This window comes from Paenibacillus phyllosphaerae, from assembly GCF_014192105.1.
In the GTDB taxonomy this organism is placed as follows: Bacteria; Bacillota; Bacilli; order Paenibacillales; family Paenibacillaceae; genus Paenibacillus_Z; species Paenibacillus_Z phyllosphaerae.
Genome location: NZ_JACHXK010000004.1, coordinates 288357 through 403699, shown reverse-complemented (window position 1 = coordinate 403699; position 115343 = coordinate 288357). Strand labels below are relative to the sequence as shown.

The window sequence follows — 115343 nt, the reverse complement described above, 5'->3', positions numbered from 1 at the left end:
GCTCTTCAATATGTCGTTCGTTATCGGCGGTTCGCCGGATGCGGGCTGGCTGTCTTATGCACCGTTGTCAGAACTCTCCCATAGTCCGGGTGTCGGACAAGACTTCTATATATGGGGTATACAGATATCCGGTATCGGCTCCTTGGCGACAGGGATTAACTTTATTGTTACGATTCTGAAGATGCGTGCTCCTGGCATGAAGCTGATGCAAATGCCAATGTTCAGTTGGTCGGTTCTGTCCAGCTGCGTGACGATTATCTTCGCTTTCCCAATCTTGACCGTAACACTTGCATTGCTGTTCCTCGATCGTTACCTGGGCGCGCATTTCTTCACGCTCGATGGCGGCGGCAATCCGATGATGTATGTCAACCTGATCTGGATGTGGGGTCACCCAGAGGTCTATATCGTTGTCTTACCGGCCTTCGGTATCTTCTCTGAGGTCGTAGCGACCTTCTCGAAGAAGAAATTGTTCGGCTACAAATCGATGGTATTCGCCATGATGATTATCAGCGTTCTGTCCTTCTTCACTTGGCTCCATCACTTCTTCACGATGGGATCGGGTGCAGACGTCAACGCATTCTTCGCCATTACGACGATGTTAATCGCGATACCGACAGGCGTAAAAATTTTCAACTGGCTGTTTACGATGTTCCGCGGCCGGATTACGTTCACAACACCAATGTTATGGACGCTGGCGTTCATCCCATGTTTCGTAATCGGTGGTATGACGGGCGTATTGCTGTCCGTTGCACCTGCAGACTTCCAGTTCCATAACAGCTACTTCCTTATTGCCCACTTCCACCAGGTACTCATCGGTGGTGTAGCGTTCGGTTACTTCGCAGGCCTCAGCTACTGGTGGCCAAAAATGTTCGGCTTCAAGCTGAACGAAAAACTCGGAAAATGGGCGTTCTGGCTGTGGAATATCGGTTTCTATGTATGTTTCATGCCGCAATATTTCCTTGGCCTCGACGGCATGACTCGCCGCGTGAGCGAGTACAGCTGGGATATGGGCTGGGGACCGCTTAACCTTGTATCGACGATCGGCGGTTTCTTGATGGGTATCGGTTTCTTGTTCCAAGTATGGCAGATCGCGCACAGCATCAAGTTCATGGAACGCGATACGACAGGAGACCCATGGAATGGCCGTACGCTCGAATGGTCGATTCCGTCCCCAGCACCGCTCTATAACTTTGCGACATTGCCGCAGGTTAAAGATCAGGACGACTGGTGGGAAGATAAGCAACGGAAGCAGCAAGGCCTGCCTTCCTTGAAGACGCCTCAGCCGATTGAGCCAATTCACATGCCGAAAAACTCTGCGATTCCGTTTATTAAATCGCTTTGCTGGTTTGTAGCTGGTTTCGGTTTTGTATTCGACTGGCTGTTCTTCGCAATACCGGGCATGATCGGCGTACTCATTTGCATGCTTGTACGTTCGTTCTCTTATGACACGGATTACTACATTCCGGTCGATGAAGTGAAGCGAACGGAAGCCGCATTAAGGGGGACGAACTAAGTGCAAGAACGTAAGATGAGACTTTCGCCGCGTGAGGCGGCACATACAGAAGTGGGACACGGCGGACATTCCGCCGGTCACCACGGTCATGATGAACACCATGAGCATGAGCACGAATCGCTGAAGACGTTCGGCTTCTGGCTGTTCCTGATGACGGACTGTATCCTGTTCGCATCGTTATTCGCGTGTTATCTAGTCCTGCACGGCAACACCAACGGCGGCCCGACAGCAGAAGAGCTGTTCGAGATGCCAGGCGTTATTGCAGAGACGTTCATTCTATTGACAAGTAGCTTCACCAGTGGTCTGGCTGTACTTGCCATGCACAAGAAGAACCTTAAAGGTTTGATTACGTGGCTAGCCGTGACCGTACTGCTCGGCGCTTCCTTTATCTACTTGGAAGTGGATGAGTTCCTTAAGATGGTTCACGAAGGCGCAACAATCAGCACGAGCGCGTTCCTGTCCAGCTTCTTTACGCTCGTAGGCACACACGGACTTCACGTATCGCTTGGTCTGTGCTGGATGATCGGACTTATCTTCCAGTTGAAGCGCCATGGCATCACGCCTGTTACGATGCGTAAAGTGAACGTAATCAGCTTGTACTGGCACTTTCTTGATGTTGTTTGGATTTTCGTCTTCACGATCGTATACATGATGGGGGTGATGTAAGATGGCAAGCCAGCAAAATCATGCAGACGCACATGGCGCTCACGACGGCGGACATGGCTCGCTGAAATCTTACGTAATCGGCTTCGTGCTATCGATTGTTCTGACGATTATCCCGCTTGTTCTCGTTCTGAACGATATCGTGGAAGGTACGGCTGCGAAAGTCGTCTTGCTTGTGACCGCATTCCTGCAATTTGTGGTTCAGCTCGTCTTCTTCATGCATTTGAAGGAAGAAAGCAAACCTCGTTACAACCTGATGTCCCTGTTGCTCGGCGTTCTGCTCGTACTGACGATCGTCATCGGTTCGGTCTGGATTATGACGTACAACAAGGTAGGCTAATAAAGGAATGTTCAAGGCCTCCCGGCACATGCCGGGAGGCCTTTTGTTGTAAAAAGGGTAACAAAAAATCCTCTGACAATCAGAGGATTCAAGTTGGAGAACTTTTCAGTTGGGATGCTAGCCGGTAGTGCTTCACGATCAACTTATCCAACTTTTGGCTTAGCTCAAGGATCCGGGGATGGGTTAAGGACGACTCGCTCATATAACCGTTCAACAACAGTCGCAGCCGCTCAATTTCGTGATTAAGGTCCGCCAGGTTGTTCATTGTATGTTCGTTGCCCTCCTTACCCGAGTATGCCTTATTATACCCTGAATATGTGTCTGATTTCCTTAACTTTCTGTGCCAATTTGAGGGGGAATTGTCAGTGCTTGCTTATCGGATAAGCAGCATGCATAATAAGGAATGGGACATGCATGATAGATCTTTGGAGCAACCACAATTGAAGGGGAGCGATAACGATGGCTGTTGATGCTTATCTGAATTTCAAAGGAAACTGTAGGGAAGCGGTGGAATTTTACGCGGAGGCTTTCGGTACCGAACAACCGAAATTTATGACTTTCGGCGAAATCCCGGCAAGTCCGGAGCATCCGGTACCAGATGAAGCGAAAAATTGGATCATGCACACTCGCCTCAAGATTAGCGGCAGCAATGTGATGTTCTCCGACGTATTCCCAGGCATGCCTTTCACGGAAGGTAACAACATCAGCTTAGCGCTTGTCACGGATAGCAAGGAAGAGCTGGTCTCGGCCTATGAGAAGCTTAAAGAAGGCGGTACGGTGATCATGGAGCTGCAAGAAACATTCTGGGCTCCGTACTACGGCAGCGTTCGGGACAAGTTCGGCATCGAATGGCAATTTAACCTTGGCATGAGTGAGATGTAAGTTCAACTTGATAAGTTTCACGTCAAAACCGTAAAGCCTTGTGGCTTCACGGTTTTTGTTTTTGTTTTTGTTTCATGTAGTTTCAACGGTTAGGACTTAACGGACGAAGACATGAATTACGAAGGGACTGTCAAATGAAGGAAGGGTTTCCGAATTTCCTATCGAATTCTAACAGTTAACAACATAAGGAATCGAGGGTAACTTCATGAATGACAAATTCAGTCACACGCAATTCTTAGTACGCAAAAAAGTCCTTTCGCTTGTCGGCGCGAAGTTTCATATCTACGATAATCAAGAACAGCTAGTGATGTTCTCCCAGATGAAAGCTTTTAAGCTCAAGGAGGACATTCGACTTTACAGCGATGAGTCGATGCAGGAGGAGCTCATCACCATCCAAGCACGCAGCGTCATAGATTTCTCCGCAACGTACGATGTCGTGGACGCAGTTACAGGCGAACATATCGGCTCCTTGCGGCGCAAAGGGATGAAATCCATCCTCAAAGACGAGTGGATCATTCAGGACAAGGACGAAACCGAGATCGGGTTGATCAAAGAGGATAGCGCATTAATGGCGTTGCTCCGAAGATTCCTCACCAATCTGATCCCGCAAAAATTCAACGTCACGCTCGGCGGTGTTCAATCAGCTGTGTTCTATCAGAACTTCAACCCGTTCGTCAGTAAGTTGAACGTCGACTTCTTGATTAATCGGGATCGACAGCTCGATCGTCGATTAGGGCTTGCTGCAGCGGTATTGCTGCTTGCGATTGATGGCAAGCAGGGGTAAACAGAAGAGGAAGGACAACAAACAGAAGGCGCTGGGCAATCATGCCTTAGCGCCTTCTGCTCTCCTATATGTTATTTGGTTTGCAGAAGCATCGTCCACAGATCTTCGCTCTCATAACCGAGGCGCCATGCCGCGACGCCAGCCAAGTCATACTTCTTGGCGATGGCGACGCGAGCCTTAACCGTGCTTGCCGTCTCAGCCCAGAAGACGTACGTATAGCCGTCTTTCGTATACGTGTATTTCATTTGGCCGGATTCCGCATCGAGCACGCCCTTTGCATTGTTTTGCGCGATAAGAGAGGGCACTTCTTTCATGTAGATGGCCTTGTTACCTACAAGCTTGCCTGAGCCATCCAGCTGCCATTGACGGACATAGAATGGAATGCCTAGCACAAGCTTGCTGCGAGGAATTCCGTACGACAAGTATTGCTGAACGCCTTCCTCGATCCAAGCAAGACCGCCCACCGATCCCGGCTCCGTGCTGCCGCTCCAATGTTCGTCATAGGCCATGATCATCACTTTATCTACGATTTGGCCTAGCGCGGCTTGGTCGTAAGCGGTCTGAGCGTTCCAAGCGACATCCCCGCGAGGGAGGTCGACCGAGATTTGCAGTCCTTTCTTATGAAGGGCTTCTGTCAGATCACGCACGAACTCCGTGTACAAGGCACGATCGCCTCCGTATAAACCTTCGAAGTCAAGGTTCATACTAGGAACACCGAGCTCGACGAGACGATTGACCAATGTATTGATGAATTTCGTTTGCGCCGCCGGGTTTTTCAAGAATGCGCGTGTGAGATCATTGTCGAACTGGTTGTGCACGAGCGGCTCGACGGCAATGCCCGACGCCTTCATTTGCGTTACAACCGCAGGATCGGAGTTGTCCGAGATGCTGCCGTCCGCATTCGTCAGGACGAACCAGGTCGGCGAGGTCGTATCAAGACCTTGCGTATTGGCGACCTGCGATAAGACGGTATTCGTATTTGAAGTTCCGTTCCAGCCGTAATACGTCATCTTGCTGAGATTGTTCCAGATTGCCCGGCCGTCGCTTGTCATAACGACGGAATCTTGCAGATTGCTCGCAAAATAAACCGCCGCTTGACGTGTATGGAACGTGCCAAGCGTCTGGTCGTCCCGCACGACTTTCAAGTAAGGGGTGTTGGTCCACCACTCCTTGCCATCCTTCACGATCGCGGAACCAGCCAAGCTTCTTGCATAATAGATCGCATTCTCCAGGTTGAAGAACGATTTGACGCTGCGTCCGTTCTGCGTCACGGTGAAAGGTGCGACGTTCTGATGCACCGTTACGCCGGTAGCTACATTAACGACGGAGCTGCCGCTAATTTTGGCTGCCGCGGCAATGGCATCCTGCAAGTAGCTGTAATGCGTATTAGATGCCGCTTCTCCGGCAACAGTAATCGTATATGATTTTGCCCCCGCACGTTGCGATGTTTTCTGAGCGGCAGTCAGGTTATCCCATACCCACTGATTCGTCGTCAGATCGATCACATGCATATTGCCGTAATACTTGGCAACGGCTTTCGCTTGGGCTAGCGAAGCGAAACTCCAATTCGCATTGGTCTTGTCGCCTTGGTATAGCTGGTATTTGGCATATGTCGCATATACCCAGCCGGATTGCTGCAGATCGCGAATTTGAGCGAACTTAAGCGTCTTGGCATAGGCCTGCGCTTGGGCTAGCGTTTGAAAATCTTTGCTAGCCGACGAAATGCCGTTCGAATAGACTTTGTATTTCGGCAGATTGTCCCATGTCCAAACGCGGTTCGTTATTTTCTCTACGTGAGCGTAGGAGAAGTTCTTAGCGTAGGCAATCGCTTGCCCTTCGGTCGTAAACTCTTTAATTGCCTTATCGTTCTGATAGACGCGGTACTGCGATGATTTATCTATAATTGCGCTCCCCGCAGAGGCGGTTGCTGTTACAGTCGTTTGCAAAGCCAGAGCTGCTGCGAGTATGACGCTCCACTTGTTTTTCATCCGATGTATCGTCTCCTCTCATGTTCATGCCTCCTAATAGACGCAAGTTAAGAGAAGAGGTTGCGGAATCTAGCGAATTACCGAATTTTACTAGTATAAGCGTGTATGTTCGCAGCATAGAAAAAAGACCGAAGCGCCACATGGCTTCGGTCTTTCTTGAATCCGCATTAGTCTGCAATATCTGCCCAGAACTCTTCGTCAGCGTCCAACGTAATCTGGGAACGGAAGACGCGGCGGTTATATTGGGTGTACATATATTGTTCGATGGCTTCGAGCAGATTAGCTTCAACCAGGTACTGGCTCCGGCCTTGCACCCATACTTCCGCGGTAAAGCCGTACTGTTCGTCCCAAGCGAGCTGTGCTTCAACCTCGGAAGGGGATACGCCTTTGCGATCGGCAATGTTCTTGCAGACCGCATTGATGATCTCATCGGTATAGATACGAACCATTAGTAACGTCCGCGGTCATTCGGGAATTGTGGCTTGCGGCGATTCTTGAAGTACATATAGATACCGCGGATCGCCATGATCAAGATGACGATTGCGAATACGTTAAGCATTAATCCGATAATGTTGCCCAGGAAACCCATGCCCGCGAACATGCTGCCGAACAGGAGACCTGCGATACCGCCGATCATTAGACCCTTCATTAAGCCGCCGCCGCTGAAAAATCCTCTTTTTGTGGTAGCAGCGGTAGACGTTGTGCCTGCTTTGGTGCCGGTGTTGCTTTGTTGTACGTTATCGGTCGATTTCTTTGGCGTTTGCGTGTAACTTTGCTTCGGTGATTTGATCGCGCCTCTTGGCTTCGCGTCTGCCGTAGTGGCAAATATAGCGAAGATCAGTGTGAACGCCATCATGAGCAACAACCCTTTTTTCATCTGTACTTCTCCTCCAGTAGATCAATCTGATGTTTTCATTGCCTTACCGTACAATTACGTCTAATATAATCAAAGGTTTCATTTTTCATGCGGAACTGTCGGAAGTAGACATGCGAGGGTGGAGGAGTCTCTATGCGAATAGACGGGCGCGAAGCGGGCTATCCCGAGGCTTATAGGTTATATCTCGTTGAATTCCACGCTACGAGAGATTATTTTGAATGCCATGAACTGCTCGAGGAATATTGGAAGAGCCAGCCTGACGACCCTTTCGCTCAACAGTGGGTCGGTTTGATCCAGGTTGCGGTCGGCAGTTATCACCATCGGAGAGGCAATCATTCAGGCGCCGTGAAGATGTTCCGGCAAGCACGTATGCGTCTTACCATAGAACAGTTGGAAACGCTTGGGCTAGACGGAATAGCGACGCAAGCTGCGCTTGACGAAAGGATCCAGGCTGTGGAACAGGAGCTTCCGTTCACGGACCTGAATCTTCCTATTAAGGATGTACAGCTGCTGTGGGCTTGTAAGGCCAAGGCGGCGGAAGAAGGATATCCGTGGGGATTGCCGAGCCGCGCTGACCAAGCACTGACCGAGCGGCATCGACTGCGCGACCGCAGCGACGTTATTGCCGCAAGGCAGGCGGCGGTGGAGGCCAAAGGGCGCAAGTAATCACTGCCGGATCGCAAGTAACGCAACAAAAAGAGCTTTTCTCCAAGATCTGATCTTAGGAGGAAAGCTCTTGTCATATAAGCTAGGATTGTTGCAAATGTTCGTAACCGTTCACGATGAGATCCAACTTGCCGGATTCCGGATGAATGATGAGGCCATGGACAGGCGTGCCGGCTGGCAGCAACGGGTGGTTGCGGACGATGCTCACGCTGTTCTCGACGCTTTCTTTGACATTATCAAAGCCGGTGAGCCAACGGTTCAAGCTAATGCCGGAATGGACCAGCGTGTTGATCGTTTCTTGCTCGACGCCGCGTTCTTTCATTTTGCTGATTACCTTCTGCGAGTTCAACCCCGTCATGCCGCATTCGTAATGGCCGACGATCAAGACCTCTTCCGCGCCAAGTTCATAGACGGCAACGAGGATACTGCGCATAATATTGCCGAATGGCTGCGTCACGATCGCGCCGGCATTCTTAATGATTTTGGCGTCGCCGTTGCGAAGGTTCAGCGCTTTGGGCAGCAGTTCAGTCAAGCGGGCATCCATACAGGTGACGACGGTTAATTTCTTATCCGGGAATTTGGTCGTCATATATTGCTCGTACTGACGATTCTCTACGAATTCCTCATTGAAGGCTAGAATATGCTCCAATCTGCTCATGACTACTCTCTCCCCATTCTTGTTTATCTCTATCGGTCAAGCTGCCCTTGCGCGGGCGTTATTTCAGCAGCCGCAGATTCGTCGTATAGGTCTGGTTGTCGCTCTTAAGGATGAAGGCGTTGCGGGCCGCGTTGAAATCGATCTTCAGGTAATCTTCGAAAAACACTTCGTAATTCGGCTCATACCAGACGGCGTAAGGGTCGCCCGTCCCTTGCTTATCCCCGAAGAAAGAGGTATCAATCAGCTGAAGCGTCGGTACTCCGTTCATCACGCATCCGCATCCTTCCGTATCATAGAGCAGTCTCAGCTCCTTGCCTGTCCCTTCAAGCTCCGGTGTCAGTCGATCGATTGCAGCAGGGGTAAAGGTGAAATGCATAGCGTACAGCTCCTTTCGAATGTCGATTTCGCGAGTAAACGATTAAAGTTGATTATACGTTTTGCAAAATGTACTATCAAGTAGTAGGAGTCATTACCCTCTTATACCATTAACGAAAGGTGGACGGCTTGTGAGCGTAAATAAAGAAGAAGTGTTGCAGTTGTTCCGTGAACGAATCGGACAGATTAAGAGCTATGAAGAAGCTCTCGGCGTTTTGTTTTGGGATATGCGCACAGGAGCGCCCCGCAAAGGGACGGAATCCCGTTCCAAGGCGATCGGCGTGCTATCCTCTCAAGCGTTCGCCTTGCAGACAGGCGAAGACCTTGGCCAGTGGCTAACCGCGCTGGAACAGCCGGAAATATTGAATACGCTTGGCGAGGTAGATCAGCGGCTCGTGACCGAGACGCGCAAGGATTATGACCGCAGCGTCAAAATTCCTCCGAAGCTTCACGAAGAATATGTAATCCTGACCTCGGAGGCGGAATCCTTCTGGGAACAGGCGAAGGAAACCGGCGATTACGCTTCGTTCCAACCGTACTTAGACAAAATCATTACATATACGAACAAGTTTATCGACCTATGGGGAGCGAAGGAAACCCGCTACGATACATTGCTGGATATGTATGAGCCCGGCATAACAACCGCCGAGCTGGACCGCGTATTCGGCGGCTTGCGCGAGAAACTGGTGCCGCTCGCCGCAGCCATCGCTGCTTCTCCGCATCAGCCGGATACCAGCTTCCTGAAGCAAAACTACGACAAAGACGCGCAGAAGAAATTCAGCAAATTCATCTTAGAGCAGATCGGCTTCGATTTCGAAGCTGGACGGCTCGATGAGAGCGTGCATCCGTTTGCGACCGGCCTAAGCACGGGCGACGTACGGATTACGACCCGCTATCTGGCAGACGATGTCACGAGCGCGTTGTTCGGTACGATCCATGAGTGCGGCCATGCGCTGTACGAGCAGAACATCCGTGAGGATCTGCGCGGCACGACGCTATGCACGGGCACTTCGATGGGGATCCACGAATCGCAATCCCGCTTCTGGGAGAATGTCATCGGGCGCAGCCGTCCGTTCTGGAACCGGTATTTCGGCAACTTGCAGGAGCTCTTCCCAGGACAGCTGGACGTGCCGGTTGAAGATTTCTACCGCGCGACGAATGTCGTTGCGCCATCCCTCATTCGGATTGAGGCGGATGAGCTAACCTACAACCTGCACATCATTATCCGCTATGAGATCGAGAAGCTGATCTTCAATGAAGGCGTAACCGCAGCCGAACTGCCGGCGCTGTGGAACCAGAAGTATCAAGAATATCTGGGCATTACGCCAGAGAATGACGCGGTAGGCGTCCTGCAAGATGTTCACTGGTCCGGCGGTGCATTCGGTTACTTCCCATCGTACTCGCTCGGCAATATGTATGCCGCGCAGATGACGGAGACGCTCGAACGAGAACTTCCGAACGTATGGGAGCTTGTGGGCAAAGGCGAGCTTCACCCGATTAAGGATTGGCTCACCGATAAGGTATATCAATACGGCAAGCTGCGCACGCCAGCCGAGCTTATTACGGCCATTACAGGCAAACCGTTGGATCCGCAATATCTGGTCGATTACCTGGAGCGCAAGTATAAGGATATTTACAAACTGTAGTTTCAATAAGCTTGGAAACAGCCACAGGGGCGAAGCCTCTGTGGCTTATTTGCATTCGCGTAAGAAGCTGAGCAGTCTGCACAATACGAACAATAAAGTAAGCGTGTCCACAAAAGTGGACGTCAAGCGAGAGTCTGCTGGGTTGATGTTCAAACGAGATGACACAACAGGTCATCACCTCAAGGCACCAAAGTGGTGAACGAAGTTCGAACGAAGAGCTTTGTTCCAACGGAACAAAAGCGGGCCAACCACGAAAGGACTCATCGAAGACGGCCGCGTATCGAGTCTCGCTGATTATGGGTGTCCAGAGGGTGATAACCCTTGGTTCCCCTCGGCGGAGGGGGAAGGGGCGAGGGAGAACGTGGTGTCCAGAGGGCGGTTGCCCTTTGGTTCTCCTCCATTGGAGGAGGAAGGAGGTGAGAATTATGGATATTTTTCACAAAAAAGAAAAAGCTAAAGGAATAAGACGGTAAAGGAGGTCAGACTTGGAACGGTTATTGGACAAAGAGCTGCTCGACGACGAGCATGCCGTCGACGACACGGAACTGATGAACAGCTTGCGCGAGGTGTGGCAAGTAAACCGTTATTTGGGCGGCAACCCAGCGCTATTCCGGCATCTGAAGCAGATGATAACCGCAATAGAGCGAGATCGGGCGATCCGCTTGCTCGATGTCGCGACTGGCCTTGCCGATATTCCGGTTGCCCTCGCCCACTGGGCCGACAAGAGGTCCATTACCCTCGACATTACGGGGGTGGATATTCATCCGCGTATTACCGAGCTGGCCGCCAACCGGACGGCACAAACGGGGCGAATTCGGATCGAACAAGGCGACGGGCGAAGACTAGCGTTCGATGATGGCGCTTTTGATATCGGCTTCAGCAATCTGGCGCTTCATCACCTCGATGAAGAAGATGCGATTCTTATGATTCGCGAGCTGTCCCGGGTTTGCCGGACCGGCTGGGTCGTCGCTGACCTGGAGCGTCATCCTGCCGCGTATGCAGCCGCCAGATTGTTGGCCAGATTCGTATGGCGCAGCCCGGTGACAAGGCATGACGGCCCGTTATCGGTGCGCCGATCCTACACGGCGCCGGAGCTTCGCGAGCTGTTGCGGCGAGCGGGGGTGCAAGGGAACGTGTACCGTCACTTTCCTTACCGCCTGGCAGTGGTTGGACATGGATAAGCCGGATGTCATTATCGTGGGAGCCGGTCCGGCTGGAAGCACGATGGCCAGGCTTCTGGCTCGTCACGGCATCCAGGTCCTATTGCTCGAGGCCAAACGCCATCCTCGGCGCAAACCTTGCGGCGAGTCGCTTAATCCCGGAGCGGTACAAGCATTGAGGCGAATGGGTCTGAACCTGGAGCAGCCCATAATTGTGGAAGCTCCTGTCATAGAGGGCTGGCGGCTTCATTTTAATCGTACGAAGCTAGCGGTACAATTCCCTGGCAGCGTCCGCGGCATAACCTGCGCAAGAGACAAGTTGGATCATTGGCTCGTCGATGAAGCGGTACAGGCAGGCACGGAGCTGTGGCAAGGGGTCCGAGTCGAGCGGCTGCTGCGTGAGAACGGTCGTGTAACCGGCGTTCTCTGCCGGATGGAGAACGGACAAACCGTGAAGAAACAAGCTCGGCTCATTATCGGAGCGGATGGACTAAGATCCACGGTTGGCCGTGAGGCAGGGCTTACGAAGCTAGGTCAGCTGCGCAAGGCGGCATTCACCTTCCATATGGAAGGTGTTCGGGAACTCGATCCCTTCATTGAATTGCATTTGCAAAAAGGAATGGTCGTTGGCATGGCTCCTGTCGGAGAGGGACTAGCGAACTTAACGGTTGGCATGCCTTCCGAGCTGGCAAAGAACGCGGCGCGCCGCAAGGAAGACTTCGTCCGCGAGGTGTTGGGGCAGATGCCTCATCTGACGAAGCGGATCGAAACGGCCAGGCTGACCGACGCCCTGTTAGGCTGTGGTCCATTCGAATGCAGGGGCAGCGCCGCTGCAGCAGGTGTCATCCTAATTGGCGATGCAGCCGGTTATTATGATCCGCTGACCGGTCAAGGCATCTATCGCGCGTTGCGGTCGGCGGAGATGGCAGCTCCGATGGTCATGGCCGCGCTTCGTTCTGGCTTAGATGGGCCGCTGTATCGATACAACAGGATCATTAGGGAAGAGTTCGCGAACGCGGGAAGGCTGCAGCGCTATATTGAGCTGGCGAGCAGATCACCCCTAGTGTTCAAGAGCGCACTGCGGGGGCTGGCGCTTAATCGGTTTTGGCGCGAGCGTCTCACATCCGTGATCGGGGACATCGTGCCAGACGGGATATAGAACAGATGAGGGGAATACGTAGATGCGTACATGGAATGAGATTGAGATCAATTGTTCACCGGAGCAGGCATTCAATTATGCGCGAAGAGTGGATTTGTGGCCGGAGCGGTTGGCCCATTACCGGAAGGTTCGGGTGCTGGAGGGCGATCTTACAAGCCGTGCGCTTGTCGAGATGGCCGCTTACCGCCAGTTCGAAAAGCTGAATTGGCCGGTATGGTGGATCAGCAAGATGGAAGTGCTGCCAGGCGATCTGCGCATTTGCTATGAGCATATCAGGGGCGTGACCAAAGGGATGGAAGTAGAGTGGCGGCTTGAAGCGAGCGATAATGGAGGGACCAAAGCAACGATCGTCCATGAGTGGAAGCAGCCTCCTGTCGGAAGGCGCATGGCCGGAGGCTTCATCGGCCACGTATTCGTGCATCATATTGCAGATCAGACGCTGCTCGGCCTGAAACAAGCGGCCGAACAGCAATTGGAGGTGGCTGTGAATGCTTAATCGCCGCGCAGTGATTACGGGAATTGGCTGTATCACGCCGATTGGGATCGGCGCACAGCAGTTATGGGAAGGGGTACAGCGGGGAACGAGCGCGGTACGCCGCATCGATAGATTCGAAGCGGGCAGCCTGAGGAGCCGCATTGCAGCCCAGGTGACGAGCTTCGATCCGCTGATCTATATGGATAAGAAGCGGGCGCATCGGATGGACCGCTATTCGCAGTTGGCCGTTGCTGCGGGTTCGTTGGCTCTGCAGCATGCCGGTATCAGCCCGGAACAGACCGACCCAGAACGTGTCGGGATCTTCATGGGTAGCGCGCTTGGCGGCATCGCTTATGCCGAAGAGCAATGCGGGCAGTTCATGAGCGGCGGTTATCGCGCGGTTTCGCCAACGCTTGGTTTTTCAGTATTCGGCGGAGCGGCCTCCTGTAATATGGCGATGGCCTTCGGCTTCAACGGTCCGAATGAGACCAATGCCATGTCTTGCGCTTCAGGCGCAGTGGCGATCGGCAGAGCGCTGCAGTCAATCCGCAGAGGCGAAGCGGACATCGTGCTGGCCGGGGGTTCCGAGGCGCCGCTCGCGCCGCTGTCATTCGGAGCCTTCGATATGCTGCGCGCCATGTCTACCCGGAATGAAGCGCCAACGAGCGCGAGCCGGCCGTTCGACCGCAATCGGGACGGATTCGTCATGGGTGAAGGGGCTGCGGTGCTTATTATCGAGGATGAAGCCCACGCGAGGGCAAGGGGCGCGACGATTATTGCCGAGCTTAGCGGCTTTGGGGTCAGCAATGATGCCCATCATATGAGCGTCCCGCTGCCGAGCGGTTCCCAGGCCGCGCGTGCGCTGAGACAAGCGCTGGCTGATGCGGATATGGGTGAGGACGAGGTGCATTACATCAATGCGCATGGTTCTTCTACGCCGCTGAATGATGTAACGGAATCGAAGGTGATCCGCTCCGTGTTCGGCAGCCGGCCGGTGGCGGTGAGCGGAACGAAGGGGCTGTACGGACATCCGCTCGGCGCATCCGGAGCGATCGAAGCGGCAATTACCTGCATGGCATTGCAGGAAGGCTGGCTGCCGCCAACGGCCAATCTAGAGGAGCCTGACACCGAGGCGGATATCGATCTTATCGCAAGGGTGGGACGTGTGGTGCGGGCTGCAGCAGCCGTATCGAACTCTTACGGATTCGGCGGCATTAACGCAACGCTTGCTTTTCGCAGAGCGTAAATGCAGGACTTTGGGAGCAAAGGGCATGTTCGATTGTCCTTGTGTTTTGGATAGAATCATCGCCTAATTGTCAATGACAGCTCATTTTGTGACCCTTTTCAATAGGAGAAGGGTCTTTTTGTTTTGTCTTTTTACTGGGCGAATGGGTAACAGGTGCTGGGCGAATTGCATACGGTGTAGTACATCTATGTTTCGTAAGAGGAGAGGCGAAGTGGAATGAACAGAAAATTCGGGGCGGTGCTGCTCGCGGTCGTCATGACGGTTGTGCTATTGGCCGGTTGCGGAGGCGGCGGAAATTCGGAAGGTCCGGTAAAGGTGAAAATCGGCGAAGTTACGCGTTCGTTATTCTATGCGCCGGAATACGTCGCGCTCGCGGAAGGTTTTTTCGAGGAAGAAGGACTCGACGTAGAGCTTACAACGACAGCCGGCGGCGACAAAACGATGACTGCGCTCCTATCCGGCAGCATCGACGTGGCGCTGGTGGGCTCGGAAACATCGATCTATGTGGCGCAGCAAGGCGCGGATGATCCAGTCATTAATTTCGCGCAGCTGACCCAGACCGATGGAACGTTCCTCGTGTCGCGCGAAGCGATCGAGAACTTCGACTGGAACTCGCTCAAAGGGACGGAATTCCTTGGACAACGCAAAGGCGGGATGCCACAGATGGCGGGCGAATTCACGCTGAAGAAGAAGGGCATTGATCCGCAGAACGATCTGACGCTGATTCAGAACGTCGATTTTGCCAACATCCCGGCGGCTTTCGCATCGGGTACCGGCGAGTACGTGCAATTGTTCGAACCGCAAGCTTCGATTATGGAACAAGAAGGCAAAGGTCACGTCATCGCTTCCTTCGGCGTCGAGAGCGGCCATCTTCCTTACACCGTCTTTATGACCAAATCAAGCTATATCGATAAAAACAGCGAGACGGTGCAGAAGTTCACGAATGCCGTCTACAAGGCGCAGCAGTGGGTTCAAGAGCATAGCCCAGAGGAAATTGCGGATGCCGTGCTTTCCTTCTTCCCGGATACGGATCGTGATATCGCGGTAAAGGTCATTGACCGTTACAAGAGCCAAGGCTCGTACGCATCGGACCCGATCGTCGATGAAGGGGAATGGAACAACCTGATCGACGTGATGACCACTGCAGGCGAACTGAGCGAGAAGCCTGCACACGATAAACTCGTGAACAATGCGTTCGCGGAAGAAGCAATGAAATAAGCTGATGTTCTAATGTAGAAAGGAGAGTCCGCCTATGGAGACGCTGCTTAAGCTGGAGGAAGTTACTCATGTCTATGTGGGCGATCAGGGAGCAAGCCTAGCGGTCGAGAATCTCAGTTTGTCAATCGGGCGCGGCGAGTTCGTCAGCCTGGTCGGGCCTAGCGGATGCGGCAAGACGACGATCCTCAGCCTGCTCGCCGGACTCCTGACGCCAACGAAAGGAACCGTCTACGCGTTAGGTGAGCCGGTACGCCGTCCTTCCCCGAAGCTGGGTTATATGCTGCAGCAGGATTATTTGTTTCCGTGGCGGACGATTCTGGAGAATGCCCAGATTGGGCTCGAATTGAACGGGATCAAGACTCCTGCGGCAACTGCTCATGTTAGGCAGCTGCTCCATGAGCTTGGACTTGGCGGCACGGAGCAGCGGATGCCTTACGAGCTGTCTGGCGGGATGCGTCAACGGGCGGCGTTAGTCCGGACGCTGGCGACGGAACCCGACGTGCTGCTGCTCGACGAACCGTTCTCGGCGCTCGATATGCATATCAAGCTGCAGCTGGAGGATTTGGTCCATACGACGCTAGAGGCCAGAGGCAAGACGGCTGTTCTGGTCACGCACGATCTGGCAGAAGCAGCCGCCATGAGCGACAGGGTCGTCGTACTCGCCCCTAACCCGGGACGGATACAGGCCATCTATGAGATGCCGAAGGCGCTGCGGGAACTTCCGCCGACCGAAGCGAGAAAACAGCCGGAGTTCCAAGGGGTATTCGAACAATTGTGGGAAGCGCTGGAGTCCGGCGAGGCTGAAGGAGGTGAAGCTTAGATGAGCAGGAATCATGAAGCTGGCCGTCAGAAGGAGCAACATAACGGGGAAGCTTGGCTTAGCGAGCTTCATCACCAACATGTCGCGAAGGAACGGAAAAGGACGTGGGCGGTACGGATCGCGCAAGCGGTGCTGCTGGTAGCCTTCTTCGGCTTGTGGGAAGCGGCCGGCCGCAACAAGTGGATCGATGTGCTCTTGTTCAGTTACCCGAGCAAGTTGTTCGCCCATCTATGGAAGACGCTGCTGGACGGCACTTTGCTGCCCCACACCGGCATTACGGTGCTGGAGACCATCGTTGGTTTTGTGCTCGGCACGTTGCTTGGCACGATCATCGCCGGGTTGTTATGGTGGTTCTCCTTCGCTTCCCGCGTACTGGACCCCTATCTGGTCGTGCTTAACAGTATGCCGAAGGTGGCGCTCGGTCCGCTCTTCATCGTCGGCTTCGGCCCCGGCATGACCGCGATCGTCGCGACGACCTTGTCCGTAACGGTCATCATTACGACGCTCGTCATCTACAATCGTTTCCGCGAGGTGGATTCCGGCTATATTAAAGTCGTCCGCTTGTTCGGAGGCTCCCGATGGCAGATCTTCCGGAATGTCATCCTGCCGGATTCCTTTGCCGTTATCATTTCGCAGCTCAAGGTCAATGTCGGTCTCGCGTGGGTCGGGGTTATCGTCGGCGAGTTCCTCACTTCGAAGGCCGGTCTCGGTTATCTCATTATTTATGGCTTCCAGGTGTTCAACTTTACGATCGTCCTCTCCAGTCTGCTGGTCATTGCGGTTGTCGCGACTGTTATGTACCGCCTGGTGTCTGCGCTGGAGCACCGGTTGACGCGAAAAGGCCAAGAGGAGTAGGATGGAAGGAAAACCGTGCCAATGCACGGGCAGGAAAGTGTCGGGAGCAACATGGGGATTCGCGTGATCAAAACAGCGCTCGCCGCTCTGGCGGCGATCTATACAGCCTTCTATCTAGGCCTTGAGCCTGCATTAGCAGCCGGCCTGTTAGCCATTCTCGGCGTAGAAGTGACTCGGATGAAGGGGCTGAAGAGCGCCTTCGTTCGTTTTGTCGCTTCCGTGCTGGGTCTTTTTTTCGCTTCGATCTTGTTTTTGCTGCTCGGGTTTCATATTTGGACCATCTCGCTCTTCATTTTAATTGCGTTTCCGATCCTCTCGCGGCTCCAGCTCAAAGACGGCATCACGACAAGCGCGGTCATCGTCTTCCACGTGTATGCGCGCGAAGAAGTGACTTGGGGACTGATCGGCAACGAGGTGATGCTCCTGATTGTCGGCCTGGGCTTCGCTACGGTTGTGAACATGCTGTACATGCCGCGCGAAGATGAGAAGCTTCTTGCGCTGCGCCACCGGACGGAGGCGCTCTTCGGGACGTTATTCGAACGAATGGCTCAGACGCTGCGCAATCCCGCGGAAGTATGGAGCGGCTCGGAACTGCTGGAAGCGTCGAACGTGGTCCAAGAGGGATTGAGGCGGGCGGAGATGGGGCTCGAGAATCGGGTATGGGGCCAAAATACGCAACATTTGCGGTATTGGCGGACGTATTTCGAGATGCGACACTTACAGTTGGATTCAATCTCCCAGATGCTGCTGCGGCTGGCGCTTGTCTATGAGAAGCTGCCTCAAGGCGAGTTGGCGGCTGAATTGTTCGATCTGCTGGCCGATGAGGTGAAATCCGATGTGTACGAGGGCGGCGTGGAGCGCCAGCTGGAGCTGCTGGTGTCCCGATTCCGCGCGATGCCGCTGCCGGAGAGCCGGGAAGAATTCGAGATGCGCGCGGCGATTCTGGAGATGATTCATGAATTGAACCGTTATTTGGCCATGGCGAAGAAAATGAAACGTCAGAAAGCCGAGACGAAACGGCTCATGACGGCGCTATAAAGGAGCGCAGGCTCGATCCGGTAAGCGACTCTCCCATCTCATCCTATATGAACAGCAATAGAGCGGTCCCGATTATGGGCCGCTCTATTTTTCACGCTGACCGTGCATATCTAAGCATTCTAGATTCGGAAGACCGAACGTATAGTGATAGTAAGCCGCCAGCCAGTCGGGATTTCGTTATTAGGCAACAGGTGTCTCTTACGCGCGAAGGAAACATTTCTATAATTGTTCCACTTCGCTTATCAACAAACGCCTATGTCCTGCATATGCTTTAATTGAATGATTGTATGGAGGAGGTTAAATCGATGACTAGTGCAGATAAACAGCTTCAGCGTAGAGAGATAATAACGAAAGCTGTCTGCGGCAAGGGTCGTAAGTTTTCCACAGTAACTCACACCGTCACGCCGCCTCATCATCCTACCAGTATTCTGGGCGCCTGGATTATTAACCACCAATACGAGGCGGTTCGCTCCGGTGACGGGATCGAAGTAATTGGTACTTACGATATTAACATCTGGTATTCGTATAACAAGAACTCGCAAACCGATGTTGCGAAAGAAACGCTCTCCTACGTGGAGAACGTGCCGCTCTCCTATCTGGATCCGAAGCACCGGGCTTCCACGGAAGAAGTAGCGGCAGAGTCGACGCAAGAGCCGAATTGCATCGAAGCGAACATCTCATCGAGCGGTTCGAGCGTTGTGGTTCGCGTCGAGCGTGAATTCGCGGTCGAACTGATCGCCGAGACCAAGGTTGTCGTCGCTGTTTTCCCAGGCAGCTATGATGACGACAAAGACATTGACTTCGGCGACGGCGATTTCGAGGATCTGGATCCGGAACTGTTGGACGACGAGCTGTAAGTTAGCGGCTTACAGACCGTATGCTGTATCGTATGCGGCAAGGGAAAGGAATTCGAGGGCGTAAGCCCTCTTTTTTTTCGAAAAAAAGCGATATACGCTGCGTAGCTGGAGGCGATCGGGTGGCAGGCAAGCTGTGGATATGGGGAAGGCAGCAAGCAGGCACGCTGCCTCGCGCATGGAAGGACGGAAATCCGGATGAAGAGGACGTTGTTCTCGTCTGGGGCGATGCGGCGTTACCGGAGGCCGGTGCATCGCTGCCGGTCATGCATATGTGGAACGCAAAGGCGCATAGCTTCTCGCTGCTCCCTTGGCGCGAGGTCCACAGGCGGCTGAGCCGTGTTGGCGTGGAGGCGGTCAACAGGGATCAGCGGGCGACTGTGCGATCTAGCGCTCATACGGGGAATAACGCGTTAGCGTCAGGCGGAAGCAGCCGGCTTGCGGAGCGATGGAAGATCGTCCGGCTGCTTCGGGTCGTCGTCTGGCAGCACCAGGTGCTTCGGGTCGAACGGATGAATCGGCAGGAGGGCGCGCCTGCGGCAAGCTCCCTACATTCGACGGTGCTCAAGCCCGAAGAGGTGCTCCATCGGCGGGCGGGCAAGACGGCTATCAAAGCGCTTTATGCGCTGCAGTTGGATTTGGCCGCGATCGATCTGTTGCTGAAGGAAGACGGAAGCTGCCAGGTTGTAAGCATTCATCTGCCTACCCATCAGAAGCTGCCGGATCAGACATGGGATTGGGAGGCGGTGGTGCAGCGGATCTCGGAGAGATGGCGTTCATCGAAGTCTATCCGATCGGCCGCCGCGAAGCCGATCCTGGTCGGCGCGGATCCGGAATTTCTGCTCATGAGCGCCGAAGGGAAAGTCGTGCCGGCTCATCGTTATTTGGGAGATGGGTATGGCGCAGGAACGGACACCGTATATATCGGTGGCAAAATCGTCCGGATCGTAGCGGAACTTCGTCCGGCTCCGGCTGAAACCGTCGATGTGCTGATGGCGAGGATTCGCAAGTTGCTGCAGCAGGCCGCTTCCCGTATTAACGATCCTACGCTGCGGCTCGCGGCAGGCGCGATGCCGGCGCCGGGACTTGCGCTTGGCGGCCATATTCACCTCAGCGGCGTGGAACTGACGCCAAGGCTGCTTCGCTTGTTGGACAGTTATGTGGCCTTTCCCCTGGCTATGGTTGAATCGGCAGGAGGGCGGAGCAGACGGCCCAGGTACGGGTGCTTGGGCGATACCAAACTGCAGCAGCATGGCGGGTTCGAATACCGGACGCTGCCGAGCTGGCTGCTGTCGCCGATGCTGGCGCAAGCTTCGATCGCGCTCTCTATGTTATGCGCGCATGAACAGCGGAATCTGATCTATTGCCCAGCAGAAGAGGACGTCTATGTGGAAGCTTACTACAGCGGAGATCGCAATCGGCTGTATCAGTGCCTTGAGCCGCTCGAGGCATCGATGCGGCATACAGCCGCCTACGCGGAGCTAGCGCCTTATATCGACCCGTTCATAGCCAGTCTGCGCCGCCGGGAAATATGGGATGAGTCGGCCGATCTCCGCAAGGCGTGGCGTCTGCCTCCGTTCCAGGTTGATAGGGGCTGAGCCGCCGCTATCGCGAACGCACTCATATACTGGCAGGGCGCCCGGGGTGGGAACCGTTCCTCCAATCTGCTATAATGAACTTCTGATGTTTGTTCTTACGGACTTAATCGATTACTAGCAGGAGGGGCGCGCATGGCGGCTTATACCCCGATGATTCAACAGTATTTGGCGATCAAAGAAGGCGCGAAGGACGCGTTTTTATTTTTTCGTTTAGGCGATTTCTATGAAATGTTTTTCGACGATGCTATATTAGCTTCCCGCGAATTGGAAATTACGTTAACCGGCCGGGAGGGCGGCGGCGAGAGCCGAATCCCGATGTGCGGTATTCCTTATCATGCCGCGGAAGGCTATATCGCCCGCCTGATCGAGAAGGGCTATAAAGTTGCGATCTGCGAGCAGGTAGAAGACCCGGCTGCGGCCAAGGGCGTCGTGCGCCGCGAGATTATCCGCGTCGTGACGCCGGGAACGGTCATGGAGACGAAGTCGATTGCCGACAAGGCGAACAACTTTATCGTCTCCGTCTCTGCCTTGGATGACAACTATGGGATCGCGGCCTGTGATTTGACGACAGGCGAACTCTATGCGACAAGCGTTCACCGGTCGCTCGATCTCGTCATCGACGAGCTGAACGTCTACTATCCGGTCGAAGTCGTAGGCGACGCTTCCGTGCTTGAACAGTTAATGGAGAGCGCAGCCAACTTCAATCGGACGATTCTGTTCACCGTGCGTGAACCGATGGAAACCGGGCAGCTTGGCGAGCAATTCGACGCTTCTGAACTGGCCCGCTTAACTCCCGTGCGGGTAAGAGCGGTCAGTCTCCTGACCGGTTATTTGGCAGAGACGCAGAAGCGCTCGCTTGGGCATGTCAGGCAGATTCGAAGCTACGAACCGAACCAATTCATGATTCTCGATCCGTTCACCCGTCGCAATCTCGAGCTGACGGAGACGGTGCGCGACAGGAGCAAGAAGGGCACGCTGCTCTGGCTGCTGGACAAGACCTGCACGTCCATGGGCGCTAGGCTGCTCAGACGGTGGATCGATAAGCCGCTGTTATCCAAGGCTTCGATCGACGAGCGGTTGGAAGCGGTAGACAAGCTGCACCGCGACTTGATTCTGCGCGAAGATCTACGCCGCGATCTGTCCGAGATTTATGATCTGGAGCGCCTCGTCGGGCGTGTGGCATTCGGCAGCGCCAACGGGCGCGACCTGAACGCGCTCCGCACATCGCTCGAGCACGTGCCGTCGCTAACGGCGCTGTGTGCCGCATCCGGCTCGCAGACGCTCCGTACGCTGGTCGAAGGCGTCGACGACTGCGCCGACCTGGCAGCCATGATCGGCACGGTAATCGTGGACGATCCGCCAATCTCGGTTCGCGAGGGCGGACTCATTCGCGCGGGTTACGACGAATATCTCGACCGGTTGCGCGATGCGAGCGTGAGCGGCAAGAAGTGGCTGGCTGAGCTGGAACGCAAGGAGCGGGAAGCGACCGGGATCAAGTCGCTCAAGATCGGCTACAACAAAGTGTTCGGCTACTTCTTAGAGGTGTCGAAGGCGAACCTGTCCATGCTGCCGGAGGGCAGATACGAGCGTAAGCAGACGTTGGCGAATGCCGAACGTTTCGTGACGCCTGAACTGAAGGAGAAGGAACGGCTCATTCTCGAGGCCGAAGAGAAAATGGTCGACCTTGAGTATGCGCGCTTCGTAGAGCTGCGAGACCATCTGTCGAGCCATATGCATCGCTTGCAGCGTCTGGCAGAGATGGTAGCGACGATGGACGTCTACCAGTCTCTGGCGGCCGTCAGCAGCGAGCATCGCTTCATCAAGCCGACGGTTACCGAAGCTGCGAGCTACAATCTCGTCGTCGAGGAAGGCAGACACCCGGTTGTTGAAGCCGTGATGGAAGGCGTGCCGTTCATCTCGAACGGCACGAATCTGACGCGTGACGACTTCTCGATGCTGTTGATTACCGGTCCGAACATGGCGGGTAAGAGCACCTACATGCGCCAGGTGGCGCTGATCTGCATCATGGCGCAGATCGGCTGCTTCGTCCCGGCGAAGAAAGCGGAAGTTCCGCTGATCGACCGGATCTTCACCCGGATCGGCGCCGCCGATGACCTGATCGGCGGGCAGAGCACGTTCATGGTCGAGATGAAGGACATCCAGACGATGACCGAGAAAGCGACCTCGCAGAGCTTGGTTATCATCGACGAGCTCGGCCGCGGCACTTCGACGGCGGAAGGGATGGCAATCGCTCAAGCGGTAATCGAGTTCGTGCACAACGAGGTGCAGTGCAAAGCGCTCGTATCGACCCATTTTCACGAGCTGGCCCATCTTGAGGATTCGCTGCCGAAGCTGGCTAACGCATGCATGGCCGTTCAGGAGAACGCCGACGGCGTGACGTTCCTTCGCAAGCTTGTGCCGGGCGCTGCGGACAGCAGCTACGGCATCTATTGCGCGCAACTTGCCGGTTTGCCGGAAGGGATCATCACGCGGGCGTACCATTTGCTTGAATCGCTCGAACAGCCCGCTGCCGAACGAACGGAGTTGCGTGCCGCGGGTGTGTTGAACGCAGCCCGTGAAGCGGCAAGCGCTGTGGAACTTCCGGACAAGCCGGTACCGGTTGCCGCTATGGCCTCCGTTGCTGCAGAATCTGCAAGCATGTATACGGCGCCAACGGCCCAGGCTGTGCAATTCGTAACGTCGGGAGCGCCGCAAGGAGTCGTCCAACTGTCTATTTTCGAAGAACCTGTCCAGGATGTGAAGCCGCGCAAGCAGGCTAGTCCGAAGGCGGAACTCGTTGCCGACCAGCTTCGCAAACTCGACTTGTTCAATATGACGCCGATGCAAGCGATGCAATGGCTCAATGAGATGAAGCAGAAGCTGCATGATGACAAGTAAGCGGATCAGACCGGGGGGAGGAGCTTCCTATGGGTAAAATTAATGTGTTGGATGAACAGCTGGCGAACCAGATAGCAGCTGGCGAAGTGGTGGAGCGCCCCTCGTCGGTCGTCAAAGAGCTTGTCGAGAATGCAGTCGATGCCGGCAGCACCACGATCGATATCGCGATCGAAGAAGGGGGCTTAAGCCTCGTACGCGTGACCGATAACGGGTCAGGGATCGAACCGGACGATATCGAGAAGGCCTTCTTCCGGCATGCGACGAGCAAGCTTGCCTCGAGCAAGGACTTGTTCCGCATCGCGAGCCTTGGTTTTCGCGGCGAGGCGCTTCCAAGTATCGCGGCCGTGGCGAAGGTCGAGTTGATTTCGTCCCCGGAAGCGACAGGCCTGGGCAAGCGGCTCGTCATCGAAGGCGGGTCTGTCAAGAAGCTGGAGGATGCGAATGCGCCTCAGGGGACGGATATCGCGGTGCGGGACTTATTTTTCAACACGCCGGCCCGCCTTAAATATATGAAGTCTATCCAAACCGAGATCGGTCACATCGCGGACTATGCCAACCGGCTTGCGCTCGCGCATCCGGGCATAGCCTTCACGTTGAAGCATAACGGGAACACGCTTCTGCGTACGACGGGGACCGGGGATATCCTGCAGGCCTTCGCGGCGATCTACGGCACGACGACAGCCAAGTCGATGCTCATCGTCGAAGGCGAGCACCCGGATTACGATCTGCGCGGTTATATCTCCAGACCCGAGCTGACGCGCGCCAACCGCAACGGCATCACCATCGTGGTCAATGGCAGGTATATTAAGAGCTATATTATCAATCAGGCGATTCTGCAGGCCTATCACACGCTGCTGCCGATCAACCGTTTCCCGATGGTCGTGCTCGACTTGAAGATGCATCCAAGCCTGCTCGATGTGAACGTCCATCCATCCAAGATGGAGGTTCGTTTCAGCAAGGAACCGGAGCTTCGCCAGTTCATCGAGGAGACCCTTGGCAAGGCGCTCGGGCGGGAACGGCATATCCCGGGTCCAGAACCTGCAAAGGTGGAGCGGTCCAAGCCGGTCTATGTCCAGGACAAAATCTCCTTCCATCAACCGGAGCCGGAATTCAAGCTTCCTTCGGTTGGCGGGGCCCAAGTAAACAGCCGGTTTGCTGAATCGGCGTTCGGCAAGTCCTCGTCTACGGGAAGCGGCGGAGTCAACCGCGATGCTGCCCTTTTCGGATCACGCAGCGAGTCCGCTCGTCACGTTCCGGATTGGCAGAACAACCGCCCTGCGCTTCCGAAGGATGTTACCGAGCGGTTGTATGCGCCGCCTTCATCCGGCAATACGCAAGGTGCGCAGGCCGTTCGTGAGACGGCTGCGGGGACGGCGTTCGCAGCGCGAGAACGGGAGCCGCTTCCGATCACTTCGGTCGCCGGAACCGAAGCTCCCGTTCAACGACCAGCAGACTCTTCCCCCCCTTCCCCCGCAGCTTATCCGATTCAGAAGGTTGAGCCGGAACGGGTGACGGGACTTGAGGATTGGGCGGATGACTTTACGGATGCGGCAACAACTGCTGATTCACCGTCTGCAGAGACAGGTACAGGCACCGCAATAGAAGCGAGCCGGTCTGAAGCAGCCGAAGCAGAACGCAACACAACAGTCGAAGGATCGCATTCGGAAGTTGATGACGGTCATGCTGCTGGATCGAAGAAACAAGCATTCCCCGAGCTCTACTGGATCGGGCAGCTGCATGGCACCTATATCATTGCCCAGAACGAGGAAGGGCTTTTCTTGATCGATCAGCATGCTGCCCACGAGCGGATTAATTACGAATATTATTTGGAGAAATTCGGCCGTCCTCAGCAGGCAAGCCAACAACTTTTGGTTCCTATGACACTTGAATTCACGCAAGTAGAGGCCGCTGCGCTTACAAGCAAGCTGGATCTCCTGAATCAAGCAGGCGTAGAGTTGGAATCGTTCGGCGCCAACACCTTCCTCGTACGCAGCCATCCGGAATGGCTGCCGCGCGGCGAAGAGCAAGAGATTATCGAAGAGATGACGGATTGGCTGCTCGCGGAACGGGGCAAGGTGGATATCGGCAAGCTTCGCGAGAAATCCGCGATTATGTGTTCATGCAAAGCTTCGATCAAAGCCAACGACCGGCTGACGCGCGAAGAAGGCGAAGGGCTGCTGCGGCGATTGGCGGCTTGCAACCAACCTTATACTTGTCCGCATGGCAGGCCGATTGTCGTGCATATGACGACCTATCAATTGGAAAAAATGTTCAAGCGGGTGATGTCTTGATAATTACGACCCCTCAGAAGCCTTCACCTGAGCTATGGGCTTATGCAGGTCAACTAAGCGAGGAGCTTGGCGGGCGGCTAGTAGACCGCAAGCAGCATTCGCTGACGATGCTGAAGAAAAGATACGCCGACGATCGGCTCCTTGTTGTGGATCCGAGCGGATTACGGTATTATGAGCATTCGGATGAGCCGTTGTATTTTCATCCCAGCATGGCTTATGTTAGAGTTAAAAGGCTGCGCAAAGGCGAGCGCGACCCGTTGATGGATATCAGCGGTTGTCAGCAAGGCGATACGGTGCTGGATTGCACGGCAGGCCTCGGCTCGGATGCCATCGTGTTCGCATACGCGGTCGGCAAGGAAGGACATGTCACCGCGATCGAGAGCGAGCCGATTCTATGCGCGGTCGTGCGCGACGGTCTTAAGACGTATAAGACCATGCACGAAGATGTCAATGAAGCTTTCAGACGGATTGAGATGCAGTGCGTCAATCATCGGAATTATCTTCAGTCTTTGCCGGACAAAAGCGTTGACATCGTCTACTTCGACCCGATGTTCCGCAAGCCGGTGCATGAGTCGTCGGCGCTCGAACCGCTTCGTTCGGTGGCCAACGCTGATGCGCTGGATGAAGAGACGATCCGGCATGCGGTTCGCGTAGCCCGCAAATCGGTGGTGCTCAAGGAACATGCAGCCAGCGGCGAATTCGAACGACTCGGATTTGCCTGCAAACATGTGAACAAAATTGCCTATGGAGTGATCAAGCCAACATGACTAGCGGAGCAACTCAAGTATCGAAGCCGAAGCTGCTCGTGCTAATCGGCCCAACTGCAGTAGGCAAAACAAAGACAAGCATCGAGCTAGCCAAGAGCTTGAACGCGGAGATTATATCCGGTGATTCCATGCAGGTGTATCGGGGCATGGATATCGGAACGGCGAAAATTAAGCCCGAGGAGATGGAAGGCGTTCCTCATCATCTGATCGACATTTGTGAACCGGATCATCCGTTCTCTGTCGCCGAGTTTCAGACGCGCTGCGCCGATTTGATCGCCGATATTACCGCGCGGGGCAAAATTCCTTTCATCGTCGGGGGAACGGGGCTGTATGTCGAGTCCGTCGCGTACGGCTATGACTTCCCGGAGACCGGCTCCGATGAGGAATTCCGGCAGGAGCAGCAGCGCTACGCTGATGAGCAGGGGACGATCGCGCTTCACGACCGGCTGTCGGCCGTGGATCCCGAATCCGCGCAGCGCCTTCATCCGAACGATGTGAGACGCGTCATCCGGGCGTTGGAGGTCTATCATCTTACGGGGACCAAATTCTCGGAACAAATGGAAGGCCAGAAACGTACATCTCCTTACGAACTCTGTATCATCGGATTAACGTTGGATCGTGCGGTTCTCTATGAACGGATTAACGCGCGAGTCGACGCGATGATCGATGCTGGTCTGGTCGATGAAGTGAAGCGTCTCTTGGACCAGGGCGTTTCGCCGACCAGCGTTGCGATGCATGGGCTGGGGTACAAAGAAATCGCCGCCTACATACAGGGATACACCACATTGGATGCTGCAATCGAGCTGCTGAAACGCGACACCCGGCGCTTCGCGAAGCGGCAGCTATCCTGGTTCCGTCATATGAAGGATATTTCCTGGATAGAAGCATCTGGAAATATTCATGAGAATTTGAAGGCGATTCATGCTATAATAGCAGGAAAGTTTAGGGTGGATCTTGAATATAGCTCTAACCAATCTCTTTAACGATGGGGGTAACGCTCATGAACAAATCGATCAACATTCAGGATACTTTTCTTAACCAACTCCGTAAAGACAGCATTCCGGTTACCGTTTATTTGACGAACGGTTTCCAAATCCGCGGCGTTATCCGTGCCTTCGACAATTTTACGATCGTAATCGATACGGATGGCCGTCAACAAATGGTGTACAAGCATGCGATCTCCACCTTTACGCCGCAGCGTAATGTTTCGCTGATGCAGCAGGAACCGGCAAGCGAGGCATAAGCCGCCTGGATTTGAAACTTTTTCAACTATTGGTTCGTTTAATTGGATAGCGGCACGAACGAGCAACCCGCCTACGTGCAGGGTTGTTCTTTTCGTTGTAAGGCGTTCATTGTTTCAACGAGAGCTGTTGCCGTTTACTACTACAGGGTATAAATAGAGACGAGAGCAACACTCGTCGAAGCAGGAGGGGAGTCGGCTTATGGCTGATGGACCACGTACGAAGAGAGCACCAGCGAAGAAGGAGAAGAAAGGCAAGAAGAAGCTGAATGGCAAGAAGTTGGCCATCTGGATGTTTTTCACGGCGGCAATCGCCGTCATCTGCGGCATTATCGGCTATCTGCTGATTGTGCTCAATGGGGAGCGGATTCTAACCGAGAACTGGGATAAGATGGATCTCGAAGAAGCTTCGATCGTCTACGATATGAATGATAACGAGATCACCCGGCTTGCCAGCATCAATCGTGAAATTGCCGAGTTCGATGAAATTCCGCAAATCATGAAGGATGCTTTCATTGCAACCGAGGACCGCCGGTTCGAGGAACATAACGGCGTCGATCTATGGTCGATCGGCCGGGCGTTGGTCAAAGACGTTATTGCCCGCAGCGCAGTAGAGGGCGGCAGTACAATCACGCAGCAGTTAGCAAAAAATCTATTCCTAACGCACGACAAGACCTTCTTCCGCAAAGCGACGGAAGCGTCGATTGCCGTAGCGCTTGAACATAAGAAGACGAAAGACGAGATTCTAACCATGTACCTAAACCGGATTTTCTTCGGTAAAGGCGCATATGGCGTGAAGACGGCCGCCAAGGTGTACTTCAACGAAGATGATCTGAGCAAGCTCGACCTATGGGAAGTGGCCACGTTGGCCGGATTACCGAAGGCGCCGAGCGCCTATAACCCAATCCGCAATCCGGAGAAGTCGAGGGAGCGGATGGCAGTCGTTCTTCAGCTGATGGTCGACCAGAAGTATATTACGGAAGCCGAAGCCGAGAAAGCGAAGCAAGATGCGCTGAATTACGTCCCGCCTGAGACGACGACAACGGCTAACACGAACAAATACGCTTCTTTCGTAGATTTTGTGGTGGATGAAGCAGAGAAACGCATGCCTGACCTGACGGAAGAGCAGCTGTATTTGGGCGGTTACAGCATCCACACTACGCTTAACCCGCAAGCGCAAGAAGCAATCGAGACGGAGTTCTCGGACGACGATAACTTCGAGAAGAGCGTGGACGACGAACAAGTGCAAGGCGCCATGATTATCGTCGATCACACGAACGGGAACATTCAAGGCATGGTAGGCGGACGCGATTATGTGAAGAAGGGTTTGAACCGTGTACTCGTTCCGCGGCAGCCAGGCTCCGGATTCAAGCCGATCACGGTCTACGGTCCGGCGATCGATACAGGCGATTGGTTCCCATGGTCAATCGTAATGGACGAGAAGAAATGTTACGGGGACTATTGCCCGAGTGACTCGAACGCGAAGAAGTACATCGGCGCAATCTCCATTCGCCAATCAATCAAGGAGTCGCGCAATGCTTCTGCCGTGTGGTTGTTGAATGAGATTGGCGTGAAGACCGGTCTGCAGTTCGCGGAGAAGCTGGGCTTCGAGTTGGATGAGAAGAACGACCGCAACCTTGCGATCGGCCTTGGCGGTCTCACGAACGGAGTAACGCCGCTTCAGATGGCAACGGCGTACAGCGCTTTTGCCAACGATGGCAAATCCGTTGATCCGCACACCATAACGAAGATCGTGGACAAGAATGGCGGCGTGGTCTATGAGTACAACGCGCCGGCAACGGAGAAGTTGATGGAGCCGGAGACGGCGTGGTACATGACGGACATCATGCAAGGGGTGCTCGAGAAAGGCGGTACAGGGACGCAAGCGCGCATCGATCGACCTGTTGCCGGCAAAACAGGCACGACGCAGCATGGCATACCGAATTACAGTTCCAGCTATAATCGCGATGCCTGGTTCTCTGGCTATACGCCGGAATGGACGGCTGTTGTCTGGATGGGCTATGATAAGACGGACAAGGAACATTTGCTGAAGAAGAGCAGCTCGCAATCAGCCGCTATGTTCAGTAAAGTGATGAAAGCCGCGATGAAGGGCATGCCGGTGACAAGCTTCGATAAGCCGAAAGATGTCGAGGAGAAGCAGCCGGTCAGCGCCGTCGCCGACTTCAATGCGGCCTATGATCCGGAGAATAAGCTGGTGAAGATGTCTTGGTCCGCGGTTGATGGCGATAATATGACGTATCGGGTCTACCGGAAGGAAGCCTCCGAAACGGAATTCACGAGACTTATGGATGCGCTCGACTCGCATGACGTCAACGATATGAGTATTGCGCCAGGTTTGACCTACGAGTATTATATTACGGCTTATGACGCCAATACGGATGTCGAGAGCGGAGAGTCCGGTCATCTGACCATCGAGATTCCGGAAGAAGAACTTACGCCGGTTGATCCGGTCGTTCCGCCGGATGATACAACGACACCTGGTGAAGGCACGGAACCTCCTGCGGAGGAATTACCTGGCGAAGATGGCCAGACGAACGGAACCGAAGGTGAGCCGACGAATGGCAACGGCCAGACGAATGGCCCTCTGAACGGTGAAGGAACAGGTAACGGGAACGGGAACGGAACTGGAAGTACGAACGGGAATGGTGCCGGAAGCGGGAACGGCGTAAACAACGGCAATGGCACTACGAACCCGGGTAACGGGGGACAGCCCGGCAATGGGACGACGGCACCGGGCAACGGCCAGAATGGCAATGGCGGAACAGGCGAAGGCGTTAACGGAAACGGCGGTACAGACGTTCCGGCAGATGGCGAGCCATTAGACGACCTCTCCGGGACTGAGCTGCCTGACCTTACGAATCCCGCACCATAATGTAACAGGCATGAACTCCATGTTCAAGACGATTCCATGATCTACTATTCGACGGAGGTTAGACGATGCAAAGCAAACGGATCCTTACCATAACCGTGCTGGCTGCCTTGTTGCTAGTAGCAGCTGGCTGCGGCGCCAAAGAACAACTGGAGAACAATGCCGCGAACAATGCGACGACAGGCGGGGGAACAACCCAGACGGAGCCATCCAATACGGCTGGTAATGCAGCCTCCGAGGATGCTGCTGGCGGCGAAACGGCGACTGATGAACCAACTGACGTCAAATCTTGGGACGCAATGCCGGAGATGACCATTGATCAATCGAAGACTTACTTGGCCCATTTCACAACGAACAAAGGCGATTTTACGGTCGAGCTTTTTGCCAAGGATGCTCCTCAGACGGTGAACAGCTTCGTGTTTCTCTCGAACGAGAAATTCTATGACGGCGTCAAGTTCCATCGGATCATCGAGACCTTCATGATTCAGACGGGAGATCCGACGGGTACGGGTTCAGGCGGACCAGGATACAATATTCCAGACGAGCTGGACAATGGCTACAAGTATGATGAAGGCATCGTGGCGATGGCTAATACCGGTGCGCCGGACAGCGGCGGCAGTCAGTTCTTCATCTGCACGGGCGCAGACGCGGCGAACCTGAATTCGATGCCGAACTATACGATATTCGGCAAGGTCGTCGAAGGCATGGACGTGGTTACGGCAATTGCCCAAACTCCGGTTGAGGCGAGCCAAATGACGGGTGAAGTCAGCGTTCCGTCCGAAGAGATTAAGATCGAAACGATTTCCATTGAAACGAAATAAGTGCCATGGACATGACGGGGAGCGTAAATCGCTCCCTTTTTTGTCGTTTTACAAGCTTATACAAGCTGGGGGCTTGGTTTATTTTGGCCGTAAACTGGAGATGGACGTTAACTTATGGTAAGCTTTTTTTAATGAAACGGAATATACTAGTAACATGCAGGCCGAATTTAACGAGTTGATTGCGATCCTAACGGAAAGGTCGTTGCCGTATGAAGAGGAAATTTTCAGACCGAGCCAACTGGCGACGCATCCTGCGGAGAAGCTACACGTGTCTGACGATGGACGGCGACGAGTTCAAAGGACTTGTAACGTTGTATCGTATTCACGAATTACGTGAACCGCTTTGGAAAGAATACAACGGTCGCAAACTATGCCTTGCCGATCGCGGCTATCTATGGATGCAGCACTTCCCCCGAGGCGAGCATTTTGTGGTTACGACGATGTTCGATGACAAGAACCGGGTCGTGCAGTGGTATATCGATATCTGCAAGACGCAAGGGTTGACCGACCAACAGGTGCCTTGGTTCGATGATCTGTACTTGGATGTTGTCGTGCTGCCAAGCGGCGAAGTATTCTTGTTGGATGAAGATGAGCTGGAGGACGCCCTTCGCCAAGGCTCGATATCGAATAAGGATGCTGCGCTTGCCCGCAAAACAGCTGGAAGATTGTTGTCTTCCATTAAGAGCGGGCGATTCCGCTACTTCACGATGAGTCTGAAGCATCGTAAGACATTGGTTGCCCAGAATGGAGAGGTTAGCGAGTCATGAAGACGGCTGCCGCAAAGCCGCGCAGCAAGCCGCATAAACGAAAGCGTCGGCGTTCGTTTATGCGGTTGTTGCTTCGCCTTATCGCTGTAGGACTAGCGTTGTTAGTCTTCTGGTGCGGTTACTCGCTATGGTACATTAACAGCTATGTGGCACCGAAATCGCTTTCGAAAGCCGATGCTGCAATCGTGCTTGGCGCTGCTCTCTGGCAGGACAAGCCGAGCCCGGGTCTGAAGGAGCGGTTAGACCATACGCTTACGCTGTATAAGAATGGGGATGCGGGTCATTTTATCGTATCCGGCGGTTTGGATCAGAATGGCTCGACGATCACGGAAGCGGAAGGCATGCGCGATTATTTGGTTCAGCATGGCGTGCCTATCGATCGTATCGTGCTGGAGCAAGAAGCGACGAGCACCTACGAGAACTTGCTGTATAGCAAGCCGCTTGCGGAGAAGAAGGGCTGGACGAACCTGATTATCGTAACGCATGAGTACCATGCGCCGCGCGCGGCCGATATCGCGGATTATCTCGGCTATTCGAATACGGTTGTTTCGGGGACGAAGTCGGTCGCCTTGTCTGCCGTATGGAATCAAACGCGCGAGGTGCTTGCCTTCACCAAATGGAAACTGGATGAACTGATGCTGAGTCTAGGTCTGAAGTAAACCGGCATCTTGCATTCCCACATGTGAGTATCATGTCCGATTCATATTGCTTGTCCTTCCTAAATTTGTTAATATGCCCGCTTGTGATCGAATACAATGGGTAATGCGGCGCGATCGAGCTAGTCTTCTTCAGACATGCTTGTGGATGCGTCAGACAAGGCAGAGGACGAAGGATGGGTGATAGGGCAATGAACGAACGAGTGGGGACAACGGGGCAGACGGGAAGCGCTAGGCCCTCCCGGCAAATTAATGTGGTTCTTCGCAGTCAAGAGCCTTATGTTGCAACCGGTGCTGCACCTACATTGGAGAGCGAACCGCCCGCGGCGTCAGCCAAAACGATCACTCCCGGAGATCCCTATTCGGAAATTAGCCGAGAGCTCGAAGCGATGGTGGGCCTTGATAATGTTAAGCTGTTGGTCTACGAGATTTATGCGCTGCTGCAAATTAGCCGCATGCGGTCTGAGGCCGGGTTAACCGGCGGGTCGCATGTGTACCATATGATATTCAAAGGCAATCCGGGCACAGGCAAGACGACGATTGCCCGCATCGTCGCCAAATTGTTCAATAAAATGGGCGTGCTGTCCAAAGGGCATCTGATCGAGGTGGAACGCGCGGATCTGGTCGGCGAATACATCGGCCATACGGCGCAGAAGACAAGGGATCTTGTTCGCAAAGCGCTCGGAGGCGTGCTGTTCGTGGACGAAGCGTATAGCTTGGCGCGCGGCGGCGAGAAAGATTTCGGCAAGGAAGCCATCGATACGCTGGTCAAGGCCATGGAGGATCATCGCAATCAGTTCGTGCTCATCCTTGCAGGCTACCCGCTGGAGATTGAACATTTTCTGATGACGAATCCAGGCCTTCCATCGCGCTTTCCCATCCAGATCGAATTCCCCGACTACAGTGTCGATCAGCTCATCCAGATCGCAGAGCTTATGGCGAAAGATCGGGATTATACGCTGATGCCGCAAGCGCTGTTTAAGCTGCGCCAACATTTGATGGCGGAGAAGACGGCTTCGCTCTATTCCTTTAGCAATGCGCGTTATGTCAGGAACATTATTGAGAAAGCGTTTCGTCACCAGGCTGTGCGGTTACTGAATCAGTATTCGAGCGGATCTCCCGGCAAACAGGAATTGATGGCCATTCGGCCTGAGGATCTGCGCTGGGATGCCAAATAACTTCTTCCAAGCCAAAGGAGCGAATGACATAGGAATGCGACCAACAACTTATGCTACAGACACCGATCTGAAGGATCGCGCCATACTCGTCAGTCTTGTCACGAATGAAATCAAACGTTCCTCCGGCGACCCGGAGCATTCGCTTCAGGAGCTGGTCAATTTGGCGGAGACAGCAGGCGTTGAGGTTCTCACGTCCATGACCCAGAATAAAGAGACGCCGGATTCCAAGTGGTTCATAGGCAAGGGCAAGGTGGAGGAAGTGCGTTCAGCCGCGGAAGAACTTGGTGCGACCACTGTTATTTTCGATCAGGAGCTGTCCGGCGCGCAAGTTCGTAACTTGGAAGAGACGCTCGACTTAAAAATCATCGACCGGACGCAGCTGATCCTGGATATTTTTGCCCAGCGCGCCAAAACGCGGGAAGGCATCATTCAAGTTGAGCTTGCTCAGCTCAGCTACCTTCTCCCGCGGTTATCCGGTCATGGCAAGAATTTGTCCCGACTAGGCGGCGGGATTGGTACAAGAGGTCCCGGTGAAACAAAGCTGGAGACGGACCGCAGGCATATTCGGGATCGTATCTCGGATCTGAAGGGGATGCTCGACGAGGTGGTCCGCCATCGGACGCTGCATCGCGAACGCCGTCGCAAATCGGGAGCGCTGCAGGTGGCATTGGTCGGTTATACGAATGCCGGCAAATCGACTTTGCTGCGTGAGCTGACGAATGCCGACGTCTATGTGGAGAACCAGCTCTTCGCTACCTTGGATCCGACGTCTCGCAATCTGGAGCTTCCAAGCGGCAAGGAGATCATATTGACCGATACGGTCGGATTCATCCAGAATCTCCCGCATGATCTTGTCGCAGCCTTCCGGGCGACGCTTGAAGAGGTGAACGAGGCGGATCTGGTTCTCCACGTCGTTGATAGCTCATCGCCTAACCGTGAAGAGCAGATGGCTGTCGTGGAGAAGATTCTCGGCGAGCTTGGGGCTGCAGGGAAGCAGATGATTACGGTCTATAACAAGATCGATCTGTGTCCCGACGACGGCTCCTGCATGAAGCCGGCAAGCGGCGAGCATACGATTGCAATGAGCGCTTACAATCGCGAAGATCTGATGAAGTTGCTCGAGCTCATCCAGGGGAAGCTGGCTGGCGAGACCCGCACGTTCGTCTTCCCGGCAGAGCGAGGCGATCTGATATCGCTAGCCTACCGGACTGGCGATGTGCTGGCTCAAATCGTGGATGGTGATGCGGTGCGCGTCACGGTATTAGTTAACAAACAGGATTATGAAGTTCATGGTTATAAACTTAAAGAGTTCGCTGAGCACGTGTAAAAGTGGTATTTTTCACATTGGCTGTGGTGGCGTTTCGTAAGGAGAGACAACGGTTGTGAGTCGGAATGAACAGCAAGGGAAAGCTCGTAACGAGCAATGGAATACGCTAGTCGATTGGGCGGATGCAGCGGAGGAACAAGTTCTTCCCTTATTCCTCAAGTTGGACAAAATTGCCGAGCGTAATCAATGGAAAGTTATTCAGGCTTTCCAGAAATATAAAGTAAGCGATTTTCATTTTAATGGTTCTACCGGTTATGGCTATAATGATTCCGGCCGGGAAACACTCGATTTGGTGTATGCTGAAGTGTTCGGAGCGGAAGCTGCGCTAGTTCGTCCGCATTTCGTGTCGGGCACCCATACAATCAGCTGTGCATTGTTCGGTTTGCTTCGTCCCGGCGACGAACTGCTGTACATTACTGGACGACCTTATGATACCCTTCATAAGGTCATCGGCAAGCCTGGCGATGGGACAGGCTCCTTGCAGGATTTCGGCATCGGCTACAAGGAAGCGGAGTTGCTTGCGGATGGATCAGTGGATTGGCAAGGTGTGGAAGCTAAACTAACGGAGCGAACGAAGGTCATTGGCATTCAACGCTCCAGAGGCTATGATTGGCGCTCTTCGTTCACCGTGGCCGACATCGCGGAGATGGTCCGGAAGATCAAGGCGATCAGACCTGATGTAATGGTGTTCGTCGATAACTGCTACGGAGAGTTCACCGAAGAACTCGAACCAACGGAAGTAGGCGTCGATCTGATGGCAGGCTCTTTGATTAAAAATCCTGGCGGAGGTCTTGCTCCTACGGGAGGTTATGTCGCTGGCACGAAACATGCCGTCGAGCTGACCGCGTATCGATTGACAGCACCTGGCATAGGCGGCGAAGTAGGCGCTACGTTAGGAACGCTGCGCTCGATGTACCAAGGATTGTTCATGGCGCCGCATATTGTGGGACAAGCACTGCGCGGCAGCGTTTTCGCTGCTGCCATCTTCGAACGGCTTGGCTTCGAGAGCAGTCCGCGTCCTGAAGCGATTCGAACAGACTTGATCCAGGCTGTTCGCTTCGCCGAGCCAGAACAATTGATTGCTTTTGTGCAAGGTATTCAGCACGCGGCGGCGGTCGATGCCCATGTCAATCCAGAACCGTGGGATATGCCGGGATACGAACACCCTGTTATCATGGCAGCCGGTACGTTCATGCAAGGCGGAAGCTTGGAGTTATCGGCGGATGCACCGATTCGAGAGCCATATATTGCTTACATGCAAGGCGGGTTAACCTACGCTCATGTCAAATTTGGCGTTCTGAATGCTCTACATACTCTCGCGGAACGAAAGTTAATTGTAATTAAACCTTACACAACTTGACACGTTTTTGGTAGAGAGGTACAATAGGGGTATATATTCAGAACTGGAAGGTTGATGCGATATGGGTGATGATATCCGCAGGAATATGGCTTTGTTCCCGATCGGGATTGTGATGAAACTAACTGACTTAACGGCACGCCAAATTCGTTATTACGAACAGCACGAATTGATTGTGCCTGCACGGACGGCGGGCAACCAGCGGCTCTTCTCTTTTAATGATGTTGAGCGTCTGCTGGAGATCAAGTCCCTTATTGAGAAGGGCGTTAATATTGCCGGCATTAAGCAAGTGATGAATCCGGTTTCGAAGGAATCGGAGGAAGCGACTGTCGTAACCGATCAGTCGGAAGTGAAACGCCGCGAGCTGTCCGATGCTCAGCTGCATCGTCTGCTGAAGCAGCAGCTGCTGGAGAAGCGGCCAGGCAAGGCTTCGCTCATTCAAGGCCAGTTGTCGCGCTTCTATAACAAGAAGTAAAAGATGGAATGATTGAACAACCAATACATGCGTTGAAGGAGATGATCCTATGAGTTACACCAAAGAGGATATTCTGCGTATTTCCCAAGAAGAGAATGTACGTTTCATCCGTTTGCAGTTTACCGACTTGCTCGGCACGATCAAGAACGTTGAGATTCCTGTGAGCCAATTGCAGAAGGCGCTTGATAATAAAATGATGTTCGACGGATCTTCCATTGAAGGTTATGTTCGTATTGAAGAATCTGACATGTATCTCTACCCGGATCTCGACACTTGGGTAATCTTCCCTTGGGTATCCGAGAACCGTGTTGCGCGTCTAATCTGTGATATCTATATGCCGGACGGCACGCCGTTCGCCGGCGACCCGCGCGGTATTCTGAAGCGCGCGCTGAAAGAAGCCGAAGCGATGGGCTTCACCGCGATGAACGTAGGTCCGGAGCCGGAGTTCTTCCTGTTCAAGACCGACGAGAAAGGTGACCCGACAACGGAATTGAACGACCAAGGCGGTTACTTCGACCTTGCGCCAACGGACCTCGGCGAGAACTGCCGCCGCGAGATCGTATTGACGCTGGAAGAAATGGGCTTCGAGATTGAAGCATCCCACCATGAAGTAGCACCAGGTCAGCACGAGATCGACTTCAAATATGCGGATGCGATTCTGGCAGCCGACCAGATCCAAACGTTCAAGCTTGTCGTTAAGACGGTTGCGCGTCAACATGGTTTGCACGCGACATTCATGCCGAAGCCGCTCTTCGGTGTGAACGGTTCGGGTATGCATGCTCACCAATCGCTATTCCGCGGTGAAGAGAATGCATTCTACGATGAGTCCGATAAACTCGGCCTCAGCCAAACGGCACGTTACTACATGGCAGGTATTCTGCGCCACGCTCGTGCATTCGCGGCGATTACGAATCCGACGATCAACTCGTATAAGCGTCTGGTTCCTGGTTACGAAGCCCCTGTATACGTAGCATGGTCTGCGAGCAACCGCAGCCCGATGATCCGTATTCCGGCTTCCCGCGGACTTTCGACACGTATCGAAGTACGGAATCCGGACCCTGCAGCGAACCCATATCTGGCGCTTGCAGTCATGCTGAAGGCAGGTCTGGACGGCATTCAGAACAAAATGCCGCTGCCGGCACCGGTTGACCGCAACGTCTACGTGATGACCGAAGAAGAGCGTATCGAAGAAGGCATCCCAAGCTTGCCAGCCGATCTGAAGGAAGCGCTGGATGAGATGCTGCGCGACGAAATCGTCTGCGAAGCACTCGGCGACCACGCGCTCGCTCACTTCTATGAGCTGAAGGAGATCGAGTGGGATATGTATCGCAGCCAAGTTCACCAATGGGAACGCGATCAATATCTGACGCTGTACTAAGAGAGGAATCCCTTGACGCCGTAAGGCGTTGGGGGATTTTTTGTGTTTGTCAAAAACAATCGAGGGTGTGGAATAATTTATTTAATTGATATGTGATTAGGAAAAAGATAGAGTTGATATTAGAAATATTACACTAGATAGCAATAAAGGGAGCGCGTCGTATATGCAACAGTCGTTTAACGTCATTTCAGAACACCCTCACATGTCAAAACCGTTTCAGACGCCAAAAGGCTTCTGGCCGCGTGTTGGTTCCAACCTTATTGATGGCCTGGTATTCATTGTGCCCTCTTTTATTTTGGGCACGGTCATCTCGATATCAGGCGGGAGATCGGGATTACGTACAGTCTGCATTTAATAGTTTAAGCACGATTTATCAAGTCGTGCTGCCTATCTACTGGGGCGGTCAGACGATCGGTAAACGTGCGATTAAAGCACGTATTGTTCGCGTGGATGGCGGTCCAGTGGGCTGGTGGACGATGATCAGACGTGTGTACATCTCTGGACTTGTTTACGCGTTTACTTTAGGGATTGCCTTAATTGTTAGCGCGATAATGATTGGTACACGTGAAGGCAAGCGTGGCATTCACGATTTCATTGCGGGTACTCAAGTAGTAGAGGATTAAAGAATAGATGAACCAGAGCCATTCCAGTATGGGGAGTGGCTCTATCTTTTATGAGCGAACTCATAGGAGCCGCTCTCATGAAAAAACGATGGTTTTCATTCTTCCGTGATCGACATTTTAGGCTGCAAATGATGCGTTCTCTGGTTCGTTAGTACGGCCGCAACAATAACGACAGTCACTGCAAACTCCGAATATCGAAGACTCAGATGGTATCGTCAGTTATTTGGTTCATGTGTTAAAATTAGTTAATTATTGACTCAGCTTGGAGGTACATAGATTCTCTGATAAAGGAGATGAGAGGGTTGGATCTGAAGAAGATTAATTCACTAACGAAATACCCGAGCATTCTTACCTATCATGCATTAGGGGAGCGAGGTCGACTAAACGAGGCGTTATCCGAATCAGAAGGTTTTTCGGATGAAGAGCAAGTATATGTGTATGAAAAAATAGACGGAGAGAACGCCCGGATGGTTTTCATCAAAAATAGTCAAAACGACATCGACTATCTTATCGGTTCGAGGGAAGAGTTGCTATTTGCCAAAGGGGATCGGATCGGGAATCCGTATGGAAATATCGCGGACTTTCTTAAGCCTCATGCAGAACGCCTGCTTGATGAGATCTTTGCGCATGGCGATTGGGCGCTAACGGTCATTTATCAAGAATCGTATGGCGGCAAAACAAAAGCAGCCAAAAACTATACGAACAACAAAACGCAAGGATACAGAGCGTTCGATGTGTTCTCATTGAAGGCTGACGAATTGGAGCAATTGCTCGCATTACCGCAAGAGAAAATAGCCGAATGGAGAGAGCATGGAAAACAGCCATTCTATACGGAAACGGATAAGAAGCGTTTCCTTGATCATATGGAGCTTGAATATGCTCCGTTGCTAGATACGATAAGAGGCCGGGAATTCCCAGTAACGCTTGATTCAACTTTCACGCTGTTGAAGAATTACGAACAAACAAAGGTCGGTATCGATGCTTCGGGTAAATCGGAGGGGATTATTGTACGTTCGAACGATCGGAAAATAATTAGAAAAATTCGGTTCGAAGATTATGAACGTACTTTTCGCAAGTAACAGGTTGTCGCAACTGAACCTGTGTTACCTAGAGGCTCAGACTGGCGCAACGCGAGTGGATAGAAGAAGGATCCTTTTGTCGCATTGCGGCTTAAGGGTCCTTTTTGATATGTACAAGAATAATGAAAGGGCTGTCCCAAATTGCCTCGCGGCAAGCTGGCTACAGCCCTGAGAAGAACGGTATTAGTGAATGTCGCGGAAGAGTCCAATAACTTTGCCCAAGATCGTAACATTGCGAAGACGGATCGGTTCCATGGTCGAATTCTCAGGTTGCAAACGGATGTGGTCGCGTTCCTTATAGAACGTCTTCACGGTAGCTTCATCATCTTCGGTCATGGCAACGACGATCTCGCCGTTGTTAGCAGTCTGCTGCTGGCGAACGATGACATAGTCGCCGTCATGAATGCCGGCTTCAATCATACTTTCACCCATGACATTAAGGATAAATACATTATCATCGCCTACGCGGTCGGCAGGAAGCGGGAAGTAGTCTTCAATATTCTCCGTAGCAGTGATCGGCAGACCGGCCGTAACTTTACCAACGACTGGCACTTTGGCGATAGCAAGCGGGAAAGCGAGACCGCCTTCAAGGTCTTGATCTAAAATCTCGATCGCGCGAGGCTTAGTCGGGTCGCGGCGAATGAGGCCCTTCTTCTCCAAACGGTCCAGATGGCCGTGTACCGTCGAGCTGGATGCGAGTCCGACCGCTTCACCGATCTCACGGACGGAAGGCGGGTAGCCTTTCTCCCGAACCTCGGTCTTAATGAATTCGAGTATCGCCTGCTGGCGGTTGGAAAGTTTCGACAACGGAATCACTCCATAAAGTTCATTTGTGTCAAATTATAACACAGAACCGGAGTTCGTACAAACATAAGTTCGAGAAACAAAGGTTCGCATTTTGTTGCGAACAAATGTTCTAAAAGTGATTGACACCAAACGAATGTTCGTGTTATTCTGATTCCAACAAGAACAGAACAAATGTTTGGGGGAGTCATAATCATGATAACGGCCATTTCTTCTTACTCATATAACGGACAAGCTAAGGCGAATAATAAACAAACTAACCGGAGAAAAGAGAAACGGAAAAGCCTAATCAAAGTCACAGTGCGCTTAATCGCAGCAGCTATTTTCTTCATTATTGTTTTCGCTGGCTTTACATTAATGAAGGGGGACGCCAGCATGTCTCATCCGGCACAGCCAACTGCCGATGAGCGTTTGATCGTTGTCGGATCGGGCGATACGCTATGGGAGATTGCCGGCAAGGTGAAGCAAGACGGCGACGATATTCGTGAAGTTGTCTACAACATCAAGAAGCGTAACCAATTAGAGAACAGTGCACTGAATGCAGGTCAATCCTTAATCATTCCGGCGGGCGAATAGCGTCCGCCGTTTTTATGTTTGTTTTCTTGACAACGGGCAAACAAAAGTGTCAAAGTAAACAATGTAATGTTGACTAGCGAATAGAGCTTACGAAGAGGAGAGGCGTTACAGTAGTGGAAGAGCTTATTGCAAGAATCAATGAATTATCGCGCAAACATAAAACAACAGGACTGACCGCTGAGGAAACGCTCGAGCGTGCCTTGCTGCGCAAACAGTATTTGGACAATTTCAAGCGGAATTTCCGCAATCAGCTTGACAATATCAAGTTCACGGATGAAGAAGACAACGATGTGAAGCATTAAGACCGGTTGAAGACGGCCGGACTACACTTGAAGGTGGAAGGGGACTTGTCTGGTGGAATATCGTTTGCTTGGGAGAAGCGGCTTGGCCGTATCGGAGCTTTGTCTAGGTACGATGACATTCGGCAATACGACCAATGAGCAGGATTCAATCGAAATGATTAATCGTTTCATCGAACGGGGCGGTAATTTCCTGGATACGGCAGATGTGTACGTGTCAGGCCGTTCCGAAGAGATCGTCGGACAAGCGATCAAGGATCGCAGAGATGAAGTCGTTCTGGCCACCAAAGTACGTATGCAAACGTCGAACCATCCCAATGGCGTTGGTATCTCGCGCAAGCATATTATGGAAGGCGTCGATGCAAGCCTAAGACGATTGCAGACCGATTACATTGATCTGTATCAGGTCCATGTATGGGATCATGCTACGCCGATCGAAGAAACGCTCCGAGCGCTTGATGATCTCGTATCGTCGGGTAAGGTCCGTTACATCGGCTGCTCGAACTTCTTTGCCTGGCAGCTTATGAAGGCACTAGCTACGAGCGACATGAACCGATATGTGCGGTTTATTTCCATTCAGCCTCAATATAGTCTGGTTAGTCGCGAGATGGATCGGGAGATGATCTCCTTATGCCTGGAGGAGAACGTCGGCATCATTCCTTGGGCTCCGCTAGGCGGCGGTTTCCTGACGGGGCGGTATAACCGAGAAGAGCCGATCGAGGGTCGATTGACTTCTAAGGTAGGCGAGAGCTCTTGGGCGCTTCGAAATTCGGAGAAAAACTTCGCCATTCTGGATGAAGTGAAACGGGTTGCGGAAGAGGTCGGCAAAACGCCGGCTCAGGTCGCGCTTCGTTGGCTGAACCAACGCAAGGGCATTACATCGCCGATTTTCGGAGCCAGCACGCTTGCGCAGTTTGAGGATAATATGGGAGCGCTCGACTGGAAGCTGCCGGAAGAACTGTGGAATCGCCTAAGCGAAGTAAGTCAATTGCCTTCGGAATATCCGAACCGGTTCATCGCCAAATTCGCAAGACCGTTCGAATAAATAAGCAACGCACTAGGCAGCTGCTGCGTATGATTGGGCAGCATGTTTAGCGCGCGTTCAGCAGCACAAGAACCTGCAAAAATTCGTTAGGGAGGCTCCCGATTTGTCATCACGATCTTGGGAACGTAAAGTAAAAAAGAATCAAGCGGAATTAAACAAACAGCGGAAGAAAAGCGGACATGCGCCATTGTCCATCACGAAGAAGGAAGAGCAAGTCGATACGTTTAAGGGGCGCAGCTTTATTTTGCCGGCGTTCTTGATTTTGTTCATTGCTCTATATGTCATCACGACGTTAACTTCTGACGTAGCCGATGATGTAGGCGTCATGTTCTATGTGACGATCGCACTCTATATCTTCATGGCTGTGATCTTTGCCTTACGCAGACCCTACTTGGCGGTGGGCAAAGATTTCGTGAAGACACGTCGCTTCGGCGGCGATCGCACGCTGTATCTTCCGGCGATCAAAGCAATCACCATAGCCAAAGGCTCGGTCGTGATCGAACAGCAAAAAGGAGCAAACTGGGTATTTACCCGGATGATCAACCGTTATCCAACGGATGAGATGGCTGAGCGTTTGCGCGCATTCGCGCTTACCAATAACATTGCGTTAAAAGAGAACAAGTAGACTGGAGTGTTCATCGGGCATGGCGAAGAAAGCAGTATTGTTTGATCTGGATGATACGTTATTATGGGATGACCGCAGTGTTCAGGAGGCCTTCGACGCAACATGCGAGGCTGCTGCCGCTAAGACGGGAATCGACGCCAAGAAGCTGGAGGAAGCCGTTCGCCATGAAGCGCGCGAGCTGTATGCTTCGTATGAGACGTTTCCTTTTACCAAAATGATCGGGATCAATCCGTTCGAAGGACTCTGGGCTAACTTCAAGGAAGGCGAGCAGGAGGAATTCCGCAAACTGGAAGCTCTTGCACCGAATTACCGCCGCGAAGCATGGACTCGCGGGCTGAAGGCACTTGGTGTCGATGATCCGGCACTTGGTCAAGAGCTTGCCGAACAATTCCCGGCTGAGCGTCGCAAACGCCCTTACGTCTATGAAGAGACATTCGAGGTGCTGAAGAAGCTGAAAGGGAACTACAAGCTGCTCCTGCTTACCAACGGATCGCCTGACTTGCAGCAAGAGAAGCTGGATGGCGTACCGGATTTGGCTCCGTATTTCGACCATATTATTATCTCGGGTACATTCGGCCAAGGTAAACCAGCAGCTCCGATCTTCAAGCACGCGCTGGAACGGCTTGGGATTGAGCCGGAAGACGGCATTATGGTCGGCGATAAGTTGACGACCGACATTCTTGGTTCGAACACGATTGGCATGACTTCCGTGTGGATTAACCGCCACGGGGCAACGCGTACAGACGAAATTATTCCATCCCATGAAATCAAACATCTCGAAGAGCTGCTGCCTTTGCTCGTATAACACGAAGAAAACCCCGTTTCTCCATCGAGAACGGGGTTTTCGTTTGCCATACGATTCTTATTTTGCAAAAGCGGCGTCTGCGAACGGATGAGCGATCCAGCCTTCTGTCTCGATGAACAGACGAACGGCGACGATCTGGCGGTTGTCCATAAGCGTGAAGAAGTGCGGCTTATGCTCAGGGACGGAGATGACGTCGCCTGCTTCAAGCTCAACATCGAAGTAACCGACATCGTCAGTGCCTTTGATGATGAAGATGCCTTTGCCTGCCGTAATCGCGCGAACTTCGTCTTCCGTGTGGGTATGGACGGATTCGAACTTCTTGAGCAGTTCGTCGAGGTTAGGCGTCGCGTCGGACAGGGTGATCAGGTCCCACACTTTGTAGCCGCGGCGGTCGGCAAGATCGCGAATATCTTCGTCGAATGTTGCCAGGACTTGCGCTTTCTCTTCATCGGACAGGACGAACTTCTCTTGAAGCTCGGCTGGAAGCTTGCCAGGATTCCAATGCTCATAAAGTACTTCTTGACTGTCTAGGAATGCGCGTACGTTCTCTTCGCCTTGAATGCGCTCGTTAGTATTGCGGATATGAATCTCTGCCATTCTTAAATCCCTCTTTTCCTATATGCATTTGCTTTAAGTGAGTATAATTATATTATAAAAGCGTTGAACTGTCGACAGAAGAAGCTTTTCACCTGTTGTCGATTCTGGTAGACTAAGGGTTAATGATTTTGGGGTTCATAGTTGAAGGCGGGAAGGAAGAAGTTCATCAATGACAAAACCGACCATTCAAGACATGATGAAGCAAAGAATTCTGATCCTCGATGGCGCGATGGGAACGATGATCCAGCAGCGAGACCTGAAGGCCGAGGATTTTGGCGGTGAAGAGCTCGACGGCTGTAACGAGATGTTGGTGCTCACACGCCCGGACGTTATACAAGATATTCATGAGGCTTACCTGGAAGCGGGAGCTGACATTCTCGAGACCAATACATTCGGCGCGGCAAGCGTCGTTCTGGCCGAATACGATATTCCTCAGCGGGCAAGAGAGATCAACTTGGCAGCAGCGCGTATCGCAAGAGACGCAGCGGACAAGTTCTCGACGCCGGAGTGGCCACGTTATGTCGCTGGGGCGTTGGGACCGACTACGAAGACGCTATCCGTTACAGGCGGCGTAACCTTCGACGAGTTGGTCGAAAGCTATCATGAGCAGGCTGTAGCATTGATCGAAGGCGGCGTAGATTCGCTGTTGTTAGAGACTTCGCAGGATACATTGAACGTCAAGGCCGGAAGCATCGGGATCAGACAGGCGTTCGAGACGACTGGGATCACGCTGCCGATCATGATTTCCGGTACGATTGAACCGATGGGTACGACGCTGGCCGGACAGACCATCGAGTCGTTCTACATTTCGCTCGAGCATCTGAATCCAATCTCAATGGGACTTAACTGCGCGACTGGCCCCGAGTTCATGCGCGACCACATTCGCTCGCTCTCAGAGATTGCCAGAACGGCGATCAGCTGCTATCCGAACGCAGGTTTGCCGGATGAGAACGGCCAATATCACGAATCGCCTGCATCGCTTGCGAAGAAAATAGCGGCATTCGCCGAGCAGGGCTGGTTGAACATCGCAGGCGGCTGTTGTGGAACGACTCCGGACCACATTCGTGCAATGGCGGAGACGTTAGCCAATTATAAGCCGCGTACGCAGCTTGGCGATCACCCGCCGGCCGTATCCGGCATTGAGACCGTCTTTATTGAAGAGGACAACAGGCCGATCATGATCGGCGAGCGGACGAACATCTCCGGCTCGCGTAAGTTCAAACGCTTGATTAAGGAAGGCAAGTTCGACGAGGCTTCCGAGATTGCCAGAAGCCAAGTTAAGGGCGGCGCGCATATTATCGATATTAACCTGCAGGATACCGATATCGATGAGGTATATGCGGTCAATGAATTTTTGCCGCAAGTCGTCAAGAAGATCAAAGTGCCGCTCATGCTCGATTCCACGTATGACCATATCATTGAGCTCGGCTTGAAATATTCGCAAGGCAAGGCGCTGATCAACTCGATCAACCTCGAAGACGGCGAATCCAAATTCGAGAAAATCGTTCCGCTCATCCACCGGTATGGCGCGGCTGTCGTCTGCATACTTATCGACGAGCGCGGACAAGCGGTATCGCGCGAAGCGAAGATGGAAGTTGCTACGCGTTCGTATGAGCTTCTGACAGGCAAATACGGGATGCAGCCGGATGATATTATTTTTGACCCGAATATGTTCCCGGTCGGCTCCGGCGATCCGCAGTATATCGGTTCGGCGGTCGAGACGATCGAAGGGATACGGATGATCAAGGAAAAATATCCGCGCGCGAAGACGATACTCGGTCTGAGCAATATCTCGTTCGGTCTGCCGGATGCCGGCCGTGAAGTGCTGAACTCCGTCTACCTCTATCATTGCACGAAAGCAGGTCTGGATTACGCGATCGTGAATACGGAGAAGCTCGAGCGCTATGCTTCCATTCCCGATGAAGAGCGACGTCTGGCGGAAGAGCTGATCTACAACACGAATGACGATACATTGGCGGCATTCGTGGCGGCTTTCCGCGATAAGAAAGTCGAGAAGAAGGAGAAGACCTCCAACTTAACGCTTGAGGAGCGACTCGGATCTTATGTCGTTGAGGGGACGAAGGAAGGGCTTGTTCCGGATCTGGATGAAGCGCTGAAGAAATACACCGCGCTTGAAGTGATCAACGGACCGCTCATGAGGGGCATGGAAGAGGTCGGCCGGTTATTCAATAACAACGAACTGATCGTAGCCGAGGTTCTGCAGAGCGCAGAGGTTATGAAAGCTTCCGTTGCTCACCTGGAGCAGTTCATGGAGAAGGACGAAACCTCCGTGAAGGGCAAAATCATTCTCGCGACCGTAAAAGGCGATGTGCATGATATCGGGAAAAACCTGGTTGAGATCATTTTGTCCAACAATGGTTATCAAATCATCAACTTAGGGATCAAAGTACCGCCTGAGCAGCTGATTGAAGCTTACCGGAAAGAGAAAGCGGATGCGATCGGTCTGTCCGGCTTGCTCGTCAAATCGGCGCAACAAATGGTCGTGACGGCACAGGATATGAGAAGCGCTGGTATCGATGCGCCAATTCTCGTCGGCGGCGCTGCGCTTACGCGGAAGTTTACGAAAACCCGGATTAGCCCGGAATACGACGGGCTGGTGCTGTACGCGAAGGACGCGATGGACGGGCTGGATATCGCCAACAAGCTGATGGATCCGAACCATCGTCTCAAATATGAGGAAGAACTGGCCGCGCTGAAGGCATCCGGCTACGCGATGGAAGAAGAGAAAAAGCCGCTGCCGGAGTTGTCTCGCGCCGTACGTTCTAATATTTCGCAGGACGCGCCGGTGTACATTCCGCCGGATCTCGATCGTCACGTGCTGCGTAATGTGCCGATTCGGCAGATTCATCCTTATGTGAATATGCAAATGCTGCTCGGCCATCACCTCGGGCTAAAGGGGAACGTCGAGCAGTTGATTAAAGAACGTAACGACAAAGCCGTAAACCTGAAAGATACGGTTGAAAGCATATTGGCAGAAGGATCGGCTACGGGTTATCTGCAAGCACATGCCATGTATCGCTTCTTCCCGGCGCAATCTTCCGGCAATGACATCATCATCTATGATCCGCAGGATCCTACCCGCGAGATCAAACGATTCAGTTTCCCGCGTCAGCAAGTCGAACCTTATCTGTGTTTGGCGGACTTCCTGAAATCCGTCGAGAGCGGAACGATGGACTATGTCGGATTTCTCGTCGTTACGGCTGGACAAGGTATTCGCGAACTGGCGAACGATTGGAAGGACAAAGGCGACTACCTGCGTTCGCATGCGCTTCAATCCGTTGCGCTTGAGGTTGCGGAAGGGCTTGCGGAGCAAGTTCACCATATGATGCGCGATACGTGGGGCTTCCCGGATCCGCATGACATGACGATGAAACAGCGTCACGGCGCACGTTACCAAGGGATCCGCGTCTCCTTCGGTTATCCGGCATGTCCAAATCTGGAGGATCAAGAACCGCTCTTTGATCTGATGAAACCGGAGGATATCGGGGTGCAATTGACCGAAGGGTTCATGATGGAGCCGGAAGCTTCCGTCTCCGCCATGGTATTCGCGCATCCGGAAGCGAAATATTTCAATATCGACAAAACGTAAGGCGGACAACTTCTGTCTCTTAACTTAAGGAGACTGAATATGCCGTACTTCGAACGCATACCCTCCATGAGCGCGGTATATTCCGTGCAATGGAGGGTATTGCTATACACGGCGCAATAGATTAGGCGGAAAGGAACGATTCGGATGCAACTGATGTTTCTAGGAACAAGTGCAGGCAGGCCGACGAAGACGAGGAATGTGACCGCCGCGGCACTTGTGCTACCGGATCCGCTCCATGTATTTTGGTTGTTCGATGCAGGAGAGGGCACGCAGCATCGGATGCTGGGCAGCAAGCTAAAGCTGAACCGGCTGGAGAAAATTTTCATCACCCATTTGCATGGCGATCATATCTACGGATTGCCAGGGCTTCTCAGCAGCAGATCGTATTTCGAGGGGGCAGTGCCGCTTGAATTGATCGGCCCGCCTGGTATTAAAGCCTTCATTGAAGGGGTATTCGCCTTAAGCGGAACCCATCTGGAATATGAGTTCACGATCCGTGAAGTTGAACCTGGACTCATTCTGGAGAATGACCGGTTCAAGGTGACGGCCGACACGCTCGTTCATCGCCTGCCCTGTTACGGTTACCGGATCGAAGAGAAGGAGTCGCCCGGACCGCTCAAGCTGGAGCGTCTCGCCGAGTTCGGTCTTAAGCCGGGTCCGGAATACGGGCAACTGAAGCGGGGCGAGGACGTGCAGCTTGCAGACGGCACTTGGATTCGAAGCAGTGAAGTGGCGGGGAAGCCGCTGAAAGGGCGCATCGTCACGATTCTCGGTGATACATCGCCATGTGATGCCGCCATTGCGCTCGCCAAGGATGCGGATTTGCTCGTCCATGAGGCGACTTTTGCACCTGGAATGGAGGAGAAGGCAGCTGCCTACGGACATTCGACTTCGATGCAGGCGGCCCAGATAGCTTTGGAAGCCAATGTGAAGACGCTCGTGCTCACGCATTTCAGCTCCAGACTATGCGCGGAAGATGTGGAACAGCTTGTGCAAGCGGCTCAAACGCTCATTCCCGATACAAGAGCGGCCGAGGATTATTCGGAGATCGCGATTACCAGACCGGAACGAGGATAAGTCTACATAAAAGGAATACCCCTGCGCGGGCTGATCATTCAGCTTATGCAGGGGTATTGTCGTTACAACTGCAGATAACGCCGATTAAGTCTCATCTTTAATTTCGGACTTGAATTTCGAGATGCTGTTCTTCCGATTCTCGTTCTTCTCTTGGATGTCTTGCAGCTCGGTAGCAGAGATTTCGTCTGCATGCTCATCCAAGTATTGTTCGGCTTCATGAAGGTTATGAAGCGTATTTTGCACGTGCTGCTGCAAGTGCTCGGCATTGTCTGCGCGATTGTCTGGTTTAGCCATGGGGTCATTCCTCCTATAGATGCTTGATAACTTGATGAGGTTGCTGTTCAACCCGCAATAGCATGTGACAGGCTAGTGCCGAATATGCACATGGATGATATTGCAAACCAGGCTTGTCCGGTTACAAAATCATTAACTGGCGCAAATGATCCGCTGACGATCGAACGTTATGATGCGAGTAAAAGTTGTAACGTTGGTAGGGAGGATGAGGCCTGTGGATACTGGAAGCCACCTGTTGTTCGGCGTCACGCTGGCGGGACTGTCGATGGTCGATCCGCACGTTGCGGCGAATCCTGAACTGATCTTTGCGGTACTGGGCGCGACAATGATCGGGAGCCATGCGCCGGATTTTGACTCTGTCATGCGCCTCAAGGGTCAGCCGTCGTATATTCGCAATCACCGGGGGATTACGCATTCGCTGCCTGCGCCGCTCTGTTGGTCGTTGTTGTTCGGTCTGGCCGCAACGGCGCTCTCGAACCAATGGGCGCATTTCGGAACGATTTGGCTATGGACGTTCATCGCGGTTTGCTTTCATATTACGTTGGATCTGTTTAATGCATACGGCGTGCAATGCTTACGGCCCTTCTCGCGCAAGTGGTGGCATCTGGACGTCTTATGCTTGTTCGATCCTTATCTGTTCGGTCTTCACGCTGCCGCTGCAGTGCTATGGGCTGCGGATGTTATGCCTCCGGCGCCGTTATTCGTTACGGTCTATGTTCTGACCTTGCTGTATATCGGATGGCGAACCTTAGTCAGCAGGCAAACGGTGAGCAAATTGCGAAACCAATTCGAAGCAGGGAGCGGCGAAATTACGCTGTTGCCCAGCTTGTCAGGCCGTTCCTGGCAATTCGTCGTAGAGACGCGCGATCGATATGTAATCGGCCGCGTACGAGGCAATCAGATCACGGTTGAAGCGGAGATCCAGCGGACGCGAACGGAACTGCTGTCTCCCGTAGCCAAGGCGACGATGACAACGGACGGCGTTAAGGTATTCCTTGGTTTTGCTGACCGGATTCATGTGAAGGTGCAAGAGCAGATTGAAGGGTACGAGGTGATTTGGAGCGATATTCGGTTCTGGCATAATCATAAGATGCCTTTCGGCGTCGCGGTAACCTTGGACCGGGATCTGAACGTGCTGCGTGAGCAGATCGGCTGGAACAAAAAAACGTGGGAGCCTCCTCATGTCTAAATAGGGCAAATCTCGATAGATGAACGAATTAAGCCGTTCTTTCCTGAAGATGGGAGGAGCGGCTCTTTGATTCCCATTGCGGCACGAACATGCATTCTGTACAATAGAGAGATAGCTTGAACACGGAAGGGTAAAGGGGAGAAAGACATGAACCGGTGGACGGGGAAAACGTCCGGTTTGGACGAGTGGCTGCATCTGCTGAAGCAGCAGCCGGAAATCATGGAGAATGTAACGCATTGGCATACGTTACCGCCGCGCGAAGCCATTACGGCAAGCCTGCCAGGGGACATTCATCCGAAGCTTGTGGGCGCATTGGGTACCAAGGGCATCCGCGAGCTGTATATCCATCAGGCTGACGCGTATCGCGCCGTCCGCCGTGGCGAGCACGTCGTCACTGTAACGCCGACGGCATCCGGCAAGACGCTCTGCTATAACTTGCCCGTACTTCAGTCGCTGCTCGAGAATGACAGCGGTCGGGCGCTCTACCTGTTCCCGACCAAGGCGCTTGCCCAGGATCAGGTCGCAGAGCTGCAGGAACTAGCCGCCGCTATGGACGTCGACATCAAATCCAGCACGTACGATGGCGATACGCCGCCAACCGTTCGTCAGGTCATTCGCAATGCGGGTCATATTGTCGTGACGAACCCGGATATGCTGCATTCGGCCATACTGCCGCATCATACCAAGTGGGTCAAACTGTTCGAGAATATCAAATATATCGTTATCGACGAGGTGCACTCGTATAGAGGCGTATTCGGAAGCCATGTCGCCAACGTCATCCGCAGACTGAAGCGGATTTGCAAATTTTACGGTTCGAGCCCGCAGTTTATTTGCGCTTCGGCCACCGTGGACAACCCGAAGGAGCATGCGGAGCGCTTGATCGGCGAGCAGGTGACGCTTGTGGCGAACAATGGCGCGCCTGTAGGCGAGAAGCATTTTGTCTGCTACAATCCGCCGGTCGTGAACAAACAGCTGGGCATTCGCAGAAGCAGCGTGCTCGAGACGCAGCGTCTGGCCGGACAGCTGCTGAAACAAGGCGTGCAGACCATTGTATTTGCACGGAGCCGAGTGCGTGTGGAATTACTGCTCACGTATCTGCAGGAGATCGTGAAGAATGAGCTCGGCACGAAGACGATCCGCGGTTACCGGGGCGGTTATTTGCCGAAGCTGCGCCGGGAGATCGAGCGAGGATTGCGCAGCGGCGAGATTCGCGGCGTCGTCAGCACCAATGCGCTCGAGCTTGGCATCGATATCGGACAATTGCAGGCTTGCGTCATGAACGGGTATCCGGGCACGATCGCCAGTACATGGCAGCAGTCCGGACGGGCTGGACGCCGTGCCGGAACGTCGGTCACGTTCTTGGTCGCAAGCAGCAACCCGCTGGACCAATATATGATTTCGAACCCGGACTTCTTCTTTAATCAACCGCCGGAACGGGCGCTCATCCACCCGGATAACTTGCTGATTCTCATCGACCATGTGAAATGCGCGGCCTATGAGCTGCCTTTCGAAGCCGGTGAGCTGTTCGGCAGCGAGCCGCTTGAGCATATGCTGGAATTCCTCGTGGAAGAGAAGGTTCTGCATCAAGTGAAGAACCGCTGGTATTGGATGGAGCAATCGTTCCCGGCGCACGGGATATCACTTCGTTCGGCCGCGCAGGAGAATTTTATTATCATCGATATGACGGAAGGCAGCAGAGTGCTCGGTGAGGTGGACCGCTTCAGCGCTCCGACGCTTATACACGACGAAGCGATCTATATCCACGAAGGCGTCCAGTACCAGGTGGAGAAGCTCGATTATCCGGAGAAAAAAGCATATGTGCGCGAAGTGGACGTGGACTATTACACGGACGCTAATATGGCCGTCGAGCTGAAGGTGTTACATGTCGATAAGGAGCAGCTGAGCGGCGAGCTGATGCGTCAGTACGGCGAGGTGACGATCAACGCGAAGGCGACGATTTTCAAAAAAATCCGCCTCCGAACGCATGAGAATATCGGTTCCGGTCCGATTCATCTGCCGGAAGAAGAGCTGCATACAAGCGGCTACTGGTTCTCCTTCAGCGAAGAGGCTGCCGCCACGAAGAGCACGAATGATATGCAGCAGGCGCTGCTCGGGCTCGCGAACGTGCTCGTTCACATCGCGCCGCTCTACCTGATGTGCGACCCGCTGGATATTCGCGTCGTCCCTCAAGTGAAGGCCGTGCACACGAAGCTGCCGACCATCTATTTCTACGACCGATACCCGGGCGGAATTGGCCTTAGCGAGCGGTTGTTCCATGTGCACGATGAACTTCTGGGCAGAGCCAAGTCCTTGATCGCTTCCTGCACATGCCTTAGCGGCTGTCCGGCCTGCGTCGGGCCGATCGAAGAGGTCGGGCTGCTCGGCAAATCGCTTGCCCTTGATCTGATCGACATGGCGAAGGTGCCGTCATGAGCAGTTTGCGCGAACGGATGATGAGGCTGAGGGGAGCCTCAAGCCAGAACGAACAACCGGATGCGAAGCAGCCGGCATCGGGGGGAGACAGTCAGACGCTAGTTCGCAGCGAGACGGATGAGCATCATCAGGATGGGCGAACGGATCACTCCGAGTTCCATGCAGAAAAGCATCCCGAAGTAGCACATGTACCCGGTCCAGACGAAGAGAAGCTTTCTCCGGAATGGGCTGATATGCGCGTTCGGCTGGCTAAGACGGAAGAAGGCGAGTTTCTGCTACGGGAAACCCGTTATCCGATGACCTATCTTCATGGGGTTCATCGATTGGACGAACTCTACGAATCGGTAATGGGGCTCGCTTCCTTCGAACTATGGAGCGAGGCGAAGTCAGCTGGCGCGCGCCGCGTCACGCCGGGAACCCCGATCAGCCCCGTTCACCCGGAACGCATGCTCTTCTTCGACTTGGAGACGACGGGACTTGGCGTCGGGGCAGGCAATGTGCCGTTCATGGTCGGACTCGGCTTCGTGCAAGGCGATCAGTTTGTCGTGGAGCAAATGCTGATCCGGCACCCGGCAGAGGAGCGGGCGATGCTCTGCTACCTAACGAATAAGCTGCATGCCTATACGCACCTCGTCACGTACAATGGGCGTACATTCGATTGGCCGGTTCTGTCCAATCGGCTCATCCTTAACGGATTTCGGACATTCCGCTGGGAGCCGATTCATATCGATTTGCTGCATCCGTCCCGCAGCGTTTGGCGCAATACGCTCGCTTCTTGCAAGCTCAGCCATATCGAAGAGGAGCGTCTTGGCATCACGCGGGTCGATGATGTGCCGGGATCGATGGCGCCGGGCATCTATTTTCAATATTTGGCCGAGCAAGATCCTAAGCCGTTATTGGGCGTCTTCACCCATAATGAGATCGATATGGTTTCGCTTGCCGTGCTGGCGATTCGATTCGGTCATCTGTTAGGCGGCGAGCTTGGCAGGCGGGTCCCGTATCCCGAAGGAGCAGAAGAGACGCTGCGGACAGGTTTGTGGCTGGAGCGAATGGGGATGACGGATGCCGCAGAGGCTTTGTATGCCAGGCTCGAACACCATCCGGCGGCCGCCTCGCAGATTCTATGTTCACTGGCAGAGCGGGACAAGAAATGTGGAAATTGGCCCCGTGCTGTGTTATTGTGGCAGAAGGTTGTACTCGAAGAAGAGGGTGCACTGCACCCCAACTGGGACGCGCATATTGAACTGGCGATGTACCATGAACATAAAACGAAGCAGATCCGTTTTGCGCTCAGCTATGCAGAAACCGCGCTAACGCTTGCACACACCAGGTGGGCAGGGCTGCGGCTTGACGCCAAGAAGCGAGCGGAGCTGGATGCCATCCGCAAACGGATTGACAGGCTGCGTGCACGTCTGGAGCGGCTGCACGGATGAAGCAAGGAGAGAATGAGATGGCTGAAGAAGCAGGACAGACACGGACCGGATTCATGATTGACCTGGATGGGACTTTATATCACGGCAATCAGATGATTGATGGAGCAGATCATTTCATCCGTTCGCTGCGTGAGCGGGATATTCCCTATTTGTTCGTAACGAACAATTCGACCGCAGCGCCTGAGGTGGTCGCCGACCGCTTGGCGAGGATGGGCATTCCGGCTCAGGCAGCCGACGTGTGCACCTCGGCGCAAGCAGCCGGCGCGTACGCGGCTTCGCAATACCCAGGCGGTCGCGCCTTTATCATCGGAGAGACCGGTTTGCATGAGGCGGTTGCGGCTGCCGGACTTGCGATTGTGGCTGATAAGCCTGACGTGGTCATCCAAGGGCTGGATCGATCACTCACCTATGAACGGTTGGCTGATGCAATTCGATATATTCGCGAGGGAGCGGCATATATATTGACCAATCCCGACGTATTGCTGCCATCCGAAGGCGGATTCCTGCCAGGTGCGGGTTCCATTGCCGCCATGTTGGAGCGGGCGACCGGCGTGAAGCCTGTCGTGATCGGCAAGCCATCCGAGATTCTTATGAAGTTTGCGCTCGACCGGCTCGACATGACTGCTGCAGATGCATGGGTTATCGGCGATAATCCGTTCACGGATATTGCGGCCGGGCAGGCCGCGGGCTGCCGATCGGTGCTAGTGCTCACGGGATTGGCAACGAAATCGAATTATGAGGAACTTCTCGCGCAGGCGGGCTGTTCCGCGAATGAGATCATTCCGGATTTGCATGCTTTACTTGAATGGATTCATCGCGTCGAGCTACATCAGAACGCGACTACATAACGGATGAACATGTTGTCCCTACATATGAAACTGCAGCATGGCAGGAAGGAAGATTACAATGCCTGAATGGCCGGAAATGGAGCATTATCGGAAGCAATTGTCAGGCCTTATCGTCGGGAATACGATCCAAGGCACAGAAGTTACCAGAGCCAAATCCATCAATGTGGACCCGGCTCAGTTCGAAGCAGAGCTTGTAGGGCGTGCGGTCTGGTTCATTGAACGACGCGGCAAGATGCTTATTTTTCACCTCGATAACGGAAAGCGGCTGCTGCTTCATTTGATGCTCGGCGGATTGATTCATTTCGGTCCGGAAGACGAGCCGGTGGAACGCTCGGTTCAAGTCTCGATTCGGTTCCAGAAAGGAACGCTGCGCTTTATCGGACTGCGTCTTGGTTATTTGCATCTGCTCAGCCAGAAGGAGACCGAGAACCAGCTGCGCGATCTTGGACCTGATCCGTTAGACAAGCGATTGACGCTGGAGCGTTTCAAGGAACGGTTCAAAGGCAAGCGCGGCGCGATTAAGACGGCGCTGGTGGATCAGCATGTGCTGGCCGGGATCGGCAACTGCTATGCGGATGAGATTGCCTTCGCTGCAGAAGTGCGTCCGGATGTGAAAATTCCGGAATTGGAGCCTAACACGTGGGAGCGCCTCTATGCCTCAATGCATGAAATGCTGCAAGACGCGCTAGCGCATGGCGGTTATATGGAAATGCCGATTACGGCTGAGGATACGGTAACGGGCGGATATAACCACCATTGCCGCGTCTATGACCGGGGCGGGGAGCCTTGCGTGCGTTGCGGCGGGACAATCGTGCAAGCCGAGATCAGCTCACGCAAAATGTTCTTCTGTCCGTCTTGTCAGAAAGACAGGTAATCGGAAGATGAGAGCCGGCAGTCACGTCTCGACCCAAGGCGGCTATAAGATGGCGGCCAAGCGCGCGATGCAGATCGGCGCAAGCGCATTTCAGTATTTTCCTAAGAACCCGCGTAGCCTCACGATTAAAACATTCGATCCGACGGATGCGGCAAAGTGCGCTGAGCTGTGCAAGGCGAACGGAATCGCTTCGATTACCCATTCGCCCTATCCGACGAATATCGCATCGGAAGATGCGGCACACCGGGAGCGGACCGCGCTGTCTTTGCTGAATGATCTTGCGATCGCGGAAGCATGCGGTTCGCTTGGCGTCGTGGTCCATTTTGGCGTATATAAAGGCGAGGATGCGCTGGAGGGCTATAAGAATGCCATCTTAACGCTAAGCGCGGTTGCATCGCAATGGAACGGCAAGGCCAAGCTGCTCATCGAGAATCAAGCCGGCGATCATACGGACATGGGGATGACGATTGAAGAGCTGGCCCAGATTCGCAAACTCGCACAGGACCCGCACAAGATCGGCTTCTGTATCGACACCTGCCACCTGTTTGCAAGCGGCGTATGGCGCGGCGAGCGGGACGCCGAATGGCTGGATAAGGCACGGGAGCTTCACATCTTGGAGCATATCGCGGCGTTTCACTTGAATGATTCGATGTATCCCACCGGCGAACGGCGCGACCGCCATGCCGTCATCGGCGAAGGGCATATTCCAAGGGAAGGCTTCGAATGGCTGCTTCAGCATCCCGATCTTGCCGATACCCCCTTCATAATGGAGACGCCTGCCGGGAAGGATGGCACGCACCGGGAGCAACTGGCGCTTGTTCACCGCATAGGAGGAGCATCATGATGAATGTTTATTTGGATGATTTTCGGCCATGTCCAGAGGGATTTGTACTCGCCAAGAATGCGGAAGAGTGCATCCTGCTGCTGGGGTCTGAGGATGTCGACATCTTGTCGCTCGACTTCGATCTGGGCTGGGGACAGCCGACTGGACTTGCGGTCGTTCAATATTTGGTCGAGAGCGGCCGTTATCCGAAGCAGGTGTATCTGCATACGTCCAGCCCTTCGGGCAAGATGCAGATGTATCACATGCTGTATCGGAACGCGCCGCAGACGGTCCGTATTCACAATGGCCCGATGCCTTGAACGGCGGTTGCGGAAGCAGGGGGGATGTAGAGCATGATTCAAATGGAGAAACTTTATCTTACTCGTGGAGAGCGTCATATCCTTCGCGGCGTCGATCTGTCGATTAAGCAAGGCGAACAATGGGTTATTCTCGGCCGTAACGGATCCGGCAAGACGACGCTGCTCGAGATGATGACCGGTTACATGTTCCCGTCATCCGGTACAATCGATATACTCGGACATCGATTCGGTGAATGCGACGTCCGCGAGGTTCGCAAAGACATCGGATATATTAGCCAGTCGCTGGTTGAGAAACTGACGCTGCGCGATCCGGTGTGGGAGGTCGTCGCGACCGGTGAATACGCCTTCTTGCGCTTCTATCAGGAGATTGACGAGACGGTGCGATTGAAGGCGCTTCAACTGCTCGATGAGGTTGGTCTTGGCCACATGGCAGAGCAGCCGCTCGGCACGCTTTCACAAGGGGAGCGCAAGAAAATGCTGCTGGCAAGGGCGCTTATGTCTGACCCTAAGCTGCTTATCATGGACGAGCCATGTGCCGGCCTGGATCTGTATGAGCGCGAGAAGCTGCTCACGGATCTTGGCAAGCTGAAGGAACGCTCGATTACGATTGTATATGTTACCCATCATTTGGAAGAAATCATCCCGCTGTTCACTCATGTTGCGATCGTGCAGGATGGCGTTATCGCAGCGGCAGGTCCCAAGCAGCAAGTATTGACTAACGAAATATTAAGCCGCGCCTACAACTATCCCGTAGAAGTCGAGTGGGCGCACGGCAGACCGTGGATTCGCGTTGCCGCAGCAGGAGGAGAACAAGGTTGACACAATGGATTTGTACGGCTAACCGAGGGTTTGCGACGTACGCAATGGAAGAATTAAGACGCCAGTTCGAAGGGATTAAGATATCGCAGCTTACCCACGGCGAAGTATTTATTATGGAATCACCCCTAACGCGCGAAGCGGTTCTGGATCAGATCCGAACGAATGAGCCGATCTTCTTGCGGCATATTCATCCTGTCGACAAGAAGCTGCCAATCCAGGGCTCCGCCGACGATCTGCAAGCGTTGTCCGAGCTTGCGCGCCATGCTCGTTTGCGGATTGAAGACAAGCAGGTCGCGGTGCATCTCCGCCGCGCGGAACGCAGCCCTTACCCGTATTCGACGGCGGATACGAAGGCGGTATTGGATGCGGTCCTTGAAGAGGTTGGCGCAGAGCCGGTGCTGCAGTCGCCGGACGTGATTTTGTCCATATTCGCAGGCTTGGAAGAGTTGTACGTCGGGATTGCGACACCGGAAGAGCAGCTGTCTGATTGGCCGGGCGGAGCAGTCCGGTTCCAGCGGGAAGAAGGGCAAATTTCCCGGGCTAAATTCAAGTTGCTCGAGGCAGAGCGAGCTTTCCATATCAGGTTGGAGGAGTTCCGCGAAGGATTGGATATCGGGGCAGCCCCCGGCGGGTGGACGCATCTGCTGCTGGAACGCGGCTTGAAGGTAACGGCAGTCGATCCGGCCGAATTGCATCCTTCGTTATTCCAATATCCGCGGCTGACGAATTTGCGCAAGAATGCATCGGACTTGAAGTTTCAGCCCGGCACGTTCGATCTGCTCGTCTGCGATATGAGTTGGAGTCCGATGCAAATGGTTAGGTTGGTGCTTGATCTTGAAGAAGCGCTGCAACCAGGGGCAACGGCGATCATTACGGTGAAACTGATGCACAAGAAACCGCTGCAGACGATTAAGGATGTTATCTCCCGTTTCGGCACGGTCTTCGTGCTGCGGAAGGCCAAACAGCTCTTCCACAACCGGGAAGAGATTACGTTATACCTCGTGAAAAAATAAATACCAACGGGAAAGCATCCCGGGCTGATATCGGCAGATTGCCGCGGCTCGGGGTGCTTTTTTATGTCGCAAAGGGGGATTACCATGGGCATTGTTCTTCAGCAAGGCACCACGATAGCAGGCCGTTACCGCATCCTTGGGGCGATCGGTCAAGGCGGAATGGGGGATGTGTATGCGGCAGAGGACTTGCGGTTGGACGGCAGGCTCCGTGCAGTGAAAGTGAATCGGCCGCCATCGTCGGATGGTCACTACAAAGTCGAGGAAGCTGCGCTGCTCATGCGGCTGGATCATCCCCGTCTGCCCGCAATCGTCGATTACTGTCCGCCTGACAACGAAGGCGTGGAAATTGTGGTCATGGAGTACATTGATGGCTATAATCTACGTACCTTTATGGATCAATCGGGTGAAGGATTGTCGCTGTTGACCGTCATAGCAATCGGGGTTCAGCTGGCTGATGTGCTGAACTACTTGCATGGACAGTGCCCGCCCATTATCCATCGGGATCTGAAACCGACGAATGTCATGATCGATCGGACAGGGGAAGTCCGGCTGATCGATTTTGGTATTGCACGAAGTTACAAGGAAGGTGCTCACCGCGATACTTCACTGCTCGGCACGCCGGGTTTCGCCGCTCCGGAGCAGAATGGGCAATCACAGAGTGATGCACGAACAGATATTTATGGGCTTGGCGCGCTTCTGTTCTATGTGCTGGGTGGCGGCCGGGCACGAACCGCGAATGCTGCTCTTCCCGATCATGTTCCCGTTGACCTGCGCGGCATCGTGTATCGGATGCTAGAGCCTCGCGCCACTGACCGTTACAAGGACATGGAAGAGGTCGGCAGAGCTTTAGCCGGTGTGCACGCACGTCTGTCCGGCCCAATTGGACCGAGTTGGGAAGGTTCGCCAGCCATGCCCCGGCATCGGCAAGATGAAAGGGAAATAGCCAATATTAATTTTGGCCGCGTGCACCCATCTGCCAACTTGGCTCGTCAGATTGTTGTGGCTTCATTATCGCCAGGGGCCGGTGCTTCGTTCGTTGCGATCACGCTTGCGATCTTATTGGCCGAACGTGGGTTGCATTGCGCGGCTATGGAGCACGCTGCCGTATCTCCGGAATGGTATGCGCTACTCGATTCTTCGTCTCTTGTGCCTTATCAAGCCAACAAGCTGCTGGATCCTCGTTATGAGCGTTACATCAAAGAAGGCGTCCAATGGCATATGCTTCGCCCGAATCGCCATGCGGAGGATTTGAGAGATGACGGACGAAAGCTTAACCTCATGATTGAGCAGCTGGCTTGCGATGTGCTGGTGATCGACCTGTCTGGCAGTTGGATGCTTCCGGAGGCGGAGCAGCTGCTGCAGAACGCTGATCACCTTGTAATGGTAGCGGACCCGTTCCCGTCCAAATGGACAATGAAGCGACTGGCGGCAGCTGAAAAGGTGCAACTGGAACGGGAGGCCGCAGGTCGCGCGACTCATTGGGTATTGAACAAAGATGTTCCATTCTCCAGACGCAAAGAGTGGATGGACATGCTGCCGCGGAGGCCGGTTGCCGCGATCCCTCAGCTGCCGCCCGATAAGTTGGTGAATTTGCTTTGGGAAGGGAGATGGATAACTGAAGACCGGCGTTTGCGCAAGCAGGTCAAGACAGCTTTTGAAGCGCTTAACCGTAAGTTTTTTGAAATATAAGCACATTTAATATACACGCTTATTAATCATCTTCTGCTTCTCCGGGATTGAAACGAGCCTACGCCAACATAGACAGCGTCAAGCGATGCACCTTGCCTAAAGTGGTCAGGCTTGACAGGGCTGTGGTACAATGAATCGCGGAGCGTTCGCTGGCATTGACCAAGACGCAGAACTTACTGGCTTGAAAACCTGTCTGAGCTTCATTATGATGAAGGGGGATAAAGATGGGGGAAGTCTAGTATAAGTAGGTGGACAACTATGAATGAACGTGTACTCGTAATAGAAGATGAAGATGGCATTGCGCGGATCCTTCAGCTTGAATTGGAGCATGAGGGCTACACCGTAGGAAGAGCTGCCGACGGTCGGACAGGTCTGGAGCTGGCTGGTTCCGGCGAATGGGATCTTGTGCTGCTCGACGTGATGCTGCCTGAGCTTAACGGAATTGAAGTGCTGCGCCGATTGCGGCAAGGCGGCAACCTGATTCCGATAATACTGCTGACTGCCCGCGATACGATTCCGGACAAAGTAAGCGGTTTTGAGCATGGCGCCAATGATTACATAACGAAGCCGTTCGCAATGGAAGAGCTGCTCGCGCGGGTGCGGAATTTACTGCGCATCTTCGGCCAGCAGCCGCGCGAGAACGAAAGTCCGGACGTCTTGAAGGCTGCCGACCTGTCGATCGAGCTGCGGACGCGCAAAGTATTCCGCAAGGAAACGCCGATCGAGCTTACGCCGCGCGAGTTCGAGCTGCTCGTGTTTCTTGCCGAACATAAGAATGAAGAGAAGTCGCGTGAAGATATTTTGTCCGAGGTATGGGGCTATGACTTCATCGGCGAGACCAATCTCGTCGATGTGTACATCCGTTATTTGCGTCAGAAAATCGACAAAGGCTATCGTCATAAACTGATTCATACGGTTCGCGGGGTCGGTTACATGCTGAAGGAGCCTGATGCATGACCCTTCGCCGCAGATTTACCTTTTTCACGATCTTCTGGCTTATCTTCATTCTGATTCTGTTTAATATTTTCGTTTATTTGTTCGTAATCAAAATTACGATCCGCAGTGAAGAGCAACTGCTCACGAATAAAGTGAACATCCTGCTCGAGGATCCCCGGATTGATCATGTGACGGGTTTAACAGCAACCGATCTGCTTCGGGACTATTATAATGTGAATGAGCTGATCCGAATTATTTCGCCGGAAGGCCGTGTAATTAACGCCCAAGGGTCAGATGAGGAACTGCTCGCGCTCAAGCCGCTGTTCCTGACGCATTACGATACCGGCATGATGTTCATCGAAGGCAAACGCGTGATTTATATGCGCGTGCCGCTGTACGAGGGACAGAAGGTCATCGGCGTCCTGGAGCTCTATCGGAAGCTGACGATGCTCGACAGTTATTTGAAGGTGCTCGTCATCGCTTTGACCATCACGAGCGCCGGCGCGATTCTGTTCGCGGTCATCGGAACCTATTGGTTCACGTCCAGGTTGACTTCGCCGATTCAGCATATGGTCCAGACGATGCGCGAAATCGACCGCAGCGGCAAGCTGCGCAAGATTGAGCTGGGCAGCAAGGAGCAGTCCGCGGAGCTCGAACAGTTGGCCAGAGCGTTCAATCAGATGATCGACAAGCTTGACCGCACCTTCGCCCGTCAGCGGCAATTCGTAGCAGATGCCTCTCACGAACTGAAGACGCCGCTTACGGTCATCTCCAGCTACGCCAATATGCTCAGCCGTTGGGGCAGGGATGATCAGAATGTCCGCGATGAAGCGGTGGAAGCGATCAGCAAAGAAGCGCAGCGGCTGCAGAATTTGACGAAATCGATGCTGATGCTTGCAGAGGCCGAACAGGAGGACTGGCTGAGATTAGAGACCTTCGATCTGGTTCATCTGGCCGACGAAACGGCGGATATGCTGCATGCGACGTTCCAACGCGTGATCCGGGTACATACGCCTAAGACCGATGTCAGGATGATGGCCGACAAGGAGAAAATCAGACAGCTGCTGGTGATCTTGCTCGACAATGCCATCAAGTACAGCAAGGAACCCATCGACATCATTATCAGTCTAACAAAAGGCTCCGTTCGGATTGCGGTCGCCGACAAAGGAATCGGCATTCCGGAGAACGATATGCCGCATCTGTTCGAGCGCTTCTTCCGGGTTGATGGCGCTAGGAGCCGCTCGACCGGCGGAGTTGGCTTGGGGTTATCGATCGCTAAGCGAATCATCGACTTGCATGAAGGACAGATTGATGTGTTCAGCAAGCCCGAGAAGGGTACGACGATTACGGTCGTTCTGCCGCATAAGAAGTAACATATTTCGATGTATCGATATCATTAGGGGGCATAATCATGAAGTTTCGGGTTGCCGCTGTTCAATATAAGCTGGAGGATATCAGCAGCTTTCAGCAATTCGCCGACCAGGTCAAACATTACATTCGCAACGCATCGGAATATGGAGCAGATTTCGTTCTGTTCCCGGAGTTCATGACGACGCAGTTGCTGTCCATAGGCGACGAGACGGGAGAGGCATTGACCATTGATCGTCTCCCAACGTTTACGGAGGAATACATCGCGTTGTTCCAAGGGCTTGCCTCGGAATACCGCATGCATATCATTGGCGGTACGCATGTCATCGAGGTGGGCGAGGAGAAGCGGCAGAATGCCGCGCATCTATTCTATCCGGATGGCCGTGTAGAAGTGCAGCCTAAGCTGCATTTGACGCCAACCGAGGTAGAAGGCTGGGATATGGCGCAAGGGGAATCGCTTAGAGTATTCCAAACCGAATTCGGGACGATCGCGATGCTCACGTGCTACGATATTGAGTTCCCTGAGATCGTGCGGATGGCTAGAGCCAAAGGCGCGGATGTTATCTTCTGCCCTTCCTGCACGGATGACCGCCATGGCTTCTACCGTGTCCGGTATTGCTGCCATGCCAGAGCGGTGGAGAATCAAGTCTATGTCGTAACGACGGGGACGGTCGGTTCCTTGCGTAAGGTTGATCTGATGCGCGCGAACTTCGGGCAGGCTGCGATCATATCGCCGAACGATATTCCATTCCCGCCTGCCGGCATCTTGGCCGAAGGCATTATGAATGATGACATGCTCGTGGTCGCGGACCTGAATTTGCAGCTGTTGGACGAAGTGCGCGCAGCAGGATCGGTCACAACATGGAGGGACCGCCGCACGGACTTGTATCCGGATTGGAAGTGATCCTAACCTTGCATAAAGAACTGATCGTGTATGCTTCAGGCATTCCCAAGCGGATTCGGATTCGTAACTATACGATGGAAGATTATGAGGGGATGATTGCGATCCAGCGCGAGAGTTTCCCGCCGCCTTATCCGTCGGAATTATGGTGGAATGAGGAGCAGCTTCACGAGCACATCACCCGGTTCCCGGAAGGCGCGCTATGCGTCGAAGCGGATGGGAAGCTGGTCGGCTCGATGACGGGGCTTATAGTCGACGAGAGCCAGCTGGAAGGCTCTCACAGTTGGTCGACGATCTCGGATAATGGTTTCATCCGGAATCACAATCCGAATGGCGATACGTTATATGTCGTAGATGTATGCGTCATTCCGGAATATCGCAAGTACGGAATTGGCAAGTGGCTGATGCAGACCATGTACGAGGTCGTTGTCCATCTGCGCTTGCGCAGACTGTTGGGCGGCGGACGAATGCCAGGGTACCATCATGTCGCAGACACCATGTCTGCGGAAGCCTACTTGGAAGGGGTTATCACGGGCCAGTGGAAGGACCCTGTAATCACCTTCCTCTTGCGCTGCGGCCGGTTGCCCATCGGGGTGGAAGCGAACTACCTTGACGATGAGGAATCGTTGAATTATGCCGCGCTGATGGAATGGCGCAATCCCTTTTACACCGGAGAAGAAAGGTTGGGAAGCTAATGGAATATATACGTATTCAATCGATTGAACATCCGCTTTTTGCCAAAATGCATCTGTTGATGCAGCAAGTTTTCCCGCCGGAGGAGGTACTTGCCTTCGATAAATGGGCCGGTCCTATTCAAGACGAGACCATTCATGTATATGTTGCCGTCCATGAAGGCGAAGTTGTCGGAGCGACGGAGTATCGCTACTACCCGGATATGCACGTAGCGATGACCGATTTTACGATCATCGGCCGCGCCGGACTCGGCATCGGACGATTCTTGCTGAAGAGCCGCGAGCGCGACTTGGCGCAATTAGCGGCTGGCAGCGGAACGAAGCCGCTAGGCATGTTCGCCGAGATCTACAACCCTAGCGAGTCGGAGCACAAATTCAGCGGGAACACGCCGATGAATCCGTATGTCCGCCGTGAAGTATTGTCGCATATCGGTTATCGCCGTCTCGACTTCCCTTATGTGCATCCTTCTTGGGAAGAGAACGGAGAGGCGGTCACGGGCCTGGATCTGTCCTTCCTCCCTGCGGACGAAGAGATGACGAGCGTTCCGGCTTCGTTAGTGACCCAGTTCTTGCACACTTACTACTCGGCATTGCCTGACAAGCCGCAGCAGTGGCATGATATGGTGGCCCAGCTGAATGGCCGAACGTCGATCGAATTGAAAGAGCTGTAAGCTTTAGGCTTAGGTTTGTAGGAGGTTGGGCAATCGTGCCAACGACAATAAGCTTTTGGGGGACGGGGGATTCCATGGGGGTCCCTCGTATCTATTGTTCTTGCGATGTCTGTGAAGAAGCGCGGACAAGCGGCGTGAACCGTAGAAGGCGGTCGCTCGTACACCTGCAGGACGAGTCCTTCGGAACGGTGTTGATTGATTGCGGCCCGGATTGGCGGGAGCAAATGGAGCAGGCGGGATTGCGGTTCATTGATCGCATTCTCATCACCCACGCGCATTTTGATCACATTGCAGGATTGGCGGAGTGGGCGGATGCTTGCCGCTGGCTTGGTCGGAAGGGGACCGCTTTTGCGATGCCGGATGTGATCGGCGAGATTACGAACCGTTTTCCTTGGTTATGCCGCCAGATCGATTTCATTCCGATTCAAGGCCCTTTTCAGTTGGGGGATTGGACGGTAGATTGCTGGCGCGTCAACCACGGCAAGAACGGATACGCTTATGCCTTTAAATTCACGAACATCGTGGATCAGCATGCATGGGCGTATTGCTCGGACTCGATCGCATTGACGGAAGAACAGCGCGAACCTTTGTACGGGCTGGATTTGCTCGTACTCGGTACGAGTTTCTATGAAGAACCGTTTCCGTTCGAGACGCGGTCGGTCTACGACGTGAAGGAAGCGCTGGAGTTGCTCCAAGAGCTGCAGCCTGGTCGTACCTTGTTCACCCATATCTCGCATGATATTGATAGGAGACGCGATTATGCTCTGCCCCAGCAAGTCGGGTTCGCATATGGCGGTCTTCAGGTGCAGGTCTAAGGCGCGAAGTCGCGTTCATCCGTCGTGAAGGAAAGCCGGACTTGACGTCAAGCCTTCATTCGGCATAAGATAGGATTATCTTACAATGCAAGGGGAAATTTTAATGTTTGCTGGTGTTCTTAACTCGTAATTTGATATTCAGTTTGAATGTACGTAACGAATCGAATTGAACTTGCTGACGAATTTGGCAGGTCTGTTTCGTGTTACTCATTCGGCTGGTCTCATGAGTTAAGAACATGATGATTTCCGCCTTTCATTTCGGCGAATCAGCGTGCTCTTGGAGCACGCTTTTTTTCTGTCTTTTTGCATACATTCCGACGAGTAGCGAATGGCCGCCACGGCGCTTTTTCGAATAACCGAAATAGCGTAGTGTGCTGTTCAAAGTATCGTGGTGTGGATGGGTGCAGGAAGGCTGGCCGAAGAGAACTAGGGAACGGGAAGCGCATGCGCTTCTTGTTCCCTTTTTTGTTTTCCAGCAACCCTTAGGAGGATGAGAACAATGATGAACCAGGCTAGCATGAAGCGATTGGAATACGACAAAATCAAGGAACAACTCACGGACTATACGGTATCTACGGCAGGCAGAAGACTGGCGGAGCTGCATGAGCCTAGCTCGAATGAGCGGACTGTGCGTGCTTGGATGAACGAAACGGACGAAGCAGCCAGACTGCTCGATACCGGGGCAAGCATTCCGTTGTCCGCAATGGAAGGGATCGAGCCGTTCATCCAACTGCTCGGCAAGGGAAGGATCTATAACGAACAAGAGCTGACCTTTCTTGCCTCTTGGCTTGCGTCCGTCGCGCAGATGCGTCGGTATATGCAGTCGAAGCATCATGCGGCCCCGACGATCAGCAGCTATGCCGACTCCATGCATGATTGCGCCAATCTGCGGGATGAACTTGAGCGCTGCTTACGTTATGGCCAGCTGACCGATCAGGCAAGCGTTTATTTGGGAGATATACGGCGTCAGCTAGCTGCGCTAGAGGATCGAATTGAGCGTCGACTTCAGCAGACGATGGGCAAATACAAAGCGGCTTTGCAAGAGCAGATTATAAGCAAACGCGGCGGCCACTATGTCATTCCGGTGAAGCGCGAACTTCGCAAGCAGGTGCCAGGGACTGTATGGGATGAGTCTGCCAGCGGTCAGACCTTGTTCGTCGAACCGGCTGATATCGCGGAGTTGCAATCCGAATGGCAGCTGTGGCAAGCGGAAGAGGAGCGGGAGAAAACCGTGATCCTATCGACGCTATCCGAGCTTGCGGAGACGTATGGCGATCAATTGCGCTGGAATATTGAAGCGATGGCGTCGTTTGACTTTATTTTTGCGCGGGCCAAACTGTCTCGAACCTGGGATGGCATTGCAGTTCCTATTGCCCCGACGCCGATGATCAAGCTCGTGAATGCCAAGCATCCGCTGCTCGGCAAGAACTGCCTTCCGCTGAATGTTGAACTCGGACGAAGCTGGAGACAGCTGATGATTACCGGACCGAACACGGGAGGCAAGACGGTGACGCTGAAGACGATGGGGCTGATGGCGTTCATGCTGCAATCGGGTTTGCTGCTTCCGGCGGAACCGGGCACGGAACTGGGACTGTTCGATCACATTATGGCCGATGTAGGCGATGGCCAGAGCATCGAGCATTCGCTTAGCACCTTCTCGGCGCATATGTCGAACATGAAGGAAATGCTCAATTCCGCAGGCACAAGGTCGCTGTTATTGCTTGATGAACTCGCAGCAGGAACCGATCCCGGCGAAGGTATCGCACTGTCGATCGCGATCTTGGAAGAACTGCTGAGCCGGCAATCGCTAGTGGCCGCAACCACGCATTTTAACGAGATTAAGCGATTCGCCGCACGAACGGATGGCTGCGCCAACGCGAGAATGGCCTTTGATCCGGAGACGCTACGGCCGCTGTATCGGCTCGAGATTGGCGAAGCAGGGGACAGTTTTGCTTTTGCTATCGCAAAGCGGTACGGGTTGCCCGAGCATGTCATCGCACGAGCTGAGGCAAGAGCGGCTTTGTTTAAGAATACATCAGTTCAGCAGGCAAGTTCCGGAACTGATGCTGCAGAAGAACTCCAGCCTTATGTCCCCATGCATGCCGGTCATAGCAAATCGAATGCCAAACAGGAAGCGACTTTGAAGACAGGCGAACAGAATGAAGTAGAGGCAGGGGCTGGAGAGGGAACAAGCAAGCGAGCTTTTCAGGCAGGAGATTGCGTATGGATTTATCCGTTGAAACGAACGGGGATCGTCTATAAAGCCGCGGATGAACGGGGTGAGGTGGTCGTACAAGTGCAGAAGCAGAAGCTCACCTTTAACCGGAAGCGATTGTCGCTATATATCGCCGCCGATCAGCTGTATCCTGGTGAGGATTATGATATGGACATCGTATTCGAGACGAAGGCGGATCGCAAGATAAGAAAAATGATGAAGCGCAAGTATGTATCTGGCCTCACCATCGAGAAATCGGCGGATGATCCTACCTTATAAAGGTCGAAGCTAATTAAAAGTCGAAGCTAATCTTTGCTTTCAATCACAAGGAGCAGGCCGGAACGAATCCGGATGCTCCCTTCTTTTGCCTCGATCACGTTGCTGATCCCGAGCGACTGGCCGATCTTCAAGGTTGCGTCTTGCAGCGGATAGCGGAATCCTTCGAGATCGATGCCGGTGACTTCCGTTGTCAAAGGCAGAAGGGAGACGTGAGCGTATTCGTCTGCTTTTTGCAAAAGCAAGCGATCCGTGATGACCCTCACGCGGTTATGCTCGTCCACAATAGAGACGGGCACGTTATGATCAACGGCGGTTTTCAGCAAATGAATGTTCGCCAGGGAATGATCGAAGCGGGTTCCCAGAGCGCCTATAAGTATAATCTCGCGCGGGTGCTGCGCCATTGCATAACGAAAAGCCAACTCGGTATCCGTGAAATCCTTGTCGATCGGATCACAGGCTTCGACATGTTCGCATTCCTGTCTAAGAAACTCCATCTCGGCCTGCGTGACCGAATCGAAATCGCCGATCGCCAGATTCGGGCGGATCTGGTGCGAGACCAGATAGTACGCGCCGCGGTCAGCGCCGATTACGTAGTCGTCTTCCTGTATTAGGGGCAGTGCCCACTCTCCTAGCCGTCCACCAGTAAAGATGAGAATGCGGCGAGCTTGCATAGTCGTTCTTCCTTTCGCTAGCCAAAAGTATGTATTGCCCCAGTATACTAGGGAGCAATGAGATTGACCAGCATCGATGCGTAATGGCGATGATTAGAATTGTTCGGAAAGAAATACGCTTCGCCATGTGCCTTCCCGCGCATAATAAACGAAACATGAACCGCTTTTCAAAAAATATCTTGGAACATGTTCGCAAAAGTTCTCTTGCGCAAACTTTAGTACCGCGGCTAAAATGGGAAAGGGAAAAATACGGACACCGTTCGACACACGTAGGGATGAGCTTGGGAAGTGTCACGCGGACGACGGAGGCATCATTCGTTGAATTGGCATGTGGATATGGACGTCTTTACCGTGTTTAGCATTATCGGTACAATCGCTTTTGCCGTGAGCGGCGCGATTGTAGCCATGGAAGAGGAATACGATATTCTAGGCGTATACGTACTGGGGTTAGTAACGGCATTCGGCGGAGGGGTCGTGCGGAATTTGCTGATTGGTATTCCAGTGACGACATTGTGGTCGCAGGGCTTGTTGTTGAAGACGGCGGTAGTTGCCATGACGATCGCATTCATCCTGCCTGTCGGTTGGATTCAGCAATGGCGTAAGAGCGAGGCGTTCTTCGATGCGATTGGACTAGCCGCATTCGCGATTCAAGGGGCGTTGTATGCTACGGGCAAACATCCGCTGTCAGCGGTCATCGTCGCGGCAATGTTGACCGGGATCGGCGGCGGGATGATCCGTGACGTCCTGGCGGGTAGGAAACCACTTGTACTCCGCGATGAGATTTATGCGGTATGGGCCATGATAGCGGGCGCGGTGGTCGGATTGGGTTGGTTCAAGACACCGCTTGAGCTGCTTACGCTGTTCTGCGTCGTGGTCGCTTTCCGGATGATGTCGGTTCATTTCAAATGGCGCCTGCCGCGCAGATCGCTTAAATATGCGCTGGCGCAATCCGTACATCAAGACGACCATTCAATCGCGGCCGACAACAACATGCAGAGGGGGGAACGCCAATGATCAAAGTACTGTTCGTTTGTCTGGGCAACATCTGCCGTTCGCCAATGGCTGAGGCGGTATTCAAGCAACAACTTAGAGAACAAGGATTAACGGAGACGATCGAGGTCGATTCGGCAGGAACCGGGGACTGGCATCTCGGTAAAATCCCTCATGAAGGCACACGCAGATTGCTCGATGAGCATGGCGTCTCTTATGAAGGAATGCGGGCGAGGCAAGTGCGGCTCAGCGATTATCATGACTTTGATTACATTGTCTGCATGGACAGCAACAATGAACGGGATGTAAGGCAGCTGTTCGGCAGCAAATGCGATGGCCATCCGAAAGTGTTCAAGTTTATGGATCTGCTTCCGGAACGCAAGACGCCCGATGTGCCGGACCCTTATTATACCGGTAATTTCGAGGAGACTTACGAACTGGTGAGCGAAGGCTGCGCGAAGTTGATCGACCGCATCCGATTAGAGAAGCTTCAATAGAAGAGGCGTACATAAAAAGACCGTTTTCCCGAGAGAATCTCGTGAGAACGGTCTTTTTGCTCATTTACGAAAGTTTCGCTTGAGACGCAATGTCACGGTTGAAGGCTAGCTTTCTTGCCGCAAGAAAGTTTTGAGCGAGGCGGGGATATGCTTTTGCCAAAAGCCCCATACATGCTTGCCGTCATGCTCGCCGTAATGCGTTACGGCGCCTTTGGCCTCGAGCAGCTGCTTCATCTCCCGGTTGATCGCGACAAAATTGAACACGCCGCGGTCGGTTTCATAGGCATCCTCTTGAAGGCCGACGATCATGAACAGCTCCAGATCGCTCAGATCGCCAGCTTGGGCAGCAATTGCCTGCGAGGACGGATAGAACGCGCCGGATAAGGCGATAATGCGGTTGAACAGATTTGGATAACGAAGCGCGATATGAAGCGACACGGTGCCGCCAAGCGAATCGCCCGCGAGAATCCGCTCTTCCTTTACGCGGCGAGCAGCATATTTGGCTTCTATATAAGGAACGAGCTCATCGGCGAAGAATCGGACATAACCATCGTGAAGGGGGCCGTCCGGAGCGTATTCGTCTGTCCGTTTCTTCTTGTCGACGTCTACGCCTACAATAATGAAAGGTTCGATGCCTTCATCCAGGATCAATTGCGTGGCGATGGTGGCAACCCGGCCGAAGTTGAAGAAATCTTCGCCATCCTGACAATAGACGACAGGATAACTTAATACCTCGTTGTAGCCAGGGGGAAGGAAGACCCGAAGCTCCCGCTGTCCTTCCGGCAAGTATTGGCTGGGGACGGTGTCTTTGACAATGGTGCGTTTCAAGTAACGTGAATCTGTCATATTGCTGTTCTCCTCTCGAGCTTGCATGAGTTCATCCAATTTCGGGCAAACAAAAAGAAGGGGTATTATGCCCAGGTTTACTCGTAATCTGTCTTGTGTACTATTCTGTACTATAGAAAAAAGGAGCCTGTTACATATACAATCCGCGTTGAAAAAACGCACAATGTGTGAAAAATCAACGGGTTAAGCGATTTTATGCTTTGACCATTCGGGTTGAACAGGGTTATAATCATTCTATAACAGTGACCTGTGTTTTTTCAAATATTAAGCTGAGGTGAACCTTAATGAGCAAGCTGTTAAGCAAGCTGCCTTACGAAGTTCAAACGGAACCGGTTTATCCGCTGTCCGTTCTATCGCCAGAAGGCGAAGTTGTTAATCCTGATCTTCTCCCGAACCTTTCGGATGACCAATTAAAAGAAATTATGTACCGTATGGTATTTACCCGCACTTGGGATGAGCGCGCAGTAAACCTGGGCCGTCAAGGACGCCTTGGCTTCTATGCGCCGGTATCCGGCCAAGAAGCTTCCATGATCGGCAGCGAATACGCGCTGAACAAAGAAGACTTCGTATGCCCGGGCTACCGTGATATGCCGCAGATCGTATGGCACGGTCTTCCGCTTTACCAAGCTTTCCTGTACTCCCGTGGCCATCAGCACGGCGGTCAAATCCCAGAGGGTGTTAACGTACTGATGCCACAAATCATCATCGGCGCCCAAATCCTCCATGCAACAGGCGTTGCCATGGCATTCAAGAAAAAGAACGAGAAGCGCGTAGCAATCACGTATACAGGTGACGGCGGCTCCTCCGAAGGCGATTTCTACGAAGGTCTGAACTTTGCTGGAGCATACAAACTTCCAGTCATTTACTGTGTTCAGAACAACGGTTATGCAATCACGACTCCTTACGCGAAGCAAACGGCTGCTCCTTCGATCGCACACAAAGCAATCGCAGCAGGCATCAAAGGCGTGCAGGTTGACGGCATGGACGTTCTTGCCGTGTACAAAGCAGTATCCGAAGCAGCTGAGCGCGGCCGTAACGGCGAAGGCGCTACGCTGATCGAGCTCATCACGTACCGCTTCCGTCCACACTCCCTTGCGGACGATGCGACGAAGTACCGTACGAAGGACGAAGAGAGCGAATGGATGGAGAAGGATCCGCTGATCCGCTTCGGCAAGTTCCTCGAGAAGAAAGGCCTTTGGACTGAGGAAGACACGAACCGTGTCAAAGAAGAAGCGAAGGCTGCTGTGAACGACAACATCAAGAAAGCCGAGGCAACAGAGAAAATGACTGTTTCAGGCCTTATCGATTCGATGTTCGAGCACACGCCAGCTCACCTGGAAGAGCAAAAAGCCGACTTCCAATAAGAAGCCGACAGAGCGGAATCGAATATAGGACAGGGCTGCTGCCTGGCGGCGGTCCTGTACCACGATTTACTTTCCATTATATAGATAAGCATTCATCAGTGAATCCCGAAGCGAATTCGCTGTGCAGGAATAGAACACTCTTAGGAGGAACCAACGAACATGGCACAAATGAATATGTTGGAAGCGATCCGCGACGCGATGCGCGTGGAAATGAAACGCGATACTAACGTAGTCGCCTTCGGCGAAGACGTGGGTAAAGTCGGCGGCGTATTCCGCGTTACCGAAGGTCTGCAAGAAGAATTCGGCGAGGACCGCGTATTCGATACGCCGCTTGCTGAATCCGCAATTGCCGGTATGGCAGTAGGTATGGGCATTCAGGGCTTCCGTCCGGTTGCCGAAATTCAATTTGTAGGCTTCATCTACGAAGCGCTTGACCAAATGTTCGTTCAAGCGGCTCGTATGCGTTACCGTTCCGGCGGCCGTTACAACTCGCCGATCGTATTCCGTACGCCATTCGGCGGCGGCGTTAAAGCTGCTGAGCTTCACACGGACTCCCTTGAAGGTCTTGCAATCCAGACGCCGGGTATTAAAGTTATCGTCCCTTCGAATCCTTACGATGCAAAAGGTCTCATGATCTCCGCGATTCGTGATAACGACCCTGTATTCTTCATGGAGCACCTGAACTTGTACCGTGCATTCCGTGCAGAGGTTCCAGAGGGCGAATACACGATCGAAATCGGCAAAGCGAACGTTGTTCGCGAAGGTAAAGACGTAACGATCATCGCATACGGCTTGATGGTTCATACGGCGGTTAAAGCTGCTGAAGAACTTGAGAAGCAAGGCGTAAGCGCTGAAGTTATCGACCTTCGTACGCTGCTTCCGCTCGACATCGATACGATCGTTGCTTCGATTAAGAAAACGAACCGCGCGATCGTCGTTCAAGAAGCACAAAAAACTTCCGGTGCGGCTGCCGAGATCATCACGCAAATCAACGAGAAAGCCATTCTTCACCTGGAAGCGCCTGTTCTTCGCGTAGCCGGTCCGGATACTGTTTATCCGTTCGCGCAAATCGAAGACGCGTGGCTCCCGACTCAAGCTCGCATCATCGCAGCAGTGAACAAAGTACGGGAATTCTAATTTATTCCTGAACTAATCCATACACGCATTACAAGATTGGGGCGGATGCTATTCGCTTAGAATGGGCATTCGCTTCACCAACCTTTGAGGAGGTACCGCAAGTGGCAAAATTTGAATACCGGTTCCCAGAGCTGGGCGAAGGCCTGCATGAGGGCGAAATCGTCAAAATGCATATCAAGCCAGGCGACAGCGTAACTGACGACGATATTATTATGGAAGTACAGAACGATAAGGCGATTGTAGAAGTGCCTTGTCCGGTTAATGGTAAAGTATTGGAAGTATTCACGAAAGACGGCCAAGTGTGCCACGTCGGCGAAGTAGTCGCGATCATCGATGCAGAAGGCGATCTGCCTGAGCAAGCTGAAGCGCCAGCTGCTGCCGAAGAGAAAGCACCTGCTCCGGCGGCTGAAGAGAAAGCGGCTCCTGCAGGACAGGCTGCACCTGCTCCAACTCCAACATCCGCTGGTCCGGTTCTGGCAACACCGAGCGTTCGCAAATTCGCGCGTGAAAAAGGCGTGGATATCGCAACAATCAGCGGAACTGGCAAGAACGGCCGTATTACGCGTGAAGATGTCACTGCATTCGCAGCTGGCGGCGGCACGGCAGCTCCGGCGGCACAAGCAGCTGAAGCCCCTGCAACCGAAGCGAAGGCAGCTCCTGCAGCTGTAACGGTTGTAGCAGGCGAGCGTCCGGAAGAACGCGTAGCGTTCAAAGGCATCCGTAAGGCAATCGCGAACGCAATGTCGAAGTCCGTATACACAGCTCCACATGTTACGATCATGGACGAAGTTGACGTAACCGAGCTTGTAGCGCTTCGTACGAAAGCGAAACCTTTGGCAGAGAAGAAAGGCGTTAAGCTCACTTACCTGCCGTTCATCGTTAAGGCGCTCGTGGCTGCATGCCGTCAGTTCCCGATCATGAACGCAATGCTGGACGAAGAGAAGCAAGAGATCGTCTACAAGAAGTACTACAACATCGGTATCGCAACAGATACAGACAACGGCCTAATCGTTCCTGTTATCCATGATGCGGACCGCAAGAATGTGTGGATGGTTGCTGATTCAATCCGCGATCTTGCAACACGCGGCCGTGACGGCAAACTGACACCAGCAGAGATGAAAGGCAGCACAATCTCGATCACGAACATCGGTTCCGCAGGCGGCATGTTCTTCACGCCGGTAATCAACTTCCCTGAAGTTGCAATCCTTGGCACAGGCCGCATCTCCGAGAAACCGGTTGTTAAGAACGGCCAGATCGTTGTTGCTCCAGTTATGGCGCTTTCCTTAAGCTTCGACCACCGTCTCATCGATGGTGCTACGGCACAAAACTTTATGAACTACATCAAGCAGCTGCTTGCTGATCCGCAACTGCTCGTAATGGAGGTATAACCCATGGTAGTAGGAGACGCTTCACTCGATATCGATACACTAGTCATTGGTGCAGGTCCTGGTGGTTATGTTGCAGCAATCCGTGCAGCTCAACTGGGTCAAAAAGTTCTGATCGCTGATAAAGGTAAATGGGGCGGCGTGTGTCTGAACGTCGGCTGTATTCCTTCCAAAGCGCTGATCAACTCGGCTCATCACTATGAGGCGATGCAACACGCCGATCAATTCGGTCTGTCCGCCGAGAACATCTCCGTAGACTTCACGAAAGTGCAAGACTACAAAAACTCCGTTGTCAACAAAATGACAAGCGGCGTTGAGATGCTGCTCAAAGCTAACAAGATCCAAATGTTCTCCGGCGAAGTGATGTTCATCAACGAGAACGAGGCACGTCTGTTCAACGACCAAGAAGCTCCTCGTTACCGTTTCAAAAACTGCATTATCGCAACAGGTTCCCGTCCAATCGAGCTGAAGCCTTTCCCTTACGGCGGCCGCATTCTGTCTTCGACAGAAGCATTGTCGCTGCAAGAAGTGCCGAAAAGCCTCGTTGTTATCGGCGGCGGTTATGTAGGTATCGAGCTTGGCCAAATGTACTCGAAATTCGGAACGGAAGTTACGATTCTTGAGGGTGCGGACACCATCATGCCTGGCTTCGACAAAGACATGAGCTCGCTTGTCGTGAAACATCTGAAACAAAACAAAGTTGAAATCGTCAACGGCGCCCTCGCTAAGAGCGCGGAGCAAACCGACAAAGACGTTACAGTAACGTACGAAGTAAACGGCGAGACGAAGTCCGTAACGGCAGATTATCTGCTCGTAACGGTTGGTCGTCGTCCGAATACGGATGGCGAGCTGGGTCTTGACCTGATCAACATCAAAATGACTGACCGTGGCCTGATCGAAGTTGACGATCAATGCCGCACAAGCATTCCGCACATCTTCGCTATCGGCGATATCGTGCCAGGCGCTGCGCTTGCGCACAAAGCTTCTTATGAAGCGAAAGTCGCTGCAGAAGCAATTTCCGGATTGCCTTCGAAAGTGGACTACAAGTGTATCCCTGCAGTTGCTTTCTCCGATCCGGAATGCGCAGCCGTTGGTTACACCGAGAAAGAAGCCAAAGAAAAAGGCTACACAGTAAAATCCAGCAAGTTCCCATTCGGCGGCAACGGCCGTGCGGTAACGCTGGGTGGAGCAGACGGCTTCATGAAGATTGTTCATGAAGTTGAGACAGGTCTTGTTCTTGGCGCTCAAATCGCTGGCGTTGAAGCTTCCAACATGATCGCTGAGCTTGGTCTTGCGATCGAGATGGGCGCGACAATCGAGGATATCGCATTGACGATCCATGCGCATCCAACGCTTGCAGAGATCACGATGGATACGGCTGAGCTTGCAATGGGCCATCCAATCCACACGATTGCACCTAAGAAGTAATGGATAGAGCTTGATGATGAAGGCAGCCGCTTTTGTCCTCCCAGAGGATAAGGCGGTTGCCTTTTTTAACATATAGGAAAGGTTAAGTTTCACCTTTATACTCGGGCCTCTATGTCACCGGAATGAAACGGGCCTACGCTATTAAAGACGGCGTTAGCCGTTTCACCTTGATACATAAGCAAAGAACCGCAAAATCTGGCAGCATGTCTTTTAAGCGTGAATGTTAAGAATTTGTCGAAAAAGTGTTCGTATGATGGTATGATAATATAACTAAAGTCGGAATATGTACGAGGAGGTCTACTGTTGAAAGCTTATCTTGATTTGCTGCAGGACGTGCTGGATCATGGCGTCGTGAAAGAAGACCGAACAGGTACGGGGACGATATCGGTGTTCGGCCGACAACTGCGGTTTGATTTGAATGAAGGGTTCCCCCTGGTGACGACGAAGCGCGTGCATATGAAGTCGATTATTCATGAGCTGCTGTGGTTTCTGAAAGGCGATACGAACGTTCGTTATCTGCAGGATAATAATGTTCGGATATGGAATGAGTGGGCGGACGAGAACGGCGATCTAGGACCCGTCTATGGCTCCCAATGGCGCGCCTGGGAGACGCCAGATGGCCGTAAGATCGATCAGATTGCGCAAGTCGTCGAATCGATCAAGAATAACCCTGATTCGCGCAGACACATGGTCAGCGCGTGGAACGTGGCGGAGATTGAGAATATGAAGCTGCCGCCATGTCATTTCGTTTTCCAATTCTACGTAGCTAACGGCAAGCTGTCCTGCATGATGACCATGCGTTCATCGGACACTTTCCTTGGACTGCCGTTCAATATTGCGCAATACGCGCTGCTTACGCATATGATCGCGCAGCAATGCGATCTTGGCGTTGGCGAGTTCATCTACAACGGCGGAGATGTTCACATTTATAGCAATCATATTGAGCAGGTGAAGCTGCAGCTGACCCGGGAGCCTTATTCGTTGCCGAAGCTGAAAATTAAGCGGAAGCCGGACTCAATTTTCAATTATGAATATGATGATTTTGAGATTACGGATTATGAGTATCACCCGACGATCAAAGCGGAAGTGTCCGTCTAGCGAAAGGAGAGGGAGAGCAGCATGACGATTACGTTAATTGCCGCGATGGAGAGCAGACGCGGGATTGGCCTTGAGAATAAGCTGTTATGGCATCTCCCCGCGGAGATGGCGCATTTCAAGCGTTCGACGACAGGCAAGACGGTGCTCATGGGCCGCAAGACGTTCGAATCGCTAGGCCGACCGCTGCCTAACCGCAAGAATGTAGTGCTTTCCCGGGACGAATCGTATCAGCCGGAAGGCTGCGAAGTCATTCACTCGATTGAAGAAGCGTTAGTGAAGTATGGTGAAGGCGTGTTCGGCGAGGAGCTGATGGTCATCGGAGGAGCGAATATTTATGCACAATTCCTGCCTTTTTCGCATAAAGTCCTCCTGACTGAAGTGGCGGCGGAGCTTGCGGCGGACGCCTATTTCCCTCTGATCCCGGAGGGGGAATTCACGCTTACCGAGCGCGAATGCCATCAGCAAGATGAGAAACATTCTTACGATTTCTGCATCCAGACGTTCGAGAGAATTGCCTCTGACAGCTAGATTTCGAGTGTTCTGAATATGACACCGATATGTGATTTAGTGCAAATGATTGTACGGATAATCCATTTAACAGAAGCGGGCTAAGTTGCTACTATATTCTAAATGGATTGGCCTTCGGTACAAAAAGTTTGTTCTTGAATAATGGATAGAATCCCGATATAGTTTGATAGAGAAAGTTGTACCTGGGTACGGGAAAAAGGATGGAGGATAAGCGATCATGTCTACACCAACAGGATTTATGGACTACAAACGCGAGCTGCCCGCTGACCGCAGTCCGCTTGAACGGATTAACGATTGGAACGAGTTCCACAAGCACTTAAGCACCGAGCAGCTGCGCACGCAGGGTGCACGTTGTATGGATTGCGGAACGCCTTATTGCCACACAGGGATGGAGATGACAGGCGGAACGTCTGGCTGCCCGGTAAACAACCTCATTCCGGAATGGAACAATCTTATCTATCGCGGTCTGTGGCGCGAAGCGCTTGACCGTTTGCATAAAACGAACAATTTCCCAGAGTTTACTGGACGCGTTTGTCCAGCGCCATGCGAAGGTTCCTGTACGGTCGGCCTTATCGGTGATCCGGTTACGATTAAGACAATCGAGCAATCGATCATCGACAAGGGCTTCGAAGAGGGTTGGGTTGTACCACAACCGCCGCTCGTTCGTACAGGCAAGCGCGTAGCGGTAGTAGGCTCCGGCCCAGCTGGCATGGCTTGCGCGGCGCAGTTGAATAAAGCCGGCCACACGGTAACGGTGTTCGAACGCGCTGACCGTATCGGCGGCTTGCTGACTTATGGCATTCCAACGGTGAAGCTGGAGAAGGATGTCGTTCAGCGCCGGGTGGACTTGCTCGAAGCGGAAGGCATCGAATTCAAGACGAATACAGAAATCGGCAAAGATATTGCAGCTGATCAACTCGTTAGCGACTTTGACGCGGTTGTCCTGTGCGGCGGTTCGACTAGAGCTCGCGAAGTTGAGATCGAAGGCCGTGACCTGAAAGGCATCCACCTTGCGATGGATTATCTGAATGGCACGATTAAGAGCTACCTCGATTCGAATCTTGAGGATGGCAATTATATCTCTGCAAAAGATAAGAACGTCATCGTAATCGGCGGCGGAGATACGGGAACGGACTGTGTAGGTACTGCGCTTCGTCATGGCTGTAAGACGGTTACGCAATTCGGTACGCATGCGAAAGCTCCGCTTGAGCGCGACCACATCAACAATCCATGGCCGCAATTCCCGAACGTATACACGCTCGACTACGCGCAAGAAGAAGCGCGTGCGCTGTTCGGCGAAGATCCGCGTCAATTCTCCGTCTTGACGAAGAAGTTCGTAGGCGACGAGAACGGCAATGTGAAAGAGCTTCACACTGTACAAATCGAGCGTACGGTAGATCCAGAGACCGGACGCCGTATTTATACCGAAATCCCAGGCACAGAGCAAGTTTGGCCAGCTGATATCGTTATGATCGCAGTCGGCTTCGAAGGTCCGGAGCGCACGCTGATTGATCAGCTCGGTCTGGAGCAAGATCGCCGCTCGAATGTCAAAGCGAAGTACGGCGACTACCGCACAAGCATCGACAAAGTATTCGCAGCGGGCGATATGCGCCGCGGCCAAAGCCTTGTCGTATGGGCGATCAATGAAGGACGCGAAGCAGCGCGCGAGGTTGACCGCTATCTGATGGGCTCGACAATGCTGCCATAAGCTTGAACCACAAGTAGACAAAAAGCGCCCTCGGGCGCTTTTTGTTGCTTCCTGAAGGAGAGGACTAGCTATGATTCAATACGATAATGAAGATATTCGAGAATTAACCTTCACCGCGTTCCATCCTCGTATTGAGCGTCGCGATGAACAGTGGATTGACATCGATATCAAATTCGAAGTTGCGGACCCGTCGCAATTCCATACGGATCTTGTCGAACCGACGGCGCTCGTCATCTGCAATCTGGCAGGAACAATCGCGCAGATGGTCCCGCAAGATGAAGGCTGCGATTGCGAATTTCAATTTACGTTCAGCGAGAAGGAGCAGCTTCGAGCCTTTATTGAATCGGATATCGTTCAATCGCAAATCGCAAAATTAGCTTCCCTGTAAGCAGGAAAGTTGTGGTAGAATGGGCATACCATAACTTGTCCGGGGGTGCTTAGGTGCAGACGGATCGCGCGGCTATACTGACGCCTGATGATGTTCGGAACATCCACAGCTATGTCCAACGTAAATATGCGGGGCTGCCAACAGAAAGGCATTCCGAGATTGTAACTGACGCCATGCAGCGGATTGTGCTGCGGCAATTGCCGGATTTTCCAGAGGAGATTCGACTACAGCTGACGGACAAGCTGCTCTCGGAAGTCGTCATAGAACAGAAACGTCCAGTTGGCGCGGAGCATGTATTCGCCGCTTCATTAACGGTCGACCTTACTGAACCGCGATTAGTGGAATCGTTGCATTTGTGGGCTGAACACCGGCTTCAGCTTATTGTGGAGCAGGAATCCTTCATTCATCTTGTGACGACAGCGGCCGATAAACTGCATGCTGGTAACGGGAAGCAAGATCTGCAGCAGCAAGTATGGCAGTCTTTCAGCAATGAAGCGGCCCAACATGCAAGCACCGTGACGCAAGCGCGGAAAATAGCACCGATACGGGCACAAACCGTTGTTCGATTGCAGCCAGCGGAGCAGATCACGCCCTTCGTGCGACGCAGACCTGTTCTATACGGGGTACTCTGCATGTTGGTCGCATTAGGTATGCTATGGTACGGCTACAAGATGATCGTCCCTTTTCTGCCGATCAAACCGCAGGCGATGCATATCCCGGTAGAACCGGTTGAAGTGCCGGCAGCGCGACTGAACGAACTTCCCGCAGACTTGCGGTATACGGAAATTGACCGCGAACGTCTGACGGCCTATTTGAATAAGAAGAATTCCCTCCTAGCCGAGCCTGAGTATCGGGATGATATCATCAAGGTTGCAAAGGAGAAGGATATCCATCCTTTGTTACTCTTTGCTATAACCGGGCAGGAGCAAGCTTTTGTCCCTAGATCGCATAAATTGGCCGAACTGATGGTGAACAATCCGTTTAACGTGTATCATAGTTATTTGGAGTACAACACAACGTTGGAACAAGCAGCCGCTATCGCGGGCAATACGATTAACCGGCTGAGCAAAGACCGTCCTGCCAATATAGATCCGATCCAGTGGATTAACCGTCAATATGCGGAGGATAAGAATTGGTGGAAAGGTGTTTCCAGCATCTTGAAGTCAATGAAGCGACATATGGAGACAAGCGCGGAATGAATAGAGAGGCGATTCATTGAAAACGTTAATCATCGCAGAGAAACCGGATATGGGCCGAACGATCGCAGCCGTTCTCGAGCCGAAGGCACAGAACAAACGAACGTATTTGGAAGGCGAGCGTCACATCATTACGTGGGCGATCGGTCACCTGGTCAGTCTGGCCGAACCGGATCGATACGATAGCCGATATAAACGATGGAATGAGGCGGATCTTCCGATCATTCCGGAACGATTCAAGCTGTGGCCGAACCCGAGAACGAACGATCAGTTGAAGACGATCGGAGAGCTTGCGAAGCGATGCAACAAGCTCGTTAATGCATGCGACGCCGGGCGGGAAGGACAGCTTATTTTTCATCTGATCAAACAGTATCTGAAACTGTCCCAGCCGGTGGATCGATTGTGGATCTCGGACTTAACGCCGGAGACGATCCGGAAGGGATTCGACTCGCTGCGGAGTGACGCCGATTATGAGAACCTCACAAAAGCAGCGCGATCGCGAAGCGAAGCGGATTGGCTTGTCGGCATGAACGCATCGCGCGCCTTTACGATTCGGCACAAAACCCTCCTATCCGTAGGCAGGGTTCAGACGCCTGTTCTGGCGCTGCTCTACGATCGTCACAAGGAGATTACCGCGTTCAATAGCGAAACTTATTTTGTCGTGCAGGCCACCTTCGCGCAGTCTGATATGGTGTATAAAGGCATATGGCAAGGTGACCGGATCACCCAGCAAGAGAAGGCCGAGACGCTGGCGGCGAAGGTTAAAGGCAAACCAGCGCGCATCATTAGTTACGAGACGAACGAAACGAAGGAATATCCGTTCCGGCTATACGACCTGACGCTTCTGCAGCGGGAAGCGAACGGCCGATACGGCTATCCGGCGAAGAAGACGCTCGATATCGCGCAATCGTTGTATGAGAAACATAAGGTGATCACGTATCCGCGTACGAGCTCGAACTATGTGACGGAAGAGAATATCCCCGTCATGGGCAATGTGTTGAACATGCTGCAACATACGCAGGCTTACGGTCAATTAGCCAATGGCGCCGACCGCAGCCGCGTGCACAAAGGGAACAAAGCCGTCTGCAATCCCGCCAAGGTTGAGGACCACCATGCGATTCTGCCTACTCCTAAGAAGCCAGGCACGCTTAGCACCGAAGAGCAGAATATCTACGATATGATCGTGCGGCGGTTCTTGTCCCATTATTATCCGCCTGCTCGCTACAACAACCATGAGGTGATCACGGAGGTTGAAGGCGAACAGTTCAAGACAAGAGCCAAGGAGCAGCTCGATCCAGGTTGGCGCGTCGTCCTGGCCGGTCATGACCAACAGGAGTCCGGCAAGGGCAAAGGGAAGAAGAAAAAGGATGAGCAGGCGGAAGATCAGGACGATGACCTGATGGAAACCGATCGTCCTTTTAGCGTGAACCCGCAAGATCCTGTCAAGTGTAAGGACGCTAAGGCGTTGGAGAAGGCGACGCAGCCTCCTAAGCCATATACCGAGGGAACGTTGCTCAAAGCGATGGAGAGCGCGGGGAAATCGATCGAGGACGATGAACTAAGGGAAGCGATGAAGCAGACCGGACTTGGCACGCCGGCAACGCGTGCGGCCACGATCGAGCGTCTCAAACAGGTTGGTTATATTAAACCATCCGGCAAGCGGCTCGACATTACGACCAAAGGCTGCGCGGCGATCGAACTTATCCGGGGAGCGGGCGTTGAACTGCTGGCTTCGCCGGAAATGACGGGCCGTTGGGAGCAACGCCTTCACCAGATCTCCAAAGGTGAAGCATCTGACGAGCAGTTCATGCAGAAGGTGAAGCAATTCGCGGAGATGATCGTGGGCAAAGTACGGCTTCAGCCCAAAGCGGAGGCGAGCTTGTTCGGCGAGACGGACGACGGGCGGTCTGCGAAGGGGCGCGGCAAGGCGAGCGGCAGCAAGAGCCGCGGAGCTGGCGCTGGAGCGGGAACGGCCGTTGCAACGGGGAGTGGTCGGTCACGCAGCACTACCGCTGCCGCCGAGCCGAAGGTGAAGAAGGAACGGGTGGCGACGAAGAGTCGCGCCAAAGCAGCGCCTACCGGTCAGCAGACAGCGGCTTCCCCCAATACCCCGGAAGTCATCGCCATATGTCCGCGGCCAGGCTGCGGCGGCCGAATCGTGGAAGGCAAGCGGGGATTCGGCTGCATGCGTTTCAAGGAAGGGTGTTCGTTCGTCATCTGGAAGGAGCAGTACGGCAAGACGGTTACCGCAGCGATGGCAAAGTCGCTTATCACCAGGGGCGAAACCCGGAAACTCTCGTTCAAGAGAGAGGATGGACAAGCTACTTCAGGCAAACTCGTCCTTGCGGATCCTTCATCCGGTAAAGTCGTTCTACAGGAAATGGGCTAGCACGGCGCTCGTTCTATCATGCATACAAAAGAGGCTTGTCCGAAACGTCATGACGTTCGGCAAGCCTTTTCTTGTATATCCCGCATCCAGTGGGATCACGTCGTTAAGCCAATCAACAGCACTCCGCTGCTAGGACGGTTGACGATCCAGATAACCGTGAATCGTAACGGGTACTTCCTTCAGCTGATTGAGCGTAAAAAAAGCGCCTTTCGGCTCGACATCGATACCGACAATATTGTAGGCCCATTCCGAATCCGTCTGCATATGAATCGCGTGGATACCGGCTGTTAAGGCAGGGACGATATCCGTTCGGATCGAATTGCCAATCATCCACGTATGGGAACGGTCGAAACCGCCAGTAGCGATAATATCTTCCATCGCGTCGATGTTTTTGCGGGAACGAACATAGATCCGTTGCTGGAAATAACGTTCCAATTGCACTTGCTTTATTTTACGTTCCTGAATCAACACTTCTCCACCGGTGTACAAATGAAGCTCATGTCCGCTGCTAGCCAGGCGGTCCAGCGTCTCTTCCATGAACGGATAAGGCTCTACCTGATGGTCATACACGCTGCGCCCCAGCTGCCAGAGGAAATCCTCTTCCACGGCCGAACGGGCTCGTCCATATAACGTGGAGAAATGGCGGTATGTCTTAATGAACGACTCCGGGAAGTGGTCGCTCTTGAAGCCTTCCGCGTGAACGCCCGCGATATCGATCTCGGTCTGCTTCTCGCGAATGACCGCTGGCGTGAGGCCGGTTCCGTTGAACCAAGTGGTCATGGCGTCAACGAACTGATCGATCACGTGATAGAAATACTTGTTGCAGTAAATGAGCGTATCGTCCAAATCAAACAGAATCTTCTGCTTCATCATAGGCATGGCTCCTTCTCCAAATGATTCCGCCGTATACTCAATCTACAGTATTCGCCTACCTGACGTCAAACGGAATAAACAAGCCTCAACATACAGATACTGTAAGTGGAGGTGATGTTCCCCATGCCAATTAATAAGAGCGAGAAGAAGGACAATCAATACAATGAGTCGAGATTCAAGGACCGTTCGCGTACGCCAGATCTCGAGAAATTCGCAAACCGCCCTGCGAGCTTGAACGGGATTAATAAAAACTTACCGTAACGCGAACATGGTGCAACACAAAACGCGCTTCCCCATTGGATGTTGACCATCCAGGGAGGCGCGCCTTTGTTTAAATAAAAGCATTTATAAGTTTCACGGTTATACATCATCTTCTATGTCTCCGGAATGAAACGCGCCCGCGCCATCAAAGACGGCGGCAAACGTTTCAACTTGTATGGCATTAAGCATACTTCTGCAGTTTAGCTGTCAGATCTTTGCGAATGAAAGCCATCCGTCTGCGAGCGTAGAAATCGTAGCTCTCCCGATTCAATTCAGCAGGCTTGATTGCTACCTCCGTATTGTTATCCACAATCGTTAACGAGCCATCCGCATAAAACTTAAAGGTCAAATCCCGAAATGGACGATACCGTTCAATAAATCGATAGTTCTCGCAGCGCAGCATGATGATCAAGCCTCCTTCAAATTGGTAAGGGTAGAACATTTGTTCTTGTTTTGATTATACCAAACATTTGTTCGGATGGAAACTATTTTTCTAAACATTTAAACTAGGATGATAGATTGCAAGTCTGATGAAAAAAGGAGTTCACCGGGTATGATCAAAGTATCGCAATTATCGAAGCAAATTCCCGGCGGTCCCTCCGCATTATCGGGGATCAGCTTTGAAATCGGGCAAGGCGAATTCGTCGCCATTAAAGGGGCGAGCGGGAGCGGGAAGTCTCTGCTGCTGCGCTGCCTGGCATTACGTGAACGATGGAGCTACGGCGATTACGTCGTGGATGGCGTAGACATTTTTAAGAAAGGGCTTTCAGGCAGATTGAAGGTTCGGCGCGAGATGGCTTATCTGGAAGAGAAACCGACGCTGATCCCGAACAAGACGGCGCTCAAAAACGTGTTGGTTGGCGCTGCTCACCAAACGCCGATCTGGCGAAGAGTGACGGGCATGATTCGCAATGATGACTATATGGGCGCCATGGACATGATCGAGAAAATGGGCCTGCTCGATAAAGCGCATCAGAAGGGCGATAAGCTTAGCGGCGGGGAGAAGCAGCGGTTCGCGATTGCCAGAGCGTTGGTGCACGGCGCGAAAACGCTGTTGGTCGATGAGCCGGTCTCCGGCCTTGATCCGCACCAGGCGGAAGTCGTGCTAAGCGACCTGAAGCGGATGTGCAAGTCGCAGGGCATTACCGTCATTGCAGTCATGTCGCAGGGAGATTGGGCCGAGCGTTTCGCAGACCGCATCCTAGGGCTAAATAACGGTAAGCTCGTCGTCGATATTAAAGGAAGAAGAATGACCGAGCGGGAGAAAATGCTCATCTAACGAATCTGCCGCAGCTTTAGAATCATATGAAACGCAAGACAAGCCTGCCTGCATACAATGAGGTTATAATGATGAATAGGCAGGTGTCTTGCGTTATGGCATTCCAATTCCCGGTTATCGTCACGCCTTCCCGCATTACCTTTCCGAAAGCTGAGCTTTGGATCCCGGTTGTCAGCGGGCTTCACAGCGCGTCCGCCCGCAATACGATTAACGATACGATCCGGCACAATGTGCGCGAGCTCATTGCGGATCAAGGATCGCTCGACGATCCGCGGGCAGAGATGCAGGGTTATTTTGAACTGAAGACGAACGAGAAGAACGTGCTCAGCTTGTCCTTGTACAATTATGCGTATACTGGCGGCGCACACGGGCTTACGCTGCAGCAGTCGCTTACCTTCGATAATGCGACAGGCAAGTCCTATACGCTTGCCGAACTGTTCAAGCCGGGCAGCAACTATGTGAGCAGGCTTAGTGAACTTATTAAGGCTCAAATCGCGCAGCGGCAGATTGCTACGCTGGGACCATTCGAGTCGATTCGGCCGGATCAGTCGTACTACATTGCCGACCGGGCGCTGGTCATTTATTTTGCCCTGTATGAAATTACGCCATATGCCTTCGGTTTCCCTTATTTCCCACTATCTGTTTTTGAATTAGCTGATATTATTAATCCGAACGGTCCTTTAGCAGTGATGACCGTGAACGATTAATTAACGGCTTGATATTGAACCTGCTGTACTTGATCGCTGGAATGTGAGAGAGCGGCTGGGCCACAACGCCAAGGAGTCCTACTCAGATGATAGTAATAATAATTGTGATCCTCATCCTTGCAGCGATTGCACTCGTAAGCGTGTGGAAGAACAGCGCGAAACGGCAGGAGACCGATTCGCAGCCAGCATTGTTAACGGAATTAAATACTAGCCCGATTAATAAGCCTCTTGAAGCGGCTAAGTCCAATCCAGCAGTGGAAGCCCAGATCCCGGAGATTCGCGCAATAGGCGATGCGAAAGTTGTCTTGATCGTCGATGATCAGCCTGCAATACGGATGCTTCTACGAGAAGTGTTCGAGCTCGAAGGAATCGAAGTCTATGAGGCTCCGCATGGCCGAACCGCGATTGAGCTCATTAAGCGCACGAGAATCGATTTTGTTCTGCTGGATTTAAAAATGCCGGATATGGACGGCATCACGGTGCTTCGTGAAATCCGGGAGGTAAACAAATTCGTCAAAGTAGCGATGATCACCGCCTACAGCGATCCGCTGCAACGGGATGAAGCGGTCCGGCTTGGGGTTCTGACCCAGTTCACCAAGCCCTTCGATATCGGGAATGTCAAAAATTTCGTCCTCTCCAAGCTATAGGCGAGAGGGGAGAGGAGGGGCTATGAAAGTCAGAATTGGCCTTGGGATTGTGGCTCACTTCATATTGGGCCTGATGCTGCCCTATGTTGTCGTTGGTTCCGTTGTGCTGCTGTACGGCTTCATGGCGCCGCCGACGGATGCGGAGCGCACGAAAGGACTAATTATTGGGATAATCTATCTGGCATTCTTTATTGGCGTAAACTTCTTGACGCTAAGAGGATTGCCTGGCCGACAGCGGTTGCAGCTGTTCCTCGTTCAGTTCGCGGTCTTCATGGTAGCAGCAGTCAGCATGTTCGCCTCGCTTCGATGGTCTTAGTGCCATCGAAGCTTTTTTTATGCGTATGACGATCCGCCCCTTGTCATAGAGTCAAGTAGGGGGGGATGTCTATGTTAGCCGTCTTACTAGGATTCGGCTTGTTCGTGCTAGTCTGTTTCCTTGCCTTATACCTCGGAATGACGGCGCAGCAGCAGGTTCGCCTTTCCCTGCATCAGTCTCTCCACGATCATTCGAAATACGTCCGATTCATGCAGGATAAGCATGACTTGAATCGTCTGGGCTATGCCCAGCAGCTGACGAGGAGGCTGAACGGATTCTCCGTATTCGCGGTTCCGTTCTCCGGCATGTCGGTGATGACGGGAGCCGCATTGCTGCTGCTTCCCGCGTTAGCGCAAGGTGGTCCGTGGCTGCTGAGTTTCGGCTGGCCGATCTTAGGGTTGTTCACGTTGCTGGTTGCTTGCTCGCATGCCGCGCAAAGTTCGGCTTATCCGACGGCGGGCGGCATCTACCATTCAACGGTAGCGGCAGGCGGGCGGAGAACCGGTATTACTGCCGGATGGCTGCAATTCCTAGGAACGCTGTTCCTGCTTGCGGGAAGCAATCTTTTGCTCGCGTACTGGCTTACCTCGACGATCGCCGTCATGGGTTCATTCGAGCTTGAGCGTTGGCATTTCCTCGGTCTGCTAGCCGGGTTATATGCGAGTCAATATCTGTATAGCGTTCGTGCCGCAAGCTCGCTGGGCCGTTATCTTACGGGCACGGCTTGGATGCAGGTGGCAGCAATCGTGCTTACGCTCGTCCTATTGTCCATTTCAAGATGGGGCGGTTATTTGCCGCTGACGGAGATGTTCCGATGGCATCATCCCTTCGACGTGTCAGGCGGATCGAGCAGTCTGGCATCCGCTCTGACAGGACTTCTTCTGCTCGCGCGGCCGTTAATGGGGGCTGAGCATACCGCTACGTTGGCGGAAGAGACCGTGGATCCTCGTATTCAAATTCCGTGGGCCATTTTTCTGTCGACGGTTTATGTCTTTATATTCGGCTATATCCTGTTCGCCATCTTGTTTATCCATTATCCGCTGGTACCCGATCAGCACGTGACGTGGCAGCTTCTCCTTGACGACATCGCTTCCCGTTGGGAGCTATGGGGCGACTGGCTTTCCCCGTTATGCATGGTGATCGTGCTCTGGTCGGGATGGAGCAGCGGCCTCGTGGCGATGACGGCAGCGTCGCGGCTGTGGCTCGCGATGAGCCGGGATGAGACCGTTCCGCTTGCGCGCTTAGGGACGAAGGTATCGCGTCGATGGCGCGTACCTCACGTTGCACTCTTCGGCGCCGCAGGCTTGTCAATGCTGGCAGCGTTCCTTCTGCTTGCTATCCATGACAACGGGGAAACTGAGCTCGCCATATGCGTACAACTGCTGGCGCTAGGCATGCTCGGTTTACACGGTGCGGCATGGATTTCGGTTGGCGCCAGACGAATTGCGTCGATCCGTCACAAAACGCTTGCTGCAGGCCCTTGGCAATTAGGCGTCTGGGGGCCAATCGTCGAATATGCGGCTCTTGGTTTCCTGCTGCTCATGATCGGTGGGGCGGCTTGGTTATTGACGGCGTCATCCTGGTTGGTCGTTGGCGTTGCTCTCATTACGATTTGGCTTGCGACTGTTAGGAGAATTCGTCATTCGCGGAGAAAAGAATTCGTGAAGGCTACCGGCGCAAACCGGTTCAGCCGGCGGCAGCTCGAGGAATTGATTCAAATCGAGCGAAACTACACCGAACTTTAATTTCCCGCGTTGGACCACGCTATTTCCCGGGGAAGCGCAGAAAACAACAGGAAGGGTGTCGTTTCGACAGGTAAGGGATGTGACGGAATGACGCAATCCGACACCGTAAACGAAGATTGCCAACCCTTTCCTGCACCGCTTATAATAACGGGTATTAGAAACGAGAAAAAGGTGGGAAATACATGCAACAGATCGGAACGCTGATCGCGTTGAACGTATCCAAACCGGTCAAAATCATGCACGGCAGCAAAGAGATCGAGACCGGAATATTCAAGGAGCCGAAACAAGGCCGCGTATACCTGTCGAAGCTGGGGCTTGATGGCGATGGTCAAGCGGACATGGTCCACCATGGCGGCGAAGATAAGGCCGTATGCGTTTACTCCGAGCAGCATTTTGCCTATTGGGCGGAGCAATGGGGCAAGCCGGTTCAGCCAGGCGCATTCGGCGAGAATTTTACGGTCAGCCGCATGACGGAAGATACGCTCCACATTGGCGATGTATTGAAGGTTGGCGGCGCCTTGCTGCAAGTAAGCCAGCCTCGCCAGCCGTGCTTCAAACTCGGCTTAAAGCATGAATTGCCCGCCTTGCCTGCCGCGATTCAGGATAACGGATATACGGGCTTCTACTTGCGCGTGCTGGAAGAAGGCGAGGTTGAAGCAGGCGATCCGGTCTTTCTCATCGATCAGGATCAGTCCGCAGTCTCGCTGCAGGAGGCCAACCGGGTGATGCATCTGGATAAGAAGGATGTGGAGGGGATCCGCTCGTTGCTGCGACTGACAGCATTGTCTGCCAGCTGGCAGGACACTTTGGCCAGCCGCTTGGCCAAGCTTAGCTAACGCTGATTTGTCGTTTATGACGTTAATTATTGGAGGCCACTATGATGACGATGACGGACGGCGAATTGGCCGTCTTTTTGAATGCTTACGAATGGCGTGGGCCATGGCGTGCCGAGAAGGAAGAGAGCGGCATGAATAATACGACCATGATGATTTATGCCGCCAATGAACGCTATGTGCTGCGGATCTACGATAATCATCAAGATGAAGGTGTCGTGCAGGTCGAGCATCAGGTGCTGCAAGCGCTCGCTCGGTCGGACATGCCGATCCAAGTGCCGAAGCCGGTTGCCAATAAACAGGGGCTGACCGTGTCGACAGCACCGGACGGCAAGTTGGCCGCGCTTTATCACTATATTGAGGGACATCGACCGACGGTGGATAATCTGCATCATGTCGCCGGACTGGGACAAGCGGCTGGCAGCGTCGCTAAAGTCCTGCAGCATGTGACGATCCAGGCTGATCCTCTCTATGATCCTTATTATCGCTGCGAAACGACGCATGCTGCCATGGCGGCTGATGTTCTCAAGGCGTTATGCCGTACACATGCGTTGACGGAAGGGCAGCTGGCAGGGGTTGAGACGATGCTGACGCATCGGGCACGGTTGGCAAAGCTTACGCCGCAGATCGAGAAGCTGCCGCATCAATGGATTCATGGCGATATCGTGTTCACGAACAGCGTCGCGCAAGGCGACCGGGTCGTAGGGCTGCTCGATTTTGAATTCACGACCGTGGATGTGCGCGTTATGGAAGTGGCGGTCGTCCTTGCCGAGTTTCCGTCCGAGGATTCACAGCTAGCCCTTCAGCGCATCGATACCTTCTGCAGCGGTTACGGTTCGCAGATGCGGCTTACCCGGGAAGAGCTGGAGCTGCTGCCCGCGTTGATCAAGCTGCGGATGATGGATGTTTTCCTTCATTTTGCGGGGCGCCTGTCGGAAGGGCTGGACGACGCGCATGTCTGGGCGCATCAGATCGAGCGTAATTCCTATGTGTGCGAATGGGTAGACCGTTACGCGGACGAGCTAAGCGGAATATTCGCTCGGCGGCTTGGAGCATGAAACGAAGCGTCCCGGCCATATACTGGTCATAAGCCGTTCGTTAAGCAGGTTAATGATCGTTTGTCGAAAGGCTGTTTGGCCAGATCCGCGAAGCGTTAGGAGGGACCGTTATGCAATCAACCGCGCAACGTCTTGGATTCGGGCCGCAGGATCGTTTGCTAATCGTGAATGCGGATGATTTCGGACTCTGTCATGCCACCAATGAAGGAATCAAACAGCTGCTGAGCGAAGGAATCGTCTCTTCCGCCACGATCATGATGCCTTGCGGATGGTCACGCGATGCGGCGTTATGGAGCGCGCGCCACCGTCATCTCGATATCGGCGTTCACTTGACGTTCACCAGCGAATGGAACGCGGTCAAGTGGGGACCTGTGTTCCGAGGCGGCAGTACGCTGTCGCTGGTGACGGACGAGGGATATTTCCATAAAGAGGTCAAATCGTTCGAGCGTGCCGCAGATGCGGAGGAGGTCCGGCAGGAGCTCGTCGCGCAGATCGATATGGCGCTTGAACTGGGCATTGACGTCACCCATGCGGATAATCATATGGGAAGCCTGTACGGCCTACAGTCCGGCCGGCATTTCCTGGAAGCGGTATTCGACGTATGCGCCGAATATGGGTTGCCTTTCCGGCTTCCCCGGAATCTGCTGCTCGAGAACGGCCAGGTGGCGCCTCCGGAATTGGCGGATCAAGCCAAACGCATGGCAGCGCTCGCGGATCACAAAGGCGTCGTCGTGCTCGACTACTTGCTCGGCCTGCCTTTCCGAAGCGCGCAAGGCGATACGTACGACACCTTCAAATCGCAGATGATCTCGCTGCTGCGCGGCCTCCATCCCGGGGTATCCGAGATTATTATTCATCCCTCGCTCGTTAACGAAGAACTGATGGCCTTCCACGATGCTCCTCTGCGCAGAGGCATGGAGATGGAGTTATTCCGTGACCCCGATGTGCGGCAGACGATTACCGAAGAAGGAATATTGCCCGTCCGTTGGCGGGATCTTCGCGCGCTGCAGCGATCCGGTCAATAAGTTATTCGGTGCCTGTATCTCCCTTGCCCATTCGTTGGATGGGCAAGGGTTTTGTTGTATACTGGGCGTAATAGCTAGAACATATGGAGGCCCTTATGATACTTAATAGCATGAATGAAACGCCGGCAGGCGAAATATCCGCGATCGTGAAGCGTCAGAAGGAATGGTTCGCTTCGGAAGGTCCGCTTGCGCTCGAAGCCCGCGTCGAGTTGCTACGAAAGCTAAAGTCGGCCATCAAGACGAACGAACAGGTGCTCCTGGAAGCCTTGCGGCTGGATCTGAACAAACATGTGGATGAGGCTTTCACGACCGAGATCGGCATTCTCTATCAAGAAATCAATCATACCTTGAAACATCTGAAGAAGTGGGCGAAGCCGAAGCGAGTGAAGACGCCATTTATTTTCATCGGGGCCAAAAGCCGCATCATTCCCGAACCTTATGGCACTGCACTCATCATCGCGCCTTGGAATTATCCGGTACAGTTAGCGCTTGCGCCGGCGATCGGAGCGATTGCCGCGGGCAATACCGTCGTGATCAAGCCTTCCGAACTGACGCCGCATGTTGCGGTCACTGTGGCAAAGCTGATTAGAGAAACATTCGATCCACGCGCGGTTGCCGTGGTGGAAGGCGGGATCGAGAGCAGCCAGACGCTGCTGTCGGAACCTTTCGATTATATCTTCTTCACGGGCAGCGTAGCGGTCGGAAGAACGATCATGGCCGCGGCTGCCAAGCAGCTGATACCCGTGACGCTCGAGCTCGGGGGCAAAAGCCCGTGTATCGTGCACGAAGACGCGAATTTGAAGCTGGCAGCCAGAAGGATCATCTACGGCAAGCTGACCAATGCCGGCCAGACGTGCGTTGCGCCGGATTATATTCTCGTCCACGAACGTGTCAAGGATGCGCTTATCCCTGAGCTGATCGCTGCCATCGAACAGTACTACGGCCAAGATCCGGCCAATTCGGACCGGTTCGGCAAAATCGTCAATGAGCGCCACTTCAAACGGTTAACGGCTTATCTGACGAACGGCCGTATTCGCTATGGCTGCAAGTTGAACGAAGCCGCACTGAAGATCGGACCTACGCTGTTGGAGGATGTCGCTTGGGATGAGCCTGTAATGGAAGATGAGATTTTCGGTCCGATTTTGCCTATTATGACCTATTCATCCATAGAGGAAGCGGTGAAGCTTGTGAACGGGAGGCCGAAGCCGCTAGCGCTTTATCTGTTCACGGAAAGTCGCGAAGCAGAAGAGAAGGTTCTTGGACGGATTTCGTTCGGCGGAGGCTGCGTGAACGATACGCTGCTTCATTTGGGGACGCCTTATTTGCCTTTCGGCGGAGTAGGGGAGAGCGGGATCGGCAGCTATCACGGGGAGAGCAGCTTTCAGACGTTCTCGCATTACAAGAGCGTGCTGAAGCAAACGACGCGCTTCGATCTGCCCCTCCGTTATCCGGCGGAGAAGAGCAGAATCGAAATGCTGCGTAAAGCGATGAAATAAATTTAATTCCCTTGCTTGGCGTAACTGGTTTCAGTGGACAATTGCTCGCGCAGATGAGCGGCAATCTTGCGACCATGGAAGCGGCCGCTCTCGATGAAGATCTCGTTCGCTTCCCGGCGGGATGCGACAACTCCAGCCAGATAAATGCCGGGGATATTCGTTTCCATCGTCTCGTCGTTGAAGGTAGGGTAGCCTTCTTCCTCGATCGTGACGCCTATTGCCGTCAGGAAGGCGCGGTCGGGATGGAAGCCGGTGAGGGCCAGGACAAAATCGTTCGGTAGCTGCTCTTCGCCCGACGGGCCGGTCACGGTGACGGATCCTTGCTCGATAGCGGTGACTCTGGAGTCGAAGCGCATCGCGATCCGGCCTTTATTCACGAGACTCTCGAAATTAGGCTTCACCCAAGGCTTGATGCTGCTGGAATATTGGCTGCCGCGATAGACGACGGTGACGCGCGCCGCTACCCGCTCAAGCTCCAAAGCCGCGTCGATGGCAGAGTTGCTGCCGCCAATAATAGCGACATCCATCCCCGTGTAGGGATGGGCTTCCCGGAAGAAATGGCTTACCTTCTCCAGGTCTTCGCCGGGGATGCCGAGCTTGTTCGGATGGTCAAAATAACCGGTGGCGATGATGACCGTAGGCGTCCGGTAGATTTTGGCTTCGCCTCTGCGGTCATAGCTCGTCAGCTCGTAGCTGCCGTCTGCTAGCTTGGAGACGCCGGTAACGGTCTCGTAGGCGTTAACGCGCACCTCGTGCCGGAGCGCAACGGTGCGATAATAGTTCAGCGCCTCCAAGCGCGAAGGCTTGTCGTTGGCCGTCGTGAACGGGACCCCGCCGATCTCTAACAGCTGAGGCGAGCTGAAAAAATGCATATAAACGGGATATTGCGAGATCGAGTGGACAATGTTCCGTTTCTCGATAATCAGCGCATTAATGCCTGCAGCTTGCAGCTCGATGGCCGCGGCAAGACCGCAAGGTCCCGCACCGATAATAATGGCTTGTTCTTGATTCATCTGGTATGACCTCCATGCATGACAGTGCGAATTGCCACTGGTTTTGGAATTTATCTATGTTCCATTGTAGCACAATTCGCGTCAGCGGCTGCGAGGACGGGCCAATCTTCCCGCATTTGTCTCTGTGTACGGGCTGTTGATTGTTGTATAATGAGGGAGCAAGTTGATACTTATGCATATTTGATAGGGGGAGATAGAATGCGACGCCGCTTTGTTATTGAAGCTGTAATGGTAGCTACATATGGACAATTGCTCGTGCCAAGCCGGCCGGTCGATTTTGTCTTGCCATATTCGACGGTTCTCGAGTTGTACGATATGAAGGACGGCGTGGAACCGATCATGGATGATCCGGATGACGACGCGCACGTAAAGCGTAAAATAGCCGAACTGATTGATTTTTTCGAGGATCCGCTCAACCGCAAGAAAATCGAGCGCGCTTTGCAAGTGCCATGGCGCGAGAGCTCTCCGCTGCTTCTCAATGAGCGCGTGCAGTTTACGATCGTGCACTCGGTCGATAATGCGCAATACGGCGAATATTTTGACCCGGTGGAGACGGAGATTCTGCTGACGGCCATGAAATTCGATATTCCGCTACTGTCGGACCAGTTCGATTTCCAAGATCGGCTCATTGAAGCCGAGATTCCGGTGCAAATCTTCGATATCGAGGATTACGACTTCGCTGTCGAAGAGGATATGAACGCTTCCGATTGGGAGACGTCCCGGGATTTGTAGCGGGTAAACAGAAGAACCATGAACCTATGTATGGTCAGGGCTGCATGCCAAGTCTTAGAACTTGAAACGCGAGGCCAATGACCTGAGGTCCATGGTTTTTTGCCGTTGATGGAAGGATTCACCGCTGACGAACACGAGCCGACTTCTTCACTTTCGGGATAACGCCTGGCGGTTGTTTGCGGATGTAGCGCAAAAAGGAGGCAATCGTCTCATCGTGCTGCAGAGCAGGAATGGTCGTGAGGGCGAGCGTCACCAAATCTTCGTTCGTATAAAGGGAGTGGATTTGTTTATGGCAAGGCTTGCACAGCATCGCGGTAGGAAGGAAGGTCCCGCCGAGCTCCTTGGGCGTCAAATGATGCTCCGTCAGTTCGCAGCCTTCCCGTTCGCAAAGCCCGCACTTGCCTAGAGTGGCGGCTTTCATAAGCAATCGACCTCCGAGTCACATGAATCGATTATAGGTTGGTATCATGATTCATGAAATATACGGGCAGGGGACAGCCGCTGTGATGAATGGATTAATGAGGGCTTGCGCGGTAACCGATCAGCTGTTATAATGACAAACAACAAATTCAGAACGGACCATGCCAATGAAGAGCATCCAACTCGGAGGCGTTGCGACCGGGAGCCCTTATGCAAGTCTTCAAGGATAGCTTCCCTAAGTACTCCGGCCCCGCACCGTTATTCGCGGATCAAGTGAGTCGGCTATTGCCAAGAGCCGGCTAAGTTGGGTGGCACCGCGAGAGAAGCGCTCCTCGTCCCATGATGGGACAGGAGCGCTTTTTTTTATTCTCAAAAAGAGGAGCGGGTGCAACATGTTGGATATTCGTACGATTCGGGAACAGGCCGATGCGGTGCAAGATGCTGCGGATCGGAAGGGGCTGGAGCTTGACGTCGGAGCACTGATCCGGGCAGATGAAGAACGTCGCAATCGGATGGGAGTTGTGGAGCAGCTGCGAGCCGAGCGCAATGCGTGTGCCCGGCAGGTAGCGCAATTGGCCAAGGAGGGACGGCATGAAGAAGCGGAAGTCGTCAAACAGGAGGCAAGCAGACGCAATGTTACGTTAGCGCGCGAAGAGGAGTTGCTGAAGCAGGTTGAAGCGGAATATGAAGAACTGATGCTGTACGTGCCGAACTTCTACTCGCCGGATACGCCGATCGGAGCGAGCGACGCGGACAACGTGGAAGTAAGACGGGTCGGCGAGCAGCCGCAATTCGAATATGCGGCCAAGGATCATGTCGCGCTAGGCGAGGAGCTTGGCTTGATCGATCTCGAGCGCGGCGTGAAGATTGCCGGCAGTCGGCATTACGTGCTGCAAGGTGCAGGCCAGTTGCTCCATCGGGCGGTGCAGCAGCTCGCGCTTGATCTACTGGCGGATGAAGGGTACACGTTGTTCGAGGTGCCCATGATGGCAAGAGAAGAGACGTTCTATAAGACCGGATTCTTCCCTGCCGGCAAAGACCAGGCGTATGCGCTTGAAGGGGAAAAGGCACTGCTGGCCGGGACTGCCGAGGTACCGCTCGTCGCCCTCTATGGCGATGAGGTGCTCGATCTGCATGAACCGCTCCGCCTTGGCGCGGCATCGTCTTGCTTCCGCAGCGAGGTTGGCAAGGCCGGGAAGGATGTGCATGGTCTGTACCGCGTCCATCAGTTCGCGAAGGTCGAGCAGGTGGTCATCTGCCAAGCCAATGAGGCGCTCGCGGAACAGATGCTTCAGCAGATATTGGGTAATGCAGAGCGGCTGCTGCAGTTGCTAGAGCTGCCATATCGCGTCGTGGCGGTCTGTACCGGCGATCTATCGCAGAAGAATTATAAGCAGTACGATGTGGAAACGTGGATGCCAAGCCGAGGCCAATATGGCGAAACCCATTCGGCTTCGAGCTTGCTCGACTTTCAGGCGAGACGCTCGCGAATCCGTTACCGGGATGAGGAGGGCAAGTTGCGTTTTGCCTACACGCTGAACAATACCATGGTCGCGACGCCGCGAATTCTGATTCCGCTGTTGGAGAATCATCAGCGCGAAGACGGTTCGATCCATATTCCGGAAGCGCTGCGGCCATATATGAGAGGGCTTCAGGAGCTTCGTTAATTAGGGAGCCGCTTAAGGGGCTACAATAGAAGTTCGAGACCTTGTGATGGCCAGTGAGCCGCACAAGGTCTTTTTCGTAATCCACGCTTGATTAAAGAGAACATATGTTCTATACTGATTATACTTATCCAACACATGCGGAGTCGTTGGAACGGATCAAGGAGGAGTAGCCGTGCTGCATCATGTCGAGTTATACGTATCCAATCTGGCGCGTTCCGAACAATTCTGGGGGTGGATGCTGGAGCAGCTCGGTTATGAGCGCTATCAGAGCTGGGAGCTCGGATTCAGCTACCGGCATGGAAAGTCGTATCTTGTCTTCGTGCAAGCTGAGCTGCGCTATATGGATCAGCCTTATCACCGTAAGCGCGTCGGGCTGAATCATCTGGCCTTCCACGCGATGTCGAGGGAGCAGGTCGACGAACTCACCATCGCGCTTCAAGAACGGGATGTGACCATTCTGTATGCGCAAGACCACCCGTTTGCTGGCGGGGTCGAGCATTATGCGGTCTATTTTGAGGACCCGGACCGAATCAAGGTGGAGCTTGTTGCGCCAGGAGAATAATCGGGCTAAGGCTGCGTTGGGACAATCAAGTGTGGCGGGTTTGGACGCGAACAGGTATACTGATGGAAAACTTCCCCTAACGGATGGAAGTTTGCTGTTTGTATAGACGAGGAGGTTTAAGCCCCATGCATGCAGAGACGATTCAACGTCTTGCCGACCGGATCCGGCTCAATGTCGGTCAAGTTATCGTCGGGAAAGAAGCTATCGTAGACAAACTTATCATTGCAATTATCGCCTCCGGCCATGTCTTGCTGGAAGATGTGCCGGGCACAGGGAAGACGCTGCTGGCCAAAGCGGTCGCCCGTTCGATCGACGGAATATTTAAGCGCATACAATTCACGCCTGACCTGCTGCCGTCGGACTTGTCCGGCATTCATTATTACAATCAGAAGCTGTCTGAGTTCGAGTTCCGCCCCGGACCGATCTTCGCCAACATCGTGTTGGCCGATGAGATCAACCGCGCAACCCCCCGTACACAATCAAGTCTGCTGGAATGCATGGAAGAGCGCCAGATCAGCATCGACGGGACGACGCATCAGCTTGCCAAACCTTTTCTCGTTATCGCCACGCAGAATCCGGTCGAGCAGCAGGGCACGTTCCCGCTGCCGGAAGCGCAGCTGGACCGTTTCCTGTTCAAGATTCAGATGGGCTATCCGTCTACCGATGAAGGGCTGCATATCCTGCAACGATTCATGGCTGCGAATCCATTGGAGCAGCTAGGGCCGGTTGTCAGCGGAGCGGAGCTTGAAGCCGCTCAGCGCGAGTATACGGCTGTTCAAGTAAGGGAGGAACTGCTGCGCTATGTGCTCGCGATCGTGGAGGCGACGCGCTCGCATGAAGATGCGGCGCTGGGCGTTAGTCCTCGCGGCAGTCAGGCTTTGCTGCGGGCAAGTCAAGTGCATGCGGCGCTGCAGGGACGTGACTATGTCCTTCCGGACGATATTAAGGCGTTGGCCGTTCCCGTTCTCGCCCATCGGATTGTCGTGCGCAGCAGTCAGCGGCTGAAGAAAGACGCTTCAATCTCGATCGTGGAATCCGTGCTCCGACAAGTTCCGGTACCGGCGGATTCTCCTCTCGTCTCGAAATAGCTTTCCGAATCCGGGAGCGACTATCGAAACTAGGAGAGGAGGCAGCGAAGTGGCCATACATTGGCTTTTGTTATGTGCACTCATTGTCGTGTTCGTCCAGCGGCTGCTGTTTCGTTATATGGGACTCAAGCGGCTGACGTATATGCGAAGTTTCAATAAGAGGAGCTGTTACGCCGACGACCATGTAGAGATGGTCGAGCAGCTGGTTAACCGCAAGCGCCTTCCCGTACCATGGCTGAGAGTGGAATCGCTTCTGCCGAGCGGGCTGAAGTTCGAGGGACAGTTTAATTTCGAGGTAAGCAGCGGCCAATATTATCAGAACCATAGCAGCTTGTTCAGTCTGAAGGGGTACAAGCAGCTCACCAGACGCCACAACGTTCAATGTACGAAACGGGGCTGCTACCGGTTGGAGTCCGCTTCGCTAACATGCGGCGATCTGTTCGGTTTCTACCGGGTATGGCATCAGGTGAAGCTCTCGGAACAGCTGCTCGTGTATCCGCTTCCCCTGGACCGGGAAGAGCTGGAGCTGCCATCCAGCAGCTGGATGGGCGAGGTTGCCGTGAAGCGGTGGATCGTGCATGATCCGTTCGTCATCAGCGGCGCGAGACCCTATCAATCCGGCGACCCGCTAAAGGATATTAACTGGCAGGCCACGGCCAGAGCCGGAAGCTTGCAAGTTCACAAGCATGATTTTACGGCTGATTACAGGCTGATGATTATGCTGAATATCGAGGATCATGAAGGCATGTGGGAGACCGTGAACGACAGTGAGCGGATCGAGTACGGCATTCGCTATGCCGCCGGTGCGGCGCAGTTCGCGGCCGAGCAAGGGCTGGAATTCGGTTTTGCCTCGAACGGCCATGATATCGATTCTCCCGGTATGCCGATTATAGAGCCGCTGTCTGCCGGCGGCGAGCAGCTGGAAGGGACGTTAACGGCGATGGCGAGGTTGTCCATCGCCAGGAGCATTCCGTTCGACGTATTGGTCGAGCAGATGGCCAATCGATTGCCCGACCGCTGCGATGTCGTGATCGTCTCCGCCTTCTGGAGCGAGAAGCTGGAATCGGCAGCCGAACGACTGCGTTCGGAAGGCCATGGCGTATATTGGGTCAATATCGGCATTGAGAAAGAAGGTGCCGCGGCATGACGCGAATTCGCGAAACGCTCCTCGTATGGCTTCGAGGCCTGGTTGAGGCGATCATGTATTTGCCGCTTCTGCTTGTGTTCGACGGGTATATGCCGGATCACGCTTCTATTTGGAGCGGTCTGGTCGGTCTTCTGCTTGGTTACCCGATTGGTTATTGGCTGAACCGTTTGGCCGGTTACAGGCATCCGTTTCCGATCCTCATTGGCGCCATTGTAATTGGATGCTTTTATGGCGTAATCCTTGGCGGCGTCTCATTGCCGGGCGTGTTCGCATCCACGGCCATGGCTTGCGGTATATATCGTGGTGCGCGAATGGTCGGAAGCTTCTGGCAGGAGCGATTTACGATCGGCCATTTCGGCGGTGGGTTGCTGCTATACTTTATCTATTCCGCCATTCTTCTGCGCCTTGACCGGTTCACGGAACACCGTACATTATTTATCGTTTGCGGTTTGGCCGCTCTAGTTCTGATGCTGGCGTATACGAATAAGCGAATCGTAGAAGGCGAATCGAATCAACGCGGCGGGACCGCCCAGGTTGAACGCGCTGTACGAATGCTTAATTCCGGATTAGTAGGAATCGTTATAGCGGTTGCGATCTTTCTTGTATTTACCAAGCAGCTGCAGCTTTGGTTCAGCTCCGCATGGGACCGGGTTGCGGATTGGATCGTAGCTTTGCTCACGCGCGAACCCGAGGAAGCCGCTCCGTTGGACGAACCGGCAGCGCCAGAACCGCAACAGCCGATGCTGCCCGAAGCAGCTGAGCAAGATCCATCTCCGTGGTTGGATTGGGTCATGTACGGTTTGGTGGCCGTGGTGGGATTGTTCGTCCTGTGGCTTCTTCTGCGAAGGGCCAAGCATCTTCCGGGCTGGATTCGAAAGATTGCCTCCGAATTCAGAAAGTTATTCCGGCGGCAGCGGGCGACGACGGCTCAAGGCTATGTGGATGAAGTCGTTGCGATCGATAGACCGAACCGCTGGCGGCAATGGCTGAAGCGAAACTTGTCCAAGGAACCGCGCGCGCAGTGGTCGGATTTAACGGATAACCGGGAGAAGCTTCGCTACTTATATCGTTACTGGCTAGCTTTGCTTGTAAAGGATGGTCAACCGTTCGAACCTTCGAATACCCCGCTGGAGATTGGTCGGCAAGCTGTTGATCAGCAGCGCGTTCCTACCGCTTCCATAACCGGAATTGCAGACTTATACTCGGCTACGAAGTACGGGGATAAGGAAGTTGGCCCTGACAGATTGGAGCAACTGGCACAGCAACTGCAGGTCAAACGCAAATAGGCAGGGATTTTGCGTAAAAAAGATGCGCTTGCATACATATCGTGCCAGTTCATGCAGCATACTAGAGCTATTCCGTATGCTGACAGGAGGGTTCGAAATGAATATACAGGAGCAACCGATCAACAGCCAGCAGATGTCTTACGAGCAATTCCAGCAGCAAGTGCAACAGCAGCAGGAGCAGGAGCGGATTCAAGCCCAACAGGCACTTCGCCAAGTAGGTCTTGATCCTCGTTCGCAGCAAGTGAATTCGATCGTTATGGAGCTGCAGAGCATCCAACAGGAGCTCGCGTTGGCCGAGAATCAAATCCAAATGCAAATGGATGCTCAGAAGCGCCAAATCCAAGCGATTCAGCAACGACTGACGCAAGCTACGCAGCAGTTCAAAACCTCCGCAGTTTCTGCTTCGGCAACAACGCAGCCGATACAAACACGCGGGTTTACTCAATAAGGAACGAGAGCCGGCAGGACACATGTCTTGCCGGCTTTTAATGCTCAGTAAGGCAGCTTCAATCTCTGCGTGACGACTCATACGACGCAGTTAGTAAACTTGGTAAAGCATAAATAGCTGACTTATATGTATTCCAACTTGAATCCTGAAATCCCACGGTTTGACAGCAGGATCTATCCTTAGGCACAATAATGATATTCGATAATGTTGTGCTGACGAAGGATGTGATTATACTGCCGACTTTGAAACTTGGCGTGCTTGACCTAGTACCCGTTTACGGGAAGCTTGACGATGAGACCGCGCTGAAGCAGGCGGTACAGCTTGCTCAGGCTGCCGAGGAACTTGGCTATATCCGGTACTGGACGGCAGAACATCACGGCATGCCTATGCTGGCTTGCGCCTCGCCGGAAGTGCTGCTTGCCCATATTGGAGCGCGGACGAATAAGATTCGGCTCGGCACCGGCGCATTGCTCCTGCCCCACTATAAGCCGCTGAAGGTGATGGAGAACTTCCATTTGCTCGCTTGCCTTTACCCTGACCGGATCGATCTAGGCTTAGGCCGAGCGCCGGGCGGTTCCGGACCGGTCAGCTTGTCGCTGAGCGATAATTTCATTGCGAACATCGCAAAAGTGCCTGAAGCGTTGCGGACGTTACTGCAGCTTCGGGACGGGACGTACAAGGTGGAAGGAGAGTCGGTAATAGCACGGCCGTCGCCTCGAATACCGCCGGAAGTGTGGCTGCTTGGGACAAACAAAAAGAGCGCGGCACTTGCGGCGGAGAACGGTACCGGGTATGTGTTCGGTCAGTTCATGTCGGACGTCAATGGCGTGGAGGTCGTGCAAAGTTATCGAACCGCATTCCAACCAGCGGCAGCTTCTCCCGAACCGCGGATCATCGTTGCGATCGGAGTCATCTGTGCGCCGACGGATGCAGAGGCACAACGATTAGCCGCTGAAGCGGATGCGCTGTATCCCGTATCCGCAAGCGGGGAAGCCATCCCGCAAGATGCGGTTCCCAAGCGGCTTGTCGGCACGCCGCCAGCCATCTTGGACGAGCTCGAGAAGCTGGCGAACTTGTACGGTACCGACGAGTTTCTCATACAGACGGCTATCCCTGATTACGCCAAGCGTATGTTGTCCTACGAGGCGCTCGCTCAAGAGAATTCCAAGCGCACCTGATTCAAGCTTGTCCGCCGACGTTAAAGATACGTGTAGCAAACAAGCGAATAGGAGGCGTTAACGATGAGCGAACGCAATCACGCAGTGACGAAGGATGGAGACGTAAAGGCTAGTCGTATCGAGGACGCGCTGGAGCGCATGAGTGCTGAGGATAAGGAAAATATATTGAGCGATTTCAACGCGTTCAAATCTTACCTGGCGAAGCGGGTAAAATTGGCGAAAGCAATCGGCTTGAATGAGGAGCAGATGGCAGTTGCCGCGCAGAAGATCGCCCAATATCTGTCCGAGCGGGAAGAGCCGCGCAATAGCGAGGAAGCGCTGCTGCAAGAGTTGTGGAAGGTCGGCGAGGAGCAGGAGCGTCACGCGCTTGCCCATATGCTAGTACGCCTTGCCCAGCAGAACGATACGTCCAGCCAATCGGGCAGCATTAATTAATATAAGCTTGGTCCAAAGGTGTGCAAGCTGCTCAAGTAGCGGCTTGCACACCTTTTTGCCGTCAAGAAAAGCCGAGCGTCATGCTTTGCTTTCTCCGGATAAGCACGTTACACTAATGAATATTCTATCCGTATTCGCAATAAGGAGCAGTCTATGAAAAACCTGCTAGTTACAGGCTATAGGGCCCATGAGCTCGGCATATTCGACCAGAAGCACAAAGGGATTCCTTTCATTAAGAAGGCCATTGAGAATAAACTCATCCCCTTGATTGAAGAAGGCCTGGAATGGGTCATCACCCCGGGACAATTCGGCGTTGACCTGTGGGCATGCGAAGTCGTCATTGAGCTTCGCAAGCAGTATCCGCAGGTGCGGCTATCGATCATCGCAGCTTACCAGAACCCGGAGGAGAAGTGGAGCGAGACCAAGCAAGAGTATTATCGCGGCATTCTGCGAGATGTGGATTATTACGCAAGCGTCAGCAATCAGCCGTATGACGGCGTCTGGCAGCTGAGGGCCAGAGACGATCTTCTCTTCCGGAAGACCGACGGGATTCTGCTGTTCTATGATGAAGATAACGGCGAGGCCAGTCCCAAATTCGTCAAGCAGCGTGCGACAAAGAAACATGAAGAGGAAGGCTACGGCTTTATCACGATAACAGCCGATGATGTCCAGAGCGTGGCCGACGAGCAAAGTTGGGACTATACCCAATAAAAATTAGCAATCCCCACTAGCAACGCTGGACTAATAAACGTTAGATCCTCCACAAGTTGCCGAATCGGCAAACGAGGAACAAGATGACATTGGCGAACGCGGCTGCAATGAACACCCACTCCGACTGAGCAAGCTGCGACATCCAGCCTGCGGCGAAGATAGCTGCGGGCATAGCTAGTTTGAAGGCCGAGCCGGTTATGCCGTTAATTCGTCCGATGAGCCGGTGAGGCGTAGTCTCTTGACGATAGGTCCAGACGCAGACCGTAGAGATTGCGCCAAGCAAACCTTCCAGGAATAAGCCGGCCGCAAGCGTCACGGGATGTCGGCCTGCGATCATGAGCAAATAGGCGATTCCGGTCAGCAGCGTCGTAACCGTCAGGATCACGCCAAGCCGATATCGGCGTCGGAGCGGGCTGATCATGAAGCTGCCGAGAAGTCCGCCGGAACCTGCAGCCGATAAGGCGAGCCCGAGTTCTCCGTTCCCGAGCCGAAGCGAATCTTTGGCATAGTAAATGACCGTCGTATCGACCATCCCGGTGGTTGCATTCAAGAAAACGACGAATAGCGTCATCTGCCACAGCGGGCGGCAGCTCCGGAGCCATCGCCAGCCCTCTGCAAGCTCGGACCAGAATCCTGCTCGGCTATGCACGTTGACAGCCTCTTCGGATTGAAGGACAGCAGCAACAGGAATGCCGCCACGAAACTTCCTGCCGTCAGGAGTAAGCCGTCATGCAGATCGGTGAGCAACAAGATCAATCCGGTAAGCACAGGACCCATAATGCCTACAAGCGTCGTAACGAATGTGAACGAAGCATTGGCCTTGGTTAGCGAAGCGGTGGGCAAAGCCTGCTTCACGAGGGCTACGCGGGCATTCGCATACGCATATCCGAAGAGCATCAGCAAGAATCCTCCGCAATAGTAGAGCGCCTCGGAATGATGACCCCTTGCAGCTCCCATATATAGGCCGACGAGAATGACGATCTGCAGCGCGACCGCCCACAAGCTCCAGGCTTTCTTCCGCACGCGGTCCACAAGAACGCCGATGAATGCGGCAAACAGCAGATTGGGCAAAAATTCGATCCCGCGCATCGTGGACATCGCGACAGAGGAATGAGTTTGCTCATAAAGGATGAGCGGCAAAGCCAACTCGTATATTTTGTTCCCCACTGCAAGTATCTCGCCAGCAAGGAGAAGAAGGATGAAGTTTGCGTTCGTCCAGAGCGTCGGCGCCGGTTGCGTAGCGGCTAGGCCCGGAATGTTCTTAGGTACCATGGCTATTGGCTCCTCTTTACGTCAGATTTGATCCTCAGTATACTGGCATAAAAGAAGAAGAAAAAGCGAAGGGTGCAAGTTGAGGTTTTCGCCTTTTAATGCAAGATCCGGCATATGTGTCGAGGCGCACGGAGGCGCATTGGGTCGAACAAATATTCAATACGCTTGTTACGTATTCCGCCGTGCACCGGGAAGTGAGACCCTCGCTCGCCCATTACTGGGAGTGGGATGCGACAAGGACGAGATGGGAATTCCATCTGCGCAAAGGGGTCCGATTCCAACATGGCCGTAATATGACGTAGCCTTTACGATAAATCGGATTAAGCGGCTTGGAACCTCGGAATGGCTGACGGGAAGGATCGTCGATGTCCGGGTAACAGGAACCTACAGTATAGCGTTGGAATTCGCGAGCCTGTTGCCTGCGTGCTGGAAGCGCTCTGTACGGAACGGTTCTCGATTGTACCCGAAGATATCGTGGAAGCGGACAGGGGCGGCGAATTCGCAAGGCTGCCGATCGGGACAGGACCGTTCCGAATGGTGGAGAACATCAGCTCGATGCTCGTCTTGGAAGCGAATGAAAGCTATTTTGAAGGCTGCCCGCATCTGGACCGCATTGAGATGTGGGTGTGGCCGAACTATGAGGGCTACATAGGGACAATGTGGCCGCTGACCGCCAGAATGCCCAACTTCGCTACTTCGAAGCCCATCAGGCGGGAAGCAGTCCGACCATAAGCCAGCTCGAACAAGGCAGCACTTATCTGACCTTTAACTTAAGCAAACCATCGGTGCTTCAGGATATCCGGCTGCGCCAAGCGATTCATTACGCCATCGACCGCACTTCGTTAATTACAGACTTGGGCGGGATCCGACAGCAGCCGGCGTCGGGATTTTTTGTCCGGCCATATGAAGCTGCTTACGGCTCGAATCGGGATGAAGCCAAGGCGAGAATGTTGGTGGCGCAATCTATTTATCAAGGCGAGATCATCCGATTATATACCTATACGATGCCGAGCAATGAGCAGAATGCGCAGTGGCTGCTCCAAGCTTGCGCGAAGATCGGCGTTCTCGTCGAGATCGTAGTCGTACCGATCGAACAATTGTACGAGCCTGATACGATCCAGCAGGCGGATTTGATCGTGGTAGGCGAAGTGCTGGGCGAACAACCGGATATCACGTTAATCGAGATGTATACCTCTAGGACGGGATTCATTCGCAATCATTTGAGTATCCAAGATCGGGCAATGGTCGATGGGAAAATCTCGGACTGCTTGAAGGAAACAGATGCTCGAGCGCGCTTGAATGTGCTGCATCGCATTCAGGAGGAGCTGAAGAACGCGTACAGCCTGCTGTTTCTCTATCATTCGCTGCAGGTAGCCGATTATGACCAATCCCTGCACGGCATCTCGCTCAATGCGTGGGGCAAGGTGAATTACAAAGATGTCTGGGTAAGAAGAACATAGCGATACGAGGAACGGGCCGGATCGATAAGGGGACGAATAGCGAATGAGATATATGAGTGTAGAAAGCGTAGAGCCAGGTCAGTATTTGGGCAAGACGGTCTATTCCGCGAACGGGACGGTCATGCTGGCTGCCGGCGTGCAGCTGACGGTCTTCATGATTAATACGTTGAACCGTATCGGGGTTACGATGCTTTATATACAAGACCCGAACTTTAGCGACGTCGAGACGGAGGAGATCCTGAGCGACAAGACGAAGCAGGCGGTCATGCGGGAGATGAACGATACGTTCGAGGCAGTACGCTCAGGCAAAGAGTGGAGTACGAAAAAACTAAGCATGAGCGTCAATCAGATTATGGACGACGTGCTCAGCAACCGCGCGGTACTCGTGCAATTGACCGATATCCGGACGAAGGATAATTCCAGGTATGTCCATGCGCTGAACGTCTGCCTCATCTCCACGTTAATCGGCATGAATATGGGGTTGAATACGACGCAGATGAAAGATCTTGCGATCGGCGCCCTCATGCATGACGTTGGCAAAGGAAACATGACGACGAAGGAAGATCCGGCGCTGGATCTGAAACAACATCATACGTGGCGCGGATACGAGCTGCTCAAGAGCAAGCATGAGTTCAACCTGCTGATCGCCCATGTTGCGCTGCAGCATCATGAACGCCTCGATGGCAAAGGGCTGCCGAGAGGTCTGAAGTCGCCGGATATTCACCTGTTCGCGAAAATCGTCGCTGTGGCTAATCAATACGATAATCTGATCAATCCCTTTGACGGATCCGGGCTTCTGCCTCACGAAGCGTGCGAACAGCTCATGGCGCTGTCGGATATCGGCCTTGACCGGGATGTCCTGATTCAATTCACGCGTATTATCTCCGTCTATCCGAACGGGATGGCGGTCCGCTTGTCGACCAAGGAGACGGGAGTCATCGTACGCCAGCATCGAGGCTTGCCGGGCAGGCCGGTCGTGCGCATTGCCCGCGGCGACGGCGATGAACTGCAAGTCAGCGAGATTGATCTAGCCGAACATACGACGGTTTTCATTGAAGCTGTACTTGCTTGATCGGAGTTGAGGAGGCATGCTTTATTACTTTGCCGGATTAGTGTTGGCTGCGGTGATCTTGCTCGCAACCAACCATCGGAGCGCGACGAATCGCGCGGCTGCGTTCTTCCTGTCATGCGCCGCTATCGGTGGACTGGAGAGTCTTCTGCTAGAGCTGCCATGGAAGGGATGGGCGCGGTTAGCCCAGCTGTTGAACGTCACATTGACGCCTTACGGCGTTCTGTTGTTCGGGCTGGTATACTATGGCGACAATAGGTTCGTGAGTACTCGGCCAAGGATGAACGCTTTTTACGGCTGCTTGCTTCTTCCGCCGCTCATGACCATTGCCTTTGCTTGTCTGTTCGATGACCTTCAGGTGAACTACCGGTTCGTGCTGATGTGGGCGGCCCCTTACTACTTGGCTTCGTGCTGGCTGCTCATCCGCTCTCTCTGGAAAGAGCAGAATCGCATGATGAGGCGTAACCGCCTTATTACGACGGTCATTATGGTCCCGACCTTGCTGGCCGTACTCGCTTTCGTCTATGCAGGCCGAGCGATTGCGCCGGATTTCCCGTTCTTCCGTTACATCGCCTTCTTCTTCGGTTACTCCTTCGCGGCAGCGCTGCTGTGCGTTTTTCTGTACGGCGTTCTCGGCGTCAAGCTGCGCATCGAGCATGACCCGCTCGAGACGGCGATGAAGTCGGCGGCCTCCGGCACCGCGCTGCTCAATCATACGATCAAGAACGAAGCGGGCAAAATCGCGCTAAGCACCCTTAATCTGCGCCATTCCATCGAAGCCGGCAGCCCGCAATCCGCGGACCATCTGGCGATCATCGAGCAAGCCTCCGCCCAGATGCTGCAGATGGCCGGCAGAATCCATGGTCAGATGAAGGAAATCGTCCTGGAAGAGCAGCCGTGCCGGATCACGGAGCTGATGGAAGCTTGCAGAGCTAACCATCAGCCGCTGCTGGCCGAGCGCGGCATCTTGCTCGAGGCGGACTATCTGGCCGATCCCGTCATGAGGATCGATGCGTTTCATATGAAAGCGGTCCTCGACAACTTGATTCATAATGCCGCGGAAGCAGTGGGCAAGGGAGGCATCATTACGCTTGCAGTCACCGAGACGAAACAGCATATGATCCTCTCCGTCAAGGACAATGGCAGAGGCATCCCGCCAGACGAGGTAGCCCGGGTATTCGAGCCCTTCTATACGACCAAGAGTACGGCGGCCAACTTCGGCTTAGGTTTATCGTATGCGTACAAAGTGATGCAGCGGAGCGGCGGCACGGCAGAGATGACCAGCCGCGTAGGCAGCGGCACCGTCGTTTCGCTTTATTTGCCCCGCCGCAAGCTGTCAGGTTGATCGGAGGAGAGCATGCTGAAGCATATTCGAGTGTTTATGGTGGAAGACGACCCTGACTGGATCAAGGCGATGACGGCTTTCCTGAACCGTGAGGAAGATCTGCTCGTGGTTGGGGCCGCGACGAATGCAGAGGAAGCGATCGGGCTTGCACGGACATTGGATTTCGACATCGTACTTATGGATATTCAATTGTCGGATCAAGGACACGACGGAATTTACACCGCCATGGAAGTCCACGATATTCATCCGGCCAAAATCATCATGTTAACGTCCATGCAGGACGAACAGACGATGACCAAAGCTTTTACCGCCGGCGCGATCAACTACTTGGACAAAACGCGTTATCTGGAGTTGCCGCATGCGATTCGTGCCGCCTATCATCATCCAACGGCGATGGAAGCGCTCCTCAAAGAATTCGCCAGGCTGAAGCGGGAGGAGCAGTTGAAGGAGCTAACGGTTGCCGAACGCGAAGTATTCGAGCTGATCGAAGAGGGGTATACCCAGACGCAGATCGAGAAGAAGCTGTTCAAGGCCGAGAGCACGCTCAAGAACCAGGTGAATAAGATTCTGAAAAAGTTCGGCGTCAGAAGCAGCAAGGAAGCGATCGAGAAGGTCCGCAAGCGGGGGCTTCACAACCCGAAAGAGGAACGGTAGAGTCGGATACACGGGCGCAAGCATGCTGTACGAGCAGGGGGGGGACTACAAATCGTAGTACCCCCTTGCTGCGTTGTTCTATGAAAGTGAGGACTTAATCGCAAGGCTGCATCGCGGCTACAATGAAGTCAGACAGGAGGGGAAGCGGACATGAAAACATCGAGTGCTGGCGACAGCCGCGAAGCGATTCTATTGGTGGACGGCGAATGTGCGCTCTGTCACTGGATTACCGCTTTCGTGATGACAAGAGACGCTGCTCGGAGGTTCCAATTCGGGTCGCTACAATCGCCTGCAGGCTTGCAGCTTCTGCGCGAATATCAACTTCCATTGGATATGAATACATTCGTCATGATTCAAGAAGACAGGGCTTATACGAAGTCTGATGCGGCCTTGCGCGTACTCAGACAGCTAGGCGGTTTATGGCCGCTGGCATCCATTAGCATCATCATCCCTCGAGCGCTGCGAGATTTCGTCTACGACCGTGTGGCGAATAATCGATATCGCTGGTTCGGCCGCAGGGAACTGTGCAATCTTCCGGCAGCCAAGGAACGAGGCCGATTAATAGATGGGGACGGAGGCGGGGCAGCATGAAACGGGCAAAGCCGATTTTCGTGGAACTGCAGATGCAGACGGAGCTTGAGACATTATGGGAGCGCACGCAAACGCCGGCATTGCATGAGCAATGGGATTTGCGATTCTCCTCGATTACCTATTTGCCCCAAGAGAAGGGCAAACCGCAGCAGTTTCGTTATACAACCCATATCGGCTTCGGTATGGCTGTCGAAGGAACCGGGGAGACGCGGGCAAGGAAGGATCTCCGATCCGGCGAGCGTCTATCGACATTGGTATTTGCTTCGGATCAGCCGATCTCCCTTATACGAGAAGGCAGGGGCTACTGGAAATATGAACCGAACGGAGACGGCGTGCTGTTCACGACAAGATATGACTATGAGACGCGTTTCGGCCTTGCCGGACGATTGCTGGACCGCTGGCTGTTCCGCCCCTTATTCGGTTATGCGACCGCATGGAGCTTCGATCTGCTGCGTATTTGGCTGGAGAAAAGCATTGCGCCTGCCGTGACGATCGAACGCGCCCTCCTGCATTATGTAAGTGTTGCGGTGCTTGCGATTCTCTGGGGGTATGAAGGCCTCGTGCCGAAGTTGCTCTTCCCGGAGAGCGGTGAGCTTGAGCTGCTTGAGCGAACAGGATGGGCTGCAGGAGGCGGACATTCCTTGCTGATGGCGCTTGGAATAGTGGAAATTGCAGCGGCTGTAGCCGTCATCAAGTTCCACCGGCACAAATGGTTGTACCGTGGCCAGCAGCTTGCGCTTATTCTGCTGGCGGGCATTGCGATCGGCGCGCAGCCCGGTTTGCTGGCCGCTCCTTTTAATCCGCTAACGCTCACAATTCCGATGCTCGCTGCAGCCTTCGTAGCCGAGCGAACGATGACGGATTTGCCGCAAGCAAACCGCTGCCGTCGTGCAGCCCCGATAAGCGGCGTGGAACGAGGTGTTGGCGTATGACCTCCATCTATCAATTGGCGATGGGCAAGGCATTCGATCAGCTGCATCCGTGCATTCAAGCACGATTCGGATTCAGCAGCCAGGATCGCCTCGCCTCGATTGGTCAAGGCGTGATGGATCGGATCTGGTATGCCAAGTGGGCGGCTGCGCCACTTATGCTGGGGACGACCCGCCATATCATGTTTCCGCAGGGAGGCCGCGGAATTCCGTTTCATATCGCGAATTTTGCCTACCGGGACAGCTATGGACGCGAGACGGTAACTTGGCTGCGGACCTTCAAGTTCCCGCGCAAGATTCGCAAATTCGACGCTACGATGATATATAGCGGGGCACGTGACCGTATCGTGGATTATCTCGGCAATAAACAGCATCTCGCCGTCGATCTTGACCTGTCTGTCGCGGACAACGGCGGACTGCGCATCCGGTCGACCGACCAACGATTTTATGAGGGCAGGCTAGGATTTGCGTTCCCGAAGCTATTCACCGGCGAAGCGGATGTGTGCGAATGGTATGACGATGAAGACGCTTGTTACCGGATATCGGTACGCGTACGCAACCCTTTGCTTGGCCTGGTGTTCGCCTACGATGGCCGCTTTCAAACGCATTTCGTGGAGATGGATCAAGGGCGCATTCCGCTGGAGGCAAAGCCGCTGCGTGAAGAATGGAGGGAGTAATGTTCTTGTTATTTTCCTCCGGGTTTCGGACATACTAACCTGCACAGGAACGAATTGGCGGAAGGAGGCGAGCACAACGATGAGCGAGCAAAAGCAGCAATCTCAGCAGCAGTCCAATCTGCAGGGCAATGATCTGACGGAAGAGCAGCTTAATGATGTCTATATGGCTGGCACCAGCGACGGCATTCAACAGCTGGCGAATGGGATCGTCAAGATCGAGAACGAGGGCTATGACGAAGAACAGAAGTAGCTGAACGGAAGAAGCTTCGCTTGGGCGAGGCTTCTTTTTTTGCGAGCACCTCTTCATAATAATGGGACTTCTTCCGATGAATTAGGAACAGAAGTCTTTGATTGTGAAGGGGAAGAAGATTGTGATGCGTAAGCGTACAAGCAAGAAAGCACTGGTATTAGGAATGTTGGCAGCAGCAGTTTTAACCTATGCCATCCCTGCGAACGTGTATAAAACTAATGGGATTGCGTCAGCGGCTACGTCAGCAACAGGCACAGTAGAATTGGGCGTTGCCGCAAGCATGTTGTCGTACTCGCAAACTTCGATTACGCTGCCGCTTGGCGCGCGTCTGCCGCTGGCACTCAAGCTTCAAGCTGGCGAAGGGTTGCGCATTGCATATACGACAGGCAATCCTGCGATAGCCAAGGTGAATGAACAAGGGGTGCTCATGCCGGTCAAGGCCGGGCAGACTACGGTAACGATCAAAGGGTTCGGCACCTCCGGCGTCACAATGCTGCGAATACCGCTTACGGTTACAGCTTATTCCGCTACCGGGTTGAAAGCCGTCTATGCCAAGCGCAGCGTGAAGGCTGCCGGCGCGACATTCCAGGTGCAGACCGTCACGATCCCCAAAGGGATGCCGGTTACGACGGGGCTGGCCTCGCGAAAGGTCGGCGCAGTTCAATCGTTAAGCGCGATTGCAGCGGCCTATCAAGCGGAGGTTGCGATAAACGGAACATTCTTCGAAGCTTACAATGGCGCCCCGGATCCGTACGGGAACGTGATTGTCAACGGAATGCCGGAGCATTTTTGCAGTTATGGTACGACCATCGGATTCAAGTGGGACGGCAGTGCGGTCATGGATACGCTGCGGATGAAAATTTTCGGCAAAGTAGAGAGCAGTTCGGGGACAGTGAGCAGTTGGTATACGTATTTCATGAATCGCGGGCCGG

The 115343-nt window shown here is 53.4% G+C and carries 117 protein-coding genes (2 of these 117 cut by a window edge); 100 read left to right on the top strand and 17 right to left on the bottom strand.

Annotated elements, in window-relative coordinates:
• The 3 genes in view from FHS18_RS12090 to cyoD are tightly spaced (at most 15 nt apart) and all read left to right on the top strand, a layout consistent with a single transcriptional unit that may run on beyond the window.
• Positions 1-1513, top strand: the 3' portion of a protein-coding gene (locus FHS18_RS12090) for a cbb3-type cytochrome c oxidase subunit I (protein ID WP_183600295.1). It extends 461 nt beyond the left edge of the window; only the last 1513 of its 1974 coding nucleotides appear in the window; its start codon lies off the left edge, out of view; its stop codon occupies positions 1511-1513.
• A 15-nt stretch (positions 1514-1528) separates the two neighbouring features.
• On the top strand, positions 1529-2179 hold the full coding sequence (gene cyoC / locus FHS18_RS12085) for a cytochrome o ubiquinol oxidase subunit III (RefSeq protein WP_183600399.1): 651 nt from the start codon (positions 1529-1531) through the stop codon (positions 2177-2179).
• Position 2180: 1 nt separating this feature from the next.
• Positions 2181-2516 carry a cytochrome o ubiquinol oxidase subunit IV gene (cyoD, locus tag FHS18_RS12080; protein ID WP_183600294.1) on the top strand — a complete coding sequence of 112 codons (336 nt, stop codon included), beginning with the start codon at positions 2181-2183 and terminating at the stop codon, positions 2514-2516.
• Positions 2517-2604: 88 nt separating this feature from the next.
• Here cyoD and FHS18_RS35375 read toward each other — a convergent pair whose 3' ends face one another.
• The gene (locus FHS18_RS35375) at positions 2605-2781 is read right to left on the bottom strand and encodes a Spo0E family sporulation regulatory protein-aspartic acid phosphatase (RefSeq protein ID WP_183600293.1); all 177 of its coding nucleotides are present in this window, start codon (positions 2779-2781) and stop codon (positions 2605-2607) included.
• Positions 2782-2975: 194 nt separating this feature from the next.
• Here FHS18_RS35375 and FHS18_RS12070 point away from each other — a divergent pair, with 194 nt between their 5' ends.
• Positions 2976-3398 carry a VOC family protein gene (locus FHS18_RS12070; RefSeq protein ID WP_183600292.1) on the top strand — a complete coding sequence of 141 codons (423 nt, stop codon included), beginning with the start codon at positions 2976-2978 and terminating at the stop codon, positions 3396-3398.
• A gap of 205 nt (positions 3399-3603) precedes the next feature.
• A complete protein-coding gene (locus FHS18_RS12065; RefSeq protein WP_183600291.1) occupies positions 3604-4182 on the top strand; it encodes an LURP-one-related family protein in 579 nt (192 codons plus the stop codon).
• Between the two features lie 71 nt (positions 4183-4253).
• Here the strand turns inward: FHS18_RS12065 and FHS18_RS12060 are convergent, their stop codons facing one another.
• From FHS18_RS12060 to FHS18_RS12050, 3 genes are all read right to left on the bottom strand, one after another.
• Positions 4254-6170: a glycosyl hydrolase family 18 protein gene (locus FHS18_RS12060; protein WP_183600290.1), complete on the bottom strand. Its 1917-nt coding sequence runs from the start codon at positions 6168-6170 to the stop codon at positions 4254-4256.
• A gap of 167 nt (positions 6171-6337) precedes the next feature.
• Entirely contained in the window at positions 6338-6619 is a 282-nt protein-coding gene (locus FHS18_RS12055; RefSeq protein WP_183600289.1) for a YxcD family protein, read from the bottom strand.
• The gene (locus tag FHS18_RS12050) at positions 6619-7047 is read right to left on the bottom strand and encodes a hypothetical protein (RefSeq protein ID WP_183600288.1); all 429 of its coding nucleotides are present in this window, start codon (positions 7045-7047) and stop codon (positions 6619-6621) included. Before FHS18_RS12050 ends, FHS18_RS12055 begins: the two co-directional genes overlap by 1 nt.
• 132 nt (positions 7048-7179) lie before the next feature.
• Between FHS18_RS12050 and FHS18_RS12045 the strand changes: the two genes are divergently transcribed.
• The gene (locus FHS18_RS12045; protein WP_183600287.1) at positions 7180-7713 is read left to right on the top strand and encodes a DUF309 domain-containing protein; all 534 of its coding nucleotides are present in this window, start codon (positions 7180-7182) and stop codon (positions 7711-7713) included.
• Between the two features lie 82 nt (positions 7714-7795).
• On the opposite strand, the gene FHS18_RS12040 is transcribed toward FHS18_RS12045, so the two are convergent.
• Both FHS18_RS12040 and FHS18_RS12035 read right to left on the bottom strand, forming a co-directional pair.
• Positions 7796-8371 (bottom strand): beta-class carbonic anhydrase, encoded by a 576-nt coding sequence (locus tag FHS18_RS12040; protein ID WP_183600286.1) that lies wholly within the window; start codon positions 8369-8371, stop codon positions 7796-7798.
• A 58-nt stretch (positions 8372-8429) separates the two neighbouring features.
• On the bottom strand, positions 8430-8747 hold the full coding sequence (locus tag FHS18_RS12035) for an iron-sulfur cluster biosynthesis family protein (protein WP_183600285.1): 318 nt from the start codon (positions 8745-8747) through the stop codon (positions 8430-8432).
• A 130-nt stretch (positions 8748-8877) separates the two neighbouring features.
• Here FHS18_RS12035 and FHS18_RS12030 point away from each other — a divergent pair, with 130 nt between their 5' ends.
• The 27 genes from FHS18_RS12030 (at position 8878) to FHS18_RS11900 (ending at position 40562) form a co-directional block, all read left to right on the top strand.
• Positions 8878-10392 (top strand): carboxypeptidase M32, encoded by a 1515-nt coding sequence (locus tag FHS18_RS12030; RefSeq protein WP_183600284.1) that lies wholly within the window; start codon positions 8878-8880, stop codon positions 10390-10392.
• A gap of 485 nt (positions 10393-10877) precedes the next feature.
• Positions 10878-11573 carry a methyltransferase domain-containing protein gene (locus FHS18_RS12025; protein ID WP_183600283.1) on the top strand — a complete coding sequence of 232 codons (696 nt, stop codon included), beginning with the start codon at positions 10878-10880 and terminating at the stop codon, positions 11571-11573.
• Complete coding sequence (locus FHS18_RS12020) at positions 11566-12711, top strand: NAD(P)/FAD-dependent oxidoreductase (RefSeq protein ID WP_183600282.1); 1146 nt, start codon at positions 11566-11568, stop codon at positions 12709-12711. Before FHS18_RS12025 ends, FHS18_RS12020 begins: the two co-directional genes overlap by 8 nt.
• Before the next feature lie 22 nt (positions 12712-12733).
• Positions 12734-13207 carry a type II toxin-antitoxin system RatA family toxin gene (locus FHS18_RS12015; protein ID WP_183600281.1) on the top strand — a complete coding sequence of 158 codons (474 nt, stop codon included), beginning with the start codon at positions 12734-12736 and terminating at the stop codon, positions 13205-13207.
• Positions 13200-14432 carry a beta-ketoacyl-[acyl-carrier-protein] synthase family protein gene (locus FHS18_RS12010; RefSeq protein ID WP_183600280.1) on the top strand — a complete coding sequence of 411 codons (1233 nt, stop codon included), beginning with the start codon at positions 13200-13202 and terminating at the stop codon, positions 14430-14432. Before FHS18_RS12015 ends, FHS18_RS12010 begins: the two co-directional genes overlap by 8 nt.
• 216 nt (positions 14433-14648) lie before the next feature.
• Positions 14649-15650 (top strand): ABC transporter substrate-binding protein, encoded by a 1002-nt coding sequence (locus FHS18_RS12005; protein ID WP_183600279.1) that lies wholly within the window; start codon positions 14649-14651, stop codon positions 15648-15650.
• 34 nt (positions 15651-15684) lie between these two features.
• On the top strand, positions 15685-16470 hold the full coding sequence (locus tag FHS18_RS12000) for an ABC transporter ATP-binding protein (protein ID WP_183600278.1): 786 nt from the start codon (positions 15685-15687) through the stop codon (positions 16468-16470).
• On the top strand, positions 16471-17325 hold the full coding sequence (locus FHS18_RS11995; RefSeq protein WP_183600277.1) for an ABC transporter permease: 855 nt from the start codon (positions 16471-16473) through the stop codon (positions 17323-17325).
• A gap of 21 nt (positions 17326-17346) precedes the next feature.
• Positions 17347-18363, top strand: coding sequence for an aromatic acid exporter family protein (locus tag FHS18_RS11990; RefSeq protein ID WP_246427596.1), 1017 nt, complete (start codon positions 17347-17349; stop codon positions 18361-18363).
• A gap of 305 nt (positions 18364-18668) precedes the next feature.
• The gene (locus FHS18_RS11985; protein WP_183600276.1) at positions 18669-19220 is read left to right on the top strand and encodes an outer spore coat protein CotE; all 552 of its coding nucleotides are present in this window, start codon (positions 18669-18671) and stop codon (positions 19218-19220) included.
• Between the two features lie 119 nt (positions 19221-19339).
• Entirely contained in the window at positions 19340-20815 is a 1476-nt protein-coding gene (locus tag FHS18_RS34335; RefSeq protein WP_183600275.1) for a putative amidoligase domain-containing protein, read from the top strand.
• 132 nt (positions 20816-20947) lie between these two features.
• Positions 20948-23713, top strand: a complete 2766-nt coding sequence (gene mutS, locus FHS18_RS11975) for a DNA mismatch repair protein MutS (RefSeq protein ID WP_183600274.1) — start codon at positions 20948-20950, stop codon at positions 23711-23713.
• A 29-nt stretch (positions 23714-23742) separates the two neighbouring features.
• Positions 23743-26004 carry a DNA mismatch repair endonuclease MutL gene (mutL, locus tag FHS18_RS11970; protein WP_183600273.1) on the top strand — a complete coding sequence of 754 codons (2262 nt, stop codon included), beginning with the start codon at positions 23743-23745 and terminating at the stop codon, positions 26002-26004.
• Positions 26001-26771, top strand: coding sequence for a class I SAM-dependent methyltransferase (locus FHS18_RS11965; protein ID WP_183600272.1), 771 nt, complete (start codon positions 26001-26003; stop codon positions 26769-26771). Before mutL ends, FHS18_RS11965 begins: the two co-directional genes overlap by 4 nt.
• Positions 26768-27754 (top strand): tRNA (adenosine(37)-N6)-dimethylallyltransferase MiaA, encoded by a 987-nt coding sequence (miaA, locus tag FHS18_RS11960; protein ID WP_183600271.1) that lies wholly within the window; start codon positions 26768-26770, stop codon positions 27752-27754. The genes FHS18_RS11965 and miaA overlap by 4 nt, the downstream gene beginning before the upstream one ends.
• A 17-nt stretch (positions 27755-27771) precedes the next feature.
• A complete protein-coding gene (gene hfq / locus FHS18_RS11955; RefSeq protein ID WP_183600270.1) occupies positions 27772-28014 on the top strand; it encodes an RNA chaperone Hfq in 243 nt (80 codons plus the stop codon).
• Positions 28015-28213: 199 nt separating this feature from the next.
• Complete coding sequence (locus FHS18_RS11950) at positions 28214-30904, top strand: transglycosylase domain-containing protein (protein ID WP_183600269.1); 2691 nt, start codon at positions 28214-28216, stop codon at positions 30902-30904.
• 65 nt (positions 30905-30969) lie between these two features.
• The gene (locus FHS18_RS11945) at positions 30970-31722 is read left to right on the top strand and encodes a peptidylprolyl isomerase (protein WP_183600268.1); all 753 of its coding nucleotides are present in this window, start codon (positions 30970-30972) and stop codon (positions 31720-31722) included.
• Positions 31723-31931: 209 nt separating this feature from the next.
• Positions 31932-32489 (top strand): ribonuclease FAU-1 family protein, encoded by a 558-nt coding sequence (locus FHS18_RS11940; protein WP_183600267.1) that lies wholly within the window; start codon positions 31932-31934, stop codon positions 32487-32489.
• Positions 32486-33148, top strand: coding sequence for a YdcF family protein (locus tag FHS18_RS11935; RefSeq protein ID WP_183600266.1), 663 nt, complete (start codon positions 32486-32488; stop codon positions 33146-33148). The genes FHS18_RS11940 and FHS18_RS11935 overlap by 4 nt, the downstream gene beginning before the upstream one ends.
• Positions 33149-33336: 188 nt before the next feature.
• Positions 33337-34323, top strand: a complete 987-nt coding sequence (locus FHS18_RS11930) for an AAA family ATPase (protein ID WP_183600265.1) — start codon at positions 33337-33339, stop codon at positions 34321-34323.
• Between the two features lie 34 nt (positions 34324-34357).
• Positions 34358-35650 (top strand): GTPase HflX, encoded by a 1293-nt coding sequence (gene hflX, locus FHS18_RS11925; RefSeq protein ID WP_183600264.1) that lies wholly within the window; start codon positions 34358-34360, stop codon positions 35648-35650.
• A gap of 55 nt (positions 35651-35705) precedes the next feature.
• Positions 35706-37010, top strand: coding sequence for a methionine gamma-lyase family protein (locus tag FHS18_RS11920; RefSeq protein WP_183600263.1), 1305 nt, complete (start codon positions 35706-35708; stop codon positions 37008-37010).
• A 61-nt stretch (positions 37011-37071) separates the two neighbouring features.
• Complete coding sequence (locus tag FHS18_RS11915; RefSeq protein WP_183600262.1) at positions 37072-37482, top strand: MerR family transcriptional regulator; 411 nt, start codon at positions 37072-37074, stop codon at positions 37480-37482.
• 49 nt (positions 37483-37531) lie between these two features.
• A complete protein-coding gene (glnA, locus tag FHS18_RS11910; RefSeq protein ID WP_183600261.1) occupies positions 37532-38860 on the top strand; it encodes a type I glutamate--ammonia ligase in 1329 nt (442 codons plus the stop codon).
• A 242-nt stretch (positions 38861-39102) separates the two neighbouring features.
• The gene (locus tag FHS18_RS11905) at positions 39103-39483 is read left to right on the top strand and encodes an RDD family protein (RefSeq protein WP_343060506.1); all 381 of its coding nucleotides are present in this window, start codon (positions 39103-39105) and stop codon (positions 39481-39483) included.
• A gap of 302 nt (positions 39484-39785) precedes the next feature.
• The gene (locus FHS18_RS11900) at positions 39786-40562 is read left to right on the top strand and encodes an RNA ligase family protein (protein WP_183600260.1); all 777 of its coding nucleotides are present in this window, start codon (positions 39786-39788) and stop codon (positions 40560-40562) included.
• Positions 40563-40745: 183 nt separating this feature from the next.
• Here the strand turns inward: FHS18_RS11900 and lexA are convergent, their stop codons facing one another.
• Entirely contained in the window at positions 40746-41369 is a 624-nt protein-coding gene (gene lexA / locus FHS18_RS11895; RefSeq protein WP_183600259.1) for a transcriptional repressor LexA, read from the bottom strand.
• Between the two features lie 192 nt (positions 41370-41561).
• On the opposite strand from lexA, the gene FHS18_RS11890 reads away from it, so the two are divergent.
• From FHS18_RS11890 to FHS18_RS11870, 5 genes are all read left to right on the top strand, one after another.
• The gene (locus FHS18_RS11890; protein WP_183600258.1) at positions 41562-41942 is read left to right on the top strand and encodes a LysM peptidoglycan-binding domain-containing protein; all 381 of its coding nucleotides are present in this window, start codon (positions 41562-41564) and stop codon (positions 41940-41942) included.
• Between the two features lie 113 nt (positions 41943-42055).
• Complete coding sequence (locus FHS18_RS11885; RefSeq protein WP_183600257.1) at positions 42056-42244, top strand: DUF896 domain-containing protein; 189 nt, start codon at positions 42056-42058, stop codon at positions 42242-42244.
• Positions 42245-42296: 52 nt separating this feature from the next.
• Entirely contained in the window at positions 42297-43286 is a 990-nt protein-coding gene (locus tag FHS18_RS11880) for an aldo/keto reductase (protein WP_183600256.1), read from the top strand.
• A gap of 103 nt (positions 43287-43389) precedes the next feature.
• Positions 43390-43911 carry a hypothetical protein gene (locus FHS18_RS11875; protein ID WP_183600255.1) on the top strand — a complete coding sequence of 174 codons (522 nt, stop codon included), beginning with the start codon at positions 43390-43392 and terminating at the stop codon, positions 43909-43911.
• A gap of 19 nt (positions 43912-43930) precedes the next feature.
• On the top strand, positions 43931-44716 hold the full coding sequence (locus tag FHS18_RS11870) for an HAD family hydrolase (protein ID WP_183600254.1): 786 nt from the start codon (positions 43931-43933) through the stop codon (positions 44714-44716).
• A gap of 57 nt (positions 44717-44773) precedes the next feature.
• Here the strand turns inward: FHS18_RS11870 and FHS18_RS11865 are convergent, their stop codons facing one another.
• Entirely contained in the window at positions 44774-45313 is a 540-nt protein-coding gene (locus tag FHS18_RS11865; protein ID WP_183600253.1) for an acireductone dioxygenase, read from the bottom strand.
• 169 nt (positions 45314-45482) lie between these two features.
• On the opposite strand from FHS18_RS11865, the gene metH reads away from it, so the two are divergent.
• Positions 45483-48923 carry a methionine synthase gene (metH, locus tag FHS18_RS11860; protein WP_183600252.1) on the top strand — a complete coding sequence of 1147 codons (3441 nt, stop codon included), beginning with the start codon at positions 45483-45485 and terminating at the stop codon, positions 48921-48923.
• A gap of 144 nt (positions 48924-49067) precedes the next feature.
• Positions 49068-50000: a ribonuclease Z gene (gene rnz, locus FHS18_RS11855; protein ID WP_183600251.1), complete on the top strand. Its 933-nt coding sequence runs from the start codon at positions 49068-49070 to the stop codon at positions 49998-50000.
• An 84-nt stretch (positions 50001-50084) separates the two neighbouring features.
• On the opposite strand, the gene tlp is transcribed toward rnz, so the two are convergent.
• Positions 50085-50294 (bottom strand): small acid-soluble spore protein Tlp, encoded by a 210-nt coding sequence (tlp, locus tag FHS18_RS11850; RefSeq protein ID WP_183600250.1) that lies wholly within the window; start codon positions 50292-50294, stop codon positions 50085-50087.
• A gap of 214 nt (positions 50295-50508) precedes the next feature.
• Between tlp and FHS18_RS11845 the strand changes: the two genes are divergently transcribed.
• The 17 genes from FHS18_RS11845 (at position 50509) to FHS18_RS11765 (ending at position 69612) form a co-directional block, all read left to right on the top strand.
• Entirely contained in the window at positions 50509-51483 is a 975-nt protein-coding gene (locus FHS18_RS11845; protein ID WP_183600249.1) for a metal-dependent hydrolase, read from the top strand.
• Positions 51484-51630: 147 nt separating this feature from the next.
• On the top strand, positions 51631-53916 hold the full coding sequence (locus FHS18_RS11840) for a DEAD/DEAH box helicase (RefSeq protein ID WP_183600248.1): 2286 nt from the start codon (positions 51631-51633) through the stop codon (positions 53914-53916).
• Positions 53913-55349, top strand: a complete 1437-nt coding sequence (locus FHS18_RS11835) for a ribonuclease H-like domain-containing protein (RefSeq protein WP_183600247.1) — start codon at positions 53913-53915, stop codon at positions 55347-55349. The genes FHS18_RS11840 and FHS18_RS11835 overlap by 4 nt, the downstream gene beginning before the upstream one ends.
• 17 nt (positions 55350-55366) lie before the next feature.
• Positions 55367-56197 (top strand): TIGR01457 family HAD-type hydrolase, encoded by an 831-nt coding sequence (locus FHS18_RS11830; protein WP_183600246.1) that lies wholly within the window; start codon positions 55367-55369, stop codon positions 56195-56197.
• A gap of 58 nt (positions 56198-56255) precedes the next feature.
• Positions 56256-57071, top strand: a complete 816-nt coding sequence (locus tag FHS18_RS11825; protein ID WP_183600245.1) for an Fpg/Nei family DNA glycosylase — start codon at positions 56256-56258, stop codon at positions 57069-57071.
• A gap of 7 nt (positions 57072-57078) precedes the next feature.
• Positions 57079-57915 (top strand): deoxyribonuclease IV, encoded by an 837-nt coding sequence (locus FHS18_RS11820; protein ID WP_183600244.1) that lies wholly within the window; start codon positions 57079-57081, stop codon positions 57913-57915.
• Positions 57912-58214 (top strand): cyclic-phosphate processing receiver domain-containing protein, encoded by a 303-nt coding sequence (locus FHS18_RS11815; protein ID WP_183600243.1) that lies wholly within the window; start codon positions 57912-57914, stop codon positions 58212-58214. The genes FHS18_RS11820 and FHS18_RS11815 overlap by 4 nt, the downstream gene beginning before the upstream one ends.
• Before the next feature lie 33 nt (positions 58215-58247).
• Positions 58248-59033 (top strand): ABC transporter ATP-binding protein, encoded by a 786-nt coding sequence (locus tag FHS18_RS11810; RefSeq protein ID WP_183600242.1) that lies wholly within the window; start codon positions 58248-58250, stop codon positions 59031-59033.
• Complete coding sequence (locus FHS18_RS11805) at positions 59030-60046, top strand: 23S rRNA (cytidine(2498)-2'-O)-methyltransferase RlmM (RefSeq protein WP_246427595.1); 1017 nt, start codon at positions 59030-59032, stop codon at positions 60044-60046. The genes FHS18_RS11810 and FHS18_RS11805 overlap by 4 nt, the downstream gene beginning before the upstream one ends.
• A gap of 84 nt (positions 60047-60130) precedes the next feature.
• On the top strand, positions 60131-61735 hold the full coding sequence (locus FHS18_RS11800; protein WP_183600241.1) for a serine/threonine-protein kinase: 1605 nt from the start codon (positions 60131-60133) through the stop codon (positions 61733-61735).
• A 258-nt stretch (positions 61736-61993) separates the two neighbouring features.
• Positions 61994-62692, top strand: coding sequence for a response regulator transcription factor (locus FHS18_RS11795; protein ID WP_183600240.1), 699 nt, complete (start codon positions 61994-61996; stop codon positions 62690-62692).
• The gene (locus tag FHS18_RS11790; protein ID WP_183600239.1) at positions 62689-64044 is read left to right on the top strand and encodes a HAMP domain-containing sensor histidine kinase; all 1356 of its coding nucleotides are present in this window, start codon (positions 62689-62691) and stop codon (positions 64042-64044) included. The genes FHS18_RS11795 and FHS18_RS11790 overlap by 4 nt, the downstream gene beginning before the upstream one ends.
• Before the next feature lie 38 nt (positions 64045-64082).
• Positions 64083-64943, top strand: a complete 861-nt coding sequence (locus tag FHS18_RS11785; RefSeq protein WP_183600238.1) for a carbon-nitrogen hydrolase family protein — start codon at positions 64083-64085, stop codon at positions 64941-64943.
• Positions 64901-65635: a GNAT family N-acetyltransferase gene (locus FHS18_RS11780; RefSeq protein WP_183600237.1), complete on the top strand. Its 735-nt coding sequence runs from the start codon at positions 64901-64903 to the stop codon at positions 65633-65635. Before FHS18_RS11785 ends, FHS18_RS11780 begins: the two co-directional genes overlap by 43 nt.
• On the top strand, positions 65635-66303 hold the full coding sequence (locus FHS18_RS11775) for a GNAT family N-acetyltransferase (protein WP_183600236.1): 669 nt from the start codon (positions 65635-65637) through the stop codon (positions 66301-66303). The genes FHS18_RS11780 and FHS18_RS11775 overlap by 1 nt, the downstream gene beginning before the upstream one ends.
• 35 nt (positions 66304-66338) lie before the next feature.
• Positions 66339-67118 carry an MBL fold metallo-hydrolase gene (locus tag FHS18_RS11770; RefSeq protein ID WP_343060504.1) on the top strand — a complete coding sequence of 260 codons (780 nt, stop codon included), beginning with the start codon at positions 66339-66341 and terminating at the stop codon, positions 67116-67118.
• Positions 67119-67617: 499 nt separating this feature from the next.
• On the top strand, positions 67618-69612 hold the full coding sequence (locus tag FHS18_RS11765; RefSeq protein ID WP_246427594.1) for an endonuclease MutS2: 1995 nt from the start codon (positions 67618-67620) through the stop codon (positions 69610-69612).
• Between the two features lie 26 nt (positions 69613-69638).
• Here the strand turns inward: FHS18_RS11765 and FHS18_RS11760 are convergent, their stop codons facing one another.
• Complete coding sequence (locus FHS18_RS11760) at positions 69639-70283, bottom strand: thiamine diphosphokinase (RefSeq protein WP_183600235.1); 645 nt, start codon at positions 70281-70283, stop codon at positions 69639-69641.
• 336 nt (positions 70284-70619) lie between these two features.
• Here FHS18_RS11760 and FHS18_RS11755 point away from each other — a divergent pair, with 336 nt between their 5' ends.
• Positions 70620-71297 carry a trimeric intracellular cation channel family protein gene (locus FHS18_RS11755; protein WP_183600394.1) on the top strand — a complete coding sequence of 226 codons (678 nt, stop codon included), beginning with the start codon at positions 70620-70622 and terminating at the stop codon, positions 71295-71297.
• The gene (locus FHS18_RS11750; RefSeq protein WP_183600234.1) at positions 71294-71770 is read left to right on the top strand and encodes a low molecular weight protein-tyrosine-phosphatase; all 477 of its coding nucleotides are present in this window, start codon (positions 71294-71296) and stop codon (positions 71768-71770) included. The genes FHS18_RS11755 and FHS18_RS11750 overlap by 4 nt, the downstream gene beginning before the upstream one ends.
• A gap of 105 nt (positions 71771-71875) precedes the next feature.
• Here the strand turns inward: FHS18_RS11750 and FHS18_RS11745 are convergent, their stop codons facing one another.
• The gene (locus tag FHS18_RS11745; protein ID WP_183600233.1) at positions 71876-72616 is read right to left on the bottom strand and encodes an alpha/beta hydrolase; all 741 of its coding nucleotides are present in this window, start codon (positions 72614-72616) and stop codon (positions 71876-71878) included.
• A 284-nt stretch (positions 72617-72900) separates the two neighbouring features.
• On the opposite strand from FHS18_RS11745, the gene pdhA reads away from it, so the two are divergent.
• The 10 genes from pdhA to FHS18_RS11695 all read left to right on the top strand — a co-directional run bounded on the left by pdhA (position 72901) and on the right by FHS18_RS11695 (position 85237).
• Positions 72901-73980 carry a pyruvate dehydrogenase (acetyl-transferring) E1 component subunit alpha gene (gene pdhA, locus FHS18_RS11740; protein ID WP_183600232.1) on the top strand — a complete coding sequence of 360 codons (1080 nt, stop codon included), beginning with the start codon at positions 72901-72903 and terminating at the stop codon, positions 73978-73980.
• Positions 73981-74139: 159 nt separating this feature from the next.
• Positions 74140-75117 carry an alpha-ketoacid dehydrogenase subunit beta gene (locus tag FHS18_RS11735; protein WP_183600231.1) on the top strand — a complete coding sequence of 326 codons (978 nt, stop codon included), beginning with the start codon at positions 74140-74142 and terminating at the stop codon, positions 75115-75117.
• Positions 75118-75218: 101 nt separating this feature from the next.
• Positions 75219-76505 (top strand): 2-oxo acid dehydrogenase subunit E2, encoded by a 1287-nt coding sequence (locus tag FHS18_RS11730; RefSeq protein ID WP_183600230.1) that lies wholly within the window; start codon positions 75219-75221, stop codon positions 76503-76505.
• Positions 76506-76508: 3 nt separating this feature from the next.
• Positions 76509-77930, top strand: coding sequence for a dihydrolipoyl dehydrogenase (lpdA, locus tag FHS18_RS11725; protein WP_183600229.1), 1422 nt, complete (start codon positions 76509-76511; stop codon positions 77928-77930).
• Between the two features lie 303 nt (positions 77931-78233).
• Positions 78234-79028, top strand: coding sequence for a thymidylate synthase (gene thyA, locus FHS18_RS11720; RefSeq protein WP_183600228.1), 795 nt, complete (start codon positions 78234-78236; stop codon positions 79026-79028).
• A 21-nt stretch (positions 79029-79049) separates the two neighbouring features.
• Positions 79050-79556: a dihydrofolate reductase gene (locus FHS18_RS11715; protein ID WP_183600227.1), complete on the top strand. Its 507-nt coding sequence runs from the start codon at positions 79050-79052 to the stop codon at positions 79554-79556.
• Between the two features lie 217 nt (positions 79557-79773).
• Positions 79774-81264, top strand: a complete 1491-nt coding sequence (locus tag FHS18_RS11710; RefSeq protein ID WP_183600226.1) for a glutamate synthase subunit beta — start codon at positions 79774-79776, stop codon at positions 81262-81264.
• Positions 81265-81334: 70 nt separating this feature from the next.
• Positions 81335-81652, top strand: a complete 318-nt coding sequence (locus tag FHS18_RS11705) for a hypothetical protein (RefSeq protein ID WP_183600225.1) — start codon at positions 81335-81337, stop codon at positions 81650-81652.
• 53 nt (positions 81653-81705) lie between these two features.
• Complete coding sequence (locus FHS18_RS11700) at positions 81706-82851, top strand: hypothetical protein (RefSeq protein ID WP_183600224.1); 1146 nt, start codon at positions 81706-81708, stop codon at positions 82849-82851.
• A gap of 16 nt (positions 82852-82867) precedes the next feature.
• Entirely contained in the window at positions 82868-85237 is a 2370-nt protein-coding gene (locus FHS18_RS11695; protein ID WP_183600223.1) for a type IA DNA topoisomerase, read from the top strand.
• Between the two features lie 129 nt (positions 85238-85366).
• Here FHS18_RS11695 and FHS18_RS11690 read toward each other — a convergent pair whose 3' ends face one another.
• Positions 85367-86107, bottom strand: coding sequence for an HAD family hydrolase (locus FHS18_RS11690; protein WP_183600393.1), 741 nt, complete (start codon positions 86105-86107; stop codon positions 85367-85369).
• Positions 86108-86233: 126 nt separating this feature from the next.
• On the opposite strand from FHS18_RS11690, the gene FHS18_RS11685 reads away from it, so the two are divergent.
• Positions 86234-86371, top strand: coding sequence for a hypothetical protein (locus tag FHS18_RS11685; protein WP_183600221.1), 138 nt, complete (start codon positions 86234-86236; stop codon positions 86369-86371).
• A gap of 181 nt (positions 86372-86552) precedes the next feature.
• Here the strand turns inward: FHS18_RS11685 and FHS18_RS11680 are convergent, their stop codons facing one another.
• Positions 86553-86774 carry a hypothetical protein gene (locus tag FHS18_RS11680; protein WP_183600219.1) on the bottom strand — a complete coding sequence of 74 codons (222 nt, stop codon included), beginning with the start codon at positions 86772-86774 and terminating at the stop codon, positions 86553-86555.
• 150 nt (positions 86775-86924) lie between these two features.
• Between FHS18_RS11680 and FHS18_RS11675 the strand changes: the two genes are divergently transcribed.
• The 9 genes from FHS18_RS11675 (at position 86925) to FHS18_RS11635 (ending at position 95477) form a co-directional block, all read left to right on the top strand.
• A complete protein-coding gene (locus FHS18_RS11675; protein ID WP_183600217.1) occupies positions 86925-87650 on the top strand; it encodes a phosphonate ABC transporter ATP-binding protein in 726 nt (241 codons plus the stop codon).
• Positions 87651-87745: 95 nt separating this feature from the next.
• The gene (locus FHS18_RS11670) at positions 87746-88357 is read left to right on the top strand and encodes a DUF3298 and DUF4163 domain-containing protein (protein WP_183600215.1); all 612 of its coding nucleotides are present in this window, start codon (positions 87746-87748) and stop codon (positions 88355-88357) included.
• Between the two features lie 86 nt (positions 88358-88443).
• Positions 88444-89004, top strand: a complete 561-nt coding sequence (locus FHS18_RS11665; RefSeq protein ID WP_183600213.1) for a response regulator — start codon at positions 88444-88446, stop codon at positions 89002-89004.
• Positions 89005-89026: 22 nt separating this feature from the next.
• The gene (locus FHS18_RS11660) at positions 89027-89320 is read left to right on the top strand and encodes a hypothetical protein (RefSeq protein ID WP_183600211.1); all 294 of its coding nucleotides are present in this window, start codon (positions 89027-89029) and stop codon (positions 89318-89320) included.
• 71 nt (positions 89321-89391) lie between these two features.
• Positions 89392-91065, top strand: a complete 1674-nt coding sequence (locus FHS18_RS11655; protein WP_183600209.1) for an APC family permease — start codon at positions 89392-89394, stop codon at positions 91063-91065.
• Between the two features lie 182 nt (positions 91066-91247).
• A complete protein-coding gene (locus tag FHS18_RS11650; RefSeq protein WP_183600207.1) occupies positions 91248-91901 on the top strand; it encodes an MOSC domain-containing protein in 654 nt (217 codons plus the stop codon).
• A 41-nt stretch (positions 91902-91942) separates the two neighbouring features.
• A complete protein-coding gene (locus FHS18_RS11645; RefSeq protein WP_183600205.1) occupies positions 91943-92956 on the top strand; it encodes a phosphotransferase in 1014 nt (337 codons plus the stop codon).
• Between the two features lie 110 nt (positions 92957-93066).
• Positions 93067-93981 (top strand): polysaccharide deacetylase family protein, encoded by a 915-nt coding sequence (locus tag FHS18_RS11640; RefSeq protein ID WP_183600203.1) that lies wholly within the window; start codon positions 93067-93069, stop codon positions 93979-93981.
• Between the two features lie 95 nt (positions 93982-94076).
• Positions 94077-95477 (top strand): aldehyde dehydrogenase, encoded by a 1401-nt coding sequence (locus FHS18_RS11635; protein WP_246427593.1) that lies wholly within the window; start codon positions 94077-94079, stop codon positions 95475-95477.
• A 2-nt stretch (positions 95478-95479) separates the two neighbouring features.
• Here FHS18_RS11635 and FHS18_RS11630 read toward each other — a convergent pair whose 3' ends face one another.
• Positions 95480-96490, bottom strand: a complete 1011-nt coding sequence (locus FHS18_RS11630; protein ID WP_183600201.1) for a YpdA family putative bacillithiol disulfide reductase — start codon at positions 96488-96490, stop codon at positions 95480-95482.
• 198 nt (positions 96491-96688) lie between these two features.
• Between FHS18_RS11630 and FHS18_RS11625 the strand changes: the two genes are divergently transcribed.
• Positions 96689-97222, top strand: a complete 534-nt coding sequence (locus FHS18_RS11625) for an ADP-heptose synthase (protein ID WP_183600199.1) — start codon at positions 96689-96691, stop codon at positions 97220-97222.
• Positions 97223-97340: 118 nt separating this feature from the next.
• Here the strand turns inward: FHS18_RS11625 and FHS18_RS11620 are convergent, their stop codons facing one another.
• On the bottom strand, positions 97341-97643 hold the full coding sequence (locus tag FHS18_RS11620; RefSeq protein WP_183600197.1) for an HNH endonuclease: 303 nt from the start codon (positions 97641-97643) through the stop codon (positions 97341-97343).
• A gap of 391 nt (positions 97644-98034) precedes the next feature.
• On the opposite strand from FHS18_RS11620, the gene serS reads away from it, so the two are divergent.
• From serS to FHS18_RS11575, 9 genes are all read left to right on the top strand, one after another.
• The gene (serS, locus tag FHS18_RS11615; RefSeq protein ID WP_183600195.1) at positions 98035-99309 is read left to right on the top strand and encodes a serine--tRNA ligase; all 1275 of its coding nucleotides are present in this window, start codon (positions 98035-98037) and stop codon (positions 99307-99309) included.
• Positions 99310-99481: 172 nt separating this feature from the next.
• Positions 99482-99871: a VOC family protein gene (locus FHS18_RS11610; RefSeq protein WP_183600193.1), complete on the top strand. Its 390-nt coding sequence runs from the start codon at positions 99482-99484 to the stop codon at positions 99869-99871.
• A gap of 125 nt (positions 99872-99996) precedes the next feature.
• Complete coding sequence (locus FHS18_RS11605; RefSeq protein ID WP_183600191.1) at positions 99997-100959, top strand: AAA family ATPase; 963 nt, start codon at positions 99997-99999, stop codon at positions 100957-100959.
• A 49-nt stretch (positions 100960-101008) separates the two neighbouring features.
• Positions 101009-102106 carry a DUF58 domain-containing protein gene (locus FHS18_RS35150; RefSeq protein ID WP_183600189.1) on the top strand — a complete coding sequence of 366 codons (1098 nt, stop codon included), beginning with the start codon at positions 101009-101011 and terminating at the stop codon, positions 102104-102106.
• Positions 102103-103392 carry a DUF4129 domain-containing protein gene (locus tag FHS18_RS11595; protein WP_183600187.1) on the top strand — a complete coding sequence of 430 codons (1290 nt, stop codon included), beginning with the start codon at positions 102103-102105 and terminating at the stop codon, positions 103390-103392. Before FHS18_RS35150 ends, FHS18_RS11595 begins: the two co-directional genes overlap by 4 nt.
• Before the next feature lie 97 nt (positions 103393-103489).
• Positions 103490-103840, top strand: a complete 351-nt coding sequence (locus FHS18_RS11590; protein ID WP_183600185.1) for a hypothetical protein — start codon at positions 103490-103492, stop codon at positions 103838-103840.
• Between the two features lie 191 nt (positions 103841-104031).
• Positions 104032-105018: an MsnO8 family LLM class oxidoreductase gene (locus FHS18_RS11585; RefSeq protein ID WP_183600183.1), complete on the top strand. Its 987-nt coding sequence runs from the start codon at positions 104032-104034 to the stop codon at positions 105016-105018.
• Between the two features lie 63 nt (positions 105019-105081).
• Positions 105082-105453: a DUF3243 domain-containing protein gene (locus FHS18_RS11580; protein ID WP_183600181.1), complete on the top strand. Its 372-nt coding sequence runs from the start codon at positions 105082-105084 to the stop codon at positions 105451-105453.
• A 153-nt stretch (positions 105454-105606) separates the two neighbouring features.
• Positions 105607-106164, top strand: a complete 558-nt coding sequence (locus FHS18_RS11575) for an SLOG family protein (RefSeq protein WP_183600179.1) — start codon at positions 105607-105609, stop codon at positions 106162-106164.
• A gap of 40 nt (positions 106165-106204) precedes the next feature.
• On the opposite strand, the gene FHS18_RS34915 is transcribed toward FHS18_RS11575, so the two are convergent.
• Positions 106205-106813, bottom strand: a complete 609-nt coding sequence (locus FHS18_RS34915; protein ID WP_343060502.1) for an MFS transporter — start codon at positions 106811-106813, stop codon at positions 106205-106207.
• Positions 106732-107436, bottom strand: coding sequence for an MFS transporter (locus tag FHS18_RS34910; protein ID WP_281378712.1), 705 nt, complete (start codon positions 107434-107436; stop codon positions 106732-106734). The genes FHS18_RS34915 and FHS18_RS34910 overlap by 82 nt, the downstream gene beginning before the upstream one ends.
• Positions 107437-107534: 98 nt before the next feature.
• Between FHS18_RS34910 and FHS18_RS11565 the strand changes: the two genes are divergently transcribed.
• From FHS18_RS11565 to FHS18_RS11515, 11 genes are all read left to right on the top strand, one after another.
• Entirely contained in the window at positions 107535-107738 is a 204-nt protein-coding gene (locus tag FHS18_RS11565; protein ID WP_183600177.1) for a hypothetical protein, read from the top strand.
• A 121-nt stretch (positions 107739-107859) separates the two neighbouring features.
• Positions 107860-108168 (top strand): ABC transporter substrate-binding protein, encoded by a 309-nt coding sequence (locus FHS18_RS34905; protein WP_183600175.1) that lies wholly within the window; start codon positions 107860-107862, stop codon positions 108166-108168.
• Positions 108096-108896, top strand: coding sequence for an ABC transporter substrate-binding protein (locus FHS18_RS34900; RefSeq protein ID WP_183600173.1), 801 nt, complete (start codon positions 108096-108098; stop codon positions 108894-108896). The genes FHS18_RS34905 and FHS18_RS34900 overlap by 73 nt, the downstream gene beginning before the upstream one ends.
• 43 nt (positions 108897-108939) lie before the next feature.
• On the top strand, positions 108940-109968 hold the full coding sequence (locus FHS18_RS11550) for an HD-GYP domain-containing protein (RefSeq protein ID WP_183600171.1): 1029 nt from the start codon (positions 108940-108942) through the stop codon (positions 109966-109968).
• Positions 109969-109984: 16 nt separating this feature from the next.
• Positions 109985-111310, top strand: coding sequence for a sensor histidine kinase (locus FHS18_RS11545; RefSeq protein ID WP_183600169.1), 1326 nt, complete (start codon positions 109985-109987; stop codon positions 111308-111310).
• A gap of 12 nt (positions 111311-111322) precedes the next feature.
• Entirely contained in the window at positions 111323-111964 is a 642-nt protein-coding gene (locus FHS18_RS11540) for a response regulator transcription factor (protein ID WP_409348547.1), read from the top strand.
• A gap of 150 nt (positions 111965-112114) precedes the next feature.
• Positions 112115-112555 carry a thiol-disulfide oxidoreductase DCC family protein gene (locus tag FHS18_RS11535; protein WP_183600167.1) on the top strand — a complete coding sequence of 147 codons (441 nt, stop codon included), beginning with the start codon at positions 112115-112117 and terminating at the stop codon, positions 112553-112555.
• On the top strand, positions 112552-113487 hold the full coding sequence (locus tag FHS18_RS11530; protein WP_183600165.1) for a DoxX-like family protein: 936 nt from the start codon (positions 112552-112554) through the stop codon (positions 113485-113487). Before FHS18_RS11535 ends, FHS18_RS11530 begins: the two co-directional genes overlap by 4 nt.
• A complete protein-coding gene (locus FHS18_RS11525; protein ID WP_183600163.1) occupies positions 113484-114161 on the top strand; it encodes a DUF4166 domain-containing protein in 678 nt (225 codons plus the stop codon). Before FHS18_RS11530 ends, FHS18_RS11525 begins: the two co-directional genes overlap by 4 nt.
• Positions 114162-114240: 79 nt before the next feature.
• On the top strand, positions 114241-114411 hold the full coding sequence (locus FHS18_RS11520; RefSeq protein WP_183600161.1) for a DUF4025 domain-containing protein: 171 nt from the start codon (positions 114241-114243) through the stop codon (positions 114409-114411).
• 124 nt (positions 114412-114535) lie between these two features.
• A protein-coding gene (locus FHS18_RS11515) for a phosphodiester glycosidase family protein (protein ID WP_246427592.1) crosses the window boundary here: on the top strand, positions 114536-115343 show its 5' portion. Its footprint extends 596 nt past the window's final position; only the first 808 of its 1404 coding nucleotides appear in the window; the start codon lies at positions 114536-114538; its stop codon lies beyond the right edge, outside the window.

What these genes read in the sequence shown, in the direction of transcription:
- FHS18_RS11595 (WP_183600187.1), top strand. Translation starts at nt 102,103, where the DNA reads ATGACGCGAATTCGCGAAACGCTCCTCGTATGGCTTCGAGGCCTGGTT.
- FHS18_RS11990 (WP_246427596.1), top strand. Translation starts at nt 17,347, where the DNA reads ATGCACGGGCAGGAAAGTGTCGGGAGCAACATGGGGATTCGCGTGATC.
- FHS18_RS12020 (WP_183600282.1), top strand. Translation starts at nt 11,566, where the DNA reads ATGGATAAGCCGGATGTCATTATCGTGGGAGCCGGTCCGGCTGGAAGC.
- serS (WP_183600195.1), top strand. Translation starts at nt 98,035, where the DNA reads ATGTTGGATATTCGTACGATTCGGGAACAGGCCGATGCGGTGCAAGAT.
- FHS18_RS11760 (WP_183600235.1), bottom strand. Translation starts at nt 70,283, where the DNA reads ATGCAAGCTCGCCGCATTCTCATCTTTACTGGTGGACGGCTAGGAGAG.
- FHS18_RS12060 (WP_183600290.1), bottom strand. Translation starts at nt 6,170, where the DNA reads ATGAAAAACAAGTGGAGCGTCATACTCGCAGCAGCTCTGGCTTTGCAA.
- FHS18_RS11665 (WP_183600213.1), top strand. Translation starts at nt 88,444, where the DNA reads ATGATAGTAATAATAATTGTGATCCTCATCCTTGCAGCGATTGCACTC.
- FHS18_RS11565 (WP_183600177.1), top strand. Translation starts at nt 107,535, where the DNA reads ATGCAAGATCCGGCATATGTGTCGAGGCGCACGGAGGCGCATTGGGTC.
- FHS18_RS11550 (WP_183600171.1), top strand. Translation starts at nt 108,940, where the DNA reads ATGAGATATATGAGTGTAGAAAGCGTAGAGCCAGGTCAGTATTTGGGC.
- FHS18_RS12055 (WP_183600289.1), bottom strand. Translation starts at nt 6,619, where the DNA reads ATGGTTCGTATCTATACCGATGAGATCATCAATGCGGTCTGCAAGAAC.
- FHS18_RS11930 (WP_183600265.1), top strand. Translation starts at nt 33,337, where the DNA reads ATGAACGAACGAGTGGGGACAACGGGGCAGACGGGAAGCGCTAGGCCC.
- FHS18_RS11995 (WP_183600277.1), top strand. Translation starts at nt 16,471, where the DNA reads ATGAGCAGGAATCATGAAGCTGGCCGTCAGAAGGAGCAACATAACGGG.
- tlp (WP_183600250.1), bottom strand. Translation starts at nt 50,294, where the DNA reads ATGGCTAAACCAGACAATCGCGCAGACAATGCCGAGCACTTGCAGCAG.
- rnz (WP_183600251.1), top strand. Translation starts at nt 49,068, where the DNA reads ATGCAACTGATGTTTCTAGGAACAAGTGCAGGCAGGCCGACGAAGACG.
- FHS18_RS11870 (WP_183600254.1), top strand. Translation starts at nt 43,931, where the DNA reads ATGGCGAAGAAAGCAGTATTGTTTGATCTGGATGATACGTTATTATGG.
- FHS18_RS11655 (WP_183600209.1), top strand. Translation starts at nt 89,392, where the DNA reads ATGTTAGCCGTCTTACTAGGATTCGGCTTGTTCGTGCTAGTCTGTTTC.
- FHS18_RS11780 (WP_183600237.1), top strand. Translation starts at nt 64,901, where the DNA reads ATGGAGGGACCGCCGCACGGACTTGTATCCGGATTGGAAGTGATCCTA.
- FHS18_RS11945 (WP_183600268.1), top strand. Translation starts at nt 30,970, where the DNA reads ATGCAAAGCAAACGGATCCTTACCATAACCGTGCTGGCTGCCTTGTTG.
- FHS18_RS11535 (WP_183600167.1), top strand. Translation starts at nt 112,115, where the DNA reads ATGAAAACATCGAGTGCTGGCGACAGCCGCGAAGCGATTCTATTGGTG.
- FHS18_RS11830 (WP_183600246.1), top strand. Translation starts at nt 55,367, where the DNA reads ATGGCTGAAGAAGCAGGACAGACACGGACCGGATTCATGATTGACCTG.
- FHS18_RS11575 (WP_183600179.1), top strand. Translation starts at nt 105,607, where the DNA reads ATGAAAAACCTGCTAGTTACAGGCTATAGGGCCCATGAGCTCGGCATA.
- cyoC (WP_183600399.1), top strand. Translation starts at nt 1,529, where the DNA reads ATGAGACTTTCGCCGCGTGAGGCGGCACATACAGAAGTGGGACACGGC.
- FHS18_RS11645 (WP_183600205.1), top strand. Translation starts at nt 91,943, where the DNA reads ATGATGACGATGACGGACGGCGAATTGGCCGTCTTTTTGAATGCTTAC.
- FHS18_RS11620 (WP_183600197.1), bottom strand. Translation starts at nt 97,643, where the DNA reads ATGAAAGCCGCCACTCTAGGCAAGTGCGGGCTTTGCGAACGGGAAGGC.
- FHS18_RS11865 (WP_183600253.1), bottom strand. Translation starts at nt 45,313, where the DNA reads ATGGCAGAGATTCATATCCGCAATACTAACGAGCGCATTCAAGGCGAA.
- glnA (WP_183600261.1), top strand. Translation starts at nt 37,532, where the DNA reads ATGAGTTACACCAAAGAGGATATTCTGCGTATTTCCCAAGAAGAGAAT.
- FHS18_RS11680 (WP_183600219.1), bottom strand. Translation starts at nt 86,774, where the DNA reads ATGCTGCGCTGCGAGAACTATCGATTTATTGAACGGTATCGTCCATTT.
- FHS18_RS11635 (WP_246427593.1), top strand. Translation starts at nt 94,077, where the DNA reads ATGATACTTAATAGCATGAATGAAACGCCGGCAGGCGAAATATCCGCG.
- FHS18_RS34910 (WP_281378712.1), bottom strand. Translation starts at nt 107,436, where the DNA reads ATGGTACCTAAGAACATTCCGGGCCTAGCCGCTACGCAACCGGCGCCG.
- FHS18_RS35375 (WP_183600293.1), bottom strand. Translation starts at nt 2,781, where the DNA reads ATGAACAACCTGGCGGACCTTAATCACGAAATTGAGCGGCTGCGACTG.
- FHS18_RS11750 (WP_183600234.1), top strand. Translation starts at nt 71,294, where the DNA reads ATGATCAAAGTACTGTTCGTTTGTCTGGGCAACATCTGCCGTTCGCCA.
- FHS18_RS11835 (WP_183600247.1), top strand. Translation starts at nt 53,913, where the DNA reads ATGAGCAGTTTGCGCGAACGGATGATGAGGCTGAGGGGAGCCTCAAGC.
- FHS18_RS11800 (WP_183600241.1), top strand. Translation starts at nt 60,131, where the DNA reads ATGGGCATTGTTCTTCAGCAAGGCACCACGATAGCAGGCCGTTACCGC.
- FHS18_RS12005 (WP_183600279.1), top strand. Translation starts at nt 14,649, where the DNA reads ATGAACAGAAAATTCGGGGCGGTGCTGCTCGCGGTCGTCATGACGGTT.
- FHS18_RS11590 (WP_183600185.1), top strand. Translation starts at nt 103,490, where the DNA reads ATGAATATACAGGAGCAACCGATCAACAGCCAGCAGATGTCTTACGAG.
- FHS18_RS11745 (WP_183600233.1), bottom strand. Translation starts at nt 72,616, where the DNA reads ATGACAGATTCACGTTACTTGAAACGCACCATTGTCAAAGACACCGTC.
- hflX (WP_183600264.1), top strand. Translation starts at nt 34,358, where the DNA reads ATGCGACCAACAACTTATGCTACAGACACCGATCTGAAGGATCGCGCC.
- FHS18_RS11785 (WP_183600238.1), top strand. Translation starts at nt 64,083, where the DNA reads ATGAAGTTTCGGGTTGCCGCTGTTCAATATAAGCTGGAGGATATCAGC.
- FHS18_RS12050 (WP_183600288.1), bottom strand. Translation starts at nt 7,047, where the DNA reads ATGAAAAAAGGGTTGTTGCTCATGATGGCGTTCACACTGATCTTCGCT.
- FHS18_RS11540 (WP_409348547.1), top strand. Translation starts at nt 111,323, where the DNA reads ATGCTGAAGCATATTCGAGTGTTTATGGTGGAAGACGACCCTGACTGG.
- FHS18_RS11775 (WP_183600236.1), top strand. Translation starts at nt 65,635, where the DNA reads ATGGAATATATACGTATTCAATCGATTGAACATCCGCTTTTTGCCAAA.
- FHS18_RS12040 (WP_183600286.1), bottom strand. Translation starts at nt 8,371, where the DNA reads ATGAGCAGATTGGAGCATATTCTAGCCTTCAATGAGGAATTCGTAGAG.
- FHS18_RS11755 (WP_183600394.1), top strand. Translation starts at nt 70,620, where the DNA reads ATGGACGTCTTTACCGTGTTTAGCATTATCGGTACAATCGCTTTTGCC.
- FHS18_RS11810 (WP_183600242.1), top strand. Translation starts at nt 58,248, where the DNA reads ATGATTCAAATGGAGAAACTTTATCTTACTCGTGGAGAGCGTCATATC.
- FHS18_RS11790 (WP_183600239.1), top strand. Translation starts at nt 62,689, where the DNA reads ATGACCCTTCGCCGCAGATTTACCTTTTTCACGATCTTCTGGCTTATC.
- FHS18_RS11640 (WP_183600203.1), top strand. Translation starts at nt 93,067, where the DNA reads ATGCAATCAACCGCGCAACGTCTTGGATTCGGGCCGCAGGATCGTTTG.
- lpdA (WP_183600229.1), top strand. Translation starts at nt 76,509, where the DNA reads ATGGTAGTAGGAGACGCTTCACTCGATATCGATACACTAGTCATTGGT.
- miaA (WP_183600271.1), top strand. Translation starts at nt 26,768, where the DNA reads ATGACTAGCGGAGCAACTCAAGTATCGAAGCCGAAGCTGCTCGTGCTA.
- FHS18_RS11985 (WP_183600276.1), top strand. Translation starts at nt 18,669, where the DNA reads ATGACTAGTGCAGATAAACAGCTTCAGCGTAGAGAGATAATAACGAAA.
- FHS18_RS11520 (WP_183600161.1), top strand. Translation starts at nt 114,241, where the DNA reads ATGAGCGAGCAAAAGCAGCAATCTCAGCAGCAGTCCAATCTGCAGGGC.
- FHS18_RS11795 (WP_183600240.1), top strand. Translation starts at nt 61,994, where the DNA reads ATGAATGAACGTGTACTCGTAATAGAAGATGAAGATGGCATTGCGCGG.
- FHS18_RS11935 (WP_183600266.1), top strand. Translation starts at nt 32,486, where the DNA reads ATGAAGACGGCTGCCGCAAAGCCGCGCAGCAAGCCGCATAAACGAAAG.
- pdhA (WP_183600232.1), top strand. Translation starts at nt 72,901, where the DNA reads ATGAGCAAGCTGTTAAGCAAGCTGCCTTACGAAGTTCAAACGGAACCG.
- FHS18_RS12000 (WP_183600278.1), top strand. Translation starts at nt 15,685, where the DNA reads ATGGAGACGCTGCTTAAGCTGGAGGAAGTTACTCATGTCTATGTGGGC.
- mutL (WP_183600273.1), top strand. Translation starts at nt 23,743, where the DNA reads ATGGGTAAAATTAATGTGTTGGATGAACAGCTGGCGAACCAGATAGCA.
- FHS18_RS11675 (WP_183600217.1), top strand. Translation starts at nt 86,925, where the DNA reads ATGATCAAAGTATCGCAATTATCGAAGCAAATTCCCGGCGGTCCCTCC.
- FHS18_RS11825 (WP_183600245.1), top strand. Translation starts at nt 56,256, where the DNA reads ATGCCTGAATGGCCGGAAATGGAGCATTATCGGAAGCAATTGTCAGGC.
- FHS18_RS12065 (WP_183600291.1), top strand. Translation starts at nt 3,604, where the DNA reads ATGAATGACAAATTCAGTCACACGCAATTCTTAGTACGCAAAAAAGTC.
- FHS18_RS11660 (WP_183600211.1), top strand. Translation starts at nt 89,027, where the DNA reads ATGAAAGTCAGAATTGGCCTTGGGATTGTGGCTCACTTCATATTGGGC.
- FHS18_RS11890 (WP_183600258.1), top strand. Translation starts at nt 41,562, where the DNA reads ATGATAACGGCCATTTCTTCTTACTCATATAACGGACAAGCTAAGGCG.
- FHS18_RS11940 (WP_183600267.1), top strand. Translation starts at nt 31,932, where the DNA reads ATGAAGAGGAAATTTTCAGACCGAGCCAACTGGCGACGCATCCTGCGG.
- FHS18_RS11705 (WP_183600225.1), top strand. Translation starts at nt 81,335, where the DNA reads ATGATTCAATACGATAATGAAGATATTCGAGAATTAACCTTCACCGCG.
- FHS18_RS11630 (WP_183600201.1), bottom strand. Translation starts at nt 96,490, where the DNA reads ATGAATCAAGAACAAGCCATTATTATCGGTGCGGGACCTTGCGGTCTT.
- FHS18_RS11650 (WP_183600207.1), top strand. Translation starts at nt 91,248, where the DNA reads ATGCAACAGATCGGAACGCTGATCGCGTTGAACGTATCCAAACCGGTC.
- FHS18_RS11525 (WP_183600163.1), top strand. Translation starts at nt 113,484, where the DNA reads ATGACCTCCATCTATCAATTGGCGATGGGCAAGGCATTCGATCAGCTG.
- FHS18_RS11585 (WP_183600183.1), top strand. Translation starts at nt 104,032, where the DNA reads ATGATATTCGATAATGTTGTGCTGACGAAGGATGTGATTATACTGCCG.
- FHS18_RS11670 (WP_183600215.1), top strand. Translation starts at nt 87,746, where the DNA reads ATGGCATTCCAATTCCCGGTTATCGTCACGCCTTCCCGCATTACCTTT.
- FHS18_RS11690 (WP_183600393.1), bottom strand. Translation starts at nt 86,107, where the DNA reads ATGAAGCAGAAGATTCTGTTTGATTTGGACGATACGCTCATTTACTGC.
- FHS18_RS11950 (WP_183600269.1), top strand. Translation starts at nt 28,214, where the DNA reads ATGGCTGATGGACCACGTACGAAGAGAGCACCAGCGAAGAAGGAGAAG.
- FHS18_RS12035 (WP_183600285.1), bottom strand. Translation starts at nt 8,747, where the DNA reads ATGCATTTCACCTTTACCCCTGCTGCAATCGATCGACTGACACCGGAG.
- cyoD (WP_183600294.1), top strand. Translation starts at nt 2,181, where the DNA reads ATGGCAAGCCAGCAAAATCATGCAGACGCACATGGCGCTCACGACGGC.
- FHS18_RS12070 (WP_183600292.1), top strand. Translation starts at nt 2,976, where the DNA reads ATGGCTGTTGATGCTTATCTGAATTTCAAAGGAAACTGTAGGGAAGCG.
- FHS18_RS11685 (WP_183600221.1), top strand. Translation starts at nt 86,234, where the DNA reads ATGCCAATTAATAAGAGCGAGAAGAAGGACAATCAATACAATGAGTCG.
- FHS18_RS11715 (WP_183600227.1), top strand. Translation starts at nt 79,050, where the DNA reads ATGACGATTACGTTAATTGCCGCGATGGAGAGCAGACGCGGGATTGGC.
- FHS18_RS11710 (WP_183600226.1), top strand. Translation starts at nt 79,774, where the DNA reads ATGTCTACACCAACAGGATTTATGGACTACAAACGCGAGCTGCCCGCT.
- FHS18_RS11820 (WP_183600244.1), top strand. Translation starts at nt 57,079, where the DNA reads ATGAGAGCCGGCAGTCACGTCTCGACCCAAGGCGGCTATAAGATGGCG.
- FHS18_RS11625 (WP_183600199.1), top strand. Translation starts at nt 96,689, where the DNA reads ATGCGACGCCGCTTTGTTATTGAAGCTGTAATGGTAGCTACATATGGA.
- FHS18_RS11530 (WP_183600165.1), top strand. Translation starts at nt 112,552, where the DNA reads ATGAAACGGGCAAAGCCGATTTTCGTGGAACTGCAGATGCAGACGGAG.
- FHS18_RS11840 (WP_183600248.1), top strand. Translation starts at nt 51,631, where the DNA reads ATGAACCGGTGGACGGGGAAAACGTCCGGTTTGGACGAGTGGCTGCAT.
- FHS18_RS11580 (WP_183600181.1), top strand. Translation starts at nt 105,082, where the DNA reads ATGAGCGAACGCAATCACGCAGTGACGAAGGATGGAGACGTAAAGGCT.
- mutS (WP_183600274.1), top strand. Translation starts at nt 20,948, where the DNA reads ATGGCGGCTTATACCCCGATGATTCAACAGTATTTGGCGATCAAAGAA.
- FHS18_RS11545 (WP_183600169.1), top strand. Translation starts at nt 109,985, where the DNA reads ATGCTTTATTACTTTGCCGGATTAGTGTTGGCTGCGGTGATCTTGCTC.
- FHS18_RS11605 (WP_183600191.1), top strand. Translation starts at nt 99,997, where the DNA reads ATGCATGCAGAGACGATTCAACGTCTTGCCGACCGGATCCGGCTCAAT.
- FHS18_RS12045 (WP_183600287.1), top strand. Translation starts at nt 7,180, where the DNA reads ATGCGAATAGACGGGCGCGAAGCGGGCTATCCCGAGGCTTATAGGTTA.
- FHS18_RS11765 (WP_246427594.1), top strand. Translation starts at nt 67,618, where the DNA reads ATGATGAACCAGGCTAGCATGAAGCGATTGGAATACGACAAAATCAAG.
- FHS18_RS11915 (WP_183600262.1), top strand. Translation starts at nt 37,072, where the DNA reads ATGGGTGATGATATCCGCAGGAATATGGCTTTGTTCCCGATCGGGATT.
- FHS18_RS11735 (WP_183600231.1), top strand. Translation starts at nt 74,140, where the DNA reads ATGGCACAAATGAATATGTTGGAAGCGATCCGCGACGCGATGCGCGTG.
- FHS18_RS12015 (WP_183600281.1), top strand. Translation starts at nt 12,734, where the DNA reads ATGCGTACATGGAATGAGATTGAGATCAATTGTTCACCGGAGCAGGCA.
- FHS18_RS12010 (WP_183600280.1), top strand. Translation starts at nt 13,200, where the DNA reads ATGCTTAATCGCCGCGCAGTGATTACGGGAATTGGCTGTATCACGCCG.
- hfq (WP_183600270.1), top strand. Translation starts at nt 27,772, where the DNA reads ATGAACAAATCGATCAACATTCAGGATACTTTTCTTAACCAACTCCGT.
- metH (WP_183600252.1), top strand. Translation starts at nt 45,483, where the DNA reads ATGACAAAACCGACCATTCAAGACATGATGAAGCAAAGAATTCTGATC.
- FHS18_RS11815 (WP_183600243.1), top strand. Translation starts at nt 57,912, where the DNA reads ATGATGAATGTTTATTTGGATGATTTTCGGCCATGTCCAGAGGGATTT.